The following is a 112,949-nucleotide window of genomic DNA, read 5'->3' as shown; positions in this document are numbered from 1 at the left end:
TACCTATGAAACCGGACAGACCTTGCCGACCCGGGCGGATGATGGCCGATTCTTCGGTCACAATGATCGGGTGAGCGACATACCGCGTCGTGCCGCGGCCCGTACGGCCAAGCTGGCGGCACTGCCCCTCGGCTTCGCCGGACGCACCGCGCTCGGATTGGGCAAGCGCGCCGTGGGGATCGCGAGCGACGTCATTTCCGCCGACATCCAGCAGCGCACGGCCGAGCAGCTGTTCAGCGTCCTCGGCCAGCTCAAGGGCGGGGCGATGAAGTTCGGCCAGGCCCTGTCGGTTTTCGAGGCGGCGCTGCCCGAGGAGATGGCCGGGCCTTACCGTCAGGCGCTGACCAAGCTGCAGGAGGCGGCCCCGCCGATGCCGGTGGCCAGCCTGCACAAGGCGCTGGCCGAGCAGCTGGGCGACGACTGGCGTGACAAGTTCGGTGAGTTCGACGACAGCCCGGCCGCCGCCGCCAGCATCGGTCAGGTGCACCGCGCCACCTGGAAGCTGAAGCCGGCGCGCAAGAACGCCAGACCCAAGACGATCCCGGTCGCCGTCAAGGTGCAATACCCGGGTGCCGGCGACGCTCTGCTGGCCGACCTCAAGCAGCTGGGTCGCATGGCCGGCATGTTCAAGATCATCCAGCCCGGCATCGACGTCAAGCCGCTGCTGGCCGAGCTGCGGGAGCGGATCACCGAGGAACTCGACTACGCCATGGAGGCGGAGACCCAGCGGGCCTTCGCCTCGGCGTACGCGGGGGACGAGGAGATCTTCGTGCCCCAGGTGATCGCCGAGGCGCCCCGGGTGCTGGTCACCGAGTGGGTCGAGGGCACCCCGCTGGCCAAGGTCATCACCGATGGCACGGTTGAGGAACGCGACGAGGCCGGCCGCCTGATGGCCCTGCTGCACTTCTCCGCCCCGGCCCGGGCCGGGCTGTTGCACGCCGACCCGCATCCGGGCAACTTCCGCATGCTGCCCGACGGCAGGCTCGGCGTGATCGACTTCGGCGCGGTGGCCCGGCTGCCCGGCGGGCACCCGGAGCCGGTCGGCCGGATGGTGCGGCTGGCGCTCGACGGTGACGCCCAAGGGGTCGTCGAGGGTCTGCGCGACGAGGGCTTCATCGCCGCCGACGCGGAGATCGACGCCGAGGCGGTGCTGGCGTTCCTCCGACCGATGATCGAGCCGGTGGCGGTCGACGAGTTCCGCTTCACGCGGGCCTGGCTGCGCGGCGAGGCGACCCGGCTGAGCAGCCCGCGCTCCCCGGCGTACCAGTTGAGCCGCAAACTCAACCTCCCGCCCTCCTACCTGCTGATCCACCGGGTCACGCTCGGCTCGATCGGGGTGCTGTGCCAGCTCGAGGCCGAGGCGCCCTACCGTTCGATTCTCGAGGAGTGGCTGCCGGGCTTCGCACCGGTCAGCTAGGGGACCGCTTCCCATGATTCGATGGGGGAATGGACGCGCCCTCCCACATCGATGACCTGGCTGCCTTCGTCACCGCATCCCCCAGCTCCTACCATGCGGCGGCCGAGGTGGCCCGCCGGCTCGGCGAGGCGGGATACGTCCCGCTCGACGAGACCGCCGACTGGCGCGGGGCCGTGCGGCCCGGCGCGCGGCTGGTCGTGGTCCGGGAGGGCTCGGTGGTCGCGCTTGCGCTGCCGTCCGGCGCCGGCCCGACGACCCCGTTCCGCGTCCTCGGCGCGCACACCGACTCGCCCGGCTTCAAGCTCAAGCCCCGGCCGACGCTGTCCGCTTCCGGCTGGCTGGCGGCCGGCGTCGAGGTGTACGGCGGTCCGATCGTCGCCAGCTGGTTCGACCGTGAGCTGGAGTTCGCGGGCCGCCTGGTCGCCCTCGACGGCACGGCCCACCTGATCCGTACCGGCCCGTACGCCCGCATCCCGCACCTCGCGATCCACCTCGACCGGGAGCTGAACACGTCGTTCGGGCCCGACCGGCAGCGCGACGTGCAGCCGGTCTTCGGGGTGGGCGGCCCGGGCGACGGCGATCTGGTCGGCCACCTGGCGAAGCTGGCCGGGATCGATCCGGACCAGGTCGGCGGGTACGACGTGGTGACGGTCGACTCCGCGGCCCCGGCCCGGTTCGGCGCTGACGATGCGCTGTTCGCCTCGGCCCGGCTGGACAACCTCTCCTCGGTGCACGCCGGGCTGGCCGGCCTGCTGGCGGCCGAGCCGACCGGCTCGATCGCGGTGCTGGCCTCCTTCGACCACGAGGAGGTCGGGTCGGAGAGCCGTTCCGGCGCGGCCGGCCCGTTCCTGGCCGACGTGCTGGAACGCGTCTCGGCCGCGCTCGGCGGGGACCGCAGTGAGCTGGCCCGCGCGGTGGCCGGCTCGTGGTGCCTGTCGTCGGATGCCGGGCACGCCGTCCACCCGCACCGCAGCGACCGTCACGACCCGGCCAACCGGCCGGTGCCGGGCGGCGGCCCGCTCCTGAAGATCAACGCGAACCAGCGCTACACCACCGACGCTTCCGGTGCCGCGTTCTTCGCCCGCGTCTGCGCCGCCGCCGGCGTGCCCTACCAGGAGTTCGTCTCCAACAACGCGGTCCCGTGCGGTTCGACGATCGGCCCGATCACCGCGACCCGCCTCGGCATCCCGACCCTCGACGTCGGCACGCCGCTGCTCTCGATGCACTCGGCCCGCGAGATGTGCCACGTCGAGGACCCGGGCCGCCTGGCCGCCGCCGCCCGCGTCTTCCTCTCGTCCGCCGAATAAGCCGACCAGAACGGGAAGAGCCCGCCCGCGGGACGCGGACGGGCTCTTGTCGAAGGGGTCAGTGGTCGATCAGTAGCGCCCGCCACCGAGTTCGCGGGAGGCCCGCGCGCGGGCTTCCAGGGCTACTCGACGAGCGGGACGGTACGCCTCAGATGTGCGGTCACTCTGAGGCCGACGCGTTCGGGCCCGGGACAACGCTTCGTGGAGAAGTTTTACCTTCAGGGCTCCGTTGAGGGTCATTTCGCTACTCGGCTTTCGTACGTCGGGATGGATCAGGGTGGTGGTCATGTGCTTGTCAGGCCGCCAGTCGGACCGCGTTGCGGGAGTCGACGCCGTCGCGGGCCAGCCGCTCCTCGACCTCGACCGCGAGCTCCGCGTCGCGGGCCACGTCAGCCTTGCGCGGACGTCCGCGGGGCCGCTTGCGCGGGACCACAGCGCCACGCTCGAAGATTTCGCCGCCCCAGACACCCCAGGGCTCGTTCCGCTCGACCGCACCGGCCAGGCACTCGACGCGCAGCGGGCAGTCCCCGCAGAGCGACTTCGCCAGTTCCAGCTGGGCCGGGGAGTCCGAGAACCAGAGGTCCGGGTCGAACTTCCGACAGGGCAGGTTTGCCTCGATCTCGACGCTCACGTCGATCGGGGCCAGCGCCAGACTCATAAAGCCCGGTCACCTCTCTCTTCTTCGTCGATCTTCTGGATCGCCTACCGGTGGTGCACCGGCGGTAAGCCGGCAAAGAAATAGGCCGCGGATCCCGGTTGTCGGGTTCCGCGGCCTCGAGGTGAGCCGGAGGTCTGATAGATCAGACCGGCCTTCCTCGAGGCGGAATCCCGCGCTCGTCGAAGTACCGCTTGCTGTCGACGGAGCTGCCGAGATCCATGAACCCGGTGGTGCCATTGACGCCGTTGGTGCGACCCTCAACCAGAGCCAGCTCGGCCTGGGTCTGGACCTGGTGCACCCGCGGAATCGGAGCCCACGCTGCAGCCAATACCGGAGTGGCAGGCTTCAGAGCGGACGGAGCGCAGGCAGCAGTCAGCAGCACCGACGGTTGCGTCAGCTTTGTAGTCACCATCGTTGCCACCTCCTCCAGATGCGTTGCACTCAATGCCAATTGGCCGGTTACCTGACCCCAACAAGCGACTGCTCGCCGAGGTGTGCCCTGAGGCTATTCCTGCCCCGCAAGCGAGGGCAAACGAATTACGGACTAGTTTTCAAACTTTTTCTGAGCGCCCTCGGGAGCAAGATCATCTGGGCTCGCCCCCGCCACCAGAGCGAACACCGCGTCGCCGTACTGCCCGAGCTTGCGGGGGCCGATTCCGGCGATCGCCAGCAGCTCCGGCGGGCCGCTCGGGCGGCGCTCGGCCAGCGCCACCAGCGTCGCGTCGGTGAAGACGACGTAGGCAGGGACTTTGAGCTCGGCCGCGGTGCGCTGCCGCCAGGTCTGCAGACGCTCGTAGAGATCCTCGTCCATGTCGGACGGACAGGTCGGGCAGCGGCCCAGTTTGCGGTCGGCGCCGGCCAGCAGTGTGGCCCCGCAGACGCGGCAGAACGAGACCTGCGGCCGCTTACGGTCAGGTTTCCGACTGCGGTCCCCCGCCCGTTCGGTGGACGACGTGCGCTCGAGCTGAGGCAGGAAGCGGCACGGCCGCCGGGCGCGGCCGCCCGACGACCGCAGCTGACCGTAGGAGAGCCAGAGCCACTGCCGGGCCCGGGTCACCCCGACGTACAACAGGCGGCGTTCCTCCTCCAGCTGCTCGGGGGTTTTCGCGTACGTCGTGGGAAGGGTCCCGTCGGCGAGCCCGACCAGGAACACGGCGTCCCATTCGAGGCCCTTGGCCGAGTGCAGGGAGGCCAGCGTCACACCCTCGACCGTCGGGGCATGCTGCTGCTCGGCCCGGCGCGCCAGCTCGTCGTTGAACGCCGTCAGCGAGACGTCGCGCTGCACGGCCCCCGCCTGACCGATCGGCTCGAGAGCGGGCGTCTTCGCGTACTCCTCGGCCAGCGCGACCAGGGCCGCCAAGGCCTCCCACTGCTCGCGGGCGGCGCCGCCGGCCGGCGGCTGCTCGCGCGACCAGCCGACCGCCGCGAGCGCCTCGACCACCGCGACCACCAGCGGGGTCTCGCCGGGCGTGGAACGCACGGCCGCGCGCAGCGCGATCATCGCCTGGCGGATCTCGGGGCGCTCGAAGAACCGCTCGGCCCCGCGCACCACGGCCGGCACCTGCGCCTCGGCGAGCGCCTCCTCGTACGCCTGGGACTGCGCGTTGATGCGGAAGAGCACCGCGATCTCACTCGCCGGCGTGCCCGACGCGATCAGGTCGCGGCAGCGCCGCGCCACCGCCGCCGCCTCGGCCGTCTCGTCCGGGAAGATCTTCAGTTCGGGCTCGGCGCCCGCCGGGCGCTGGCCGACGAGTTCCAGCCGGAGCCGCGCCTCGTTGCCGCGGGCCTGGCGGATCACCGCGTTGGCCAGGCCGACCACCTGCGGCGTCGAGCGGTAGTCGCGGACCAGCCGCACCACCACCGCATCCCGGCGCTGGCGCGGGAAGTCGATCAGGTAGCCCGACGTGGCGCCGGTGAACGAGTAGATCGTCTGGCTGGCGTCGCCGACCACGGTCAGGTCGTCGCGGCCGCCCAGCCAGGCGTCGAGCAGGCGCTGCTGGAGCGGGTTGACGTCCTGGTATTCGTCGACCACGAAGTGGCGGTACTGCGCACGGATCTCCTCGGCGACGTCCGGGTGCTCCTCGATGCCCCAGACCGCGGCGCGCAGCATGTCCTCGAAGTCGATCACGCCCTGTCGGCGCTTCAGCGTCTCGTAGGCCGCGAACACCTCGGCCACCTTGGCCGGTTCGAACGGTGGCTCGCGCATCGCCTTGGTCGCGGCGACCGGGTATTCGCCCGGTTCGACAAGCGACGACTTGGCCCACTCGATCTCGCTCGCCAGGTCGCGGGCGCCCGTCCGGTCGGCCCGCACCCCGGCGCGGCCGGCGGCCAGGCTGACCATGCGCGCCTTGCTCTCCAGCAGTGCGGGCATCGCGCGGCCCTCGAGCAGCCGGGGCGCGAAGTAGCGCACCTGGCGCAGCGCCGCGGCGTGGAACGTGCGGGCCTGCACCCCGGAGGCGCCGAGCGCGCTGAGCCGGGCCCGCATCTCAGCCGCCGCCCGCGCGGTGAAGGTGACGGCGAGGAAATGCCGGGGGCTCGCCTCGCCGGTCAGCGTGCGGTAGGCGATGCGATGAGTGATCGCCCGCGTCTTGCCGGTGCCCGCGCCGGCCAGGATGCAGACCGGGCCCGCGGGCGCGGTCACCGCCGTCCGCTGTTCCGGGTCCAGGCCCGCCAGCACCGCATCACTCAACACGGTAGGGAATCATGACACCCGGGTGTGACGTTGTGCGGGAAGGCGCAGTGCCATGTGACCCGTCCGAAGGGATCCCGACCGATGTTGACCATGTACTCGACGTCCTGGTGCGGCTTTTGCCACCGCCTCAAGTCGCAGCTCGACCGGGAAGGCATCGCTTACGACGTCGTGGACATCGAGCAGGACCCGGCCGCGGCCGAGTTCGTGATGAGTGTCAACGGTGGCAACCAGACCGTGCCCACGCTGAAGTTCTCCGACGGCTCGGCCCTGACCAACCCGTCCATCGTTCAGGTGAAGGACCACCTGGCCGCCATCGCGGCGTAACCGGCCCTCAGACGGCGGCGAGTCGCTCGGCCTCGGTAACGAGGTCGTCGAGCTCGCCGTCGCCCAGAGCCAGCTCGTCGGCGAGCGAGGCGAAAAACAGCACGTGGACGCCGACCAGGACGGCCGGGTCGAGTTCGCCGACCGGGACCGTCTCGCCGAGCTCGGCCCGCACCAGCATCTCGGCGTCGATCAGGGGCAGGGCGGCCGCCTCGTGCACGTGGACCGCGGTTGCGACCGTGCGACTGATTTCGGCCAGTGGGCTGCCGGGCTGGAACCGGCGGCGTACGGCCAGTCCGAACGCGTGGTGCCAGACCCGCCGGGCGTAGTCGTCGACCGGCCCGGACGGCGTACCGAATCGGGCCGGCGCCTCGTCGCCGGCCGCCGCCCGCAGATAGTCGCCCGCGTTCGTCCAGGGCGGATGGCCCGCTTCGGCGGGCCTTTCGGTTGTCCGGGGTCCTGGATCGGCCGGACCGCCGTTGGGCCGTCGCATCCGCACCGGATCGGCGTGCTTGCCCTGGTTGATCGGGCGGCGCCGGGTCTTGCTCATAGCGACCGCCGGCCGATCGTGCGGTTGCGCGGCCGGTCGAACCGGGCCACCCGCCGCTCCGCGTGGTCGACCAGCGCGACCGGGTCGCCGCCGGACCGGGCCAGGTCGCCGACGGCGTAGCAGATCAGCTCGAAGCGGCGTACGTCCGGGATGCCGTGCGCGAGCTCGGGCTCGCCGGTCGCCGACCGGATCAGCGCCTCGGCCTGGCGGGCGACCTCACCGCCGGTCGGCAACGACTGGCCTGCCAGGAGGTCGTCGACGTATCCGGTGACCGCCCGCGGGTCGCGCCCGACGAAGGTACGGCGTGCCGCGACGATGAACAGCTCCCGCAGCAGCCGGATGGCGCGCGGCGAGTCGCTGAGACGAGACAGCGACCGCGCCGGGTGCCCGCTCTCGAGTGCCTCGAGGACAAGCCGTCCCGCCGCGGTCGCCGCTGTCGCTAATTGCCCTGTTTGACCCACATCCGGACTCTAACCGGATGCGCCGTCTCAGGGGATCAGAGCCGGAATGCTGGAGTCGAGCAGACCCCGCTCCTTGAGCGCGCCGTAGAGCGGCGTGGTCTCCGGGTAGTGGCCCCAGGCGTGGTCGCCGGTGCCGTCACCCTTGGGGCAGTGGCCGAGCAGCTGCTTCTGCACGTCGTTGAGCCCTTCGAACCAGGCTTCCTGCGGCAGGTGCGCGACGTCGTCGCGGCCGGCGATCCACCGGTAGGTGTAGCCGAAGAACGCGCCCATGCGAGTGATCTCCGAGTAGTTGTCGGAGCGCGCGTGCCAGATGCGCCGGTCGAAGACGACCAGGTCACCCGCGTTGGCGGTGATCTGGGTCGCGCCCTCGGGCGTCGGCCACGGAACGCCACGGCTCGGCGGGCCGGGGAGCCAGTTGGTCTTGTGGCTGCCCGGGATCACGGTGAAGTTGCCGCGGCCGGTCTCGCTCACGTCGGAGAACCAGTACGCCAGCTTGACCGAGAACATCGGGCGCGGGTCGGTCTCGATCTCCCGGTTCTGCCGGCCACCGTCCTGGTGCCAGTGCCACCAGTCCTTCTGCTTCTCGTGGATCTGCGGGTGCACGTCCACGTGGGAGTGGTAGATGTGCGTGTTCCACCCCAGCAGGGACCAGATGTAGCTGAACGCCTTGGGGTGATCGATCAGGTAGGCCAGCTCGGGGACGGAGGTCACCGCGGAAAGCTGGTGCAGGGCACCCGTCGCGTTCAGGCCGTGGCCACCGGGCTCCTGAGCCCGTTCGTAAGCGGCCTGGATCGCGTTGCGCCCGACCTCGATCTCACTCTCACTGAGCACGCCCGGAACGACGAGGATGCCATCCCGATCAAACGTGGCACGCTCTTCGTCCGTCATGGAGGTCCATGTGGGCGCTTCCACCTGCGTCATCGAATCCACCTCTCGGTCTTTGTAGTTCGAGACGGTCTGAGAACGCCGGAAGGTTACCTCAGAAGAAGAAAACTTCTCCGCTTAGACCGGCGAGGCCAACCTACGCGGGCAAACCGCGCAACCAGCGCTCAATCAGGTAAAAGGCGATCGAAGCTCGCATCGGCAGGCTGGCCGGCCGGCCGGTCTCCGGATCGACGAATTCACCCGCGATCATCTGGGCCACGTCACTCCGGGTGAACCACCGGGCCTCGTCGATCTCCTCCGGGTCGAGGCGGAACGGCTGATCACGATCGGCCACGGCGTGGAAGCCGAGCATCAGCGAGCCCGGGTAGGGCCAGGCCTGGCTGCCCGCGTAGTGCAGCGAGCGCAGCGCGATGCCGACCTCCTCGCCGACCTCCCGGATCACCGACGCCTCGGCCGACTCGCCGGGCTCGACGTAACCGGCCAGGCAGGAGAACCGGCGCACGCCGTCCGGGCCGACCGGCCAGCCGGCGTTGTGCCCGAGCAGGCACCGGCCCTCCGGACCGGCCACGCCGTCGTGCACCAGCACGATCATGGCCGGGTCGGTGCGGGGCCACATCATGTTGCCCTCGGTGTCGCGGCGGGCCCAGCCCGCCTCGATCGCCTCGGTCGGCAATCCCGTACGCGGCGAGAACCGGTGGCTGGCGTGCCAGTTGTCGAGCGCCGCGGCGGCCGTGAACAGCCCGGCGTCACGGTCGTCGAGCAGGTGCCCGATGTCTCGCAACGTGACCGCCCGCGTGCCCGCAAGCGACGGCAGCGGCGCGTCGATCGTCCACATGGCGAGACCCGACGGGTCGACCCCGAGGAACCAGTGGTCGCCCGCCGGCGCCTCGGCCGACGGCACCAGCACCAGCTCGGCGCTGCCGTCGACCCGGTCGGTGACCAGCGCCCGGCCGCCCTTGGCCAGGTCGACCACGAGCACGACGCCCTCGTCCCACGCCTTGGCCAGCCAGGCGTCGTCTCGGCGGCGCAGGGCCGACCGGTCGAGGTCGCTGCGGGCGAGCGGGGGCAGGCCGGGCTGCTCACTAAGGTCGGGCTGCTGGCTGTCCTGGGGCGGCGGGGCCTCGCTCACTCCGCTTCGCCGCGTTCCACCGTGACCAGCGCCTCCAGCGGGCCCGCGACCTTTTCCGCGTCGCCCAGCACCACGGTGACCGCCTTGGACGGGGCCAGGTAGTGCGTCGCCGCCTCGGCGACCTGATCGCGGGTGGCCGCGGCCAGCGCCGCCGAGTGCTCGCGCAGGTGGTCGAGGCGCAGGCCGAAACTCGCGTACATGCTGGCCAGGGCGGCCAGACCGGCCTGGGTCGACATGCCGAGCCGCAGCGTGCCCAGGGCGTAGCGCCGGGCCTGCTCGAGCTCTTCCTCGCCCGGCGGCAGGCTGGCGAGGCGGCCGAGCTCGTAGCGGGTCTCAAGCAGCGCCGGGCCGGTCACCTCGGTCGCGACCTCGGCCGCGACCAGCAAAGCCGAGCCGGCCAGGAAGTGCTCGATCGAGGAGTGCGGGCCGTAGGTGTAGCCCTTGTCCTCGCGGATGTTCTCCACCCAGCGGGACGAGAAGTAGCCGCCGAAGACGAGGTTGGCCAGCTGGAGCGGCGCGTAGTCGGGGTGGGTGCGGGGCACCGCGGGCAGCGCCATCCGCAGGGAGGACTGCACCGAACCCGGCCGGTCGACCAGCAGCAGCGGGCCCGGCTCGAGCTCCGGGGTGTGCGGGACGTCGCCGTCCCTGCCCGGGCCGGTCCAGCTGCCGAGCGCCTTCGCGGCCGCGTCGATCGCCTTCTCCGGGTTGATGTCGCCGACCAGCACCAGCACCGAGCCGTCGGGCCGTACCCGGTCGGCGTGCAGCGAGCGCAGCTGGCCCGGGCGTACGCCGCGGACCTGCTCGGGCTCCGGGGTCTGCACCGCGTAGGGGTGCCGGCCGTACATGCGCTTGAGCAGGGCCTCACGGGCCAGGTGAGCGGGCTGGCTCTGGGCGACCTGGATGTGGTCGACCAGCCGGTCGCGCTCGGTCGCCACCTCCTCGTTGGGATAGGCCGGATCGGTCAGCACCGCAGCGAGGATCTCGAGCATCCGGTCGAGGCCGCCGGACAGCGCGTTGCCGGTGACCAGCAGCTGGTCGGGGTCCAGCCCGGCCGAGAGGCCGCCGCCGACCGCCTGCAGTTCGGCCGCGATCTGCACGCTCGACATGGTGCCGGTGCCGGTGAACAGCGCCTGGGACAGCAGGGTGGCCCGGGGTAGCGGGGCGCGGCCGAACGGCACCCGCAGGCGCAGCTCGACCAGTGGCACCGCCGGGCGCCGGATGGCGATCACGGTCAGCCCGCCGGGCAGCGTGCGCTCGGCCTCTCTGGGCAGCTTGAGCTTGGCGTCGGGGATCAGGTCGGGCAGGGTTTTCATGCGGCAGCTCCTCCGACGACCTCGACGGTGGCGCGGGTCTCCGGGCGCAGGGCGGCCGCCGCGGCGGTGATCTGCGGCCCGGTCACCTCACCGATCAGCTTGGGCAGTTCGTTGAGCAGCTCGGGACGGCCGCGCTGCAGCTCGAGCACGGCCATCGGCAGCGCCCGGCCAAGCACCGCGTCGGTGTCCCGCAGCAGGTGGGTGGCGATGCGCGCCTGGGTGCGCTCGAGCTCGCCGGCGGTCAGACCGTCGGTGGCCAACCGGTCGAGTTCCTCGTCGATGGTGCGCAGCACCTTGTCGGCGTCGCCGCCGGGCGGCATGTGGGCCTGCAGGAGCAGCGCGGTCGGGTTGCGCACCTGGAACTCGTCGCCCATGAAGCCGATGTAACCGCCGATGCTGGTGACCGTGCGGTCGCGCTGCACCAGGCGCTCGACCAGACGGGACGCGTCGCCGTCGGTGAGCACCTCGGCCAGCACCACGTAGGGCAGGAAGGCGGCGAAGTCGCCGATCGGGTCGGGCACCCGCCAGCCGCCGGCCACCGCGGGCAGCGGCGCGAGGCGGTCGGTGTAGACCTCGCGGCGCTCGGCGGTCAGGGCGGGCTCGTCGAAGTCCGGGCGCTCGGGCGCCGGCCGGGCCGGCACGTCGGCGAAGTGCCGCCTGATCATCTCGGTGGCCGTGGCGACGTCGAAGTCGCCCGCCACCGCCAGCGTCGCGTTGCCGCAAGCGTAGTAGTGGTCGAAGAAGTCCTGCGCGTCCTGCACGGTCGCGCTCTCGAGGTCTTCGAACGAGCCGTAGCCGTCGTGCGCGTTGGGGAACGTCTCGAACATCACCGGGGGCAGCTTCAGCCAGGGGAACCCGCCGTACGGCCGGTTGAGGACGTTGACCCGGATCTCCTCCTTGACCACGTCGACCTGGTTGCGCAGGTTTTCCTCGGTGAGGCGGGGGCCGCGCATGCGGTCGGCCTCGAGGAAGAGCGCGCGCTCGAGGGCGCCGGACGGCAGCACCTCGAAGTAGTCGGTGTAGTCGAGGTGGGTCGAGCCGTTGAAGGTGCCGCCCGCGCCCTGCACGTGCCGGAAGTGCGCCAGCTTCTCCAGGTTTTCCGAGCCCTGGAACATCAGGTGCTCGAAGAGGTGGGCGAAGCCGGTGCGGCCCTGCGGCTCGGAGCGGATGCCGACGTCGTAGACCACGGCGACGCCGACCACCGGCGCGCTGCGATCGGGAGTCAGGACCACTCGGAGGCCGTTGTCCAGGGTGAACCGCTCGACCGGGTACTTCGTCGCGGGGATCTTGATTGTGCGCGCCACAGGCTGACACTAGCGCGCCGTGGGGCCGCCGGCGCGTCCCGCCATCCGGATGGGCCTTGACTCTCAAACCCCACATCATCCAGTATTCCCATCCAACAGGTAGACAAGGCAGGGTTTGATCGCCTCGGGCGGAAAGGGGGCCGGGATTCGTGTACGTCTCCGCGCGCACCGACTACGCGGTCCGGGCCATGCTGGCCGTCGCTGCCTGCCACAACCAGCACAGCGATCAGGACGGCGCGCGGCCGCGCCTCGTCAAGGCAGCCGAACTGGCCGCCGCCCAGGAGATCCCGCTCAGCTTCCTGCAGGGCATCCTGCTCGATCTGCGGCGCGTCGGGCTGCTGCACAGCCACCGGGGCGTCGACGGCGGATACGTCCTGGCCCGTCCGGCCAGTGAGATCACGGTGGGCGACGTGGTGCGGGCGGTCGGCGGGGCGCTGACCACCGTGCGCGGGCTGCCCATCACCACCACGAGCTATCACGGGGCCGCGACCGGCCTGCGTGACGTGTGGCTCGCGGTCGAGGAGGCCATCGAGGGCGTCGTCGACCACACCACCCTGGCCGCCCTAGAACTAGGAGAGAGAGCATGAGCTCCCGCCGCATACGCGCGCTCGCCCTTGCCGCCGCCGCACTGGTCGCCACGACCGCCCTCGCCGCCTGCGGCAAGGACGACGACAAGGCGTCGGCCAGCGGCGACGCCTCGACCATCCGGCTCGGCTACTTCCCCAACATCACCCACGCGCCGGCCCTGGTCGGCGTCAACAAGGGCTTCTACCAGGACGCGCTGGGCAGCACCAAGCTCGAGACCAAGACCTTCAACGCCGGCGGTGACGCGCTCACGGCGCTGCTCTCCGGCGCGATCGACGCGACGTACATCGGTCCCAACCCGGCCATCAACGGCTGGGCGCAGACCCACGGCCAAGGCCTGAAGATCATCGCCGGCAGCACCTCGGGCGGCGCCGGTCTGGTCGTCCAGCCGACCGTCACCGGCGTGCAGGACCTCAAGGGCAAGAAGGTCGCCACCCCGCAGCTCGGCAACACCCAGGACGTGGCGCTGCGCGCGTGGCTCAAGGACCAGGGGCTGACCACCAACACCGAAGGCGGCGGCGACGTCTCGATCACGCCGCAGGCCAACTCGGCCATCCTGCAGGGCTTCGCACAGGGCAGCCTCGCCGGCGCCTGGGTTCCGGAGCCCTACCTGAGCCAGCTCGTACTGCAGTCCAAGGGCAAGCTGCTGGTCGACGAGAAGACGCTGTGGCCGCAGGGCCAGTTCGTCACCACCCAGCTGGTCGTCACCCAGACCTTCCTGAAGAAGTACCCGGACACGGTAAAGAAGCTGCTACAGGGTCAGCTCAAATCGATCGACTACATCGCGGGCAACAAGGCCGACGCCCAGGCCGCGGCCAACGCCCAGCTCGCCTCGCTCTCCGGCAAGCCGCTCAAGGACAACGTGCTGACGGCCGCCTTCGGCGACATGTCCTTCACCAACGACCCGGTCGCGGCGTCGCTCTACACCGGCGCCCAGCACGCCGAGGCGGTCGGCCTGCTCAAGTCGGTCGACCTCAAGGGCATCTACGACCTCGGCCCGCTGAACAGCCTCCTCGCCGCGGGCGGCAAGCCGGCGGTGAGCGACGCGGCTCCCGCGTCATGACCATCGTCGAGGACCGCGAAGGCGTGGACGTAGTCCGGCTGGCAAGCGTCTCCAAGCGCTACGGCACCGGCGCCGGTTCGACGCTCGCCCTGGACGGCGTCTCGCTGAGCGTGCGGCAGGGCGAGTTCGTCTGCCTGCTCGGCGCGTCCGGCTGCGGCAAGAGCACCCTGCTCTCGCTGGTCGCCGGGCTCGACGAGATCAGCGGCGGCGCCCTGGACATCGGCGGCCGGCACCGGGAGGCCCCGGGCCCTGCACTCGTCTCCATGATGTTCCAAGAGGCCGCGCTGTTCCCGTGGCTCTCGGTGGCCGGCAACGTCGAACTGCCGATGAAGCTACGCGGGGCGGGCCCGGCGGAACGCCGGCGGCTGGCGTCGGAACTGCTTGATCTCGTACGCCTGGGCGGCGTCGCCGACAAGCGGCCGCACGAGCTCTCGGGCGGCATGCGTCAGCGGGTCGCGCTGGCCCGGGCGCTCGCCCAGGACGCCGACGTGCTGCTCATGGACGAGCCGTTCGGCGCCCTGGACGCGATGACCCGCGACATCCTGCACGACGAGCTCGAGCGGATCTGGCGGGAGCGGGAGCTGACCGTGCTCTTCGTGACCCACAACGTGCGCGAGGCGGTGCGGCTGGGCGACCGGGTGATCCTGCTCAGCAGCCGGCCCGGCCGGGTCATCGAGGACTTCGACGTCAAGCACCCGCGGCCGCGGCGCATCGACTCCCCCGAGGTGTCCGGCCAGGCCGCCGAGATCACCGACCGTCTCCGCGCGGAGGTCGCCCGCCATGCCAACTGAACTCCCGGCCACCCGGGCCGCTCTGGACGGCATCCTCGACCCCGCCTCACCGCCGGCCCCGGTGTCGAACGCGAACGAGGTCGACGGGCTCGACCAGCTCGAGCTCGGCCCGCCGCCGGCCAAGGGCGGCCGCGGCCGGCGCATCTGGGCGAGCGCCTGGCCCAAGCTGCTGGCCATCGCCATCGTGCTGCTCGTGTGGGAGCTGATCGCGCTCTCCGGCTGGAAGCCGTCGTACATCCTGCCCGGCCCCGGCCCCGTCTTCAGGGACCTGGGCGGCCTGGTCAAGACGGCCGACTTCTGGGACGGCATCCGCCTCACCATGACCCGGGCGGTCTTCGGCTTCGCCCTGGCCGTGGTGATCGGCACGGTGCTCGGCTCGCTGGTCGCCACGTTCGCCCCGCTGCGCTCGGCGATCGGTTCGCTGATCACCGGCCTGCAGACGATGCCGTCGGTGCTCTGGTTCCCGCTCGCCATCCTGCTCTTCCAGCTCGACGAGCGGGCGATCTACTTCGTGGTGATCCTGGGCGCCGCCCCGTCGGTGGCCAACGGCCTGATCGGCGGCATCGACTACATCCCGCGCACGTGGCTGCGGGTCGGTCAGGTGATGGGCATGCGCGGCTGGGCGAAGTACCGCCACCTGGTGCTGCCGGCTTCGCTGCCCTCGTTCGTCTCCGGGCTCAAGCAGGGCTGGGCGTTCTCGTGGCGCAGCCTGATGGCCGGCGAGTTGCTGGTCATCGTGCCCGGCACGGTCTCGATCGGCGTCCGGATCCAGAACGCCCAGGACCTCTTCGACTCCACCCTGGTGATCAGTTACATCATCGTGGTGCTGGTCCTCGGCATCCTGATCGACATGCTCTTCAACTGGGCCGACACGTCGCTGCGCAGGCGCTGGGGTCTGATCACAAAGGCCTGACCGAATCGAGGACGTCCTCCACCGCGTGGTCCCACTGCTGGTGGGTGCCGGGGATGGAGACGTACAGGACGGCGGCGGTCGGCTTGCCGACGTCGATGACCGCCACCGCGGAGAGTTCCGAGGTGGCGGTCAGCCCGTCGGCGTGGAAGTGCAGCCGGAACTCGTTCACATAGGCCGGCCGGCCGCCGAGCGTGGTCAGGCCGTCGCGGAGCTCGTCGAAGGTGTTGGGCTGCGGGTAGTAGGACGCCCGCACGTCGGCCGCCACCTGCCGGCCCACGCAGGACAGGTCGAGCGTCACCGCATCGTTGTCGGCGGCCGGTACCGCGGCCGACAGAATCGACGCGTGGTAGGTGCCGCCGCTGTACACCTCGGTCACGAAGTGCTGGCCGACCCGGTAGGGCACCTTGAGCGACCCGGCGTTCCACTCCTCGGTCCACGGCACCCAGGGCGCCCCGTACGCCTGGTAGGAGATGCCGGCGGCCTGGTCGACCGTGCGCGGACCGGTCACCGGCGGCAGCGACGGCGCGCTCGGCGCCGGAGCGGCCGAACCGGTCGGCGCCGGGCAGGCCTGAGCGAGCGGCGGGCGAACGTCCTTCGGGGCCTCGGCCCGGCTGCGGAACGGCGCACCGTCGCTCGACAGGGCCACGATCAGCACGATCGTCAGCCCGAGCGCGAGGATGCCGCCGGCCAGCCAGCCGAAGATCAGCATCTGCCTGCGGCGCCGGGCCGGGCCGTCCGGCGGCGGTGCGGGCGGTGCCGGCGGGGGCGGCGGGGCCAGCGGGGGCACGCCACCCGCGGTGACCGTGCCGGAACCCCACGTCCCGCCCGGCCGCTGCCAGGCGAACGTCTGCTGGGTCGGCTCGGTCATGAATCCCAGTGAACACCACCGAGGGTGCTATCGCCTCACAGCACGGGCGTGGCGGTGGCCGCCGGTACGTCGACCGTAGCCGCGGCGGCGTCGCCCGACGCCGAGTACCACGGCATGAAGGCGACCGCGAGGACGAGCGCGACGCCGGTCAGGGCGACGGCGAGAACGAAACCGAGCTCCCTGCTGGCGGGCGTGCTCCGCATGGCCGGTATGCCTGCCTTTCGAGCGGAAAAGAATCGTCAAAAGGTAAGACGCCGCTACCGGCCAGTCGGTTGCACCCGTTTCAGGCCCTGTTCAGGGCGTTCCGCTACCGTCACTCCATGGAACTCGTTTATCCCCCGGTCATTGCCTTCGCCAAGACGATGTTCCGGGTGCTCGACCTGAAGGTCCACGTGGATGGCGCCGAGCACATTCCGCCGACCGGCGGGGCGGTGCTGGCCAGCAACCACTCCAGCTACCTCGACTTCATCTTCTGCGGATTCGGTGCCCAGCCCGCCAAGCGCCTGGTCCGGTTCATGGCCAAGCAGGCGGTCTTCGACAACAAGATCAGCGGGCCGCTCATGCGCGGCATGCGGCACATCAGCGTCGACCGGGACAACGGGGCCGCCTCGTTCCGGCAGGCTGCGGCCGCGCTCAAGGGTGGCGAGGTGGTCGGCGTCTTCCCGGAGGCGACGATCAGCGAATCGTTCACCGTCAAGGAGATCAAGTCGGGCGCGGTCCGCCTCGCCCGCTCGGCGAAGGTGCCGCTCATCCCGATGGCCGTCTGGGGCCCGCACCGGCTCTGGACCAAGGGGCACCCGAAAGAACTGACCAAACGTCACGTGCCGGTGCTCATCAAGATCGGCGAGGCGGTCGAGATGCCCAAGGGGGTCTCGCCCGACGCGATCTCGGCCACGCTGCGTGAACGGATTCAAGGGCTCCTGGATGCGGTGCAACGCGCGTACCCGGACAAGCCCGCCGGTCCCGAGGACCGCTGGTGGCTCCCCGCCCATCTGGGCGGTACGGCGCCGCTGCCCGAGGCCGCCGCCGCGTTGTGAATCACGTGGAAACCGGCTCCGTCCCCGAGGACACGGAGCCGGTCACCAGTCACTTCAGATAGCGCGGATGTTCGCGGCCTGCGGGCCCTTCTGGCCCTGGGTCACCTCGAACTCGACCCGCTGGTTCTCCTCCAGGCTGCGGTAGCCCGACATCTGGATCGCGGAGAAGTGGGCGAAGACGTCGGCGCCGCCGTCGTCGGGGGTGATGAACCCGAAGCCCTTGTCCGCGTTGAACCACTTCACAACGCCGGTAACCATGCTCGTCTCCTCGACGGTCGATCGTTCCCGGCCATTATGGACGGGAACGAGATAGTAAGAGCCGCAATTCGCGGTCTCGTGTCGCCGTACTGATCGCCCGTACCGGAGGAACCCGGGTTACGACAAAGAGCGCCTGGGGCAGAATTCCCCACAGGCGCTCCTAAGTACTTGGGAACCAAACTGACAACGCTCGGGAGCGTAGCACGTTGAGGGAGGCTTGCCAGTGATCGGCGTGCAACTTGCTTGGCAGCTCAAACAGGCCGGACTGGCCTGGAAACCGGGGCCCGGGGACCGCTTTGCGATCCCCGATCGGGACCTCGATGACGAGGTGTTCGTGCTGAGCAACATGACCATTGAGGTCCACACGATGCCCGAGGGACCGGTGATCGGTTTCAACGGCACCACGGAGTGGGCCCTCGACGACGTGGAGCTCGACGAGACCCTCTGGCTGCCCCGCGAAGATCAGCTGCGGGAGCTGCTCGGGGGTACGTTCCAGGCGCTGCGGCGCCAGGCTTCCGCGTACGCCGTGGTCGTCGAACTGCTCGGCGAAAGCCGGACCTTCGACGGGGAGACGGCCGAGGAGGCGTACGCGGCGGCCCTGCTGCACCTGCTGGCCGCGGCCGGGGTCACGCCGGAGGAATCTGCTCCACCATCGCCGTGAGCTCGGCGGCGTCGAGCAGGTCGACCGGGCGCACGGTCACCTGCTCCCGCACGTAGTGGAAACCCGCCCGGACCCGGTTGACCGGCACCCCGGCCAGGGCCGCCCAGGCGATGCGATAGGCGGCCAGCTGCACCGCGGCCGCCTCCGCGTCCAGCCCGGCCGGCCGCCGCCCGGTCTTCCAGTCGATCACGTCGTAGCGGTTGCCCGGCTCGGTGAAGACGGCATCCATCCGGCCGCGCACGACCACCCCGCCGATCGTCGTCGCGAACGGCACCTCGACCTCGACCGGCGTCCGATCGGCCCACTCGCCGGTCAGGAACGCCTCCTGAAGGGCCGCCAGCTCCTCGTCGCCGGCCGCGCCCTCGTCGGCCGCGCCGGGCAGCTCGTCGACGTCGATCAGCCGGGCCGAGCCGAACCGCTGTTCCAGCCAGGCGTGGAAAGCGGTGCCCCGGCGGGCATGCGGGGTGGGACGCTGCGGCAACGGGCGCCGCAGCGAGCGGGCCAGCGCCTGCGGATCGCGGCGCAGCACCACCAGCTGGGAGACCGACAGGTGCCCGGGCAGCGCAACCTCCAGCGGGCCATCCCGCCGGGCCCGCTCCTCACGCTCGGCCAGCAGCAGATCGGCCTCCTTCCGCCAGCGCTCGGCGTCCGGGTCGTCGCTGGCACCGAGACCGGCCAGCTCGGCGGCGAGACCGGCCCGGGCGGCCACCTCGGGCTCCTGCTCGATCAGGTCGGCGAAGGCCGCGGCCGCATCCGGCGTCGGCTGGGCGATCATCCGGCGGATCAGGTCGGCGGCGGCCGCCATCGCCGGACGGCGCACGCCCAGGGGGTCCTGCGGCCACTCGGCCGACGCCACCACCTCGGCCGACGGGTTGGCCGACCCGGGCGCCGGCTCGGGCGTCCACACGTCGACCACTCCGGCGCCCTCGTCGCAGGCGGCACGGACCTCCTCCAGGAACACCGAAGGGCCGCGCGGCCGCTTCACCCCGTCGCCCCACCAATAGCCGGAGCAGAGCAGCAGCCGCCGCGGCCGGGTGACCGCCACGTAAGCCAGCCGGCGCTCCTCGCGCTCGTCGTACTCCCGCCAGTCGCGGCTGAACGTGTTGAGCGCGGCCAGCACATCCTTCTGGTCATGCGCCGCCGACAGGTCGAGCACCGGCAGCCCCGCCGAGTCGCCGCGCAACGGGAACGGCAGCACCCCCAGACCCATCAGGTAGTGGTCGGAGTTGCGGACCAGGCCCGGCCAGACGCCGATGCTCAACCCGGCCACCGCGACCACATCCCACTCCAGGCCCTTGGCGGCGTGCGCGGTCAGGATCTGCACCGCGCCCTCGACCACGTCGACCTGGCCCGGTTCGAGGCCGCGCTCCTCCTCCTCGGCCGCGGCCAGGAAAGCCAGGAAACCGGCGAGCGTGCCGCCCTCGGTCTCGCCCGCATAGCGGGCGGCCACGTCGCCGAGCGCGTCCAGGTGGCCGCGGGCCAGGCCGGCATCGCCCGCGTGCCAGCCGCGGACGGCCACCTCCACGTCCAGGCCCACGGTGCGCTCGATGTCGGCGACCAGATCGGGAAGCGGTTGGTCGAGGCGCTGCCTCAGGGCACTCAGCTCACGGGAGTACGCCCGGAGGCGCGCATAGCCCTCGGCCGAGTACTGCTGAGGAACCCCGAGGTCGGCCATCGCCTCAACCAGGGTGGCGTCGTCGAGCCGGTCCGCCACGATCTGCTCGGGCTCGTTCCGGTCGACCACCGCCGCCCGCGCGGAGGCGATGCCGCGGGCCCGGCGGTGCAGAGCGACCAGGTCACGCGGGCCGATCCGCCAGCGGGCGCCGGTCAGCAGGCGCAACAGCGACGCCCCGTCGGTCGGGTCGGCGAGGACGCGCAGCGTGCACACCACGTCGCGTACCTCCGGGGTGTCCAGGAGGCCGCCCAGGCCGACCACCTCGACCGGAAGACCACGGGCGCGCAACGCCGCCTCGATCGCCGGGATCTGGCTGCGCACGCGCACCAGAATCGCGCTGGTCGGCCGCTTCTCGACCGGGATCTCCTCGGGCAGCGCCTCCCGCAGCCCGGCCGCGATCCGCCACGCCGTGAGCATCGAGTCGCCGATCCAGTCGGCCTCGTCGGCGAACGTCGGCAGCAACGCGCAGGCGACCGTGCGACCGCCGACACTGCCCGCGACCCGGCTGGCCGGAACCAGCTCGGCGACCCGGGCACCGGCCTGCCGCAGCGGACGCGACAGTTCGTTGGCGACCCGCAGGATCTCGGGCCGGTTACGCCAGCTCCTGGTCAGATTGAGCACCCACGCGTCGGTGCCGGCCGGCCCGGTGAACTCGGACGGGAAACGGTCGAGCGTGCCCGCCGACGCCCCGCGCCACCCGTAGATCGACTGGCACGGGTCGCCGACCGCGGTCACCGGATGGCCGCCGCCGAACAACGCGTTCAGCATCGTGACCTGCGCATGGCTGGTGTCCTGGTATTCGTCGAGCAGCACGATGCGAAAGCGGCCGCGCTCGATCTCGCCGACCTCGGGATGGTCCCGCGCGACCCGCGCCGCACGCGACATCTGGTCGCCGAAATCCATCGCCTCCAGGTCGAGTTTGCGCTTCTCGTAAAGCCGCACCAGGGGCAGCAGGGTGAGCCGGTTGCGCTGGCGGGCCAGCATGTCGGTCACGTCCTTGTAGACCCGGCCCGGCCGCTCGGTGACCTCGGCGAAGAACCGGCCCGTCCAGGCGGCCAGATCGTCCGGATCGACCAGATGCTCGGCCAGCTCGGCCGCGAGCGCCAGCACATCGTCGGTCACCGTGCCCGGGGCACGGTTGAGGCCGGTCATCTCCCCGGTGTACGCCCGGACCAACGAGTCGACGATCTGCCAGCGCGCGGCCTCGGTCAGCAGCCGGGCCGACGGCTCGAAACCGCCGCGCAGGCCGTGCTCGGTGACCACCCGCGCCGCATAGGAGTGATAGGTCGAAATGGTGGCCTCACCGGCGAACGCGTCGTCGCGGCCCAGCCTCCTCACCAACTGCCCGAGCCGCGTGCGTACGCGATGGGCAAGCTCACCCGCGGCCTTCCGCGTGAAGGTCAGCCCGAGGATCTCGTCCGGCCGGGCGTAGCCGTTGGCGACCAGCCAGACCACCCGCGAGGCCATCGTGTCGGTCTTGCCGGAACCGGCCCCCGCCACCACCAGCAGCGGCTCGACCGGAGCGGCGATGATCGCGATCTGCTCCGGGGTAGGCGGATGCAGGCGCAGCAGACGGGCCAGCTCCCGGGGCGTGTACCGCGGCCCGGAGTCGGCTCTCTTCTTCATCGTCGCCGGCTCGTCGGCGAAAAGGCTGGGCTGGGTCACTGCTCGACTACCTGACGGCCCTTTCCGGAGATCGGGCAGCTGGTGCGGACCGGACAGACCCGGCACCGGCTGTTGGCGACGGCGGAGAAGGTAGCAGCCGCCATCGTCTCGGCGGTACGTTTCACCATCGCGTGGGCCCAGGTCGGGTCGGTCGCGTCGGCCAGCGGCAGCTGCATCTGCTCGCGGGCGTCCTTGCCCGGGCCGAGCTGCACCAGCGAGGCGCCGCCACTCTCCCGGCCGTGGTCGGCGAACGCCCCTGCATCGACCGCGGCCTGATAACCGGCGAGCTGCGCGTGCTCCTCCAACTCGGCGGCGGCCACCGCGGTGGTCTTACCGGTCTTGAGGTCGACCACCACCAGCCGCCCCTCGTCGTCGATCTCCAGCCGGTCGACCCGGCCGGTAAGCTGCACCGGCCGCTTCTCGTCCTCGAGCAGCACGGTGAACTCGTGCTCGATCGCCAGCAGCCGGCGCGGATTCACGGCCAGCCACCGCAGCAACTTGTCGACCATGGCCTGGGCCCGCTCCTTCTCCGGCCCGGCCAGCCACCGGGCCGCCAGCTCGATCGAATCGAACCGGGCGCTCACATATTCGACCAACTTCTCCCGGTCCACGTTGGCGTCCTCGGCCAGCATCGCGGCAGCATGCACAAGGTTGCCGACACCCTGGGCCGGGCCGGCCGGGGCGGCCCCACCATGCCGTTCAAGCAGCCAGCGCAGGCTGCAGCGCATCGCACTCTCCATCGAGGACGGAGTGACCTTGACCGGCTGCCCCTCGTCGATGAGCGGCCGGTCGTCGGAGAGCGGCCGCAGACCCCACCAATCGTCGGGATGCGCGCCGGGCACGCCGGCCGCGGCCAGCTTGGCGAGCTGGGCGGCCGCGGCAAGCCGCCTACCGGGAGTCTGGTCCCGGCCGACGACGACCGTACGCAACTCCGCGACCAGGCCGGCCAGGGTCAGCGCCCGGGGCGCCCGCCCGACGGGAAGCTCGAGTGCGGCATCGAGCTTGGCGGCCGCGCCGGCATCTTCCCCCGGTTCCCCCGACGTATCCGCCGACCCACCCGCTTCGTCGTCCTCGGCCGCGTCGACGCCCGCGCCCGGATCGGTCCACGCGTCACGGACCGATTGCGGCCGGTCTGGGTCGGACTCATCGGGGTTTATCCGGTCGGTCGAGCCGCGGATGCCCTCTAGAGCCTCCGAATCGCTGGGGCCGCTCGGTTCGAGTACGCCGCCATCGCTCGGGCCGCCAGGGCTAACCGCGCCGGAATCGCTCGGGTTACTTGGGCTGCCGGCGCCGGAACCGCTCGGGGCGCTCTGACCCGACGGGGCGGCGTCGCTCGGGCCGCCGGAGTCCGGGGCGTCATCGGGGCCGGTGTCGTTCGGGTCCGGGTTGTCGTTCGGGTCCGGGTTGTCGTTCGGGTCCGGCGGCTCGTCCGGGCCCCGCGGCTCGTCCGGGCCCGGGTCTTCGGGGTCGGTGGGTTCGGGGCCTTCGGGGGCGGAGCCGGTGGCGGACTCGGGCAGGGCGAGTTCGGTGAGGAAGCGGCTCGGCTGCTCTTCGCCCTCGTCGCCGCCGACGCCGGCCGAGGCGACCGCGGTGACGAACAGTTTGTGGCGGGCTCGGGTCGTGGCCACGTAGAACAGGCGGCGTTCCTCGTCGAGCAGCGCCGACGTCTCACCGACCACCGCGGCCGGGCCGGTGGCGGCGCGGCCGGCGAGGACGTCGAGCAGGCGTTCGGAGCCGAGCAGGCTGCCGCGCAACCGCAGGTCCGGCCAGATGCCCTCCTGGACGCCGGCCAGCACCACCACGTCCCACTCGAGGCCCTTGGCGGCGTGGGCGGTGAGCAGGCGTACGGCCTCGCCGCGGTCGGCGCTCGGTGCGATCGAGTCGGCCGGCAGGTCCTGGCCGAGCACGTGGTCGAGGAAGACCTCGGTGCGCGCGCCGGGCAGCCGGTCGACGAACCGGGCCGCCGCGTCGAACAGCACCACCATCGAGTCGAGGTCGCGGTCGGCCGCCTCGGCCCGCCACTGCCGGGCCCGGCTGGCCTCGGCATCTTCGGGAGCCGGACCGCTGCGGGTGCTCAGACCGAACCATCGGTCGGCGAGCCCGCTGGCCCGCCAGACCGTCCACAGCACGTCCTCGGCTGAAGCACCGGGCTCCGCCGCGGTTTCCCGCGCGGTCGTGATCAGCCGGGCGATCGTCTGGGCCGGCATCGCCCAGCGCCGCTCGACCATGTCGAGCCCGGCCGGGTCGCGCACGGCGTCGACCAGCAGCTCACCCGACGGACGGCGGTCGCCGGCGGCCAGCGCAAGGGCCCGCAGTCCCTGCCGGAGACGCCGCTCGGCCAGCGGGTCGGCCCCGCCCAGCGACGAGTGCAGCAGCGCGACCGCGGCTTCCTCGTCGAGCGCTTCAGGGTCGAGCGCGCACCGCAGGATTAGCAGGAACGGCGCCACCGCCGGTTGCAGGTGCAGCGGCAGATCTTCGGCGTGGGTCACGGTCGGCACCCCGGAGGCGGCGAGCGCCCGCTGCAGCGACGGCAGCTGAAGGGCGGTCGACCGCAGGATGACCGCCATCCGCGACCAGGGGACCCCGTGCAGCAGATGCGCCTCCCGCAGCGCATGTGCCACGAACGCGCTCTCCCCCACGGTTGTCCGGAATGTCCGAACGACGGCTTCCGGCCCCGAAGCAGCGTCTCCCGAAGCGGGCGCCCGCACACCGGCCCGCGACCCGGTGCCCGCCCGCACCGACTCTCCGGACCCAGCCGACGACCCGGACCCGGCAGACGAAACAGACCCAGGAGAGGACGCAAAGCCAGGGAAGGACGCAGAACCAGGAGACGACGCAGAACCAGGAGACGACGCGGATTCGGCGGACGACGCGGATTGGGCGGCGTCAGCCGTCCGCCCCGATTCACTGTCACGTGGAGATCGCGCGGGTTCAGCCGGCCGCGCTGGATCACCCGCGTGGGGAGAGCCGGCTGGCTCAGGCGGCCGCGGGGACTCCGCGGACCCTGGAGAGCCGGCCGGCGAAACAGCCTCGGGACTCGAACCGGCGCCAAGGCCGGGATCTGCGTCAACGCTCGGACCTGCGCCGGGGCCTTGGTGCGCGCCAACGCTCGAAGCTGCGCCAACGCTCGGTTCTGCGTCGCTCAGATCTACGTCAATGCCCGGATCTGCGCCGCGGGCCGGGTCCAAACCAACGCTCGGATCTGCGCCGCGGGCCGGGTCCAAACCAACGCTCGGATCTGCGCCGCGGGCCGGATCTGCACCAACGCTCGGATCTGCGCCACGGATGGGATCTGCACCAACGCTCGGATCTGCGTCACGGGGTGGGGTGGCTTTGGTGGGGGGCGCGGGTGGGACGTGCATCGGGCGGTGGGTCATCGGGCCGCGCATGCGGCGGGCTACGCGGCTTGTTGCGGCCAGCAAGGGCTCGGCGGCGCGGTAGTTGGTGTGCAGGGTGATGGTTTCGGCGATGGCTCCGGACGGCGTACGGAATTTGGCCGGGAAGTTGGCCACCGCGCCGGGGTCGGCGCCCCGGAAGCCGTAGACCGAGGAATCGGGGTCGCCGAAGGCGACCAGTGGCTTGCCGCCGCCGGCGACCAGGTGCAGCAGTTCGATCTGGGCCGGGTCGGTGTCGGCGAGTTCGTCGACGTAGACGAACTTGAGCCGGCGCCGCTCGGCCGCGAGCAGGTCGGGGTCGTCGTCGAGCAGGCCGGACGCGGCCCGCACCAGTTCGGCCGGGTCGTAGGCCGCGGAGCCGCGGGTGGTCACGTCGCGCAGGGCGAGGACGGCCACGTATTGCCGCAGGAAGCGGGCGGCCGCCGGCCAGTCGTCGCGGCCCAGGCGCTCGCCGAGGCGGGCCAGTTCGACCGGGCCGATGCCGCGCTCGGCCGCGCGCTGCATCAGGTCGCGCAGCTGCTGGGCGAAGGCCCGGGTGGGGATCGCGGCGCGTAGCGACTCGGGCCAGCCGATCTCGTCGGGGGCCTCGTCGTCGCCGACCACCGACAGCAGCTCGCGGATGATCAGGTCTTGTTCGGGGCCGGTGAGCAGCCGGGGGGACGGTTCGCCCCGCTCGGCGGCGGCCCGGCGGAGGAGGCCGAACGCGTACGCATGGAAGGTGCGCACCAGCGGCTCGTGCACGATGCGCCCGGGGTCGTCGGCGATGCGCGCCTCGATGCGGTCGCGGAGGGCGGCCGCGCCCCGGCGGCCGAAGGTCAGCACCAGGATGTGCTCGGGGTCGACGCCCTCGGCAACGCGCGCCGCGACCGCCTCGACCAGCGTCGTCGTCTTGCCGGTGCCGGGGCCGCCGACCACCAGCAGCGGGCCGTCGCGGTGTGCGGCCACGTAGTCGTGCACCGGGTCGCCGAGCAGCGCGGGTGCCGCCGGTAGGGCGCGGCGGACCAGCCGGTACGCCGGGCGGCGTACCGACGCGGAGGGGGCCGGCGTGCTCACGGCACCAATGAGACCACGCCGGTACGACGTTATTCGAACCGCGGCTTCCCGATCGAGGCCCGCAGCCGCACCGGCATGGGCAGCCGGTGCACCGCCGGCTCGGACGGCGGCCCGAGCAGTGTCTCGACCGCCTGCCATCCGAGGTCGTAGTGCGGCAGTGCGATGCTCGTCAGCTGCGGCCGCAGCCAGGCGGCCAGGTCGGAGTCGTCGAAGGAGATCACCGACACCTCGTCCGGGATCGGCCGGCCGGCTGCCAGCAGCGCCTGGTAGGCGCCGAGGGCGATCCGGTCGTTGAGGCAGATCAGCGCCCGCGGCTCGAGGCCGCCGCGCAGGGCTCGGCTGACCGCCTCGTACGCCGAGTCGGGCCACCACTCGCATTCGATGGGCGCGGCGAGCCGGGCACCGGTCGAGCCGATGCCGGCCAGCCGTTCGCGGGCCGCGTGTACGTGTTCGCTGACCTTGCCGACCAGGTGGATGCCGTGTCGGTGGCCCGCGTCGAGCAGGGTGCGGGCGGCGGTGACGCCGGCGCCGTACTCGTCGGGGACGAGGCAGTGGTGTGTCGGCGAGGCTGAGCGGGTCAGGCAGTTGAGCAGCACCACCGGGCGGTCGCGCAGCAGCGGCGGCACCCGGACCTGGCGGGTGAACATGCTGGCGTAGACGAACGCGTCGACCTGCCGGTCCAGGAAGTCCGAGATCAGCTTCTCTTCGATGATCGGGTCGCCTCGGCTCTCGCCGATGAACAGCAGGTGCCCGCGGGCGACGGCCGCGGCCAGGCTTCCGTGGAGGGCCTTCCCGGCGTACGGGTCGGAAGCGAGAGTGTCCGAGATCAGCGCAACCGTCCGGGTGACCTTGGTCCGCAGGCTGCGGGCCATCAGGTTGGGCCGGTAGTCGAGTTCCTGGGCGGCCCGGAGTACCCGCTGCCGGGCGTCCTCGGAGATCCGCATGTCGAGGTGGCGTCCGGTGAGCACGAAGGACGCGGTGCTGCGGGACACGCCGGCCCGCTGCGCGACCTGGAGAAGTGTCGCCCGTTGCGGCGGCATGACGGTCAGTGTTCCACGCCGGGTGGGTGCTGGGCACCCACCCGGCGGGTGATCACGACCGGCTGAGGCCGATGATCTGGTCCTGGGTCAGGACCCCCTGGTAGAGCTGGACGTCGTCGATCTGGCCGGCGAAGAAGTCGTCCGGTCCCCCGGACCACCAGGTGCGGCCGATGACGGTCGCCCCGGAGGCGAGCCACAGCCCCTCGACGTGGACCGTGTTCTTGAGGACGCCGTCCACGTAGAGCCGGGCCTGGCCGGCCTCCGCGTCGTAGACGCCGACCAGATGGGTCCAGCGGTTGAGCACCAGCGAGCCGCTGCCCGCCCCGATCCGGGTGTAGGCGGTGGACGCCGAGGCCTGGGTGACCGCGAACTCCCACTCGTTGCCGGCCGCGTAGGACATGAGCACGAACGGGGTACGTCCGGTCGCGTCCTGGGCGACGATCGCCCGCGACGAACCGGCGGGGGACGACGTCACCATGGCCCAGGCCGAAATGCTGTACGACCGGTTGGTCTGCAGCGTGGTTCTCGGCGTTGTCGTGTACGCGCTGGTGCCGTTGAACGACAGGCTCGACCCTTCGTGCCCGGTGGCCCAGGTGGGGCCGCCGGTCAGTGTCTGGGTGCGGGCACCGGCCGTGCCGTCGGCGGTGATGGTGCCGTTGTTCTCGTTCATCGCGTAGGACGCCACCAGATGGGCCGCGGCGGAGCGGTCCATGCCGGCGCCGAGGCCGAGGGCCGGGATCGAGTACTCCTGGTTGACCTTGCCGTTGCAGGGGTAGGCCTCGAGCCGCCCGCCGGCCGCGGCGATGTTGAATCCGTCGACGCAGCGGTTGGTGGCCGGGTTGTAGAGGCCCTCACCGGGCCGGACCGACCACTGTTCGGTCGCCGAGCCGTTGCAGGCGGAGAGTTGGAGCCAGCGGTCGCTGCTGGCCCGGATCGGGCCGTTCTCGTCCAGGCAGAAGCCGTAGATCCGCAGCGTGCCGTCGCCCGGCACGGTCCACTGCTGGCTGCCGATGTCGTCCTTGCAGGAGGCGTCCTGGACGCTCGCTCCGGCCGCCGCCTGCTGGTTGACCACGTCCACGCACAGACCCGGGAACGCGCTGGCGAACACCGGGCCGAACCGAGCCTGCGTGGCCGGCATCTGCCACAGCTGATTGCTGGTGGCGGTGCAGGTGAAGGTGTAGAGGTGCAGGGTCCCGGTCGCCGGCGCGTCCAGGCAGGCGTTCCGGGTGGCGCTGTAGAGCGTGCCGTCGGCGCGGGGCACCCACTGCTGGCTGGGTGCGCCGTTGCAGGTGTACGTCTGCACGAACAGGTAGGTGCCGGAGCGGGCCGGTCCGGTGGCGTCCACGCACAGGCCGAAGACCCGCAGGGTGCCGTCGCCGGGCAGGGTGAAGAACTGCGCGTCGTCGCCGTCCCGGCAGGGGATCGACTGGAGCGCGGTGGCGGACGCGTGGCCGGCGTTGTAGACGTCGACGCACTGGCCGCCGTTGCCGGTGATGGTGCCGTAGCGGGCGGACGGCTTGTCGGCGCGTACCCGCACGTCGCGGAACGTCACCAGGTCGCCGGCCACACTGCCCTGGAGTCCGATGTATCCGGGGTCCTTCAGCTGGTCGGCCGAGGTCACCACGAAGTCGTTGACGACGACGTCGTTGATCTTCACGGTGATCCGCTTCCCGCTGACCGTGACCTCGGCGGCGTTCCACTGGCCGGCCGGCTTCTCGGCCTGCGCGCTCGGCTCCTGGGTGCCGTAGATCGCGCCGCTGGCGGTGATCGTGGAGCCGTTCGGTTTGATCTGCACCTCTTTGCCGCCGGCCGCGGCGATCGACCCGCTCGGGGGCGCTCCGAAGCCCAGCAGGATCCCGGAGTCCGACGAGTCGGACGTGGTCTTGTAGTCGAGCCGGAGCGTGTATTCCGCCGGCAGGTCCTCGGCCGAATACCAGAGGAAGGAGTCGTTCGGGCTCGAACTCAGCTCGCAGTTCCCGGTGTTGATCGGGCCGGCCGTGCCCGCTTGACGCCATTCGCTGCTCTGCGGTGACCGGCCGTCGAAGATCGGTGTGAAGCCGGCCTCGGCGTCGATCGCGCAGGAGCCGGTCTGCTCGGCGAGCGGCGCGCCGCCGACGAAGTAGCCGGTGACCGCCGCGGTGAGGTCGGTCGCCCCGGCCTCGTTGCGGATCCGGATGGTCCCGCTGTCGCCGGCCCGGGGCACGATGGTCTCGGCGACGGTGCTCTGAGGCTGGAGCCCCTGCACGTCGGCGAGTCCGGACCAGCCTCGCTCGGCCGGACCGGCCGACAGTGAGCTGTTGCCGTCACCGCCGGCGGCGACGGCGAGCACCGGCGCGGTGATGTTCCGCGGCACGCCGGCCACGTCACTCACCGAGAGCGGCACGTTGGCGGCCTGACCGATCGGGCCGATCGGACCGCCGGTTCCCGTCCGGGTGTCGAGCACCTTGGTCGCCCGGGCCAGCGGGACGTACTTGGCGCCGGAGCCCGGAGCGAACCAGCCGAGCAGATCGACGGTGACCGCGGCCGTACCGGTCTGGTTGTGGATCCGGATGGCGCCGTCGTCGCCGATGCCGGTGACCGCCAGGTTGCTGCGGACGCCGTTGGGATCGGTCTCCAGGGTGCCGGTGCGGGCCGGCGCGACCTGCGGGAAGACCTGCAGATAGGTGGCCGCACTGGCCTCGGTCAGGCCGACGTCGACCAGCACCGCGGTGGCGTCGGAGGGCACTCCGGCCACGCCTCGGACCGGCAGCGCGTACGTCTCGCCGGCGCCGAACGGCGCGTTGTGCCCGCCGACCGCGGTGTGGGTGTCGAGAACGCGCCGGGGTGCGTCGGCCGGGAAGTAGGTGCCGGAGCTGGTCGGGCTGAAGTAGCCGAGCAGGTCGACGTTGAGACCGGCCGAGCCGGCGTCGTTGCGGATCGCGATGGTCCGGGCCGCCGAGAGCGGCACGATCGCCATCGAGGTGCGCTTCTCGTTCGGCTGCAGCTCCACCGTGGAAACGCCGCCGTAGGTGTCGACGTCCCGGTAGAGGTCGACGTGGGTGCGGTTGGCCGACCACGCGGTCAGGTTCACCGCGACCGCGGTGGCGTCCGTCGGCAGGCCGGTGACCGGCAGCGTGTAGACCTCGCCGGCGCCGAAGTTGCTGGGGTGCAAGCTGGTCGACGAGCTGGTGTCGATCAGCCGCTGCGGCTCCTGCAACGGGGTGAATCCGCTCGCCGAGGCCGGCTGGGTGGTGCCGGCCGAGCCGAGTGCGAGCAGCCCGTGGCCCCACTGGTTGTCGAACTTCGACGGGCTCGTGCGGCCCTCCAGCATCGCCTCGACCTGACCCGCGTCGAGATCGCTGTTGGCCCCTTCGAGTAGCGCCGCGGCCCCGGCGACGTGCGCCGACGCCGGCGAGGTGCCGGCCATCGTCGGTGCCGGACCGTAGGTGAACGTGCTCACGCCGGACTGCCCCACGATGTCCGGCTTGGTGCGGCCGTCCACGGTCGGACCTTGAGAGCTGTACGCGTCGACCCGCCCGCTGCCGATCGCACTGGCACCGACCGCCATCGCGTACGGCGAAGTCGCCGGCTCCAGGACACTGCCCGCCGCGACCGGGTACGACAGGCTTGTCGCGTCGCCCATCACGAACACGTCGGCCTTGGTCGTCGGGTAGGACGCCTTCGCGGCGACATAAATCCAGTAGGTCTGCGACCCGCCGGTGGTGTTCTCGATCGTGACCTGTTCGGTCGGCGGCAGCGGCGAGGGCGCTGTCGCCTGCGCGTTCGTCGACTGGGCAACGATCGCCGGATCGCTCGGGCCGGTCGGCACGTGGTTGGAGGAGAGGACCATCAGGTCGAGATCCTGCCGGGTCGTCGGCCAGGCATCCCAGCGCAGGCTCACCGTCGCGGTTCCACTGGGTGGCAGGTTGAAGCCGTTACCCACGGCGGTGCCGTTCGCCTCGACGTAGCCGTCGTTGTTGGCGTCCGCGGCCGGACCGGACCAGTGCAGCTGAGCCTGGTTGCCGGCGGCCGAGACCCACAGGATTCCGGCCTGGCGGGCCTGCTTGACCACCGCAGCCGGCGAGCCGTCGGGACCGCTGCCATCGCCACGACCGGTGCTCGGGAAACCGATCGCGGCGTTGATGATCTGCACGTGCTGGCTGGTCAGCCACTGCACGGCCGAAGCGAACGTCATCGAATCGGGCGCGCACGCCAGATAGAGGTCAGCGCCCGGCGCCATGTCATGCACGATCTCGGCGACCGCGGTGCCGTGCGAAGAACCGTTCTCGGCCGGGCAGTCGTCTCCGTGCAGCGTCACCCCGGCCGGAAGCTCACCGGCGTCCTGCGCATCGGACAGGCCCTCGAAGCCGACATCGACGATGCCGACCTTCACACCGGCCCCGGTCCTACCGGCCCGGATCCAGGCATCCGCGCCCGACGACTCGACGCCTTCCGAGGTGACGGCGAGGGGAAACGCCCGGTCGGGCTGGCGCACGGCGGAAACACCGGACTCCTTGGCCAGCGTGGCCAGCTTTGCGCCGGCGACCGCGGCGCGTACCCGCTTGCCGTTGGTCTGCAGGACCTGGCCGCCGGCATCGCGGACCGCGGCCTTGGCCGCGGCCGCCGAGGTTCCTTCGACATAAACGAAGGTACGGCCGGCCTTGTCCCGCGCCGGGAGAGCCGGCTTGGCCTTGGGGTGGACGAACCGCTTGTCACCGGTCGCCGGAAGCAGGCCGACGTCGAGCGAGCGGGGCACATCAGGTTGCAGGTAGTCGCCGTTACGCGGTGCCGGATCGGCCGAAGCGGGCGCGGACAGGCCCACCACCGCCAGGGCAGCGGCCAGCACGGCCGCCACCATCCCCCGTGTCGATATCAAAATGTTCTTCCCGTCTGAAGGAGGGTCAGGAGTGGCTGAGCGCCGTGATCTGGTCCTGGGTCAGGACGCCCTGGTAGAGCTGGACGTCGTCGATCTGTCCACTGAAGAAGTTGTCGTGAGCCGAGTTCCACCAGGTCGCCCCGATGAGCGTGTTGCCGGGTGCCGCCCAGAGCCGGGGCACGGTGACCGTGTTCTTCAGGACGCCGTCCACGTAGAGCCGGGCCGCGCCCGTCTCGGCGTCGTAGACGCCGACCAGGTGGGTCCAGCGGTTGGGCGTCATGCTGCCGGCTCCGGCGCCGATCCGGGTGTACGACGAGGCGCCCGACCCGGTCGTCACGGCGAACTCCCACTCGGTGCTGTTCGGGTAGTAGAGCAGCGCGAACGGCGTGCGTGTGGTGCCCTCCTGCGCCACGATCGTCCGGGAGGTGCTGCTGTCGCTGAGCTTGGCCCAGGCCGAGACGCTGTACGAGCGGTCGGTCTGCAGCGCGGTCGGGGTGGCCGACGCGTAGGCGCCGGTGCCGTTGAAGGAGAGCCCGCTGCCGGTGTGCCCGGTCGTCCAGGTGGCACCGGAGAGGGTGGCCGGGCGCCCGAGGCCACTGGCGTCCGCGGTGGCGGTGCCGTTGTTCTCGTCCATCGCCCACGAACCGACCAGCTTGGCCTCGGTGGACCAGTGCAGGCCCGCGCCCAGCCCGAGAGCCGGGATCGAGAACCGCTCGTTGGGTGCCCCGGCGACGCAGGGGTACGAGTCGAAACGGCCGCCGGTCGCGGTCAGGCTGACCCCGTCGACGCAGTAGTTCATCGCCGGGTTGAAGAGGAACTCGCCCCGGGCCGTCCACTGCTGCGAGGTCGATGCGGCGTTGCAGGCGGTGATCTGCAGCCACTTGTAGGTGCCGCTGCGGACCGGCCCGTTCTGGTCCAGGCAGTAGCCGTAGATCCGCAGTGTGCCGTCGCCCGGCATGTTCCACTGCTGACCACCCGCGTCGGGCGAGCAGGCCGCCGCCTGCACCTGGGCCCCGTTGGTGGCACCGGCCGCCTGGACGCACAGGTTGGCCAGGCCGCTGACGACCAGCGGGCCGAACCGTTCCTGAGCGGTCGGCAGCTGCCAGATCTGGTGCGTGGCGGCCTGGCAGGTCCAGGTCTCGAGGTGCAGGGTGCCGGTCTGCGGCGCGTCCAGGCAGGTGTTCTTGGCCGGGTTGTAGAGCTCGCCGTCCGGCTTCGGCTGCCACTGCTGGGTGCCGCTGCCGTTGCAGGTCGCGGTCTGCACGTAGAGGAACGTGCCGCTGCGGACCGGGCCGTTGGCGTCCACGCACAGGCCGTAGACCCGCATGGTGCCGTCACCGGGGAAGGTGAACCGCTCGTTGTCCCCGGTGCCGCAGGCCGACGTCTGCAACGCCGTACCGGCGGCGCGGGCCGAACTGACGACGCTCACGCACTGGCCGCTGTTGCCGCCGATCGTGCCGTACCGGGTGGCCGGCCGGTCGGCCCGGACCCGCACGTCCCGGAACGTCACCGGGTCGCCGGCCGCGCTGCCCTGAAGGCCGATGAACGCGGGGTCGAGCATCCGCCCGGCGGCCGTCGACACGAAGTCGTTGACCAGTACGCCGTTGAGCCGGACCGTGATCCGCTTGCCGTCGACCGCGATCTCCAGCGCGTTCCACTGCCCGGCCGGCTTCTCGGTCTGCGCGATCGGTGCTTTGGTGGCGTTGATCGCGCCGGTCGCCGCCGTGGTGGCGCCGTTGCCGAGGATCTGCACCTCGTAGCCGCCGGTGGTGGCCACGTTGCTGGTGGTCGGGGTGCCGAAGCCGACCATCACGCCGGAGTCCGACGAGTCGGAGGCCGCCCGGTAGTCGAGCCGCAGGGTGTAGTCCGACGGCAGGTTCTCGGCCGGGTACCACAGGAACGAGTCCTTGCCGGTCGAGCCGAGCTCGCAGCCCGAGTCGGTGACCGTTCCCGCCGTGCCGGTCTGGCGCCACGCCTTGCTCTGCGGCGATCGGCCGTCGTAGAGCGGGGTGAAGCCCGGTTCGGCGTCGATCGCGCAGGACCCGGTCGCGGCGGCCAGGGCCAGACCCCCGACGAAGTAGCCGGTCACCGCGGCGGCGAGGTCGGCGTCCCCGGCCTCCGCGCGGATCTTGAGCTGCCCGCTGTCGCCGGTCCGGGGGATCGCAAGGTCGGCGACGGCCCGGTCGGCAGTGAGGCTGTCCACATCGGTCAGGCCGGACGAGCCACGCTCGGCCGGGTGCAGGGCGAGGGAGCCGGTGGCGCCGCCGGTCGCGTCGAGCGTGAGCACCGGCGCGGCGACGTTCCGCGGCACACCGGCGACGTCGCCGACCGACAGTGACACCTCGTCGCCCTGGCCGATCCGGCCGGCCGGCAGCCCGGTGCCGGTGCGGCTGTCCAGCACCTTGGTGGCGCGGTCCAGCGGTACGTAGGTCGCTCCGGAGCCGGGGGCGAACCAGCCGAGCAGATCGACCGCGACCGCGGTGCTGCCGTACTGGTTGCGGATCCGGATGTCGCCGTCGTCGCCGATGCCGCTCATCACCAGGTTGTTGCGGGCCGCGCCGGCCACGGTCTCCAGCGTGCCGGTGGTGGTCGGCACGTTCTGCGGGAAGACGGTGAGCCAGCCGCGCGCGGTCGCCTCGGAGTCGTGCACGTCGACCAGCACGCCGGTCGCGTTGGCGGGGACGCCGGCCACGCCGCGTACCGGCAGAACCGCCGTCTCGCCGGCGGCGAGCGGCCCCGAGTGACCACCCAGGGTCGTGTGCGTGTCCATGATCCGCACCGGCGCGTCGGCCGGGAAGTAGGTCCCGGGCGAGGCCGGGCTGAAGTAGCCGATCAGGTCGAGGTAGAGGTCCGCCGTACCAGCGCTGTTGCGGATCGCGATGGTCCGGGCCGTCGAGAGCGGCACGATCGCCATCGTGGTGTGCTCGTCGTCCGCCCCGGCGGCGTCGGCACCGCTGAGCTCCATGATCGGGATGTCGCCGAGCGAGTCGACGTCGCGGTAGAGCGAGATGCCGGTGCGGTCGGCCGAGTTCGCGGTCAGGTTGACCACGACCGCGGTCGCGTCCCCGGGCAGGCCCGAGATCGGCAGCGTGTAGACCTCGCCGGCGGTGAAGGGCCGCTGGTGCCCGCCGATCGCGCCGGTGGTGGCGAGGATGCGCTGCGGGGTCTGCATCGGGGTGAAACCGCTGCCCGCCACCGGGTTCGTGTCGCCGGTCGCGCCGAGTGCGAGCAGGCCGTGGCCCCACTGGTTGTCGAACTTCGACGGGCTCGTGCGGCCCTCCAGCATCGCCTCGACCTGACCCGCGTCGAGATCGCTGTTGGCCCCTTCGAGTAGCGCCGCGGCCCCGGCGACGTGCGCCGACGCCGGCGAGGTGCCGGCCATCGTCGGTGCCGGACCGTAGGTGAACGTGCTCACGCCGGACTGCCCCACGATGTCCGGCTTGGTGCGGCCGTCCACGGTCGGACCTTGAGAGCTGTACGCGTCGACCCGCCCGCTGCCGATCGCACTGGCACCGACCGCCATCGCGTACGGCGAAGTCGCCGGCTCGAGCACACTGCCGGCCGCGACCGGGTACGACACGCTCGTCGCGTCGCCCATCACGAACACGTCCGCCTTGGTCGTCGGGTAGGACGCCTTGGCGGCGACGTAGATCCAGTACGCCTGCGAGCCGCCACTGGTGTTCTCGATCGTGATCTGTTCGGTCGGCGGAAGCGGGGCGGCCGCGGTGGACTGCGGATTGGTCGACTGGCCGACGATCGCCGGATCGTCCGGGCCGGTCGGCACGTGGTTGGAGGAGAGGACCATCAGGTCGAGATCCTGCCGGGTCGTCGGCCAGGCATCCCAGCGCAGGCTCACCGTCGCGGTCCCGCCCGGGGGCAGGTTGAAGCCGTTACCCACGGCGGTGCCGTTCGCCTCGACGTAACCGTCGCTGTTGGCGTCCGCGGCCGGCCCCGACCAGTGCAGCTGAGCCTGGTTGCCGGCGGCCGAGACCCACAGGATTCCGGCCTGGCGGGCCTGCTTGACCACCGCAGCCGGCGAGCCGTCGAGACCGCTGCCGTCACCACGACCGGTATTAGGAAAGCCGATCGCCGCGTTGATGATCTGCACGTGCTGACTGGTCAGCCACTGCACGGCCGAGGCGAACGTCATCGAATCGGGCGCACACGCCACGTAGAGGTCGGCGCCCGGAGCCATGTCATGGATGACCTCAGCGACCGCGGTCCCGTGCGAAGAACCGTTGTCGGTCGGGCAGTCGTTGCCGTGCACGGTGACGCCGGCCGGAAGTTCACCGGCGTCCTGCGCATCGGACAGACCCTCGAAGCCGACATCGACGATGCCGACCTTCACTCCGGCGCCGGTCTTACCGGCCCGGATCCAGGCACCGGCACCCGACGACTCGACGCCCTCGGAGGTGACGGCGAGCGGGAACGCGCGGTCGGGCTGGCGCACATCGGCCACGCCCGGCGCCGTCGCAAGGGTCTTCAGCTTCGCGCCGGCGACCGCGGCGCGTACCCGCTTGCCGTTGGTCTGCAGGACCTTGCCGCCGGCCGCCTGGACGGCGGCCTTGGCCGCATCGGCCGAGGTTCCCTCGACATAGACGAACGTACGGCCGGACTTGTCCCCGGTCGGCACCGCGGGCTTGGCCTTGGGGTGGACGAACCGCTTGTCACCGGTCGCCGGAAGCAAGCCGACGTCGAGCGAGCGGGGTACGTCGGGCTGCAGGTAGTCGCCGCGGTGAGGGCCCGGATCGGCGGTAGCGGGCGCGGACAGGCCCACCACCGCTAGCGCAGCGGCCAGCACAGCCGCCGCCGTGCCGCGTGTCGATATCAACGTGTTCCTCCCCAGGAGGTTGCCATGTCAGGGTGGGTCGCGAGTTCGAGCAGAAAACGGGACGCGGTCATGGGGTAGGTGACGGAGAACTTCAGGTCGGCGCCGAGCACCAGGACGGCCCACTGGTCGGGGTTCGCCGACGTGAACAGCCAGCACACCGACCCGCCGCCGTCCAGTTCGGCCCACTTCACAGCGCCGCGAGGTTCGGGCCAGATGGTTCCGGGTGGCCCCTCGCCGTTGGCTCGCAGTCCGAGAACCTGCAGCCGCAGCGCGTCATAGCGGTCGAGGAAGTCAGGCCGCCCACCGGGCGCGGTGACGGTGACCGGGCCGACCCGGACGTTGCCCAGTTCATCGATCAGGTGCCGATAGTCGGCGGGCGTGCCCATGCCGAGCCGGCTCGGTCCGAACCTCCACTCGAGAGACGGCACGGGCACCGGCTCGACCAGGCCTCGTAGCTCTTCCACCGCGTCGGCCGGTCCGATCATCGGTCGGCACCCGGCCGGGCCGGCCCAGTAGTCCGGGTCCGGGGTGGTGGGCATGGGCGCCGAACTGCCGGTCGCGCCGACGAAGGACGGTGGCTGCACGGCCTCGGCGACGTAGCCGATCGGCTTGATGGTGGCCGGCAGGGTCACTACGGCGCGTAGAAACTCGGATGTCGACATCGGATAGACGTGCCACGAACCAAGGTGGCTGTCGCAAAGGATGATCGGCCATCGGTCCGGGTCGTCGTCGGCGGTCAGCCAGCCGATCACCCAGTCGAAGCCGATCACCGCGAACGGCAGGACGCCACCGGCATCCGGATAGATCGGGTACGGGAAGCCGCGCTCCTCCGCGTCGTCGCGCAACAGGTCGGCGTAGCCGTGCACCTCCTCCGCGTACGCCTCGGGCCCGCCGAACCGGGCCGGGTGCAGCAGCGTCAGGAAGGTCTGGAAGCTGCCCGCCGACAGCGCGTCGGCGATCTCCTTGAACTCGGCCGGGTAGGTCCGGCCGACTGCCGGTTCGACCTGCGTCCAGTCGACCGGCTCCGGCGGGGCTGACCAGCGCAGCGCGGCCAGCAGGTCCTGGGTGGTCATTTGACGTTCCAGATCGTGAAGTGGATCGGCGCCTGATTGCGGACCGCTACGACGATGTTCAGCGCGAGAGGCACCCCGTTGTTGCCGACGTAGTTCGGTTCGACCCGGTAGTAGACCTGCTCGCCGCGGGCCCACAGCTCGACCTGTTTCTCGACGCCGTGGAACATGGCACTCGAGTTCACCTGCCGCTGCCAGAGCGGAACGATGTTGCCGGGTTCCGCCCCGTCACCGCCGAGCGTCTTCGCGATGAGATGCCCGCGCGCCATCTCGTTGCCGGGCGTGCTCACGTAACCGCGCGGTGTATAGGTGGCGTCGGTGCCCGCCTGTCGGGGGCCGGGCTGGAAGCAGGCCTCGCCGTAGGTGGCCCGACCCAGAGGTTCGCTCGGCGTGACGACCGAATTGTCCATCGGCCCGTAATGGATCTCGCCGCCGTCAAAGCCTTGGGCGAAGCACTCGTCACGCTTCTGCTTGGTCTTGGTGATCTCGGGGTCGTTCGGGTCGGTCGAGTAGTCCAGGCGCGGGTTGTTGCGCGGTCGCTTGCCGACCTGGGACAACCAGGTGCCGAGCAGGCCACCGACCAGCAGGGTGACCAGGGAGCCGGCCGCCTCGGCGGTGCCGACGGCCGCGGCGCCGACCGTGCTGACCGCTCCGGCCGCGGTGGTGATTAGGCCCGCGATGCCGGCGGTGATGCCGGGTCCGGGGTCGGTGATCTTGAAGTGGGGCAGCTTGATGTCGATCTTCGGCACCCGGGGCTTGACCTGGGTGCCCGGCGGGGGCGCCTTGACCGGATGGAAGAGCGGCGGTTCCCACGGCGGGGGCGGAGGCGGCGGGGGCGGCGTGTAGTGCGAGCCGCCGTCACCGCCACCGGGGCCGCCCCGGTGGCCGTGCCCGTTGCCGTTGCCGTGCCCGTTGCCATTACCACCGCCCGGCGGTTTGCCGGAGCCCCCGTTGTAGTTGGAGGTCTGCGAACCGCCGTAGTAATACGTCTCATGACGGTCGCTGTAATCGAAGCTCCCGCACATGTTTCCCCAGGAACCGTACCGGTAGCAATCCTCGGAGTTCAGGCCGGGCGAGCCGTCCCAGTACTCCTTGAGCTGGTCGTACAGGCCCTTGGCGTTGTGGAGCCCGCACTCCACGGTGGGAGAGAAGCAGGGGAGATCGTCCCAGTCGAACCCGTGGCCGGAGGGGTCGGTGGCGGTAACCGGGTTGCCGGAGCCGTACGCGTACCGGTTGCCGGACCCGCTCGGGTCGGGCGCGTTGGTCTCGGTGTCCCGGCTCGCGAAAGAACCGGTGCCCGGGTCGTACCAGCGGGAGGCCATGTCGACCTGGCCGGTCGCGGCGTCGGTCCAGGCGCCCTGATAGCCGGCGGCCGGTGTCTCCCCGGCCGACGAGGTCACCTTGCCGAACGGGTCGTACGAGCGGGTGTCCGGTGCGCTCGCCGAGAGGTAGCGCCCGGTCACGTCACCGTGGCTGTCGGCGAAGATCATCCGGCCGGTGGCGGCGGTCGTCGCCCGGTCGGCGAACGGCTGCCCCGAGGCGTCCCGGCTGACCACCCGGGACCCGTCGGAGACCACGTCGTTGGTGAGGCCGGCGTACTGGAATCCGCCCGTGCCGTTGCGGGTCGCGACCCGGTCCAGCGCGTCGTACCCGTACGTCGTGGAGCCGTCCGCCGTCAGGCGGTCGAAGGCGTCGAAGCTCTCGTCCTCGGCCGCTCCCCCGTTCTTCGGGGTGACCTTGTCGGTGGTGCCCCGGGCCGAGTACGTGTAGGTGTTCGTCCCGTCGTCGACCAACTGGTTCTGTTCGTTGTAGACGGACGTCGTCGACCCGTTGCCGGTGAGGTTCCCGGCATCGTCGAACGTGTAGCCGGTCGTCCCGGACGGCGTGGTCCAGGTCTTGAGCCGGTTCAGCCCGTCGTAGGTGTAGCCGTTGGCCGTGCTGCCGGTCGGCTGGTAGGCCGTCTTCTGCGTGACGTTGTCGTCCTTGTCGTACGAGTACGACGCCCCGAGCAGGATCCGCGGCGGCACCCCCACCGTGACCGTCTGCTGCACCTGGTCGGACGCGACCCGGCCGAGATCGTCGTAGCCGACCACGCGCTTGACGGTCTTGCTCGCGGCCCGGTCGACGATCGAGCCCACGCGCCCGGCGGTGTCGTAGCCGTAGTCGACGGTGCGCCCGGTCACCGGATCGCTGAACGACTTCGGCCGCCCCGCGTCGTCGTAGTCCATGGCCGCGGTGCCCGCCGCGTCGGTGCGGGAGACGTTGTTGCCGTCACCCGACCAGCTCAGCGTGCTCGCCCCGGCCGGCCCGGCGCTGCCGACCAGATCGCCCCGGTCGTCGTACGAGTAGGTCGTGTCCCCGCCCGGACCGCCGACCCGGACGACCTGCCCGTCCGGGTCGTAACCCAGGCTCCGGGGCGCGGTCGCCGCCGCCGAGCCGGTGCCCGTCTCCGCGGTCAGCCGGCCCTGCGCGTCGTAGGTCGCGGTGCGGACCACCCCGCCGGGCATCTGCTGGGTCACCGCCTGCCCGGCCTTGTCGTACGCGAACGTCCACGTGCGCTGGGCCGCATCCGGTGTCGACGCGGTGGCCGGGTCGATCGTGGACTCGAGCTCGCCCCACGCGTTGTACGTGTAGTCGGTGGCGTGCTGGTTGCCGTCCACATATCGGGTGCGGTTGCCCGCCGCGTCGTAGCCGGTCTGCACCGTGACGTCGTGCCCCGGCATGGACGCCGAGGTCTGCGTGACCAACCGGTCGAGCGCGTCGTAGTCGTAGCTGGTCGTGCGACCCTCGGCGCTCACCATCTTCTTGGTGTTGCCGTCCGGGTCGAGGTCGGCCGAGGTGCTCCGCAGCACCGTGCCGTCCCGGCTCGCCTGCGCGCCGACCGCGCGGCCGGCCAGGTCGTAGGTCGTGGTCGTGACCAGCCCGGACGGATCGGTGGTGGCAAGTGCGCGTCCGGCGATGTCCCAGGTGTAGCCGGTGGACCGGCCGGTCGGGTCGGTGACCGTCTTGAGCCGGCCACCGGAGTCGTAGTCGAACCTGGTCGCGTGCCCCTGCGGGGTGCTGAGCCGGGTCGGCCGGCCCCCGTCGTCGTAGTCCGTCGTAGTGATCAGGTAGCTGGTCGGTGCGGGCTGCCGCTCGACCACGGTCGAGGTCACCGCGCGGCCCAGTTCGTCGTAACCGGCCTGGGTCTGCGAGCCGCCGGCCGTGGTCGCCGCGACCTCCTCGCCGTTCCGGTCGTAGCGGAAGGTGCTGGTGGACGGCTGGTCGCCGACCTTGGGCAGCGTGATCGACCGCTGGTTGCCGTACGGATCGTAGGTCGCCGTGGTGATCCGCTGCAGCCCGTCGGTGGTCTTGACGATGTCGCCCAGGTAGTCGTATTCGTACGATTCGGTGCGGGTGACCGCGATGCCGGCCGGCGGCGCGTACGTCGGGAAGGTCGTCTGAGACTGCCGGCCCATCAGGTCGTAGGCCGAGGTCGTCACCGCGCCGTTGGGGTCGCGCTGGTCGGTGGCCTCCCCGTACGCGTCGTAGCCGGTGGTGGCCACCGGCCGTACCGACCTGGTCTGCTTGCCCGCCACCCAGGTGTCGATCGCCGGGCTGGTCACGGTGCTCGGCCGGCCCATCGCGTCGTACGTGTAGTCGGTGGTGAGCAGGCGCGGGTTACGCGCCGACCGGACCAGGCCGCGCTCGTCGTAGGTGTTGACCGTGGACAGCGTCGACTGGCTGTCGAGCTGCTGATCGGTGCGGGTGACCTGGTTGTCCGGGCCGTACTGGTAGCTGGTGACCTCGCTGCGGCCGGCCTGGGCCGCGCCGGTGAGGGTCTGCTGGAGAACGTTGCTCTCCGGGTCGCGCACGTAGTCGGTGGCCCGGGCCGCGCCCGACGGGTCGGTCACGGTCCGGCTGATGTTGCCGGCCGGGTCGTACGCGTTGGTCGTCGTGACCCCGCCGTCGACGTCCTGGGTCAGGTCGCCCTCGGCGTCGTAGGTGCGTTGCTCCAGCGTGACGTCGCGGACCGTGCCGGACGGATCGTGGTAGCCCTGCCGGACGGCCGACGCGAGCAGGTCGTTGTCGTAGTACGTGTAGCGGGTCGTGCGGCCCATCGCGTCGGCGTAGCTGACCAGCCGCCCGCCCGGGTCGTAGCCGCGCCACTCGAGCGTGATCGCGGTGTCGGCGTCGGGGTTGTCGGGGTCGGCGCCGACGCCGTCCGCGGTGCGGGTCAGCAGGTGCTGCTCGTCGTCGTAGACGTCGGTCCAGGTGATGCCGCCCTGGTCCGTGTGGGCAACGGTCAGCCCGTCGGCCGAGTAGGTGGTGCGGTCGGTGGTGTTGTCCGGGTAGCGGGTCGAGGCCGCGCGGTCGTGGGCGTCGAAGCCGTACACCGTGGTCCGGGCCGGGTCGCCACCGGTGGCGTCGGACAAGGTCACGCTCACCGCGTTGCCGTCACCGTCGTACGCGTACGTGGTGACCTGCTGATGGGTGACCCCGTTGATCGGGTTCTTGACCGCCGGGTCGGTCCGGGTGTGCACGAGCGAGCTCGGGTAGTACGTGTACGCCGTCGTGGAGAAGACCGCCCCGCCGTCGTTGCCGGTCGTGATCTGCTGGACCCGCCCCTGCTCGTCGTACTGGTATTGGGTGTGCAGGGCGAGCGGCGAGATCTGCTCGGCCAGGTCGCCGTTCGAGCGGTACCGGTACGCCGTGACCTGGTTGCGCAGGCCGTTGTGCTGCAGCAGCGCCCCGGCCGGCACCGTGCCGCCGCCGACGGCCGCCTCCGACCCGGTCGCGTACGTCCAGCTCTCGGCCGGTCGATCGGTCACCCCGGCCGGCTTGGGATAACTGGTTCCGGTCAGCCGCCCGGCCGTGTCGTAGGTGTAGGCGGTCCGATAGGTCGTGTCGGTCGGCCCACTGGACCGGGCGGTCGACTCGGCGGTGACCCGGTCGTTGCGCGGGTCGAGCGGGTCGGCCTTGTTGAGGTAGTAGGACTTGTAGCCGGTGTCGCAGGCGCCGGCGGCCCGGCAGGTCTGCTGCGACAGCACGTTGCCCCGGTCGTCGGTGGTGAACGCCGCGTAGTGGTTGTTGGCGTCGGCGACCTTGGCGACGAAGCCGGCCGCGTTGTAGTCGAAGAACTGCCCGGCCCCGTCGTGGGTGATCGAGGTGAGCCGGCCGTTGTGGTCGTAGTCGACGTTGTAGACCCAGTCCGGGTAGGGCCCGTGCAGCGCGATCCGGCCGGTGCCGCCGTTGGGTACGGGCGCGTCGAGTGTCCAGTTGCGACCCCAGCTGTCGGTCAGGGCGCGTACCCGGTCCGATTCGTCGTCGTAGGTCAGCCTGGCGTACTGCCGGTTGTCCTGCGGAAGCGTGATGCCGGTGAGCACGTCGATCTGCTTGGCCGCGGCGTAGTGTCCGGCCACCGCGAGCGCGCTCAACGGCTGGTTGTAGAGGGCGACCTCGTCGATCCGGCCGCTGAAGTAGAAGCCCTCGTTGTTCGTGGCCGGCCAGTTCTTGGTCTGGCCCGCGCCGACCGTGTACTGCCACTGCTCGGCGTGGTCGATCGGGCCGGTGGCAATGGTCTGCTGGGCCACGCCGTCGACGTACAGGGTCTGCTTGTCGATCGACGCCGAGAGCACGGCGTGGTGCCAGGCGCCGTCGTTGACCGGGGTGTCGCTGATCGCCTGCCGGGAACCGGTCGGGTTGGGCACCCAGAACCCGGCGTAGAGCAGGCCGTCGGTGCCGACGTACATGACCGGCGTCCACTTGGTGGCGGTGGCCGGGAACGGCTGGCCGTTCTGATAGCTGAGCAGCACACCCGAGTCGGTGGTCTGGAACCAGAGCTCGACCGAGGACGACATCGCCGGCGTGGTCAGCTTGGGCGGCAGGTTGACCCGGCTGCTGGCGCCGTCGAAGACTGCGGCCTTGTCGCCGGTGCCGCCGAGGGCGCCGTCGGCGTTGAGCGTCACCCCGGTGTACGTGCCGGCGTCGTCCCCGGGTGACCGGGCGGCCGCGCTGGCCGCGGTCGAGCCGCTCGTCTCGCCGAACCGCCAGTAGGCGCGCGGCGCGTCGTTGAGCACCTCGCTGCGGTAGTGCGAGGCGTTGCCGTAGTCGTAGGTGGTGCAGTTCGGAGCGGCGTCGGGCCCGCACACCGAGGTGAGCCGGTCGCCGGTGTACGTGTACTTCCAGACCGGCCCGTCGTTGGCCGTGACGTGGGCGATGTGGGTCCCGGACCAGGCCAGTGTCAGCTTGCGCCCGCTCACGTTGTTGCGGATCTCGGTGACGTGGTCGCTGGTGTCGTAGGTGAGCGTCTCGGTGAGCCCGTCCGGGTCGACGACCGTGGCGAGCCGGCCGAGCGCGTCGAACACCCATCGGTTGCCGCTGGAGTCGCGCAGCGTCCAGGTGGCCGTGATGTCGTTGCGGGTCAGCGACATCGCCACGCCCTGGGGCGGCGCGTAGCTGCCGTCGGGGTTGCGGCCGAACCGGATCTGGCGCCCGGTAGGCAGCGTGATCACGGCGCTGGGCGAGGTCGGCGCGCCGGCCACCCGGTCCTCGGCGAGCGCGGTGTCGATCCGGGACGCCCAGCCGGATCCGAACGCGTTGCCGCGCCGCGGATCGAGGCTGTTGTAGGTGCGGACGATGGTCAGGTCGGGGCCGGTCGTCGCGACCGAGGCGTCGGTGACCACGGTCGAGTAGTTGCCGATGCCGGGGTCGAGGCCGGGTCCCTGGGCGGAATCGGGGTTGCCGGCCAGGTTGGAGGTGATCGCGGGCTGCGGCACTCGGGTGGTGATCATCAGCGGCCCGGTGTACGGCCCGGTACCGCTCGAGTCGTTGACCCGGACCCACCAGTAGTAGGTGCTCGACCAGTTCAGCGGCGGCGGGGTCCAGCTGTGCCCGGTCAGGCCGGAGCTGACGCAGTTGGTGGGCGCGGTCGGGGTGCCGGAGCAGATCTTGAAGTCGTACCGGAGCGTGGCGCCGGCCGGCCAGTTGTCGGGGTCGACGCCCTCGGCGTACAGGGTCGGGGTGATCGACTCGACCTCGGCGCCGGTGCCCGGCTGCTCGTAGTTGGCGGCCGGCAGAACGTTGTTGACCTTGATCGGGAACGTCGCGACCGGCACGCCGTACGCCGTGTGGAAGTCGGTGCCGGCCGAGTTGTACATCTGCAGCTCGACCGTGTAGTTGCCGGGCGCGACGGCCGGGATGGGCACCGTGATCGAGCCGGTGCCGAGCGGCGCGATCGCCGCCGACGGGGCGACCTTGGCCGAGGTGGCGACCGTGGTCGAGCCGTTCTTGACGACCACGCCGAGCTTGAAGCCACCGCCGGCCGGCCAGGTGCTCGACCCCTGGTTGGTCACCTTGGCGGCGACCGAACCGGCCGTGGTGTTGGTCGGCAGCAGCACCGAGTCGACGCCGTAGGCCGCGCCCTCGTCGCCGTAGGTGATGCTCAGCCGGGGCGGGTTGGCGCTCTCGGCGGCCGCGAACCGCTTGAACTGCGCGTTCGACTTCTCGTTGGCCGCCCGCACGCTGAGCCCGTTGAACGCCTTGCCGTGGGTCCAGCCGGTGGCGTCGTCGGCGCTCAGCCGCAGCGACTCCCAGTCCGGGCCGCAGGTGCTGGAGCCGCCCATGTGGGCGAAGGACTCGGTGTCGTACGCCTGGTTGACCGGCGCGCCTGGCCACCGCAGCGAGGACGGCGACCACGACTGGGTCACCGGGTAGACGCTCACCGGCGCGGCCGTGCAGGACGGGGCCCAGGTCTCGAACATCGTTACCGAGGCGCCGTCGATGTACTTGTTCTTGAGCGTGGTGGCGAGACTGCCGAACTTCAGGTACGCACGGCCGATGTGCTTGCCACCGTCCTCGGTGCCGACCTGCATGTCGGGCGAGCTCGACTCGTCGCCGTGGCCGGACATCACGAAGGTGTCGCCGTCGGTCGTGATCGAGCTCGACGCGGCGGCGACCAGCGCGGTCATCGTGCCGTCGGCGTTGCGGAAGAGTTCGGTGCTCGCGTCCGGGCGGGCGACCGGCGTGCTGGTGCGCGGGTCGAAGCCGGCCGCGGCTTTGCCGATCTTGACGGTGGGCTTGATCTTGCGCGCGCTGGCGGCCGGCGGTGGGACCGGTTTCGGTGCGGTCAGCCGGTCGGGCACCGCCGCGGCCGGGCGCCGGAACGGCTTGCCCGTCGCCGTGAGCCCGGTATCACCCGATCCCACCGGAAGGTGGTGACTGCCGGTCGGCAGGGCCGCCCGGCGCTGGACCGGCGGTGCGTCCGCCGCTCCGGCCGGTCGGCCCGGTCTCGCTCCGGCCGGCTCGGCCGCTCGGGCCGGCGTGTCGGCCAGCTGGACCACCAGTAGACCGGCCAGCGCGCATGCCGATATACGACGCCATGTAACCACGGCAATCTCCCCGTTCGTTCCCCCATGTAGCGGGGAGCGACCACTGATCCACAGTGATCACTCCCCAGCGCTGGGTAACGTAACAGGAGATCGGCTCTCAGCGATATCCCAGTTCAGGCGAACTTTTCAGGACGCCGCCGGCCGACGGCTCTCCACCTCGTCGAGGGCGGCCGCGATCGACTTCGCCACGGTCACCCGGACCAGAGCGGACTCCCGCACGAACGCCGTGTGCGCCAGACCCTCGAGCCAGGACAGCAGACCGTCGTAGAAACCCTCGGGATCGAGCAGCACGATGGGCTTGTCATGCAGGTCGAGGGTGGCGGTGGTCCACACCTCGAACAGCTCGTCGAGCGTGCCCAGGCCGCCCGGCAGCGTGATGAAGGCGTCCGACCGCTCGATCAGCAGGTTCTTCCGGCTGCCCATGTCGGCGGTGACGATCAACTCGTCCGAGTGGACGTCGGCCACCTCGAGATCCACCAGGGACTGCGGGATCACGCCGAGCGTGTGCGCGCCGCCCGCCCGGGCCCCGTCGGCCACCGCGCCCATCATGCCGACGCAGCCACCGCCCGAGACCAGCGTGTGGCCGCGGGCGGCGATCTCGCGGCCGGTGTCGGTGGCCAGGTCGAGCCATTTCTGTTCGAGGGTGGAGGAGGACGCGCAGAAGACGCCGATCGCAGCCATCAGCTCTTCCCGTTCCCGGCCGCGTGCGCGGCGTCGGCCGCCACGATGATCTGCACGGCCTCCTCGATGTCGTCGGTGAGCTGGATCAGGTCCAGATCGGAGTCGCTGACCTTGCCGTCCTCGAGCAGCGTCTTGCGGATCCAGTCGATCAGGCCGGCCCAGTAGGCGACGCCCATCAGGATCACCGGGAAGCGGGTGACCTTCTTGGTCTGCACCAGGGTGATCGCCTCGAACAACTCGTCGAGCGTGCCGAAGCCGCCCGGCAGCACGACGAAGGCCTGGGCGTACTTGACAAACATGGTCTTGCGGACGAAGAAGTAGCGGAAGTCGATGCCGACGTCGACCCAGTCGTTGAGGCCCTGCTCGAACGGCAGTTCGATGCCGAGCCCGACCGACATGCCGCCGGCCTCGGTGGCACCCCGGTTGGCCGCCTCCATCACGCCCGGGCCGCCGCCGGTGATCACCGCGTAGCCGGCTTCGGCGAGGGCGGCGCCCAGCGCGGCCGCCATCTCGCACTCGGGGCTTTCCGGCTTGCTGCGGGCCGAGCCGAAGACGCTCACCGCCGGCGGCAGGTCGGCCAGCGTGTCGAAGCCCTCGACGAACTCGGAGAGGATCCGGAGCGACCGCCAGGCGTCCTTCGTCTTCCACTCGCGCCGATGGTGCGAATCCAGCAGCTTCTCATCGGCCGTACTCGGCGGGATCGAGTCGCGGCGGAGCGTAACCGCTCCGCGGTGTCGTTCGGCGCCGGAAGGTCGCCCGTTGGTGCTCTCCGTCATGCCTAGAAGGTAGTGCGGACGGTCAGTAACACGGTGAACAACCGGGTGGGTTTCGGTAAGAGGATTGCGGGTCGGCGACCTTTTGCCAGATTGAAGCAACGGACGGTAGCTCTGGAGCGTCTGTACAGTTACCAAACGCACGGCGTCAGGCAAGGGAGCCACCGTGACGACTCGATACGAAAGACTGAAAATGCAGCGCCGCATGCAGCGGCGCATCCAGTTGGTGGTCGAGGAACGCCGCATGTCCGCGGCCCGACCGGACACCCATGCCGAGCCCGCCGACACGGGCGAGGCCACGATCGAGATCCCGGTGGCGGCGCTGCTGCGCCCGGCGCCGGCTCCGCCCGCGGAGCGGGCGATCGGCCGGTTCACCGTCCGTTCGGCCTGATCTTCGTTCAGATCGCGTACGAGGCGAGCCACCGGTGCAGCGTGGCCGCGCCGTCCCGGATCTTGCCGATCTCGACGTGCTCGTCGGGAGCGTGCGCGAGCAGCGGATCGCCGGGTCCGTAGTTGAGCGCCGGGACGCCGAGCGCCGCGAACCGGGCGACGTCGGTCCAGCCCAGCTTGGCCGCCGGCGCCTCACCGACCGCGGCCAGGAACTCGCGGGCGGGCGCCGCGTCGAGCCCGGGCATCGCGCCGGGCGCCGAGTCGATCAGCTCCACCTCGTAGCCGGCGAACACCTCGTGCAGGTGTTCGAGGGCCTGCTTCTCCGTACGGTCGGGCGCGAACCGCATGTTGACCTGCACCGTGCATTCGTCCGGCACGACGTTGCCGGCCACGCCGCCGGAGATCCGCACCGCGTTCAGGCCCTCACGGTACGTACAACCATCGATGGTGACCGTGCGTGGACGGTAGTCGTCGAGCCGCCGCAGCACCTCGCCCGCCGCGTGAATCGCGTTGATCCCCCGCCAGGCCCGGGCGGTGTGCGCCCGCCGTCCGCCGACGTGCACCGACGCCTGCAGGGTGCCCTGGCAGCCGGCCTCGACCACGCCGTAGGTCGGCTCGAGCAGCACCGCGAAGTCGGCCACCAGCCACTCCGGCCGCTGCTCGGCGACGTGGCGCAGCCCGTTGTGCTGCGAGTCGATCTCCTCGGCCTCGTAGAAGAGGTACGTGATGTCGTACGCCGGGTCGGGCAGGGTCGCCGCGAGGTGGAGTGCGAGGGCGACGCCGGACTTCATGTCCGACGCGCCGCAGCCGTAGATGAGATCGTCGACGACGGTGGAGGGGAAGTTGCCGTTCAGCGGGACGGTGTCGAGGTGACCGGCCAGCACCACCCGCTGTTCGCGACCCAGATCGGTGCGCGCCATGACCGTGTTGCCCAGCCGGTCGACACTCAGATGAGGAGCCGTCCGGAGCACCTCGGCGACGAAGTCGGCGATGGCCGATTCGTTGCGGGAAACGGACGGCACGTCGACCAGGGCGCGGGTCAGCACGACCGGGTCGACCAGCACGTCCTCAGACAGCGGGTTCGCCATAGGCCGCACCATACCTGCGCAGGGTGAACCACCGGTTCCGATGCGATCTTCAGCACGCTCCGGCCTCTTTAGTAGGGTGCGGGGCGTGGAAACCGCGATCTCGACCTCGCCCGCCTGGGGCATCGGCCTCGCCACCGTGACCGCCGAGGGTCAGGTGCTCGACACCTGGTTCCCCGGGGGCTTCCTCGGGCTGGGCGACGAGCCCGCCGAGGCGCCGGTGCTGCCGGCCGGGCTGACCGGCCCCAAGACGCTGCCCGGCCTGTCCACGGTCGAGGTGCGGGTCACGGTGAAGTCGCTGGCCGAGCCGATTGCCGACGCGTCGGACGCCTACCTGCGGCTGCACCTGCTGTCGCACCGCCTGGTCGTCCCCAACTCGATCAACCTGGATGGCATCTTCGGCAAGCTGGCCAACGTCGCCTGGACGTCGGCCGGCCCGTGCCCGGCCGACCGGGTCGACGAGCTTCGCCTGATCGAACGGGCGGCCGGCCGGCACCTGGCGGTCTACGGGGTCGACAAGTTCCCCCGCATGACCGACTACGTGGTGCCCGCGGGGGTCCGCATCGCCGACGCCGACCGCGTGCGGCTCGGCGCCCACGTCGGCTCCGGCACCACCGTGATGCACGAGGGCTTCATCAACTTCAACGCGGGCACGCTCGGCACCGCGATGGTCGAGGGCCGCATCGTGCAGGGCGTGGTCGTCGGCGACCACACCGACATCGGCGCCGGCTCGTCCATCATGGGCACGCTCTCGGGCGGCGGCACCGACAAGGTCTGGATCGGCGAGCGCTGCCTGCTCGGTGCCAACGCCGGCACCGGCATCTCGCTCGGCGACGACAGCGTGGTCGAGGCGGGTGTCTACATCACCGCCGGCTCCAAGCTGACCCTGCCCGACGGCCGGGTGGTCAAGGCGCGCGAGCTGTCCGGCGTTCCCGGCCTGCTGTTCTGGCGCAACTCGGTGACCGGCGTGCTCGAGGCCCGGCCGCGCAAGGGCACCGGCATCGAACTCAACTCGGCGCTGCACGCCAACGACTGAAGGCTTCCTGCACCGCGGTCGTGAGCTCGCCGAGCACGGTCGACTCGATCTTCCAGTACTGCCAGTAGAGCGGGACGTCCAGATGGGCGTCCTCGACGAGCTGGACGTATCGCCCGGCCGCGATGTCGGGGTGCGCGATCTGCTCGGGCACCATGCCCCAGCCGAGCCCGAGCCGGATCGCGTCGACGAAGGCCGAGGCGGCCGGCACGTAATGCACCGGTGGCTCGACCGCGCGGTGGGTGCGACCGGCCAGGAAGCGGTGCTGCAGCCGGTCCTTGCGGTTGTAGACGATCATCGGCGCGTTCGGCAGGTCGGCGGCGAACTCCGACCGGCCGACCGGCAGGTAGCGCATCGCGCCCAGCCGCTCGAGACGGCAGCCCTGCACGACGACGTGCTCGGCGGTGACCGCGGCCATCGCGGTGCCGGTGCGCAGCAGGTCGGCGGTGTAGTGCTCGTCGTCGGTGTGCAGCTCGTAGCGCGGGCCGGGCACCCGGGCCAGCGCGGGCAGGAACCAGGTGTGCAGCGAGTCGGCATTGACCACGATCGAGACGCGGGTGCCGTCGCGCGCCTGGTCGAGCGCCTCCCGTTCGAGCAGCGCGACCTGCCCGGCGAACCGCACCAGGGCCTCGCCCGCCGTCGTCGCCACGCACGGCTTGGCCCGGCGCACCAGCACCTGGCCGACCGAACGCTCGAGCGCCTTGATGCGCTGACTGACCGCGGACGGGGTGACGTGCAGCTGCCGGGCCGCCGCCTCGAAGCTGCCGGTGTCGACCACCGCCTGAAAGGTCGCCAGCTGCACCGCATCCACTTAAGCAATGCTAATCCAACGTAAGATTCTTTAGTTTTCCTTCGCACCGGCGACCTCTTACCGTCGGAGGGGTGTTCACCTCCGCCATCGCCGGCTTCGCCGCCTCCGCCGTCCTGATCATCGCGATCGGTGCCCAGAACGCGTTCGTCCTCCGCCAGGGCCTCCGCCGCGAACACGTGCTGCCGGTGGTCCTGACCTGCGCGCTCTCCGACCTGATCCTGATCCTCGCGGGCATCGGCGGCCTCGGCGCGGTGGTGAACGCCCGGCCGGGCGCGGTCACCGCCATCCGCTGGGTGGGGTCGATCTTCCTCATCGCGTACGCGGTCCTGGCCGCCCGCCGCGCACTGCGGCCCTCCGCGTTGAACCCGGCCGAGCGCGCCCCGGCCACGCTGCGCGCGACCCTGCTCGCGTGCCTGGCCTTCACCTACCTCAACCCGCACGTCTATCTCGACACCGTGCTGCTGCTCGGCTCGATCGCCCAGCAGCACCCGCACCGCTGGCTCTTCGGTCTCGGCGCGGCGGCGGCCAGCCTGGCCTGGTTTACCGCGCTCGGCGCGGGGGCGCACAAGCTGGCCCCGCTGCTGGGCCGCCCGGCCGCCTGGCGCCTGCTGGACGCCCTGATCGCCGTCGTGATGCTCGGCGTGGCCGCCAACCTGATCTTCGCTTATTGAGTGGGGCCGTCGAAGGGCCTCGCGGCCGCCACGAGGAAACGGTGCGCGGTCACCGTGAACCCGCTCCGCGCCCGGATCACCGCGTCGAGCCGCCGCAGCTCCTTGGCATAGCGCTCGGGCGTGAAATCGCGCACCTGCCACGGCGACGCCCCGAGCTGCCGCACCACCTCTTCGATCGAGCGGAAGGTGACCGACGGGTGCTCCTCGCGTACGTCCGTCACTCCAAGCCCCGCGGCGGCGAGAGCCGCCGTCGCAACCTCGGCGTTCCACCGCTGCACGCGGGGCGGGGTGGCGCCCAGCGCATCGTTGAGCGCCAGCAGGTCGTCGCTGCCCACCTGCTGGCTGAGCACCCGGCCGCCGGGGCGCAGCAGGCGGGCGATGTCGGCCGCCGGGAGCCGCCCGTGCCGGCTGAGCACGACGTCGAACTCCTCCTCGCCGCCGGGCAGCTCGGTGAGGACGGGGACACCGAACGGCATCAGGCGGTCACGCGCGACCGGGATGTTGCGGGCCCAACTCTCCACCGCGATCGTGTGCGGCGGCAGGGGGGCCAGCTCGGCCAGCAGCTCGCCACTGCCGGTATCGAGGTCGAGCAGGCTGCCGGCGTGACGCAGCTGGGCGCGGGCAAGATCGGGGTACGACCATGACGGCTCGGACCCGAGGGCACGGCCGTCGAGCCAGGCGAATTCCCACCCGGTGCCGTGCACGCCCGAGGCCTCGCCGACCAGATCGCCGTACCGCCCACTGCGCACGTTCGCACCGTAGCCAGGAACGCTGTGTGCCAGGCGTCTCTCTCCAACCGCCAATACCGGTTCTGAGCTGGGAAAACTGAGCTGGATAGATCTTTGTGAGGACCGAATCGTTACCGATGTGATGCCACTAAAGGAGTCGTGAAAACGTCTCGCCGATGAACTCCGGGTTATGCCGCAAGGTGGCGCTGCCGACGGTCAGCTCGACCATCACCGAATCAGACATCGCGGTCGGGGCAGCCCGGGGCAAAACCCAAAGCTTGTCGGTCTCGGCCAGACGCTTCGCGTTGTCGGCATATCGCTCGGCGGTCGTCGACAGCCAGATGTGCATCATCGGCGTCTGCGGCGGCGAGGGCAGCACCCGGATGCCGGGCACGGCCTCGAGCGCGGCCGCCACCGCGTGGGCGTGCTCGAACCGGGCCGGCATCTCGGCCAGCGCGCCGGGCAGCCGGTTGCGCGCCGACGCGGCGGCCGGCCAGAGCCCGAACAGCGTGCCGCCGAGCCGCCGGCGCCACTCCTTGACCTGGGCCACGTCGTCGACCGAGCCGGCCACGCAGCACCCCGGAAGCGCACCGACGCCCTTGTAGAACGAGACGTAGACGGTGTCGAACAGCGCGGCGACCTCGGCCGGCGACCGGCGGTAGCCGGCCGCGGCCTCCCAGAGCCGGGCGCCGTCCACGTGGACGGCGGCGCCGCGGTCGCGGGCCCAGCCGGCCTGCGCGACGAGGTCGTCGAAGGGCGGCAACTGCCCGCCGAGGTCGCGCTGCGGCAGTTCGAGCAGCAGCGCCGCCACCGGCTCGGCGACCGCCCGCAGATCATCGAGCGTGAGCAGGCGGGTCAGCTCGCCGACCGAGCGCCCGACCAGGCCGTGCATCCGGGCGAAGCCCTCCTCCTCGTGCCGGGCGACGTGACAGTAGGGGTGCCAGAGCACGGTGCGCAGGCCGCGGGCGTCGGCGTGCACGCGCAGAGCGGCGGCCTGGGCCATCGTGCCGCTGGGTAGGAAGACGGCGGCCGGTTTGCCGAGCAGTGCGGCGACCTCGCGCTCGAGGTCGGCGACGACGCCACCCTCGCCGTACAGGTCGGGCTCGACGTCGTCGCCGATCGAGGCGATCATCTCGGCGGGGCGGCCGAAGCCGTTGCCGAAAAAGGTGTCGGTGCAGGCGGCGCGGCGTGCGGCGATCTCGTCCACCGCGCCAGTCTCGCAGAGATCGCTAGTGCCGGACCGGCATCAGGATCGAGAATCGTGAATCGTCGCCCGGCAACCGGAACGCCAGCGGCTTGATCGGGCCGTCGAGCTCCAGCACCAACTGCCCGCCCGCCCCGGCGTCGAGGGCCTCGAGCAGGAACTCGCGCCGCACCGCGACATGCGAGGCGGCGTCCGCCGCCCACTCGCTCTCGGCGACCAGGCGAACGCTTCCGGCCGGGTCGACGCCGAGGACCGAGATCTCGTACGCCGTCCCCTCGTGTTCCCGCTTCGTCGAAGGAGCGGCCGCGACCGCCACCCGCAGGGCCGCGGTGTCGACCGTGACCTGCTTGTTCCGGTCCCCGACCGGGAGCAGCCGACGGAAGTCGGGGAAGTCGAACGTCAGCGGCTCCGCCTCGACGACGCCGTCCTCGGTCTCCGCCCGCACGGCCTCGGCGGTGAGGTCGAGCGTCACCTGGCCGGCCCGCACCGCCCGCACCTCGTCCACGAACGGCAACGGCAGGAAGAGCCGGATCGGCGGACCTTCGACGGCGGCCGCCGCCTCCGCCACCGCCAGCCGGTAACGATCGGTCGCGACCAGGGTCAACGTCTTCGGATCGCATTCGGCGTGGACGCCGGCCGGGACCGGCCCGTCGGAAGCGGACGGGGCGGCGAAGCGGACGGCGTCAAGGGTCGCGGCGAGCGCGGCAGCCGGCAGGGTGATGCGGGTCATCAGGTTTTCCTCCAGGTCGAGCAGGGCGTGGATGCGGAGGAGTTCACGCTGGGCGTCGGCCAGCCCGTCCTCGAGACGGCGGCGGTGCCGGTCGAGCCGATGGCGTACGGCCTCGGGGTCACCCAGGTCGTGAACCGCCCGGGCGATCTCGGCGACCGGCATGCCCACCCGCCGCAGCCCGGCGATCAGCCGGGCCGCCCGCACCTGGTCGTCGGCGTACCGGCGATAGCCGGTCGCCGGATCGACCTCAGCCGGCACCAGCACCCCGGCGCCGTCGTAGAACCGCAGCGCACTGATGCTGAGCCCGCTGGCCCGCGCCACCTCGCCGATGCCTCGCATGTCTCCTACCACTGAACGAACCCTGGTGCCTCGACCTGCTGGAGGGTCAAGCTAATCCACGAAGGCGCCGCAGGTCATGTTGATGGCCGCGCCGGTGATCGTGCGGGCCCAGTCCGACGCGGCGAAGACGGCCACGTTGCCGACGTCCTCGAGCGTGGCGGCGCGGCCCAGCAGGGTGCTTTCGACCAGGCTCTTCTCGATCGGCGCTCGCCACTCGAGCTCGGCCGGGATCGAATCGGGCACGCCACCGGTCTGCAGGGTGATCACGCGAATGCCGTACTCGCCGAGCTCACACGCCAGCTGCCGGCGCAGCGCCTCGATCGCCGAGAACTCGGTGACCAGGCCACCCAGCTGATGGTTTCGCCGGTGGGCCGACCGGTCGCCGTCCCCGCCGAACATCAGGATCACGCCGTCCCGCTGCTGCTTCATGTGCCGCGCCGCCGCCCGCGCGGTCACAAACCGCGACCGCAGACCCGCCTCGACCGGGGCAAGATAGTCGGCCACCGCCATATCGGTGGCAGGCTTCCCCTGTACGTCGTGGTCGGTGACGACGTTGACCGAGATCTGGATCCCACCGGCCCGACCGGCAACCTGGTCGGCGTGCGCGTCGACCGCTTCCTCGTCCCGCGCGTCGACGACCGCGGTGTCGACCGGACCTTGAATCTGGGCCGCCACCCGGTCGAGGCTCGCCTGGGTACGCCCGGCCAGGAAAACGTGCGCACCCTGCTTCGCGAACGCCTTCGCCATCGCACCGCCGATCGAGCCGCCACCGCCGTAGACGATCGCGTTCCGCCCCTCCAGCAACATCAGTCGCGCTCCTCTCTGTCTCCCGTTGTGACCGTCGCGCCCGCGCGAACTCATCGGTCTTGCCCCCGCCGATACGCTCTCGGCATGCCGCAGCACCTGATCCAGCCCGAGGGCATGCCGCCGACGAACGGTTACAGCCACGTCGTCGCCTTCACCGGCACGATGGTCATGGTGAGCGGGCAGGTGCCGCTGGACGCCGACGGCCGCCTGGTCGGCCCCGACGACACGCGGGCTCAGGCCCGGCAGGTCTTCCGCAACCTGCAGATGGCGCTGACCGCGGCCGGTGCCCGCATGGCCGACCTGGTCAAGCTGACGGTGTTCCTGACCAACATGGCCGATCTGGCCGACTTCCGCGAGGTCCGCGACGAGTTCGTCGACCCGTGGCGGCCGCCCGCCAGCTCGCTGGTGCAGGTGAGCGCTCTGGTCCACCCGTCCTTCCGCATCGAGATCGAGGCGGTCGCCGCCCTACCCTCTTGAGGACAGAACCGTTAGCCGAACGTTTCTTTCGAACGAAAAGGCTAATCCGTTCGGTGCGAGGGTTTAGCTTTTATTCGGCGGAACGTGTCTCCGGCTCGCGTTGAAACGGTGTTTAGACGGCCGTTTCGGTGAGCTTGATCAATACTTGGCTTGAACTGTCGGCCCACGCCTGTTAGACACAGCATTCTTACCGGCGGCGGCCCTTGGTTGCCGCGTTTGGGCTGGTCAGATGCGTCCTACCGGCGGAGCCGGAGTACCCCTTTCAGGGTCGTCGAGTCGGCCCGGTTCGACTACCGCACAGTTCCTTGTTGGACAAGCGTAAGCACTATCGCCAGGGCCGTTTCCGTGGGTCATCTTTGGTCGCAGCGCCGGAACGGTTCCGAGGAACTCCGGCCCCCATTACGAAGCCCCACCCGCGATTCTCACCCGTTCCAGGAGGAACCCCCCATGCGCAAAATCACCAAGCGCTCCGTCGCCATCATTGCAGCCTCGCTGGTCGCCATCGGCGGCGGCGCCGCCTGGGCGACTTGGACGCTGATCGGCGATGGCAGCACGGCCGCGGCGGCGGAGTCGGCGTCCCAGCTGTCGATCACCGCTCCTGCGACTGCGGAAGGCGGTCTCGCGCCGGGCCAGGCAGCGGACATCGTGTTTGTGGTCGCGAACCCCAACAAATACCCGGTCACGATCGGGGCCGTAAAGCTGACCGGACTCACGGTGACGAAGGCGAGCGACGCAACGGGTACCTGTGCGCCCACCGACATCCTGATGCCCGAAAACGCAAACCTCACCGGCGCTTCTGGTCTGGACGTTCCCAAGGGCCCTTCCAGTCAGGGCGTGCGACTGAAGTCGGCTATCTCGATGAAGCAGTCGGCGGGCGACGGCTGTAAGGGCGCCAGCTTCGGCATCACGGTCCACATTGACGCCCACACGCCCACGACCACGACCCCCTGACGCGCGCGCTTCCGAATCAAACCTCACTAGCCGCGGAGGCACTCGTGCGACGGTGGCGCATCATCACTGGCGTGACCGCCCTTCTCGCGGCTGCGGTCGTCGTCACCGGCGACGGCCCGGCGGCCGAGGCGGGCGCGATGCTCAACACGTCGCACAGTGGGCACTTCGCCGACGATGAAGGCTTTCTCATCGTCGGCGGACCCGTCCGTGGTCTCCACCCTGGCAGTTCGCAGCGGATCGACATCTCCTTGCGGAATCTTCAGTGGCAGCCGATCCGGGTCCGGAACATCCGGGCCTGGGTCGCCACCACCTCGCGCCGCGCCTGCCGGCCCGACCCCTCCAACCTGGTCATCCGGCCGTTCCGCGGGCGCCTCCCGGTGCTGGTGAACACCCGCGGCCGCACGATGCCCGGCTCGTTCGAGGTGTACATGCCGCACTCGGTCTCGAACGCCTGCAAGAACGTCGTCTTCACGATCCGCTTCGCCGGCCAGGCCGAGCAGGTGCGGCGATGAGGCGCTACGCGCGTCCGCTCGTCGTCGGCGCGACCGTCTTGGCCCTCGGCGTCGCCGGCACGATGGCAGCTTCCGCCTGGACGGTCCCGGTCAAGAAGGTCACCGTCAAGGTGCGGGCAGCCAAGATGCCCAAGGGGATCACTCCCAGTGCCGGTCCGCAGGGCCGCAACGCGATGGTCTCCTGGAGCGCCCAGGAGATCCTGCCGGGCGTCCGCATGACGTCCTACATCGTCGCCGCCGAGGACGTCAGCGCGGCGCACCACGCCGGCATCACGCACACCGTCCGCGCCTCGGGTGGCGACCTCGAGTCCTCCACCTTCACCGCGGCCGAGCTGGGCACCGGGCGGTGGCGCTGGACGATCACCCCGCACTTCGAGAACTGGGCCGGCGTCGAGAGCAGGCCGAGCGCCGCCGTCACCTCCCCCGTCTCGGCCGCGTCCGCGCTGGCCGACACCGTCACCGCAATGGCCGCGGGTGTGGCCGCGCCGGCTGTCGACCCGGCGTCCACCCCGATCGAGCCGACGCCGGCCGCGCCGACGACGAGCAGCCCGCCGGCGCCGGAGACCCCTGCGACCCCGGCCACGTCGGCAACCGAAAAGGAGCCGGCGAAGACGGAATCGCCGAAAGCCGACCCCACACCTTCGGATATTCCTTCCGGCCCGCCATCGACAATCGAGAGTGCCGCCGAATAGGGAGCGGTCCCGAACGGGTTAGGCCACTCCTCAAGCGCCTGCCGCGATCGTAGGATGGGTGCACGTGCAGGCGTACAGGAGAATGGCCTGGCATCGCCGATAATCTTCCACCTCGACCGGCACAGATTTGTGGCCGGCTTATGATGCTGCTATGCCGCCGTCGTCGCAGGGTGGGATGGTTCCACGGGAAACCGCAGGTCACCGCGGCCGAGTGCGCCACGCCCGGTGATTCCCCCGTCAGGGTTAGGCCGGATAGCCGCTCCTGCGCGATTTATGCGCGCACAAGGGCGGACTAAATCCCGATCACAGGATCCGGCTTGTTCGGGGAACGTTATATGACCAGTCCCCATCCCGCCCTTGAGGAGGAAAGCGCCGCATGCGAAACCCTGGCCGACGGCCGTGATCCGCCGCGATCTTCTCTCCGGTGAGGGAAAACGGGAGCACGACGACATCAACAAAGAAATTCATATTGAGCTCGAGACGGCCGACCATGAGGAGCCGACCTGGGAGGTGCGCCCGGCCGGGCAGGGGCGGAAGCCGCGGATCGACCGGCGGACCCGGATGATACTGAGCGTGGCCGCCGCCGCGGCGCTCGTGGTGAATGCGGGTGCCGCCTGGACGTACTGGCACGTCACCGAGTCGAAGACCGCCGGCCGGAGCACCGGCGGCGCGGTCGAGCTGGCGTTGCGGGCCCGCAACGACCTCAACCAGCCGCTGACGCCGGGTCACACCGGCAACCTGACCGTGACGGTGGCCAACGAGTACGACTTCCCGATCCGGATCAAGCTGGTGACCGCGGGAACCGGCAACATCGTCGCCGACGACGAGCATCGGGACACCGGCTGCAAGACGCCCGGGGTGTCGCTGACGCGTCCGCAGTTCGACGTGTCGTGGGACGTGCCGCGGAACACCGTCGGGGCGTTCACGATCCCGGCCGGGCTGTTCATGAGCCGCAGCTCGCAGCACGCCTGCAAGGGTGCCACGTACACCGTGCCGGTGCGGGTTTCCGGGTACGGGATCGATTCGGCCTGAGACGGAGGTTTCTTTCCGCCGTCTTCGCGGAACTTCATCGGTATGACACGAGTTTCGGTGGTGACGGGTGCGAGCGGCGGCATCGGCCGGGCGACGGCTCGCGCGCTTGCTGCGCGCGGCGACGCGGTGGCGCTGCTCGCGCGGGGCGAGGACGGTCTGGCGGCCGCGGCGGAGGACGTACGCCGGGCCGGCGGCACACCTCTGCCGCTGGAGGTCGACGTGGCCGACTTCGCCGCGGTCGACGAGGCGGCGGCGCAGGTCGAGAAGGACCTGGGCCCGATCGACCTGTGGGTGAACGACGCCTTCAGCTCGGTTTTCGCCCGGTTCGTCGACATCGACATGGCCGAGTTCCGGCGCACCACCGAGGTCTCCTACCTGGGTTACGTGCACGGCACCAAGGCGGCACTCAACCGGATGCTGCCCCGCGACCGCGGCGTGATCGTGCAGGTCGGTTCGGCGCTGGCCTACCGCGGCATCCCGCTGCAGAGTGCCTACTGCGGTGCCAAGCACGCGATCCAGGGGTTCAACGAGTCGTTGCGGGTCGAACTGTTGCACGACAGGCGCAACGTCCACGTGACCATGGTGCAGATGCCGGCCGTGAACACGCCCCAGTTCGGCTGGGTGCTGTCCCGGCTGCCGCGGAAGGCGCAGCCCGTACCTCCGATCTATCAGCCCGAGGTCGCGGCGAAGGCGGTTCTCTACGCGGCCGATCATCCGAAGCGCCGCGAGTACTGGGTGGGCGGTTCCACCGCGGCGACGCTGGCGGCCAATGCGCTCGCGCCCGGCATCCTCGACTGGTACCTCGCGCGCACCGGTTTCGACAGCCAGCAGACCGACGAGAAGCGCGACCCCGACGAGCCGACCAACCTGTGGGAGCCGGCCGACGGACGGCACGAACCGGATGCCGGCGCGCACGGCGACTTCGACGACAAGTCGAAGGATCGCAGTTTCCAGCTCTGGGCGTCACAGCATCACGGGCTGGTGGCGGCGGCCGGCGGCGCGCTGGTGGCCGGGCTCGGCTGGGCAATCGCCAAACGCCGGTAGGTACGAAGCCGGTAGGTACAAAGCCAGTAGGTACAAAGAGGGCCCCCGCAAGGCGAGGGCCCTCTTCGCAACAGAGCGTGGGCTTGAAAAGCACCGTCAATCATTCTACCGCCCGACGGATCCGATCGCGGCAAGGGTCATTGGGTGTGAATTCGGTCCGGCGGCCCCGGGTTGACGGGACGGTAGTGGCGTCCGTTGTGCGGCGGCATCCCGCGTACGTCGGAAGCGTCGACGATCGGAAGCCGCAGCGGACGTCGATGCCGGCCGTTCCGTAGCGGCTCCGCAGGAGCCGGATCTTCCTCGCGGGCGGCGTGCAACGCCGGCTTCTCCCCGGTGACGCCGTTGCCTTTGGGCAGGCCGGGCGACTCCTCGCCGGCCACCACCGCGGTCCGCAGGACGGCGCTGGCCCGCGCCGCCGCCGCGCGCCCGACCTGTTCGTCGTGGGCCGCCGCGGCGATGCCGGACGCGACCACCTTGGCCATCGCCTCGCCGTAGTTGCGCGCGTCGTGGATCTCCCGCTCGTGGATCAGCGCCGCCTCGTGCTCGCGCCGGCGGGCCACCCGGGCCTCGTTGCGCTCGTAGGCGTTGCCCCGCGAGGCGAACTTCAGCGCGACCGCGGCACAGTCGAGCGCGACCAGCAGCAGCGTGATGCCCAGATAGAAGACGCCGACGCCCCAGAAGTCGCTGCTCACCAGGTGCCACATGGCCGCCGTGCGCGCGCCGAAACCCGCGTCCGCCTTGACCGCGGCCGAGTTGTCGGAGCGCTGGTTGCTGATGCGCTGGGACAGGTCGGACTGCTCACGGGCCCGCGCCTCGCGGTCCGAGCGCTGGGTGGCCAGCAACTGCCCGGCCTGGGCGTCGAGCACGGCCGCCTGCTTGTCGAGTGCCCGCGACTGCAGCACGAGGTTGTAGCAGTAGCCACCGGCCGGGCAGCCGCCCGAGTGGGTCACGCCCTTGCCGGACGAGTCGGCGAGCGCCTGCTGGTAGAGCGCGCGGGCGTCGTGCCGCTTCTGGGCGGCCTTGTTCGTCAGGTCCTGCACCGCCGCGTCGTCCGCCGACTCGTCCTTCTTCAGCTGGTTGAGCTGGGCGGAGTAGGTGGCGATCGCTCCGCTGGTGTCGATCGAGCTGAGCTGCTCGTTGTGCACCTGGTTGAGCCGCGCGTCGATCTCGCCCTGGTAGCGGGCCAGCATTAACGGCTCGGTGATCAGCACCGCGAACAGCAGGGCGAGCGCGAGCCGGCCCGCGTACAGGCTGAGGGTGGGCCGTTTCAGGAAGTCCTTCGGGTCGGTCGAGTCCAGCTTGTCGTAGCTGATGGACACCCGGCCGACGACCGCTCGGTCGTACGCCACCACGCCGGCCGCGACCAGCGGCCCGACCATCCACCGGTACCACGGGTGGGTGTAGTTGGAGCTGGCGTCGATGAAAGCGGCTCCACCTATGGTGGCGTAGACGAAATAGAGCAACACGAACATGCCGATCGCGGAGTAGAGGACGCGATCGGTGTGCGTGGTCACGCTTTCGGGGTTGACGTTCGCCACCCTCAGCAGCGTGTCTCGGCGACCCTTCGGCATGTTGCCGAGTCTCGCCGATCACAGGAGTATCCGTGCCCAAAATCGGTGGATCGGTGTTGGCTGGGTACATGAACGCCATGGATTCGGCGATTCCTGAACTGACACTCAATGACGGTCGTACTATTCCCCAGCTCGGTTTCGGCGTCTTCCAGGTGCCGCCCGACGAGACCCGCACCGCGGTCGAGGCGGCCCTGCGGGTCGGCTACCGGCACATCGACACCGCCCAGATGTACCGCAACGAGAGCGGCGTCGGCGAGGCGATCGCCGCATCCGGGCTGGACCGCGCCGACGTCTTCATCACCAGCAAGCTCAGCAACGCGGCGCACCGGCCGGACGACGCCCGGCAGGCCTTCGAGGGCACGCTGAAGGCGCTCGGCACCGACTACATCGATCTCTTCCTGATCCACTGGCCGCTGCCGACCCGCTACGACGGCGACTTCGTGCAGACCTGGCGCACGCTCGAGGAGTTCTACCGGGAGGGCCGGGCCCGCTCGATCGGCGTCTCCAACTTCACCCCGCACCAGCTGGGACGGCTGCGGGCGGAGACCGAGGTCCGGCCGGCGGTCAACCAGATCGAGATCCACCCGTACCTGACGAACGACGTGACCCGCGCCTACGACGTGGACAACGAGATCGCCAACGAGGCGTACTCGCCGATCGCCCAGGGTGCCGTGCTCGCCGACCCGGCGGTCGTCGCCGTCGCCCGGGAGGTCGGGCGGACGCCGGCCCAGGTCGTGCTCCGCTGGCACATTCAGCGCGGCGACATCGTCATTCCCAAATCAAAGACCGAGGAACGCGTACGCGAGAACTTCGCGCTCTTCGATTTCGAGCTCGACGAGCCGTCGATGGCGTCGATCAGCGACCTGGACCGGGGCGAGCAAGGCCGCATCGGCGGTGACCCCGACTCGATGGACTGGATTCCCGGCAACTAGCCGGGCAGCGTGGGCTCGGTGATCGTCACCCGCACGGTCACCGACGCCTCCACGGTCTGCGGCTCGGGGTCGACCTCGATCGAGGGCGCATCCGCGTCGCTACCGCTCGCGCGGAAGACGCTGCGCGTCGCGAAGGCTTGTGCCGGCCCCTCGTCGGCGATCTCGATCAGCCGGTCGATGCGGGCGCCGACCGCCTCCGCGTACTCCCGCGCGCGCCCCAGGGCGTCGTCGATCGCCGCCTTGCGCACCTCGGCTCCAGCCCGGCTGCCCGGCCGGAGCTGCCACCAGGGCCCGGCGACGGCCGCATGGCCGAGCCCGGCCAGCCGGAGCAGAAGATCGCCGAGACCGTCGAATTCGGTCACGGTCACCGTCGTGACCAGGCTTCCGGTGTACGCGACGACGCGCTCGCTGCCCCGCTTGAGTTCCGGGTAGACCTGCACGTGGCCGGTCTCCCGCCGCTCGACCGCAAAGCCGTCGACGATCACGCGCACCTCGGCGGCCCGCTCGGCGAGGCGCCTCAGCACCGCCTCGCGGTCGCGGTCGCGGGAGTGGGTGGTCACGCTGATCACCGCCTGCTCGGGCGGCACCTCACGCCGGGCCTCCCCGCGCACCACGATCGTCGGCGGCTCCATGGTCAGGTCAGACGGGCGACGGCGGCCGCCACCCGTTCGTCGGTGGCGGTCAGCGCCACCCGGACCTGCTGGGCCGCGGCCGGGCCGTAGAAGACGCCGGGCGCGGCCAGGATGCCGCGCTCGGCCAGCCAGTCGACGGTCTGCCAGCAGTCTTCGCCCCGGGTCGACCACAGGTAGAGACCGGCCTCCGAGTGGCTGATCTCGAAGCCCGCCTTGGTCAGCGCGGTGCGCAGCAGGTCCCGCCGGGCCGCGTAGAGCTCGCGCTGGGCGGCCACATGGGTCTCGTCGCCGAGCGCGGCCACCATCGCCGCCTGCACCGGCGCCGGGACGATCATGCCGGCGTGTTTGCGGACCGCCAGCAGCTCGCTCACCAGGGCCGGATCGCCGCCGAGGTAGCCCGCGCGGTAACCGGCCAGGTTGGAGCGCTTGGACAGCGAGTGGACGGCCAGCACGCCGGTGTAGTCGCCGCCGGTCACCTCGTCGTCGAGCACCGAGACCGGTCGCGTTTCCCAGCCCAGCGAGTGATAGCACTCGTCGCTGACCACGACCGCGCCGCGCTCGCGCGCCCACTCGACGACCTTGCGCAGGTGGGCCGGGGGCAGCACCTTGCCGGTCGGGTTGGACGGCGAGTTGATCCAGATCAGCTTGACCGGAGCCGGACCCAATGCGGTCAGCGAGTCGGACCGCACCACGGTCGCACCGGCCAGCCGCACGCCGACCTCATAGGTCGGGTAGCACACCGAGGGGATCACGACGGTGTCGCCGGGACGGACCCCGAGCAGCGTCGGCAGCCAGGCCACCAGCTCCTTGGAGCCGATGGTCGGCAGCACACCCAACCGGCCGGAGGCGTTGCAGGAACGCCGGAACCAGTCGGCGATCGCCGCCCGGAGCGCCGGGGTGCCCGCGGTCAGCGGGTAGCCCGGCGCGTCGGACGCGGCGGTGAGTGCCTGGCGGATCAATGCCGGGACCGGGTCGACCGGGGTGCCGATCGACAGGTCGACGATGCCGTCCGGGTGCGCGGCGGCCTTGGCCTTCGCCGGCTCCAGCAGGTCCCAGGGGAAGTCCGGCAGAGCCGACGACAGCACGCTCAGTGGTCCTCGCCGCGGGGCGGCTGGGAGAGCACGAACGGGGTGTCCTTGTCGATCTTGCCGACCTTGGACGCGCCACCGGGCGAACCGAGATCCTCGAAGAACTCGTAGTTCGCGTTCGTGTAGTCCTTCCACTGCTCCGGGACGTCGTCCTCGTAGAAGATCGCCTCCACCGGGCAGACCGGCTCGCAGGCCCCGCAGTCGACGCATTCATCGGGGTGGATGTAGAGCATCCGGTTGCCCTCGTAGATGCAGTCGACCGGGCACTCCTCGATGCACGCCTTGTCGAGCACATCGACGCACGGCTCGGCGATGATGTAGGTCACGGGTCTTTCCCTTCCAAGCGATGCCGCCGGGACCGCCGACGAACGTTGCAGAGCCTAGTATCCCCACCGGAGGAGGTGACACGTGCTCCGTCGGCAGGATGTGGGACACCGGGTGGTGGTACGCCGGATTGTAGGGGTTTCCCAGGATCGCCCGCTGTTCACGGACGCTCTGGGTGAGCTGGTCGACCTCACCGAGACCGATCTCACAATCGCCACCGACAAGGGCACGCTGCGGGTTCCGCTCCGCGAGGTGCACCGGGCCAAACGGGTGCCCGCCGGCCGCCGCCCACCGGCGTCCGAGGTCATCTCGCTCGAGCTCGCCGCCAACGACGCGTGGCCCGCACCGACCCAGGCCCGGCTCGGCAGCTGGATCCTGCGCGCCGCCGGCAACTGGACCGGCCGCGCCAACTCCGCGCTCGCCGTGGGCGATCCCGACCGCACCCTCGAGGCCGCGATCGACGGTGTCGTCGAGTGGTACGCGGACCACGGCCAGCAGCCCCTGATCAACGCGCCGATGCCGCTGGCCGCGCCGGTCAGCGCGGCCCTCGACCGGCGCGGCTGGAGTGCGCGGCCGCTGACCCTCGTGCAGACCGCCCTGATCACCCCGCTGCTCGCCACCCCGCCGGTGCGCCACGACCGGCCACCGGTCGAGCTGGCCGACGCGCCCTCCGACGACTGGTTCGCGATGGTGAGCGAGCACAAGGGCACGCTGCCGCCGTCGGCGGTGCGCATCTTGACCGGTCCGGCCGAGGTGGTCTTCGCCCATGTGCACGACGCCGACGGCGCGCTGATCGGGGTGGCCCGCGGCGCGGTCACCGGCCCCGACCGCTGGCTCGGCGTCTCGCTGCTGCAGACCGCGCCGGCCGCCCGCCGCCAGGGGCTGGCCCAGCACATGCTGCGCGGGCTGCTGCAGTGGGGCGTGCAGCACGGCAGTCACCGGGCCTACCTGCAGGTCGAGGAGCGCAACACGGCCGCGGTCGCGCTCTACGGCAAGGCCGGCTTCACGACCCACCACACCTATCTCACGCGGGAAGCGCCGGTCTGACAGCTATCGGCGGACGACCTTGCGGGGCTTGGCCGCGCTCCTCTCGGTGTACGCCTTGAGGGAGCGCGAGCGGTAATCGGCGCCGATCATGACCGCCACCCAGTAGCCCAGCAGCGTGCCGACGATGGCGAAGCCGGCATAGAGCCAGACCTGCAGGAAGAAGTTGCCGGCGCCGTCGGAGAACGGCTGGCTGCCGCTGATGAAGGGTCCGACCAGGACGGTCAGCAGCAGGGCGGCGACCGTGCCGAGGAACCAGTCGGGGACCAGCCAGTCGAGCGGTTTGCGGCGCTGGGCGGCCCGGAACGTCCAGACGGCCAGCGTCAGACCGATCAGGGCGAACATGACGATCGACGCCCCGCTCTGCACGCCGTCGTCGTTCTTGAACGCGAAATGGATGACCACACGGGTCACCACATTGATCGCGAACAGCCCGACCGCCAGCGCCGCGATCGGGAACCAGCGCTGCTGCCTCATCATTCCTCCCGGGGGGACCTGGGTCGGGATCGTAACGCCAGGTGGATATCTGGTGGTTGCCTGCCGGTCATCTTTGCGGATGACGCGACCCGCGTCCCTGGGGGAGGGCTGGGATTGTGCTGTCAGTTGGGGCGCTTGGCCGAAGTGGACCCGACGGCGGGCGGGATCCGCTTGAGGATCATCCGATACGCGTAGATCGCGAAGGTCAGGCTGCCGATCAGGATCATCGCCAGGGCAACGTAGTTGGTGCCGCTCAGCAGATAGTCGCCCTCGTGGGTGCGGACGCCGGCGGCGATCAGCATGACGACGGTCCAGAGCGCCCATGGCGGGCCGAGCGCCCACCGGCGGCCGGTGGTGCCGACCGCGAACCAGGCGAGGCCGATGTTGCCGGCGACCGCCAGCACCACCGCAAGCGGGATCAACGGCCCGTGCCCGGACCCGATCGGATTCCCTTTCCACACCGACACGAAGTCGCCCGCCCGCAGCGTCGACAGCAGCAGCTCGAAAATGGCGCTGACAAACGCGAAGACGACCGACACGACGACGCCACCGGCCCGGACGATCGCCCCCGGCTCGCCCGGCTCGCCCTTCGTCCCGGCGGCCGGGTCGGCGTCCGCGAGCTCGGCGTCGCCCGCAGCCTGGCCGGCGGCGGCTGGCTCCGAGGCGGTCGGCTGGGTGGGCGTCGACGGGCCGCGGCGGCCGGTCGGGCGCGCGTCGGCCTTGCTCACCGTGCGGCCGACTCGCCGGCCGCGGCCGGCTGCTCGAGGGCGAGGCCGCTGAACAGGTCGCTCTCCCACCCGTGCGGCCCCTCGCCGGGACCCCGCTCGCCCTGCGCGAGTAGGAAGAACTCGACGCCCATGAACTCGCCGCCGAAGTCGCCCGCGATGCCGTAGAGCCACGAGTTGTCGGGGATCTGGGTCGCGTGGGCCTTCATCGCGGCGGTCTTGCGGTCGTAGTGATCGGTGCCGTCGATGCGGGCCGCGATCTCGTCGTCGGCGTGACCGAACGGCAGGTCCTCGACGTTTTCCACCCCGGCGAACGGGTTGTCGTCGAGCTGGCGGAACGCCTCCATGCCTTCCTTGAGCACGCTGCGCGGCATCGCCGTCCAGTAGATCTTCTGCGGTCCGTCGGCGCCGGCCAGCTCGGCGGCCCGCATCGCGACCCGGTGGGCCTGGATGTGGTCGGGGTGGCCGTAGAAGCCGTTCGGGTCGTAGGTGATCATGACCTGGGGGCGGACCTCGCGGATGATCTCGACCAGCATCGCCGCGGCCTCGTCGAGATCGGCCTGCCAGAACGCCCGCGGGTGGTTGTTGGTCTCGAGACCCATCATGCCGGAGTCGCGGAACCGCCCGGCCCCGCCGAGAAAGCGGTGGTCGGTGACCCCCAGCGCGGCACACGCCCGTTGGAGCTCGACCAGGCGGTAGCCGCCCAACTGGTCGGCCTGGGCCGCCTCGAGCTGGGCCAGCGCGGGCACGTGGATCTCGCCCTCTTCGCCGAGGGTGCAGGTCACGAGCGTCACGTGGGCGCCGGTCGAGGCATAGTGAGCCATCGTCGCGCCGGTGCCGGTGACCTCGTCGTCCGGGTGCGCGTGCACCAGCAGCAGCCGACGCGCGGGCAGGGCATCTGTCACGGCGGCCACTCTACGCGGCGGCCCCGGCCGGAATCCGGACGCCGTGCTGGCCGGTTCACCGACCGGAAAGAGCCTTGATCAGCGATGCTGAGCACGTGGACTACCCCGGACTCGCCGATCGCACCGGTCACTTCAGCTACGGCGCACCGCACGCGGTGACGGTCGGCGCCGACGGTGCCCGGGTCGTGTTCCTGCGATCGGCCGGCCCGGAGGACCCGGAGGCCGCCCTCTGGACGTTCACCGTGGCGACCGCGACCGAGCGCCTGATCGCGCCCGGTCCGGTGCACGGGTACGCGACCGACCGCGATGCGCGCGTCGCCGCGTACACCTCCGAAGGGCGCCTCTGGCGCGCCGATCTTCTCTCCGGCGAGGTGGCGACGGTGCCGGTCGCCGTGCCGGCGCACGACCCCCGGCCGGACCCGGTGGGCCGCAGCATCGGGTACGTGACGTGGAACGACGGCTCGGCGGCGCTGCGCGTGTCCGGTCCCGACGGCGACCGGCTGCTGGCCGGCGAGCCGGGCACGGCCTGGCGCGAGCACGGTGGCCCGATCAACTGGGGTGTGCCCGACGCGGCGGCGGTCCGGTTCGGGCGCGACCGCGGCTGGTGGTGGTCGCCGGACGGGCAGCAGATCCTGGCCGCGCGTACGGCCGCGGCGACCAGCCTGCACCTGCTCGACCTCGACGGCGGCTGGGTGGACGTGCACTGGGACCGCGAGACCTATCCGCACCTGGTCGACGTGCGCTGGTCGGAGAGCGGCGGACCGCTGGTCACCGTGCTCCGCCGGGTGCAGCAGCACGGTCTGGTGCTGGCGATCGACCCGCGCACCGGCGAGACCCAGGTGCACGCCGAACTGGCCGACGCCCGCTGGGTCGAGCCGGTGCCGGGTACCCCGCGGCACCTGCCGGACGGGCGGGTGCTGGTCGGCGGCGAACTGGCGCACGACGGGTTCGACGCCCGCTGCCTGTTCGCCGACGGCAGTCTGCTCACCCCGCCCGCCCTCTACGTGCGCCGGGTGATCGGCACGCTGCCCCGGGCCGGCGGCCCGACCGGTGCGCCCGACCTGATCGTCGAGGGCACCGAGAACGACCCGTCGAGGCAGGACGTCTTCCGCGTGCGTACGTCTCTCGGCGGAGGCGGACCGGAAGCCGCGCGGATCACCGCAACCACCGGGTGGCACCGCGCCGCCGTCGGCGGCGACGTTCTCGTGCTCGACGGCGAGGTACGCCGGGGCGACGCGCAGGCCGGCACCTTGACCTCGTACGCCGCTCCCCTGCCGTACGAGCCGCGACCTCTGCTGGAACGGGTGACCGACCGGCGGCTGCCGTCGGCCGTGCTGTATCCGGCCTCCTACGTGGCCGGGGCGAAGATCGGGGTGCTGATGAGCTTCGGGGCCGGCCCGGGACATCAGGAGGTCGTCGGCGACGCCGCGGCCTGGCAGGAGCGCCAGTGGTTGGCCGACGCCGGCTTCGCGGTGGTGAGCGTCGACGGGCGCGGCACCCCGGGTGTGGCGCCGAGCTTCGAGAAGGTGGTGCACCGCCGGCTGGTCGACGTGGCCCTGACCGACCAGGTGGACGCCCTGCGCGCGCTCGTCGGCAAGCATCCCGACCTCGACCTGACCGCGGTCGCCGTGCGCGGGCGCGGGCTGGGTGGCTGGCTGGCGGCGATGGCCGTGCTGCGCCGGCCGGACGTCTTCCACCGCGCGGTGGCCCGCGACCCGGTGATCGACTGGGGTTCGCTGCCGGGGCCGTTCGCCGAGCGCTATCTGGGTGATCCGGTGGACGCGTCCGAGGTGTACGCGCATCACAGCCTGGCCGAGGCGGTGGCCCAGTCCGATCATTCGCGGCCGTTGCTGATCATCGGCGGGGAGATGCCCGGTGTCCGCTGCCGGCCGGCCGCCACCTTGGTGGAGGAACTCGCGTTCCTCCGGGGATGAGATTTGTCGGACCCACGCCATAGGGTCGGTCCATGAACCACTTCGATGCGGCGAGCGCTGCCGTGCAGGCCGCGCTGGACGGCGGCGCCCGTTATGCCGACGCCCGGGTCATGCTGCGGCGCTCCGAGTCGATGACCGCCCGCGACGGCGACGTGGAAGACCTCGAGTCGGGCGAGAGCGCCGGCCTCGGTGTGCGCGCCCTGGTCGGGTCCGGCTGGGGTTTCTACGCGGTGCCCGATCTGTCCGACGCGGCCGCGCGGTCGGCCGGCCGCCAGGCGGCCCTGATCGCGGCCGCCTCCGGCCTGGTCGCCGGGCCCGAGATCAAGCTGGTGCCGTCGCCGCCGATCGAGGCGTCCTGGGCCAGCGAGTGCGCGGTCGACCCGTTCGGTGTTTCGCTCTCGACCAAGGGCGACCTGCTTGTCGCGGCCACCGCGGCCGCCAAGTCGGCGGGGGCCGACCTGGCCGAGGCGCTCTATCAGATCTGGGACACCCGCAAGTGGTTCGTCTCCAGCGAGGGCCACCGCATCGACCAGCACATCCGCGAGACCGGTGGCAGCCTGACCGCCAGTGCGTACGGTGACGGCGAGGTCCAGCGCCGCTCCTGGCCGTCGCAGCGCGGGCAATACCGCACAAGCGGCTGGGAAAACATCGACGAGCTCGACCTGGTGGGCAACGCGCCCCGCATGGCCGAGGAGGCGCGGGCCCTGCTCACCGCGCCGCTCTGCCCGTCCGGCACGACCGACCTGGTGCTCGGCGGCGAGCAACTGTCGCTGCAGATCCACGAGTCGGTCGGGCACGCCATCGAGCTCGACCGCATCCTCGGCTGGGAGGCCGCGTTCGCCGGCACCAGCTGGCTCGACCTGAGCCGGCTGGGTTCGCTGCGCTACGGCTCCGAGCTGATGAACATCACCATCGATCCGACGATCCCGGGCGCGCTCGGCAGCTTCGGCTTCGACGACGAGGGCACCCCGGCGGCACGCCGCGACGCCGTGCGCGACGGCATCTGGGTCGGCGTGCTGGCCGGGCGCGACTCGGCCGCCACGGCCGGCCTGTCCTATGCGGGCAGTGTCCGCTCGGACGGCTGGGCCCGGCTGCCGATGGTCCGCATGACCAACGTCGGCCTCGAGCCGGGCCCGCACACCCTCGACGAGATCATCGCGGCGACCGACGACGGCGTGTTCATGGACACCAACCGCTCCTGGTCGATCGACGACCGGCGGCTCAACTTCCAGTTCGGCTGTGAGGTGGGCTACGAGATCAAGAAGGGCAAGCTCGGCCGCATGCTGCGCAACCCGACCTACACCGGCATCGGACCCCGGTTCTGGCAGTCGATGGACATGCTCTCCTCCGAGTCGGTGGCCTGGGGCACGCCCAACTGTGGCAAGGGCCAACCCGGGCAGGTCGGTCACACCGGCCATCCGGCGGCGCCGGCCCGCTTCAAGGACGTACGGGTGGGGGTGCGCGCATGACGACCGAACTCCAGCTTGCGGCCGAGGTCGTCGACCTGGTCACCACCGTGGCCGGTCGGGAGGCCGCGGCCGAGGTGACGGTGTCACACGACGCCGAGGCCCTGACCCGGTTCGCCAACTCGGCCATCCATCAGAACGTGGCCGAGGCGACCACCAGCGTGCGGCTGCGGCTGCACGCCGACGGCCGCACCGCCGGGGCCACCACCACGGTCACCTCGCCCGAAGGGCTGCGGTCGCTGGTCGAGCGCACGCTCGCGGCGGCCCGGGTCAGCCCGCCCGACAAGGCGTGGCCCGGTCTCACCCCGCCGTCCGCGCTGCACCACTCGGCGGGCTACCACGGCTCGGGCCGCAACTCCGGGCTGGACTTCGGCTTCGACGAGGCGACCGCGCACGCCACGCCCGAGGAGCGGGCCACCCGGGTGCTCGATTTCGTCGGCGCGGCGGGCGGGCTCGAGACGGCGGGTTACTGCCGCACGACCTACACCGCCGCGGCGTTCGCCAACACGGCCGGCCAGTCGGTCGAGGGCCGCACCGCCGAGGCCGCGTTCGACGGCATCGCCCGCGTCGACGGCGCCGACGGCGTGGCCCGGCTGGCCGGTGGCCGGCTGGCTGACCTCGACGGCGCGCTGCTCGGTGCGCGCGCGGCGGCCAAGGCGCGGGCCGGCTCCCGGCCGATCGAGTTGGCACCCGGCCGTTACGAGGTGGTGCTGGAGCCGGAGGCGGTTTCCGATCTGCTGCACAACCTCGCCTTCTTCGGCTTCAACGGCAAGGCGTGGGGCCAGCACCAGTCGTTCGCGGTGATCGGCGAGGACCAGTTCGACCCGTCGATCACGCTTATCGACGAGCCGCTGGGCAGCCGCCCCGAGCCGGCGCCGGGGCTGCCGTTCGACATCGAGGGCACGCCGACGCAGTCGCTCGTGCTGGTGCGCGAGGGCATCACCAAGGCGGTGACCCACGACCGTTCGTCGGCCGCCGCCGCACGGGCCGAGTCGACAGGTCATGCCTCCGGATCGTCGCGCACCTGGGGGCCGATCGCCACCCACATGAGCCTCGAGGCGGCCCCGCCGGCGAGCGAGCCGGCGCTGCCGCCGGCCGACCCGTCGAGCCCGGTGGCCGCGGCCGCCCGGCCCCTGGTCGCCCGCATGGAGCGGGGCCTGCTGATCACCGACTTCTGGTACACGAGGTGTCTCGACCAGAAAGCCCTGATCATGACCGGCCTGACCCGCAACGGCGTCTGGCTGGTCGAGGACGGCGAGATCAAGGGCGCGGTGGGCAACATGCGCTTCACCCAGGCCTACCCGCAGGCGCTCGGCCCGGGCATGGTGCACGGCATCGGCAGCGAGTCGGTGCTTCTGCCCGATCGGTGGTCCGGCGTCCGATATGCCGCTCCGGCACTGCATCTCGCCTCGTGGAACCTGACCGGTAACGCTTCCGGCTAGTCCGCTCGGTGCTCATCAATGCGAGTAGCGATCGATCTTGTGACATACACAGCATCCCTGCGCCGCAATACTTCTGTGGCGCGGCGTAACGTGTGCCACACATCACGGCTGCACGGCGGCCGGCGGGCTCCCCCGCCCGTTAACAGCCGGGCCATTGCCCGTTGACAGGGTCAGGCACGTCAGGGAGAGACAATGACGACGACGGCAACGAGGCCGGATGCAGCACGTGCGCGCGCTGCGATCGCGGCCAAGACGTTGCGTACCGACCGGTGGTGGTTCCCCCCGCTGGTCACCTTCGTGGGGCTAGCGGCATGGGTCATCTACGCGACCGTCCGCGTCTTCATGCACAAGTGGTATTACGTTGACCAATACCACTACCTCACGCCGTTCTATTCACCATGCTTGACCGACCGGTGTGTGCCCGGCTCGGCCGAGTTCGGCACCCCGTTGCCGAAATTCTGGCTGATCCCCGAGGCGGCATTCACCCTGCCGTTCCTGCTGCTGTTCCGGTTGACTTGCTACTACTACCGCAAGGCCTATTACCGGGCGTTCTGGCTGTCGCCGCCGGCTTGCGCGGTGCCCGACGCCCACAGCAAATACTCGGGCGAGACCCGGTTCCCGCTGATCTTCCAGAACATCCACCGCTACGCGTTCTACGCCGCGGGGATCATCTCGCTGATAAACACCTGGGACGCTATCCGCGCGTTCCACAGCGGCCACGGGTTCGGCTTCGGCCTGGGCAACATCATCCTGGTCGCCAACGTGGTGATGCTCTGGGCATACACGCTGTCCTGCCACTCCTGCCGGCACATCGCCGGCGGGCGGCTCAAGCACTTCTCCAAGCACCCGGTGCGCTACCGCTTCTGGACCTTCGTGTCGAAGCTCAACACGCGCCACATGATGCTGGCCTGGATCACGCTCGGCACACTCGCGCTCACCGACTTCTACGTCATGGCCGTGTCCGCGCACTGGTTCTCCGACCTGCGGTTCGTGGGCTGAGGGGGCCTTCCAAGTGACCACACGCATCGAACGACACCACTACGACGTCGTCGTCATCGGGGCCGGCGGCGCCGGTCTGCGCGCGGCGATCGAGGCCCGGCTGGCCGGCAAGAAGACCGCGATCATCTCGAAGTCGCTGTTCGGCAAGGCGCACACGGTGATGGCCGAGGGCGGCGCCGCGGCCGCGATGGGCAACGTCAACTCCAAAGACAACTGGATGGTCCACTACCGCGACACCATGCGCGGCGGGAAGTTCCTCAACAACTTCCGGATGGCCGAACTGCACGCCAAGGAGGCTCCCGAGCGCATCTGGGAGCTCGAGACGTACGGCGCGCTCTTCGACCGGACCAAGGACGGCAAGATCTCGCAGCGCAACTTCGGCGGCCACGAATACCCGCGGCTCGCGCACGTCGGCGACCGCACCGGCCTGGAGCTGATCCGCACCCTGCAGCAGAAGATCGTCTCACTGCAGCAGGAGGACTACGCCGAGACCGGCAACTACGAGGCCAAGATTCGGGTCTTCGCCGAGACCACGATCACCGAGCTGATGCTGGAGGGCGACCGGGTCGCCGGCGCCTTCGGCTACTACCGCGAGTCGGGCGAGTTCATCCTGCTCGAGGCCCCGGCGGTGGTGCTCGCGACCGGCGGCGTCGGCCGCAGTTACAAGGTCACCTCCAACTCGTGGGAATACACCGGTGACGGTCACGCCCTCGCCCTGCGGGCCGGCGCGACGCTGATCAACATGGAGTTCCTGCAGTTCCACCCGACCGGCATGGTCTGGCCGCCCAGCGTCAAGGGCATCCTGGTCACCGAGTCGGTGCGCGGCGACGGTGGCGTGCTGCGCAACTCCGAGGGCAAGCGGTTCATGTTCAACTACGTCCCCGACGTCTTCCGCAAGCAGTACGCGGAGACCGAGGAGGAGGCGGACCGCTGGTACACCGACCCGGACAACAACCGGCGCCCGCCCGAACTGCTGCCCCGTGACGAGGTCGCCCGCGCGATCAACTCCGAGGTCAAGGCCGGTCGCGGCTCCCCGGCCGGCGGTGTCTTCCTCGACATCGCGTCCCGGCTGCCGGCCGAGCAGATCGTCAAGCGGCTGCCGTCGATGCACCACCAGTTCAAGGAACTGGCCGACGTCGACATCACCAAGGAGCCGATGGAGGTCGGGCCGACCTGTCACTACGTGATGGGCGGGGTCGAGGTCGACCCCGACTCGGGCGCGGCGTTCGGCACCGTGGAGGGCCTGTTCGCGGCCGGCGAGGTCTCCGGCGGCATGCACGGCTCCAACCGGCTCGGCGGCAACTCGCTCTCCGACCTGCTGGTGTTCGGCAAGCGGGCCGGCGAGCACGCGGCGTCGTACGTCGACACGCTGGCCCGGCGCCCGCGGGTGGTCACCTCCGACGTCGAGTCGGCGCTCGACACGGCACTGGCCCCGCTGCAGCGTGCGGGCGGCGAAAACCCGTACACCCTGCAGCAGGACCTTCAGGCGGTGATGGGCGACCTGGTCGGCATCATCCGGCGCGAGGGCGAACTGGCCGACGCGCTCAAGCGTCTGCAGGAGCTCAAGCTGCGGGTGGCCAACGTCGGCGCGACCGGCGGCCGGCGCTACAACCCGGGCTGGCACCTCGCGCTCGACCTGCGCAACATGATGGTCGTCTCGGAGTGCACGGCCAAGGCGGCGCTGGAGCGCGAGGAGTCGCGCGGCGGCCACACCCGGGAAGATTTCCCGCAGATGGACCCGAAGTGGCGCCAGGTCAACCTGGTCTGCTCGCTGGAGGAGTCGGGCGACGTACGCCTCGAGCACAAGCCGCTGCCGAGGATGCGCGACGAGCTGATCTCCCTCTTCGATCGCGCCGAACTCTCGAAGTACATGACCGACGGCGAACTGGCCGAGTTCGACGCGATCCCCAGCAAGACGGAGGCGAAGTAATGGGCACCCAGCGCCACTTCCGCGTCTGGCGCGGCGACGAGTCCGGCGGCGAGATCCAGGACTACGACGTCGAGGTCAACGACGGCGAGGTCGTGCTCGACATCATCCATCGGCTCCAGGCCACCCAGACGCCCGACCTGGCCTGCCGCTGGAACTGCAAGGCCGGCAAGTGCGGCTCCTGCTCGATGGAGATCAACGGCATGCCGCGGCTGGGCTGCATGACCCGGATGTCGACGTTCGAGGACGACGAGACCGTCACGATCACGCCGCTGCGCACCTTCCCGGTGATCCGCGACCTGGTCACCGACGTGTCCTTCAACTATCAGAAGGCGCGGGAGACGCCGGCCTTCGCGCCGCCCAAGAACGTCGCCCCAGGTCAATACCGCATGCAGCAGGTCGATGTGGAGCGGTCGCAGGAGTTCCGCAAGTGCATCGAGTGCTACCTCTGCCAGAACACGTGCCACGTGGTCCGCGACCACGAGGAGAACAAGCCCGCGTTCTCCGGCCCGCGGTACTTCATCCGGGCGGCCGAGCTCGACATGCACCCGCTCGACGCGCGGTCCGACCGCAAGCAGTACGCCCAGGCCCACCAGGGTCTCGGCATGTGCAACATCACTAAGTGCTGCACCGAGGTCTGCCCCGAGCACATCAAGATCACGGACAACGCGATCATCCCGATGAAGGAGCGCGTGGTCGACCGGCGCTACGACCCGCTGGTCTGGCTCGGCCGCAAGATCTTCCGCCGGGACGAACTCGAGCAGGAGCAGCAGCCGGTGTTCGCGTCGGCCCGTCCGGCCCGGTCCGGCGACACCGACGACATCGAGGTGCACACGTCGGGCACGCCGTTCACCAGCGCCCGGCAGGGCGAATCCGCGGCGGTCAACGAGGACGGCAAGCTCGACGTCTCCGAGTTGGCGGCCCCCTACCAGGCCGCGCCGTCCCCGTTCGGCGACGAGCAGGAGTTCCCGCTCAAGGCGGGCAACTTCACCTACACCCAGCCCGCGCCGGACAGTGACGAAAAAGAAGATCACTGAGCACTGACGAGGCCCGGGGATGCGTTCGGTCCCCGGGCTACTCGTTCACGACGGCGGCGACAGATCCGGGACGAGTTCCCGCTGCGCGATCGCCACGTCGTGCCAGGCGCCGTTCTTGAAGCCGATGCGCCGGTGCACCCCGACCTCGTGGAACCCCATCGCGGCGTGCAGGCCGAGGCTCGCGTCGTTGGGCATCGTCATCTTGGCCACCGCGACCCGGAAGCCGCGCTCGACCAGCCGCGGCAGCAATGCCTCGTAGAGCGCCCGGCCGGCCCCGGTCCTCCGGCGGCCCATTTCCAGATAGACGCTGACCTCGCACGACCAGCGGTAGGCGTCCCGGGCGGCGAACGGCCCGCCGTAGGCATATCCGACCACCCGCCGGTCGAGTTCGGCGACCAGCCAGGCGTGGGTGGCGCTGGCGGCCGCGATTCGGGCCGCCATCTCGGGCGGGGACGGCGGCGCGCTCTCGAAGGTGATCGCTGTGCCGGTCACGTACGGCTGGTAGATCAGCGCACAGGCCGGGGCGTCGGCCTCCTCGGCATCACGAACGGTCAGCATGCCACGATAGTAGCGAGGCTGTGTTACATAATGGCACCCGTGACGTTCGATGATGACCACGGGACGGCCCGGCTGGCGGCGACGCTTCATGGCGTACGGGAAAACCGCGGCCTGTCGGCGAACGCCCTCGCCGACCTCTCCGGGGTTTCCCGCGCGATGATCGGCAAGATCGAGCGCGGCGAGGCGCAGCCGACCGCCGCGCTCCTCGGCCGGCTGATCGGCCCGCTCGGACTGACCATGTCCGAGCTGTTCACCCGCGTCGAGGGCCCGCGCAACCGGCTCGCCCGGCGGGCCGACCAACCACTGTGGACCGACCCGGAGACCGGCTACCAGCGGCGGGCGGTGTCTCCGCCCGACGGGCACCTGCAGCTGGTCGAGGTCGAGCTGCCGCCCGGCCGGTCGGTCTCCTACCCGCCCGATCCGTTCGTCCGCACCCACCACCAGATCTGGGTGCTCGAAGGCCGGCTGCGGTTCCGCGAGGGCGACGTCGACCACGACCTGTCGGCCGGCGACTGCCTGGAACTCGGGTCGCCGCAGGCCTGCACCTACACCAATCCGGGCGAGGCGCCGGTCCGCTACCTCGTCGCGCTGGCGAAGAAGGCCTGATCGCCGCTCAGGGTCCGGGCGGACGGCGGGCCAGCCACTGCATGACGTCGAGGGCATGCATGGCCGGCGCCGGAATGGGGTGGAAGACGTGCTCGATCACACCGTCCCGGATGACCAGGGTGAGACGCCGGTAGAGGACCATGTCGCCGGCACCGAAGGTGGGCACGCCGAGTGCGGCGGCCAGCGCCATCCGGGGGTCCGGCAGCAGCGGGTACGGCAGGCGCAGCCGATGCACGAGCTCGCGCTGATAGCCGGTCGACTGCGCCGACAGGCCGAACACGCGGGCCGCCCCGGCCGACCGCAACTCCGCGTGGTGGTCGCGAAACCAGGACGCCTGCTCGGTCGAACTGCGCGCACCCGGGATGTTGAGCGCGCTGTCCGGCAGGTCGACGCCCGGCCGCCCGGTGAGCGGATAGACGAAGACGACGCTGCGGCCCGGCCCGAGCGCGCCGAGGTCGATCAGCCGGCCGTCGGTGGCGAAGAACTCGAGGCTCGGCACGGTGAGGCCGACCAGTTCGCCCGGGTCCGCGCTCGGCCGCCCCGGCGCGGCAGGCAGCCGGCCGGCCGCCGCATCGAGGCGCTCGTGCAGGCTGTCGCGCTGCGCGGTGAGCCGGCCGATCCGTTCCTGAAGCCCGCTGATCGCGCTCCGGTAGGTGGCGACCGCGGCCGCGCAGACGTCGGCCTCCCGGCCGTCGGCCAGGCTCTCGACGAACGGCCGCGTCTCCTCCACGCTCAGGCCGAGCGCGGTCAGCTCCCGGATCTGCCGCACCAGATCGACGGCGATCGGGGCGTACTCCCGATAGCCGTTCGACTGCCGCCGCGGCACGACCAGGCCCGCCGCCTCGTAATAGCGCAGCGCCCGCACGGTCGTCCCGGTCCGGCGCGCCAACTCCCCCACCCGCATGCGGCGACGATAAACCCGTACCCACGGGTCCGGGTCAACCGATAAGACTTCAGGCATGCGCCCCAACCCCGGCGAGGTCCTGCACTTCTCCGAAGACCCGACGATCACGATCTTTCGTCCGCACGTCGCGCGGACCGCGCGACAGCCCGAGCCGTACGTGTGGGCAGTCGACCAGGAGCGGGCGCCCGACTACTGGTTTCCGCGTCAGTGCCCGCGCGCTCTGGTCCGGGCCGGCCCGGCCACCACCGCCGCCGACCGCGACCGGCTCATCGGGGCGGGCGACAGCAGCCGGGTGCACGCCGTCGAATACTCCTGGCTGCCCGCACTGCTGACCACGAAGCTCTACGCGTACCGGTTGCCGGCCGACCGTTTCCGCCCGTTCGGCGACGCTGCAAGCCCGCACGCCCACGTCTCGCCGGAGCCGGTCGAGCCGCTGGGTCCGGCCGAGCCGGTCGGCGACCTGCTGGCCTGCCACGCGGCGGCCGGCATTCAGCTGCGCGTGCTCGACAACCTGTGGGCGTACTGGGACGAGGCCGCAGCGAGCACGGCCGTCTTCAGCGGCATCCGCCTCCACAACGCCCGGCCCCGGCCCGCATGGCAGGCCCCACGTGCCGAGCGAAACGGCTCGACGGCCCGGCCGAGTTTTGGCACAGTGACGCCATGACGAGCGTCGAGCTGATGACCCCCGCCGACGTGGAGCTCATGCAGAGGCTGGCGCAGCAGGTCACGGCCGCCCGGCCGGAACTGGTCACCAGTGGCGCGTCGGTCGGCGAGCTCGCCTGGACTTTCGGTCGTGGGCACGCCGCTCGGGGCTCCGGCTGGCCGCGGCGGCTGTGGTTCGCCGGCGACGCCCTCGTCGCCTGGGGGTGGGCCTTCCTCCCGCACCGGCTGCGGCGCAGCGACGGGTCGATAACCGAAGTCACCGCGGCCGACCTGGTCTATCAGGTCCATCCCGACTACAACGGGCTGGTCGACGAGATCATCGACTGGTACGACGACGTGGCGGCCGGCCTGCAGCGCACGGTGATGCCCAGCGCCGCCGACGAGTTCGGCCTACAGCGGTGGGCGGCGCACGGCTACGTGACCGACCCGGAGTCTCTCGGCGACACCGGCTTCTGGACGCAACTCAACGAGCGCGACCTGGACGACCTGGAACGGCCGGTGCTGCCGGACGGGTTCCGGTTCCGCAACGCCGACGAGGCCGGCACGGCGGCCGTGGTCCAGGCCCACGTGGACGCCTGGGCACCGTCGCCCTACACGGCCGAGGGCTACGAGGGTGTCCGGCGCACCCCGCCCTACCGCGCCGACCTGCACGTCCTGGTCGAGGCGCCGGACGGCACAATGGCCGCGTCGACCATCATGTGGCTCGACGACGCGAACCGGACCGCCGAGTTCGAGCCGGTCGGCACGCATCCCGGCTACCGCCGGCTCGGGCTCGGCCGGGCAATGCTGCTGCACGGCATGCATCTGGCCCGCGAGGCCGGGGCCCGGCAGATGACGGTCGTCTGCCTAGGTGCGCCGGGGCATCCGAAGGCGCGCGCTCTCTACTACAGCGTCGGGTTCCGCATGTTCACCCGGGACGCGCCGCTCATCAGGACGCTCTAGAGCTTTGCGGCGGCCTTTCTCGCTGGTGCAGGGCTTGGCGTAGGCCCATTCATCGGCCAGGGTGCGGTGGAAACGTTCGACCTTGCCGTTGGGGCGGATTCCGGTGCAGGCCGGCCTCGAATGATCGTCGAGGGCCCCGTCGAGATTGCCGGTGTCGTGTCCGGCGGTGGCGGCTCGGTTGAGTCTGCCTTGGGCGCGGCCTTGGGTGCGCCAGCCGCCGAGCCGTTTGCTGCGGCGGGGCTGCAGGACTTTACGTTCGATCTGGCGGGATGTGCGGTTCGGGCTGTGGCGCGGCCTGCTGGACCGGTCGTGCGGCTCCCTCGGCGCGGTAGCAGTCGGCCCAGCGATTCGCCGTGACCGGGCTGACCTGGAACCGTTCCGCGGCCCGGCGTAACGGCCAGCCGTCTCCACGACGCACCGCGCCAGCCGCAATCGGCCAAGTTCGGTCAACGGGGCATCAGCGTGGGACATAGAGGACCTCTCGGGTGTGGTGTGGACTGTCGCAAGCTCCACTTCACCCGGAGGCCCTTACCTATTTCAGGACAACCACCGCGTTACCAACGTCCGTGGACAGAACATCTACAGCCGGCGGCCGACGCCTCCGTAGAGCCAGCGGGTGGCCTCGGGGGCCGGGTCGGCCGGGTCGGGCCGCCACTCGTCGACGGTGACCAGGCCCGGCTCGACCAGGTCGAAGCCGTCGAAGAAGCGGGCGATCTCGTCGTGGGTGCGGAAGAAGATCGGGGTCGGGGTCTTGCGGTAGACCGCCTCGACGCCCTCGACCGCCTCCGCCGAGTGCCGGTCGCGGGTGACGTGGGTGGTGGCGAGGTGGCTGCCGGGCACCAGCGACTTGCGCAGCTCGCCCATGACCTCGTCGCGCTCGTCGTCGCGCAGGAAGTGGGTCATCGCGATCAGCAGCACGCCGACCGGCTGGTCGAAGTCGATGAGCTTGCGGACCTCGTCGCGGCCGATGACGTCGGCCGGGTCGCGCAGGTCGGCGGTGACGACCGTGGTGTCGACGTTGGTGGCGAGGAGGGCACGACCGTGCGAAAGCACTATCGGGTCGTTGTCCACATAGACCACTCGGGCGCCGGGGGTGAGCGCCTGGGCCACCTCGTGCGTGTTGCCGGCGGTGGGCAGGCCGGCGCCGATGTCGATGAACTGGCGGATGCCGGCCGCGGTCATGTATGCCACCGCGCGGCGCAGGAAGGCCCGGTTTTCGAAGGCCAGCTGGCGCACCTCCGGCATCGCCGCCTCGACGGCGACCACGGCCGCCCGGTCGACCTCGAAGTTGTCCTTGCCGCCGAGGTAGTAGTCGTACATGCGGGCCACATGCGGCCGCGTGGTATCGAGACCCGTATCGCTCACCGCAGTGCCCCCTACTGTCCTATGTGTACCAGATCGTAGGTCTATGGGCCGGGAACGGCAAGCAGCGAATTGATCGTCCGCGCCAGGGTCGCGCGGGCCGCGTTCACCGACAGGTTCATCGCCTCGCGCCAGGTCGCCCAGGTCGGCCACATGCTCACCGCGGTCAGCGCGTTGAGCAGCTCGTCGTTGCCGTCGATCTCAGCCGCGAACAGCACCGACAACTCGTCGCGCACCCGCTCGACATGCAGGCGGCGGTAGCGCTGCAGGGTGTCCGAGAACGGCTCCTTGATCGCGGCCGCCTTGGCCGTCGGGGCGATCTGCTCGAGCAGCCGGGCCCGCTGCCGGCAGTACGCCTCGATCCGGTCGCCCAGGGGCAGCTTCGGCGAGATCGGCCGGTGCGAGTCGTCCCGCACCTCGAGGACGCGCCGCCCGCTGGCCGCGAACAGCGCCTCCATGTCGGCGAAGTGGCTCCACAGTGCACGCAGCGAGACGCCGGCCTGCTTGGCGATGCGGTCGGCGGTCGGCCGCAGGTCGCCCTCCCGGATCAGCTGCAGGTGGGCGTCGACGATGGCGGTGCGGGTGCGCTCCGACCGGGCGGTGCGGCCATCGACACGGGGCTGGGTCACGAGCGGCTCCGGTAGCGGCCGAGTTCCCGCCGGGCCAGCGACCGCTTGTGCACCTCGTCCGGTCCGTCGGCCAGGCGCAGCGTGCGGGCCGCCGCCCAGAGGTGGGCGAGCGGCGTGTCCTGGCCGACGCCGGCCGCGCCGTGGGCCTGGATGGCCTTGTCGACGATCCACTCGACGGCCGACGGCACCACGATCTTGATGGCCTGGATCTCGGTGTGCGCGCCCTTGTTGCCGACCGTGTCCATCAGCCAGGCCGCCTTGAGTACCAGCAGCCGGGCCTGCTCGATGCGGACCCGCGACTCGGCGATCCAGTCCTGCACGACACCCTGGTCGGCCAGCGGCTTGCCGAACGCGGCGCGGGCCAGCGTCCGCTTGCACATCAGCTCGAGGGCCCGCTCGGCCATCCCGATCAGCCGCATGCAGTGGTGGATGCGGCCCGGGCCGAGGCGGGCCTGCGAGATCGCGAAGCCGCTGCCCTCGGTGCTGATCAGGTTGGTCGCCGGCACGCGGACCTGCTCGAAGAGGACCTCGGCGTGGCCGCCGTGATCGCCGTCGGTATAGCCGAACACGGTCATGCCGCGCTTGACGGTCAGGCCCGGGGTGTCCCGCGGGACCAGGATCATGCTCTGCTGCACATGCCGGTCGGCCGACGGGTCGGTCTTGCCCATCACGATGAAGATCTTGCAGTTCGGGTTCATCGCGCCGGAGATGTAGAACTTGCGGCCGTTGATGACGTAGTCGTCGCCGTCGCGTTCGATGAGGGTGCCGATGTTGGTCGCGTCCGAGGAGGCGACGTCGGGCTCGGTCATCGCGAACGCCGACCGGATTTTCCCGTCGAGCAGCGGCCGCAGCCACTCCTCCTGCTGCGCGGGGGTGCCGAACTGGGCCAGCACCTCCATGTTGCCGGTGTCGGGGGCGGCGCAGTTGAGGGCGGCCGGCGCGATCGACGGGCTGCGGCCGGTGATCTCGGCCAGCGGCGCGTATTGGAGGTTGGTCAGACCCGCGCCGTGCGAGCCGGGGAGGAAGAGGTTCCACAGCCCGGCCTCGCGGGCGGAAGCCTGCAATTGAGCGATGACGGGCGGAATGTCCCATCCAGAGGGATGGAACGATGCCTCGGCCGGATACACAAAAGCATCCATGAAGTCGAGCAACCGCTTGCGGTAGTCCTCAGTCTTCTCGTCGAAGGTGAAGTCCATCAGTTCCCCTCCAGCGCTTCGTGTCCCCGCATCACGAGCGGGCCCACCAGGCCGCCGATCGTGTCGAATCCGGCACCCACGGTCTGGCCCTGAACGTACCGGTAGTGCACGCCTTCCAGGATCACCGCCAGCTTGAACGCGGCGAACCCGACGTACCAGTGCAGATCGCTGACGTCACGGCCGCTGCGTTCCGCGTACCGGGACGAGATCTCGGGAATCGAAGGGTGACCGGGAATGTCCAGCGGAACCACCCCGCGCCCGTTCTTGACCTCGAGCGGCAGGCCGGCGTAGACGAGCATGAGCGCAACGTCGCTGAGCGGGTCGCCGAGCGTCGACATCTCCCAGTCGAGCACCGCGTTGATCCGCATGTCGGGCCCGATCAGCACGTTGTCGAGCCGGTAGTCGCCGTGCACCACCGTGCCCGCGCCGCCGGCCGGGATGTCGACCGCCAGCCGGGCGTGCAGCTCGTCGATGCCCGGCACCTCGCGGCTGCGCGACGCGTCGAGCTGCTTCTTCCACCGGTGCACCTGGCGGGCGTTGAAGCCCTCCGGCCGTCCGAAGTCGGCGAGCCCGATTGCCTCCGGGTCGAGACCGTGCAGCTGGGCCAGCGTGTCGACCAGCGACAGCACCAGCGCGTTCATGGCCGGACCACCGAGCGCCTCGAGCTCACCCTCGTCGCGGTAGATCGTGCCGTCGACCTGTTCCATCAGGTAGAACGGCGCCCCGATCACGTCCGGGTCGGTGCACAGCAGAATCGGCCGGGGCGCCGGGAAACCGGCCCGGGAGAGCGCCTCCAGCACCCGGTGTTCGCGGACCATGTCGTGCGCCGTCGGCAGCACGTGCCCGAGCGGCGGCCGGCGCAGCACCCAGCGCTGCTCGCCGTCGGTGATCGCATAGGTCAGGTTGGAGCGGCCGCCGGCGAACATGCGACCGGTCAGCTCCTTCTCGGAACCCAGGTAGGCCCGGAGGCGCTCGAGGTCGAGACCCCTCATGACTCGAACGCCCGCTGCATCTTGTTCATCCCGCCCAGCCAGCGGTCGGGGTCGGCGGCGCGCAGCCGGTAGTAGTCGGCGACCTCGGGGTGGGGCAGGATCAGGAAGCTGCCGCCCTCGAGCGCCGCAGCCACGGTCGCGGCGACCTCGTCGGGCTCGATCGCGCTCTCGGCCAGCAGCGCGGCGCTCGCGCTGGCGCGGTCGCCGCCGCGGGTCAGCATGTCGGTGCGAACCCCCTGCGGGCACAGCGCCTGCACGGTCAGGCCGCGATGGGCGTACGTCGCCCGCAGCCACTCCGCGTAGGCCAGAGCGGCGTGCTTCGTGACCGCATAGGGTGCGCTGCCCAGCAACGTCAGCAACCCGGCCGCGCTGACCGTGATCAGCAGCCGTTTCGGCTCACCCTGGTCGAGCCAGCGGGGCAGCAGGGCGCGGGTGACGTAGACGTGCGACATCACGTTGACCGCCCAGTCGCGGCCCCAGATGTCGTCGGGCACCGTTTCGTCGCCCGCGTCGAGCACCCCCGCGTTGGAGCAGAACAGGTCGATGCCGCCCAGCTCGGCCCAGGCCGTCTCGACCAGCCGCCGGGTGTCCTCCTCGTTGGCCGCATCGCCCGGCACCGCGAGGCCGCCGATCTCCGACGCCACGCCCTGGGCCGCCTCCGGGTCGATGTCGCTGACGATCACCTCGGCGCCGGTGCCGGCGAAGTGCCGGGCCAGCGCGGCCCCGATGCCACCGCCGGCGCCGGTGACGACGACCCGCTTCACTGGACGTTCCCGGTCAGCGTCACGCCGCCGTCGAGGACCAGCGTCTGCCCGGTGATCCAGCCGGCGTCGCGCCCGCAGAGGAACGCGACCGCGCCGGCCACGTCCTCCGGTACGCCGAGGCGGCCCAGTGGGTAGGTGGCGGCGACCTGCTCCTCGCGGCCCTCGTAGAGGGCGGTCGCGAAGCGGGTCTTGACCACGGCCGGGGCGACCGCGTTGACCCGGACCTTGGGCGCCAGCTCGACCGCCAGCTCCTCGGTGAGGTGGATCAGCGCCGCCTTGGTCACGCCGTAGAAGCCGATGCCCGGCGCCGGGCGGACGCCGGAGACCGACGAGATGTTGACGATCGAACCGCCGTCGCTCAGGCCACCGCGCAGCGCCTCCTGCACCCAGCCGAGGGTGCCGAGCACGTTCACGTCGATCATCTTGCGGGCGGCGGACAGGTCGAGCGTGCCGAGCGGGCCGTAGGCCGGGTTGATCCCGATGTTGTTGACCAGCGTCGTCACCGGCCCGAACTGGCCGAGCACGGTGTCGACCACGGCGGCCCGGTGGTCGGCGTCGTCGCCCTTGCCGGCGACGCCGATCGCCACGTCCGGGCCGCCCAGGTCCTTGGCCGCCTGGTCGAGCGCTTCCGCGTTGCGACCGGTGATGGCAACCTTCCAGCCCTCGGCGACGAAGCGTTGCGCGATGGCGAAGCCGATCCCTCGACTGGCCCCGGTCACGATCGCCACTTGGTCTGCCATCACCGCTCCTTGCGTGTTTGTGCACTTGACGTGCGAACAGTAATTAGCGCTCGACCCCGACGCTACTGCGCCGGCGGGATTCCGCTGGCCGGCGGTGCGGCCGCGGTGCCCGAGTACGGGCTGACCGGCCCGGCTCCGTCGTCGGTCTGGAACGCCGTGCCGAAGTACGTGGACCTGCCGTTGACGAGCTTGGTCAACTGCTCACCCGCGTACCCTGAATGATCTTTGTCCGAAAGGCGCAGAGGAACCAACCCCGGCCCGGTGAATCCGCCTTTTTCTACCGCCGCGACCAGTTTGTCGCGGGTGAGGTCCTTGCCCGCGGCCTGAAGCGTCTGCACGAAGAGGTAGGCGACCGACATGCCGTAGACGACGTTGTCGTCGAACTGGGCGCCCTTGTTGAACTGAGTGTTGACCTTCTGGAACAGCTGGATCCACGGGTTGGCGGTGTCGCTGGCCAGCGGCAGGTAGTTGGCCGCGACGACGCCCTCGAGCAGCGGCGCGGCCGGACCCAGGGTCTTGGTCAGCGTGGTCGGGTCGGCGCCGACGTTGCTCACCACGTACTGCGGCTTGAAGCCGATCTTGGCGCCGGTGCCGATCGACAGCGCGGTGAAGCCGGGCACGGTGGCGAGCATCACGACCTGGCAGGCGGCCGCCTTGAGCGCACCCATCTGCGGGCCGACGTTGGGGTTGCTGGTCACGTACGACTGCTTGGCCGCGACCGGACCGAGGATCTGCTCGATGCCGGCCAGGCTGTCCCGCCCGAAGTCGTCGTCCTGGCCGAGGAAGCAGACCTTCTTGCCCTTGAGATTCTGCGAGACGTAAGTCGCCAGGATCTTGCCCTCGACCGTGTAGTCGGGGTTGAAGCCGAACGTGCCCGGATATTTGTCGGGCTGGTTCCAGCTGCGGCTGCCGCTGGCCACGAAGAGGTCGGGCACCCGGTTGGTCTTGAGGAAGTCGAGGACGCCGGTGTGGGTCGGCGTGCCGAGACCGTTGAGAATCGCGAAGACCTTGTCCTGCAACACCATCTGCCGCACCACCTGCTGCGTGGTGGCCGGGTTGTAGGTGTCGTCCATGATCTTGTATGTGATCTTGCGACCGTAGACGCCGCCGTTCGCGTTGACGTAGTCGAAGTAGGCCTTACTGGCCGGGGAGATCTCGGAGTATCCGGCGGCGGCCGGACCGGTGAGCGGTTGATGGGTGCCGATCAGGATCGACGAATCGGTGACGCCGGGGGTATTGGAACCTCCCCCGCCTCCACTGCTGTTTCCGCTGCTACAGCCGGCGGCCAGCAGCACGGCGGCGAGGACGGTCGCGGTGCGTTTCATTCTTGGCCTTTCTGCGCGGTGTTCCGGAGGGGATCAGTGCTGCCAGACCACCCGGGGCGGCCAGCATCACGGCGACGAGGACGACGCCGAAGAAGGTGAGCGAGAGATTGCCCTCCAGCCGCTGCGAGCCGGCGTTCTCCCCGATCGACTGCGCGACCGCGGGCAGCGCGACCAGCAGGAACGCACCGATCAACGCCCCGGTCAGCCGGCCCAGGCCGCCGATCACGATCGCCATCACCAGGAACAGCGACAGGGTCAGCGGGAAGGCGCCCGGCGAGACGCTCTGGGCGAGGACCGCGAAGAGGGCGCCGGCCAGGCCGGCGCAGGCCGCCGAGACGACGAAGGCCAGCACTTGCGTACGCGCCACGCCGACACCGGCCAGCCTGGCCGCGGTCTCGTCGTCGCGCACCGCTCGCATCCGCAGGCCGAACCGGCTGCGGGTGAGATAGGCCAGCACCAGCACCGTGACCAGCGCACCGCCCCAGCACAGCCAGGCCTGCCAGCGTTCGACCGGGACCGTGCCGGGCGGCGGCTCGAGCGCCACCGGCAGCCCCTGGTCGCTGTTGAAGGTGCCGTCGAAGGTGCTGGTGACCGACGGGACCACGACCGCGACGGCCAGGGTGAGCCCGGCCAGATAGGGCCCGCGCAACCGCGCCGCGGCGAGCCCGATCACCGCGCCGACCGCGGTGGTGACCAGGACCGCGACCACGATGCCGGCCGGGAGCAGGTCGAACTTGTTCTGCATCAGGGCGAACGTGTAGGCCCCGGTCGCCATCAGCGCGCCGTGCCCGAGCGAGAGCTGCCCGTTGAGTCCGGTGAGGATGGTCAGGCCCGCGGTGACGCAGAAGTAGGCCCCGATCGTGGCCAGCTGATAGGTGCGGAACGGCGGCAGCGTGTAGGTAAGCGCGACGATCACGATCGCGCCGACGACCACGCCGATCAGGGAGCTGAGGCTTCGCCGGGGGGCCGCCGGAGTTTTGATGAGGGCGATCCGGTCTTTGAGCAACGTCATGCCGTCCTCGCTTTCGAGCGGGCGAAGAGTCCGTCCGGCCGACCCACGAGCACGACCACCAGCAGGCCCAGTACGGCCATCGGGGCGACCGTGGCACCCAGGTAGCCACTGACGTACGAGAGCAGCAGCCCGACCACCACCCCGCCGACCACCGCGCCGATCGGGCTGTCGAGACCACCGACCACCGCCGCGGTGAAGGCCGAGATGAACAGCAGGTCCATGGCGTTGGGATGCAGCCCCAGCTCGGTCGGGACGACCAGCATCCCGGCCAGCGACCCGGTGGCGGCGGCGAGCGCCCAGCCCAGCGTGAGCATGCCGCTGACCGGCACACCGAGGAGTCGTGAGACATCCGGTGCGAAGGCGGCCGCACGCATCCGCAGGCCCGTGGGCGTACCCCGGAAGAGCAGCGTGAGAAGGACGACCACCGCGCCCACCGCGGCGAACACGAACAGGTCGTAGCGCGAGAGCAGGGCGACGCCGCCGACCTCGAACGCATCCCGGCTGAACGGGGCCGCGGCCGGCTTGTAGTCGTCGCCGTAGATCATCCCCAGCACACCCTGGATGATCAGCACCAGCCCGAGCGCGACCACCACCCCGTTGAGCGGCGACGAATGGTCGACGAACCGCATCACCACCCGCTCGACCGCCGCGCCGAGCACCAGCCCGCCGATGATCGCGACGCCGAAGCCGAGCCAGTAGGAGCCGGTCGCGGTGCTGACCGAATACCCGGCGTAGACGGTCGCGATCGCCATCGCGCCCTGGGCGAAGTTGACGATGCGGGCGGCCCGCCAGATCAGCACCAGAGCCAGCGCGAACGCCGCGTAGACCGCTCCCCGGCTGAGCCCGTCGAAGGTCAGGTAAATGAATCTGTCCATGTCAGAACCCCAGGTAGGCGTGCCGCAGTTCGGCGTCGTCGCGCAGGTCGCCGGCCGGCCCGCGCGCGACGACGCGCCCGAGCGCCAGCACGAGCGCCTCGTCGGCGACCGAGAGCGCGCCGCGCACGTTCTGCTCGACCAGCAGCACGGCCAGGCCGGTGCGATCGCGCAGGTCACGCAGCAGCGACATGATCTGGGCGGTCACCCGCGGCGCCAGCCCGAGCGACGGCTCGTCGAGCAGCAGGAGGCGCGGACCGGCGGCCAGCGCCCGGCCGATCGCCAGCATCTGGCGCTCGCCGCCGGAGAGGGAATGGCCGGGCTGACCGCGCCGCTGGGCGAGCGGCGGGAACAGGTCGTAGATCTCGTCGAGACTCGGCCGCGGTTTGCGCCACAGGCCACCGAGCCGCAGGTTCTCGTCGACGGTCATCTCGGTGATCACGCCACGGCCCTCGGGCACGTGGGCGATGCCCCGGTGGACCATGCGTTCGACCTTCGTGCCGCGAAGATCAAGGCCGTCGAACAGGATGCGCCCGGCGGTCGCCGGGACAAGACCGGAGAGCGTACGCAGGAGGGTCGTCTTGCCGGCCCCGTTCGCCCCCAGCACCGCGACGATCTTCCCGACCGGCACCTTGAGACTGATCTCGTGCAGAACCGGGGCCGCCCCGTAGCCCGAGGTCAGGCCCTCCACCTCCATCATGCGGCGGCTCCCAGGTAGGCCTCGGCGACCGCGGGATCGTCTTTGATCTGATCGGGCGGCCCGAGCGCGATCGGCTTGCCGAAGTCGAGCACCAGGATCTCGTCGCAGACCGCCATCACCAGGTCCATATGGTGCTCGACCAGCAGAACCGTGGTGTCGAGGTCGCGGATCAGGCCCTCCAGCCAGGCGATCTCGTCGGCGTCGAGACCGCCGGCCGGCTCGTCGAGCAGCAGGATGCGCGGCTCGGCGACGAGGGCCCGGGCCAGCTCCACCCGTTTGCGCAGGGCATAGGGCAGGTGGCCGGGTAATTCGTGGGCGTGCTCGGCGACCCCGGTCAGTTGCAGGGCCTGGTCGGCGTTCTTGCCGCCGACCAGCACGTTTTCCCGGACGGTCATGCCGTTGAACTGGCCGACGCCCTGAAGTGTGCGGGCGATGCCGTGCCCGGCCAGGTGATGCGGTTTCGGCCGAAAGGGACGGCCGTCCAGCGTCATCGCGCCCGACTCGGCGCGGACGAACCCGCAGACGACGTTGAAGAGCGTGGTCTTGCCGGCCCCGTTGGGCCCGATGATGCCGACGACCTGGCCCGGTGGAATGCGGAGCGAAACGTCGTCGAGAGCGGTCAGGCCGCCGAAGCGGACGGTCAGGTGTTCGAGCGCGAGCCCGGTTGTTGACATGGTTCACCCCTGCCGGACCGCTGGCGATCCCTTGTGGAGCGTGAAGGTCAACTATTTACACCTGGAGTGTAACTTTCCGCGCGCGCTGGTCAACAAGCGTTTTCGAAGCGTTATCCATCGATGGCGATTCGGGCTGCGCCGGCGCGGTCGGCGCAGCCCGTCCGGAGTGTCACCGCCGGCACGTTGTCGAGTAGCTCAGCAGTTGGTGGAGGAACCGGCACCGCTATATTTGCAGGTGTCGATGGTCTTGCTGGCCGGGTCCTTCAAAGTGGCGGTGTCGCCGTCGTTGTTCCAGATGTAGTTGCCCGACTGCCAATAGCGTTCCCACCAGTTCGGCTTGCCGTTGGTGCCGTGCCCGGTGTGGACGTAGACCGTGGTTCCCTTGGGCAACGTGCCGTAGGTGAAGGTGTAGACGTGGTTCGCCTTGTCGCGGATCGTCCAGCCCTTGAGCTGGATGGTTTTGCTGGTGTTGTTGTGTATCCGGACGTACTCGGCGTTCAGGCTGGTGTTGCTGCGGTTGTCGCTGCCCGGCGAGTCGAAGTAGATGCGGGTGAACGTCACCGACGGGGTGGTCGCGGCGTTGGCCGTGGCGGCGACGCCGAGCCCGATGACCGGGACGGCCGCGAGCAGCGCGGCGGCATATCGTTTTTTCACAAGAACCCTTCCGTAATAGGCGTGCCCATCTAATGGCATCTACCGCACGGATTCGTTCATCTATTCGGATATTTACTCGTCACCACTCGTTCGGGTAACGCAGTCCGACTTTCAGGCCACGTCGACCGGGCGGAACTGCACGCTGATGCGCGGGCCGACCGCCTTGGCCGTCTTGGGGATCGTGTGTTCCCAGGTGCGCTGGCAGGAACCGCCCATCACGATGAGGTCGCCGTGCCCGAGCGGGAACCGCAGCGGCTCGTGACCGCCGGCCCGCGGGCGCAGGGCGAGATGGCGCGGCGAGCCCAGCGAGAGAATGGCGACCATGGTGTCGTGCCGCGACGAGCGGCCGATCGTGTCGCCGTGCCAGGCGACGCTGTCACGGCCGTCGCGGTAGAGACACATGCCGGCGGTGACGAAGGGCTCGCCCAACTCGTCGGCATAGTGCGAAGACAGCTTGGCCCGGGCCTCGGTCAGTACGGGATGAGGAAGCGTCTCGTCGGCGCCGAACCAGCGCAGCAGCCGCGGCACGTCGACGACGTTGTCATACATCTTTCGGCGGTCGGCTCGCCAGTCGATGCCGAGCAGCCGCTCGAAGACCTCGTCGGAGTTGCCCAGCCAGCCCGGCAGCACGTCGACCCACGCGCCGGCGGTCAGCCGGTGCCGTTGCGGCTGCAGTTGCCCGAGAGCGGGAGCCGCGTTCGTCGAGTCGAGCATCGAGGGCTGGTAGGCGGTCATGCAGCCATGTTAGTACGCCTGTACGATCGTGCCCTCCTCCGCCGCCGTCTTCGCCGCCTTCTTCGCCGGCCGGAGCACCGACACCGCTACCACCGCGGCCGCGATCCCGCCGAACACCCCCACCGAGGCCGCCGTGGCCGTCGCGTGCACGAACGCGCTCTTCGCCACCTGCGCCAGCTGCCCGTCCCCCGTCGCGGCCGCGATCCCCAGCGCCTCGCCGATCGAGTGCCGGGCCGCGGCCGGCAACCCGTGCGGCATCGCCGACTGATAGGCCGTGGTCAGCACACTGCCCAGGACGGCAACGCTCAGCGCCGACCCGACCTGCTGCACGGTGTCGTTGACCGCCGACCCGACCCCGGCCCGTTCCTGCGGCAGGGCGGCGAGCAGCGTCCCGTACGCCGCCGGCCCGGTGATCCCGCTGCCCATGCCCATCACCACCATCGCGATCGCCAGCTTCAGGTAGCCGTCGTCCGGCCCCAGCGAGGCCAGCACCCCGAACCCGGCCGCCAGCAGCAGCATCCCGGCGGCGACCGCCGTCCGGGTGCCCACCTTCTTGTCGACCAGCACCCCGATCCCGTTGAACGCCATCGCGGTCACCAGCATCGGAATGAACGCCAGACCGGCCTTGAGCGGGGTATAGCCGAGCACGAACTGCAGATATTGGGTGATCGCGAGCACGATGCCGCCGGCCGAGAACGAGAGCAGCACGACCGAGAAGCTGGCGCCCGCGAAGTTGCGGTCGCGGAACAGCCGCATCGGCAGCATCGGCTCGGCGACCCGGCGTTCCCAGACGACGAACGTGACGAGGCCGACCAACGCAACGACGAACCCGCCCAGCGTCCGGGCCGACCCCCACCCGAGCCGGGAAGAGTTGATCACGCCCCAGACCAGGGCGGTCATGCCGATCGTCGAGAGCAGCGCGCCCAGCACGTCGGGGCGCCCGGCCGGACCGCGCGACTCCGGTATGAACGCCAGGGCGGCGACGATGCCCAGGCCGGCGACCGGGATGTTCATCAGGAAAATCGAGCCCCACCAGAAGTGCTGCAGGAGAGCACCGCCGGCCAGCGGGGCACCGAGCGCACCGAGCATCAGCACCGAGCTCCAGATCGCGATCGCCTTCTTACGCTCGGCGTCGTCGAACACGGTGGTCAGGATCGACAGGGTGCCCGGCATCAGGAACGCGGCGCCGGCGCCCATCACCGCGCGTACGGCAATGAGCTGGCCCGGCGACTGGCAGAAGGTGGCGACGGCCGAGGCGATCCCGAAGATCGCCATGCCGGTGACCAGGCCCTTCCGGCGCCCGTGCCGGTCCGACAGGCCGCCCGCGGTGAGCAGCAAACCGGCGAAGACCAGGATGTAGGCGTCGATGATCCACTGGATGTCGGCGGTCCCGGCGCCCAGGTCGCGGATGAGCGACGGGATCGCGATGTTCAGCACCATGTTGTCGATGACGACCACCAGCATGCTCAGGCAGAGCACGGCCAGGATCAGCCAGCGGCGCGGATTCCGCTCTTTCTCGTACGCTGTACTAGCCACTCGCACACTGTACGAGCCTGGATAGGATGGTGCAATGCCGGATTTCTTCGCCGACTCGGTGTTCCTGCGTCCGCCCCGCTCCCGCAGCGGCCAGCCCACGCTGAGCCGGGAACAGATCGTCAAGGCGGCGATCGAACTCCTCGACGCGGAAGGCCCGGCCGGCCTGAGCATGCGCAAACTCGGCACCCGCCTCGGCGCCGGCGCCACCTCGATGTACTGGCACGTCACCAACAAGGACGAACTGCTCGAGCTGGCGGTCGACGAGGTGATGGGCGAGGCCTACGTGCCCGAGCCGGGCGACACCGGCTGGCGGATCGGCCTCTCCGTCTGGGCCAACGGCATGCACGCCATGCTGCTGCGACACCCGTGGGTGACAGGCCTGCTCGGCACCCGCCCGACCCTCGGCCCCAACGCGATGCGCATGGGCGAGCGGGCGGTCACGCTGCTCACCGTCGCCGGCTTCGAAGGTCTCGAGATCTCCCACGTGATGTCCCTGGTCAACGCCCACGCCCTCGGCTCCGCCGCCACGCAGAACGCGGTGGTCGTCGCCACCCGCAATGCGGGCGTCCCGATCACCGACCTGGCCGCCCGGCTGGAGCCTTACCTCGACAAACTCGCCCCCGACCACCCCAACTACGACAAGTGGCGCCGGGAAAACCGGGCCTCGACGCTCGACACGGTCAAGATCTGGGACGAGGGCTTCGCCTTCGGCCTCGACCGCATCCTCGACGGCCTGGCCCAATGGCTCGAGGCCAAAAAGCGGGCTTGACCCGGCCCCCGGGGCACAGGTCTAGCGTCGCCCCATGTCTTCCGGCGATGTCGACTACGAAACCCACGGCGACGGATATGCATGGGTGCGCCGCCCCGACCCGCGCATAGCGGCGCTGATCCATTCCGCGCTGGGCGACGCCCGCACGGTGCTCAACGTGGGCGCCGGCGCCGGTTCCTACGAGCCCTCGGACCGCCACGTCGTCGCGGTCGAACCGTCGGCCACCATGCGCGCCCAACGCCCGTCGTCGCTGGTCCCCGCCGTGAACGCGAATGCTGAGCAACTCCCATTCGACGACAACTCGTTCGACGCCGCGATGGCCACCGTCACCGTCCACCAGTGGCGCGACGCGACCCGAGGCCTCGCCGAAGTACGCCGAGTCGCCCGCGGCCCGGTAGTCGTCCTCACCTTCGACGGCGACGCCCTGGACCGCTTCTGGCTGGCCGCCTACGCCCCCGAGCTGATAGCCGCCGAACGCCGTCGCTACCCACCGATCCCCCACCTGGCGGCCGCGATCGGCCGCACGTCGGTCACCGAGGTCCCGGTCCCGATCGACTGCGTCGACGGCTTCACCGAGGCCTTCTACGCCCGCCCGGAAAGCTTCCTCGACGAGCGCGTGCGGGCGGCCCAGTCAGCGTGGACCTTCATCACGCCGGAGGCGACCCAGCGCACCGTCGAAACCTTGCGCCAGGACCTGACCTCCGGCCGGTGGGACCAGACGTACGCCGAGTGGCGCACCCAGCCACACTTCAACGGCTCCCTGCGCCTCCTAACCGGCCGTCCCCGAACCGCATAAAGACTGCGGAAGTCTTCCATTCGTCCGAACATGATCAAGCTCATCGAGCAACGAGGGGAGGCTCGTGGACCGATCCTGGGCAACGGTTCGGCGGCCTTGCCCGCCCGCATGAGCTGGTAATAGGTTTCGGCCCGACACGCCGGACTGAGGTCCGGTATATGGGCACCGTGAGTGATGGCACCGGACTTCGTCGAACAGCGGAGGCAGTCTGACGGCGACGGTCGGCAGTTGTCACCGGAGCAGGCCGCCGCAACGGCAATGGTGGCCGAAGCCAAGGCCCGCGGTCCGGAACTGCCCGGCCCGAACGGCCTGTTGGAGTTGTTCACCAAGAAAGTTCTCGCAACCGCGTTGAAGGAGCAGATGACCGAGCACTCAGGTCACGAGTGTGGGCTGGCGCGGTAGCAGGGTGATGGTCCAGCCGTCGGTCTCGTCGTGGGCTTGCGCGCAGCATTCGCAGAGGCGAAGTTCAACGGCACCGTTGCGGGCGAGGTGGGTACCCTCGTTCCACGGGCAGCCTTGACAGCCGGACACGACGTTGCGTTCCTGCTGCTCCGGTGTCATGCCGCGGCCTCTCCGTGAACGGGAGTTGCCTTCCCATCCGGGATGATCTGGCTGCCACGCACGCGTCGAGGACCGCATCGATGCGGCACAGACACCGGCTTCTGCCGATTCCCCGCCCGCCTGTTCGCGATCAACCCAAGCCTGGCTCGAACTCGCCTCACCGGTATCGACCTGCTCCCCTGGACCCAGATGCTGCTCCTGGACGGCGACCTCGCCGCCGCCGAACACAAGAAGCTGCGCTACCGACTGCTGCACGTCGCCGCCCGCATCACCCGCACCGCCCGCGAAACGCGGCGACGCACCGCCGAAGCGCCGACCTCGGTACGGACCCACAACGCCCGGCTAGAGAACGACGACGGAGCGGGCGCCCTCGCCTCGGGCCATGCGGTCGAAGGCGGCCGGCACGTCGGCCAGGGTGATGCGGTCGGTGATCAGGTGGTCGAGGGAGAGTTTGCCGTCCAGGACGTCGGCGGCCAGCAACGGGATCTCGACGTCGGGGTCGGACGAGCCGTAGACCGACGACCGCAGGGTGCGGGCCGACGAGAAGATGTCGAGGGCGCTCAACGAAACCATGTCGTCGTTGGCGCCCATGCCGACCACCGTCACCTGGCCGCCTCGACGCGTCGCGCGCCACGCCGCGCGGATGGTCGCGGAGCGGCCCACGCACTCGAACGCGTGGTCGGCCCCGAGGCGGGAGGTGCGCGTCCGGATCTCCTTGGACAGGTTGTCGGACGACACCAGGAAATCGGTTGCGCCGGCCGCCTCGGCCAGGGCCTTCTTGGCGTCGGACACGTCGACGGCGATCACCGATGCGGCGCCCGCCGCGCGTGCGGCCGCGACCACCGACAGGCCGACGCCACCCAGGCCGATCACGACCACGGTCTCGCCGGGCTGAACCCGGGCCGTGTTGCGGACCGCGCCCGTCCCGGTCAGCACGCCGCAGCCCAGCAGCGCCGCGAGCTCGAAGTCCAAATCGGCGGGTACGCGGATTACCGCGTTTGCCGGGGCGACCACCTGCTCGGCGAACGCGCCCAAACCCAGGCCCACGAAGACCGGGTCACCGTCCATCGTGATGCCGTTTTCCAGCGCGGCCACCCCCGACGACGTCGAGCACAGCCACGGCTGGCCGTGGGTGCAGAACCAGCACTCGCGGCACGCCGGCTGCCAGTTGAGCACCACGTGGTCGCCGGCCGCGACGCGGGTGACGTGCTCGCCCGCCTCGACGACCTCGCCGGCTGCCTCGTGGCCGAGGACCAGCGGGTGGGGCGGCTGCAGGGTGCCGTTGATCATGGACAGGTCGGAGTGGCAGACGCCGGCGGCGCGCACCCGGACCCGCACCTGGCCCGGCCCGATCTCGGGCAACCGCAACTCCTCGACGGACGGGGCCGAGGCGGACGAGCGGACGACGACGCCCGGAAAGTAAGGATTCACCGTTGGATGGCCTTCGTTTGCTGGAACTCGGCGAGGCCGTACGCACCCAGTTCGCGCCCGACCCCGGACTGCTTGTAACCGCCGAACGGCGCGAACGGGTTGAACGCGCCCCCGTTCACATCGACCGCACCGGTGCGCAGGCGCCGGGCGACGGCCAGCGCGCGGTCGTCGGAGCCCCAGACGCCGCCGGCCAGGCCGTACCGCGAGTTGTTGGCGATCGCGACCGCGTCGTCGTCCGAATCGAACGGGATGATCGACAGCACCGGGCCGAAGATCTCTTCCTGCGCGAGCTCGGAGGACGGGTCGACGTCGGCGAAGACCGTCGGCGCGACGAAGTGACCGGCCGGGGGCAGCGGCGCGTCGGGACCGCCGGCCACCAGCCGAGCCGTTGCGCGCTCGACGAAACCGAGGACCCGTGCCTTCTGCGACGCGGAAACCAGCGGCCCCAGGCGGGTCGCGTCGTCGAACGGGTCGCCGACCGAATAGGAGGCGGCAGCCTTGGCGGCCAAGGCGACCGCCTCGTCGTAGCGCGACCGGGCGACCAGCATGCGCGTCCATGCCGTGCAGGTCTGGCCGGAATTCAAGAAGGCGTTGCCCACCCCGACCTTGACCGCCCGGGTCACGTCGGCGTCGTCGAGGATCACGTTGGCCGACTTGCCGCCCAGCTCGAGGGCGACCTTGGCGATGCGGTCGGCCGCGGCGTGGGTGATCGCGCGGCCGGTCGCGGTCGAGCCGGTGAACGACACCATGTCGACGTCGGGGTGACCGGCGATGGCCGCGCCGACGACCGGGCCGGTGCCGGTGACCAGGTTGAGGACCCCGGCCGGCACGCCCGCCTCGTCGGCGGCGTCGATGAGCAGGTAGGCCACGAGCGGCGTCAACTCGCTCGGCTTGAGCACGACCGTGCAGCCCGCCGCCAGGGCGGCCGCGACCTTGGCCACCACCTGGTGCAACGGGTAGTTCCACGGGGTGATCGCGCCGACCACCCCGACCGGTTCGTGGACGATCAACGAGTTGCCGACGGTTTCTTCCGGCACCGGTCGCGCGGCCAGGTCGGCGTACCCCTTCAGGACCGTGAGCGGGAGTCCGGCCTGCACCCTCTCGGCGACCTTGCGCGGCGTGCCCAGCTCGAGCCCGACCGTGCGGGCGATGTCGCCCGCCCGGGCGGCAAGGGAGGCGTGCAGCCGGTCGAGCACCGCCCCGCGCGAAGCCATCGGGGTGCCCGCCCAGCCGTCGAAAGCAGCGCGCGCCGCGGCCACCGCGTTGTCCACATCGGACGCCGTGCCCGCCGGGACATGGCCGAGCACCTCCTCGGTCGACGGGTTCTCGACCGCAATGCGGTCTCCCGGGGATGAAACCCAGGAGCCGCCGATATAGAGCCGGTCACGCTCGAACATCATCAACACGATCCTCCCGACGAGACGCCAGCAAGCCATTGATCAATAGGTCCAGGCCGAGCTCGAACGCGCCCTCGTCCACCGCCACATGATGCTCTGCCAGGCGGGGCGCCGCTTGCAGGTGTGGATAACGCTCGTAGAGCTCGGGATCGATGTCGAAGCCGAGCGCGAACGACCCGAGCGCCGACCCGGTCACCAGGTAGCGCATCAGGGCACCGATGTGGGTGGCCCGCGCGGGCGGCCAGCCGGCATCGATCAGGGCGCCGTAAACCACGTCGGCCATGGCCAGGGCGGCCGGCCGGCGGCCGGGACCATGCGCCAGCACGGGTACGACGTTGGGGTGCGCCACCAGCACGGCGTGGTAGGACCGCGCCCACGACCGCAAGGCCGACGCCCAATCGGCGGTCCCGAAAGCGGCAAGCGAGACCTGGGAGATGACCCCGTCCGCCACCGCGTCCAAAATGTCGGCCTTGGTAGGAAAGTGGTTGTAGAGCGACGGTCCCTGGACCCCCAGCTCGGTCGCCAGCCGCCGCATCGACAGCGCTTCCAACCCCTCGGCATCGACCAGCGCCGACGCCGCATCGACAATGCGTTGCCTGGTCAGCAGCGTTTGCCGGGGCCGAGCCATGACCACTCCCCAAAGAAGCCCGAAAAAGAAGCACTGGACGTGTAAAAACTTACGCCGCTAGTTTAAACGCATGGACTTCTCCCTCAGCGACGAAGAGCGTGCGATTCGCGATACCGCCCGTCAATTCATCACCCGCGAAGTCATGCCGCTGGAGCAGGAGGCCCTGCTGCGCGAGCGCCGCCACCAGCCCGGCCTGGAGCCGAGCGAGTTGCGCGAGTTGCAGCTCAAGGCGAAGAAGTTCGGCTTCTGGGGCCTCTCGACCCCCGAGGAGTACGGCGGGATGAACCTGCCGGCCGTACTCCAGTCGCTGATCGTGACCGAGGTGGGCCGCACGTTCGTGCAGTTCAAGTTCGGCGGCGACGCCGACAACATCCTCTACTACGCGAACGAGGACCAGAAGCGGGAGTTCCTGATCCCCACCATCGAGGGTGAGCGGATCTCCTGCTTCGCGATCACCGAGCCGGGCGCCGGTTCCGACGCGGCCAACATCAAGCTGCGCGCGGTGCGGGACGGCGACGACTGGGTGCTCAACGGCGAAAAGACGTTCATCACCAACGGCAACGACGCCGACTTCGTCATCGTGGTCGCGGTGACCGACCCGTCCCGCAAGGCCAGCGACGGCGGCGCGACAGCGTTCCTGGTCGACCGCTCGATGGGCTGGCGCTCGGAGTTCATCCAGACCATGGGTGAGGGCGGCCCGGCGTCGCTGATCTTCGAGGACGTCCGGGTGCCGGCCCGAAACATGCTCGGCGAGCCGGGCCAGGGCTTCGAGCTCGGCATGAAGTGGATCGGCAAGGGCCGCTACCTGATCCCGTCGAACGCCCTGGGCATCGCCGAGCGGGCGCTCGGCATGGCGATCGAGTACGCCAACACCCGCGAGACCTTCGGCAAGAAGATCGGCACCAACCAGGCGATCCAGTGGATGATCGCCGACTCCGAGGTGGAGCTGGAAGCGGCCCGCTGGCTGATCCTGCGCGCGGCCTGGACGGTGGACCAGGGCTGGGATCCACGGCATTCTTCGTCCATGGCGAAGCTCTTCGGCGCGGGCATGGTCAACCGGGTGGTCGACCGGGTGATGCAGGTTCACGGCGGCATGGGTTACACACGTGAGCTTCCGATCGAGCGGTGGTACCGGCAGGTGCGGCTCATGCGCATCTACGAGGGCACCGACGAGATGCAGCGACTCATCATCTCCCGCGACCTGCTCCGCGGGTACACCAAGATCGGAGGGCATCTCAATTGACCAGCCTCTCCTTGGCGACCGTCCTCGCCGAGGCCGCCCGCCGCTATCCCGACAAGATCGCCGTGGTCGACGGCGCCGCCCGGGTCACCTACCGCGACCTCTGGGCCGAGTCGCTCGCCTTCGCGGCCGGGCTGCGTGAACTCGGCATCGGCAAGGGCGACAAGGTCGCCGTACAGATCCCCAACGTGGCCGACTTCCCGCGCGTCTATTTCGCCGCCCTGGCGGTCGGCGCCGCGGTGGTCCCGGTGCATCTTCTGCTCACGCCGGAGGAGATCGCGTACGTCCTGGCCGACAGCGAAGCCAAGTTGCTCGTCTCGCACTCCAGTCAACTGGCCGGCGGAGCCGCGGCGGCGAAGCTGGCGAACCTGCCGGTGGCTTCCGTCGGGCCGCTGCCGGAGGGCGTCGACGTGCAGCGCCTCGAAGAGGTGTCGGCCGGCCGCACGCCGCTGCGCACCTACGAGACCGTGGAGGCGGAGGACGTCGCGGTCGTCTTCTATACCAGCGGGACGACCGGCAAGCCCAAGGGCGCGCTGCTCACCCACCTCAACCTGGTGATGAACACGATCGTCAACGTCTTCGACATCCACGAGATGCACAACGACGACGTGGTGATGGGCTGCCTGCCGCTGTTCCACATCTTCGGCCAGACGGTCGGCATGAACGGCACCTTCCGCCTCGGCGGCACGCTGGTGCTGATGGCCCGGTTCACCGGCGAGGGCGTCATCGACCTGATGGTGCGGGAGAAGGTGACCGTTTTCCACGGCGTCCCGACGATGTACATCGCGCTGCTCGAGGCCGCGGCGAAGGCCGACCGGCTCCCCGACCTGCGGCTGTGCATCTCGGGTGGCGCCGCCCTGCCGGTCGCCGTGCTGGAACGGTTCAACGAGGTGTTCCACGCCGAGATCTTCGAGGGCTACGGCCTGTCCGAGACCTCGCCGACCGCGACCACCAACCAGCCGGCGTACGGCACCCGGGCCGGCACGGTCGGCCACTCGATCTGGGGCGTCGACGTCGAGGTGGCCCGGCCCGAGGTCGACGAGCGCATCGAGCTGATGGAGCCGGGCGAACTAGGCGAGATCGTGATCCGCGGGCACAACGTCTTCGCGGGTTACCTCAACAATCCGGCGGCGAGCGCCCAGGCGCTGGTCGACGGCTGGTTCCGGACCGGCGATCTGGGCACGAAGGACGCCGAGGGCTTCGTGACGATCGTCGACCGCAAAAAGGACCTGGTGATCCGGGGCGGCTTCAACGTCTATCCCCGCGAGGTCGAGGAGGCGCTGGCCCGCCATCCGGCAGTGATGCAGGTGGCGGTCATCGGCATGCCGGATCCGGTGCACGGCGAGGAGATCTGCGCGGTGATCGTGCCCGATCCGGGCGGGGTGACGGCCGACGAGCTCATCGAGTGGTCGAAGGAGCGGCTCGGCCGGCACAAATACCCGCGGCAGATCCGGTTCGTGGAGTCGCTGCCGCTGGGGCCGAGCATGAAGGTGCTCAAGCGGCAGCTACGAAAGACCTTTGCGGAGGAGCAGGCCGGGTAACTCGGCGACGATCGGCTGGTCCGCGGGCAGCCAGGGCACACTGTCCAGCTCGTCCGGGGCCAGCCAGCGCATGGACCGGTGCTCCAGCGCCTGCGGCTGGTCGCCGCCGAGAAGACGTACGGCGAAGACGCGCAACACCGCCCGTCCATGAGCGAGCGGCACGTCGGGGCCGACGCGGTCGCCGACCTCGACGCGTACGCCCAGTTCCTCGACGCATTCGCGGGCCAGCGCCTGCTGGTCGCTCTCGCCCGGCTCGACCTTGCCGCCGGGGAACTCCCAGCGGCCGGCGGCCTCGGGGGGCGACGAACGCTCGCAGGCCAGCACGCGACCATCGTCGACGATCGCGGCCGCCACGATCACCCTCGGTGATCGCGACTGTCTAACACTGCGTTCCTGCGGCATGAGATCAGAGCTTCCCATAAAACTTAACCGTTCAGCTTGCCCGAGGCGTCCCGATCGTCACGCAAACACGCATATGTGGGCGTGGACATGTTTGACATGGAAGACAAGACTGTCTGCACCGACCATGACGACACGGCGACAGTTTGGCCACAAGCCGGCAACGACGCCGAGGGGGGTGCGGCGATGCGGGCCAGAAGACGGCGCACGAACGGGACCGACTACCTGAGCGACGCCTTGGCTCTGCTGAGCGGCTGGACGCGCGACGGCGTTCAGCTCAAGCGGGAACTCGCGTGCGACGACAGCCAGCATGCCGCATTGACCGAGCGGATCAAGGTGGCAGCGGACACACTGCACATTCGGCCCAGCATCCGACGCCTCGATGGTCACACTCAGATTCTGCTCGGCGAACGAGACGCCGAAGCCATTACCGACGGTGAAGTCACCCTTGCGGCGCGAATCGAAGACTTCTACCGGACGGTCGTCGGCATCTCATAGTTTCCGATCGCTACGCTGCCCCGCATGAGCGATGTCGTCTACGACAAAAAAGAGCAGCTGGAGCAGATCGAAAGCGGTCTGCTTGAGGGCGAGCAGGTCGTCGCGGTCTACGACGCGATCGGCGTCGGCAGTGGCTTCATCGGCCTGACCAACCGGCGGATCATCATCAAGGACAAGTCCTTCGCCGGTAACCGGGTGGCGCTGACCAGCATCCCGTACTCCAAGGTGAGCAGCGTCAGCGTGGTCAGCAACAAGAACTGGGTCGGTCAGTTCTTCTCCTCCGGCACGATCGCCATCCAGTGCGACGACAAGCTGTACGAGGTGGAGTTCCGCGGTTCCGAAAAGACCCACCACGTCCACAACGTCATCCTGCACTACGCGTCGTAGAGCAGAACCCGCGTCGGCAGCGGCGTCTCCGTCACAGAGCCGTCCGCTGCCCGCTTCAGCTCGTAGCCCGACGGGCCTTCCCGGTCGGCGACCACCTCGACCAGTTCGGTCCCCCGGTAGAGCAGCCCAGCACCGTCGTCCGTCGCGTACCCGTCGGCGAGCGTGCCGTTCGCAATCAGCTCATGCATTTTCGGCCGGCGCTGAACCTCGCCGTCGTAGTGGACGCCATTGCTGTACGGCAGCCAGCCGAGCCCGTCGGTGAAACCCCGCAACTCGCTCCCGAAGCTGTCGGTCGAGCCGCCCTGATGCCAGCAGATCGAACCGGCCGAGACGCCGGAGAGGACCACCCCGGACTGCCATGCCTCGTGGAGGATCTCGTCGAGGCCGTGCGCCCGCCAGACCGCGCACAGGTTGGCCACGCTGCCGCCGCCGACCCAGATGACGTCCTGGCTCAACAGATGAAACCGGATGTCGTCGACGTTGGGCATCGGGAACAACTGCAGATGCGAGGCGACGAACTCGGTGCCGGCGAACGCGGCATAGAACCCGCCGATGCGGGCCTCCGGATCGCCGGTCGCCTGGTAGAGCCCGCAGATTCGCGGCGCCCGGAGGTTGCCGGACAACTCGGCCGCGAACCGGTGGATCCGGCCCGGCCGCATGCTGAACTGGCCGTAGGAACCCGGCTCGAAGCTCGCGCTGGTGGCCAGGATGGTGGGTGCGTCGGCAGTCACCGGATCATCTTCGCGCACGCGTCGGCAGTGTCGAGCACGAGATCGGCGGCCGCGTCGATCGCGCTCGTCAGCCGCTCCGGACCGCCCTCGAGATGACCGAAGACCGCCTCGGCCCGCTCCCGGAAACCGGCCGGCGCGCCCGGGATCGCGGCCGCCGCGGCCACCGCGCCCTTCTCGTTGATCAGCCACCGCTGCCCGGCGCCGTGCAGCGCGTGCACGCAGACGCCGACCAGCCGGAACAGGCAACCGGCCACATAGGTGCGGTCGCGCCGGGTCACCGCCTTGCGGGCGACCGCGACCAGGAAGTCGCCCTCCCACAGGCCGCCGACCAGCGCCTCGGTCAGCGTGCGCGGATAGACCCGGACCTGCTCCTGCAGCGCGGCCAGCTCGCCCGTCGGGTCGGCCAGGATCTGCCCGAGCGCCAGCTCGCCCGGGTACGCGATGTCGACGAACCCGAGCGGATGCCCGGCCTGGTGGTGGAAGGAGTAACGCCCCTGCCGCGCCGACTCCCACACCGCGGCCACCCGGTCGAGGTCGCGATAGATCCAGTCGACCGGCTCACCGGCGATCCGCAGCCAGCCGCCGCCGTCGACCCACGGGCCCCAGCCGCCCGGCTCGGTGACCGCCGCGGACGGGCCGCCGACCCGCTTGGCCAGGGCGTCCAGCACCTCGGTGTCGAGCGGGCGGCGATAGTAGAGCCCGAGGTCGGTGTCGGACTCCGGAGTGTGGTCGCGGCGGGCCCGGCTGCCGCCGAGCACCACGCCGATCACCCCGGGCACGGCGGCCAGCTGCTCGGCCAGCCCGGTCAGCTCCACTTGCGAGCCTCGACCAGCACCCGGGTGCTGTAGGAGACGAACCGCCCGCTGGCGCTGATCTCGTCGTGCACGGCCCGCAGTTGCACGCGGTACTTCTCGATCGTGAAGTCGGGCACCGTCCAGATCACCTTTCGCAGGAAGTGGGCTACCGCGGCGACGTCGAAGAATTCCAGGCGCAGGCGCTCACCGCGTACGTCAAGAACCTCGAGGCCGGCGGCCTCGGCAGCCGCCCGGATCTGCTCGGGGTGTTGCCACTGAGGTGGCGGCAGCGGGCCGAGCATGGCCTCGGACAACTCGCGGTTGGTGCCCGCGCCGATCTGCTGGGAGAGAAAGAGGCCGCCCGGGCGCAGGACGCGAGCGGTCGCGGGCCAGTCGGTGCCGACCGGGTGCCGGCTCACGACCAGGTCGAAAGCGGCCTCGCGGAACGGGAGACCGGCCGCCTTGACCACATGGTCGACCTTCCGCGCGGCGACCTCCGGCTGCCACTGTTCGACCGCGACCGCCAGGGGTGGTCGTCGCCGGGCGTGTGCAAGCGACCAGGCGAAGACCTCGCCGCCGCCGGTCTGCACGTCGAGGACGGTGCCGGCGTCGCCCAGACGGTCGGCAACCAGGCTCGCGTAGCCCCAGGACGGACGTTCCTCGGTCGCGCGCCCGGCGAACCAGGAGAAATCCCAGCCGTCGAGCGGGACCGCCGCCGCCTCGTCGAGCAGAGCGTCGAAAGTGTCCACCGGGGAAGTCTGCCGGGCCGGGCCCCGGACGGCAGCCGATTTAGCAACCGCGTCCGCGTCCGCCGACCTGCCAGCCGCCGCCCGTGCCGCCGCCCAGCCCGCCGTCCAGCCCGCCGCCCGGCCCAGCGCTCTGTCCGCCGGAGAGCAGGGCGAGATCGTTGCCGCTCACGCCGATCTGGCCGTTTCCGCCGCCATCGATGCTCGCCGCCGCGCTCGCGGCAGTGCTCCCGGCGGTGCTGGTGGCACTCCCGGCGGTGCTCGGGGCGCCGCTCCCGTCGGCGCTCTCGTCGCGCCGGTGATGACGGCACCACGGATCCCGGCCGATCGGCACACACAAATCGAGATCAGCGCCGCATGGGTCGGTTCCGTCGCCGACCGCGACCACTTCCGGCTGAGGCTGCCGGGTCACGGTCGAGCCGATCAGACGCCGAGCGGTCGGCCTACCGCCGGTCAGCGTCACCAGGTAGCGCAGCGTCTCCTCGCCGGCCACGCCGGGCGTCTGCACCCGCTTGCTGCCCCTCGGCAGCCCCGGGTCGCGCACGATGCGGCTGGCGTAGGGGATTTCCCTGGTCACGGTCTCGGTCCGGGTGGTGATCGCCGGCTGGGCGGCCGGCTTCGCGGGAGGGACGACCGGGCCCGGCCCGGCCTTGGCCGGCGCCGGCGGCCGGATCGGGTTCCGGCTCACTGCCCGGTTGGCCCCGGCCGGCGTACGCCCGGGGACGCCGACCGGATTTTGCAGAGGCTGCGTCGGCTGTGTCCCGTCGGCCGCGGCCGCACCGGGGGCGGCAGCGCCCGGAATTGTCGCGTCCGGCGTTGTCGCATCGGGCGCTGTTGCATCCGGCGCTGTTGCATCCGGCCCTGTTGCATCCGGCCCTGTCGCATCCGGCCCTGTCGCATCGGGAGCGGCGGCGTCACCGACTGCGGTGACGACTCGCGGCTTGGGGTCACTGCGGGTGAGCGCGGCGATGCCGGCCGCCCCGCCGCCGATCGCGATCAGCAGCGCGCTGGTGCCGGCTGCCATCCGTACGCCGAACGGCAGCCGGGCCCACCAAGACTTTCGTGGCATTTCGAGCAGTTGCCGCAATGAGTCACTAGTTGTCTGGTTTTGCACCAAAGCATTGTGCAGTGTCCGACTCGCGGATCAAGCACCGACCTTCTACCCGAAGGGGTGACGGGTCGTTTTGATCAGGCGGCTACGGGCTCGCGCAGGTGCGCCAGCGCACCGCTCCAGGCGACGACCTGGTCGATGACCGTGCCGAGAACCTGCTCGTGCCGCTCGGTGGGTACGAACGTGCTGAAGTTCTCGAAGTCGGTCATCAGCGACAGCGTGAGCTGGGCCCGGACGTCGGCCATCATCAGCTCACCGGCGACCAGGCGCAGGTGCTCGACCGCGCGGGCACCACCGACCGAGCCGTAGCTCACGAAGCCGACCGCCTTGTTGTTCCACTCGGCGAACAGGTAGTCGATCGCGTTCTTGAGCACGGCCGAGGTGGAGTGGTTGTACTCCGGCGTGACGATCACGAAGCCGTCGAACGAGCGGATCTTCTCGGCCCACTCGATGGTGTGCGGGTTGCTGTACTGACCCATCGCGGGCGGAAGCGCCTCGTCGAGGTGGGGCAGTTTGTAGTCGAGCAGGTCGATCAGCTCGAACTCCGCGTCCGTGCGCTTCGACGCGACGTCCCGCACCCACTTGGCGACGGCCTCGCCGTTGCGGCCCGGGCGCGTGCTGCCGAGGATGATGCCGATCCTGGTCATGGGGCTCTCCAGTTCTGAGCTTTAAATGCTTCGTCATGCAAATAGTTGCTCCTCGGCGTCGTAGTATCAATGTCATGTCCGCCACAGTTCCCGCTCCGTCGCCGCTGCCGGACGGCCTCCGTCCGCTCGACGCGGACGAAGAGGCGGTCATGCGCTCGCTCGGCCGCTTCCTGCGCGTCATGCCGCGCGTCCTCTCCGCCGACCTCGAGCACGAGCAGCGCATGACCTCGAGCGAATATGCGACGCTGCGCCACCTCTCCGAGGCCGAGGGCAACACGCTGCGCATGAGCGAGCTGGCCCAGGCCTGCGACATGTCGCTGAGCGGCATGACCCGGCTGGCCGACAAGCTCGAATCGCTGGGCTATCTGAGCCGCCGGAAGTGTGCCGACGACGCCCGCGGCTCCAACGCGGTGCTGACCGACAAGGGTCTCGCCCGCCTGCAGGAGGCCTGGCCAACTCACCTGGCCAGCGTCCGCCGGCACATCTTCGACCACCTCGAGGGCATCGACCTGGCCAAGCTCGCCACCGCGTTCAACGAGATCGCCAACGACGCCGGTTGACACATTCCCTTATGGGAATACGATCGTCGCATGGCACGAGCGGCGACGACGACGGACGCGTTCAACGCGGTGGCCGAGCCCCGGCGACGGCAGATCCTCGATCTGCTGGCCCAGGGTGAGCGGCCGGTCAACGACCTGGTCGAAATGCTCGGCCTGGCCCAGCCGCAGGTCTCCAAGCACCTGCGCGTGCTGCGCGAGGTCGACCTGGTGCACGTCCGCGAGGAGGGCCGGCAACGGCTCTATCGGCTGAACGCGTCCCCGCTCCGCGACATCCACGACTGGCTCGCGAAATACCAGCAGATGTGGGCTTCGCGGTTCGACGCCATGGACGCCGTACTGACCGAGCTCAAAGAGGAGGAAGATCATGGCGACTAACGGCACGGCCCGGGTGACCCTTCCGGCCGACAACCAGATCCTGATCACCCGCGAGTTCGACGCGCCCCGCCACCTGGTCTGGCGCGCCTACACCGAGCCCGAGCTCATCAAACGCTGGTGGGCCGGCGAGCGCGGCCACGTCACCAGCGTCGAGGTCGACCTGCGGGTCGGCGGCAGATGGCGTTACGTGATGCAGGCCAACGGCGGCTTCGAGGTGGCCTTCCACGGCGAATACCGCGAGATCGTGCCGCCCGAGCGCCTGGTCGGCACCGAGGCCTTCGAGGGCATCCCCGACCCGGACGCCAACGCGGCCCTGTCCACGCTCACCCTGATCGACAAGGGCGGCCGCACCTACACCGAGATGCTGATCGAGCACCGCGACCAGGCCGGCCGCGATGCTCACATCAACTCCGGGATGGAGGTCGGCATGCAGGAATCCCTGGACGCCCTCGAGCGCGTCGCCGCCTCCCTGGCCTGACCGGGCTCGCCGGGCTCCCCCGCCTCGCCGGGCTCCCCGGCCTCACGGGGCTGGCCGCTGCCTAGAGCGCCGGCCGCGAGCCGCTCGGAGGGTTCCTGTCAGGGCAGGGATGCCGTGCGGAGGGCTTCGATGACCCGGTCGGCCGCCGCGTTGGTCACCGCGTCGTTGTAGCGCTGGTAGGCGCCCGCGCTGGCCTTCTCTTTCGGCGTGGTCGTCGACTCGGGCCGCTCCAGTTGGTAGGCCCAGACTTCGCCCGCCACCCTGGCCACCTCGGACCGGATGGTGTTGGTGATCCACGTCTTGTCGGCTGCGGTCAATGCCACGGGGATGTCCTCCAGGTGCCAGGAAGCCGTACTGGCCTCTCTGCCGGTGTCGTACGACGCGCTGAAGTGCGCGTGCTCGGTGTGTGCGGATGCCCCCGTGTAAGCGCGCTTGTTCCAGCCGTTGTCGGCCTCCCAGATGCGCCGGTTGTAGATGATGTAGCGCAGCCGCTTCTCGGATCCGTTCCGGCAGCGGCCGAGCAGGAACTGGACGACCATCTCCATGGTCAGGCCCGGTTCTCGCAGGTCAATGTCCACATCGATCGCGTGGACCTCGTTGACGTGGTCGGCGTCGTGGATCGGCACCGAGCCCGTCTCGTCGGGGTTGTGGTCGCTCACCTCGTTCTGGTGCGCGGTGTCGCCGATGCTGCCGTCCGAAGCGTGATCACGGCGGGGCGCGATCTCGTTGAACTCGGCGAACAACTGCTTGAGGCAAGCCACCAGAATCCAGTCGGCCATCAGTGGGTCACTCCTCGCGTTCGCGGCGGAACGATCGGCGTGCGATCGCCCGTACCGGGAACGGTGCCCACCGCAAGGTCGTCCGAACCGGACGCGGAGTCCGTGCCCACCGACCGGGCGACAGAGCGGCCATATGTGTTGGACATAGAAGGCGTTGTACCCAGAACAGACCTATCTGAATACTCAGGACCGGAAATATTGATCCCGGCCAAAGGCTCTCTTAAGCTCTCGTAACGCCGTGTTGCCTGGTCAGGCCGCCTCGTAGTCAAGCAGCCAGCGCTTCACCGGAAGCCCCCAGCGGTAGCCGCCGAGCGACCCGTCCCGGCGCAGCACCCGGTGGCACGGCGTGAAGAACGCCACCGGGTTTTGCGCGCAGGCGGCCGCGGCCGCCCGCACCGCCGCCGGGCGCCCGGCCCGCTCGGCGAACTCCGAATAGGTCACCGGAGCACCCGGCTTGATCTCGCGCATGACCTTCCAGGCGTAGGCCATGAACACCCCGGCCGTCTCCTGCTCGACCGGCACATCGTCGATCGCTGTCCGGTCGCCGGCGAAGTAGGCACGGATCGCCTCTCCGACCATGCCGATGTCGTCGGCCGGTTCCGCCGGCTCGCGCAGGCGGGGGTGAATCAAGGACAGGAGGGCGTCGGTCGACTCGGTGAAACCGGCCGCCCGCACCGCGCCGGCCCGGCTCGTCACCACGGTCAGCGGGCCGGCCGGAGTGCTCAAGGTGTGGTGCTTCAACATGTCGTCCTCCTGGGGTTCGAGGCTCCTCAGCCTGGCCCATGGCTCCCGGCCGCGTCGTGCCCTCTTGTTCGTCTGTGGACAACCGGGTCGTCCACCTAGCTCGCCCTCCACAGGCGGATCAGTGCGTACGATCGCCAGGGACGCCACCTCTCGGCGTGCTTCCCCAGCGCGGCCGGGGTGTCGGGCAGGCCGAGCGCCCGCGCACCCCGCCGCACCGCGATGTCAGTCGGGAGAAATACGTCCGGGTCGCCGATCGCACGCATCGCGACGTAGCCCGCCGTCCACGCGCCGACCCCCGGCAACTCCATGAGCCGGGCCGTCGACTCGTCGCGGTCCGCGCCCGGCTCCAGGTCGAGCTTCCCGTCGGCGACCGCCCCGGCCAGCGCACGGACCGTCTCCCGCCGCGCCGCCGGCATGCCGAACGCCGAGTCCGGCAGGTCGGCGATCACCGCGGCGGCCGGGAAACCGACCAACTCGTCCCCGTCTCCGAAGGAACCCGCCGCCCGCAGCATGCGGATCAGCGTCGTCCGTGCGCCGGCCACACTCACCTGCTGCCCGACGACCGCTCGCACGGCCATCTCGAAGCCGTCGGCGGAACGCGGTACGCGTACGCCCGGCTCGGCCGAGACCGCCGCGCTCAGCGCGGAATCGGCCGCCAGCATCGCATCGACCGCGACCGGATCGGCGTCCAGGTCGAACAGCCGCCGGCAACGGGCGACGGCCGGCGCCAGATCACGCACGTCGCTCAGCCGCAAGGTCGCCGAGACCCACCGGTCGGCCGGGGTCAGCGCGACGGTCGCGCTTCCGTGGGGCAAGGTCAGACCCCGGCGGTACGCGTTCCCGATACGTTCCTCCACTCCCGGAAGGGCCCGCGCCTGCAGGAAACCGAGGAGCGACGCGGCGTGCAGCGGAGCCCGGTACGCCAGCCGGAGGTTGATCGACCCGGGCTCGGTGTGTGCCGTCGGGCGGCGTTCGCGCAGTTGGCCGGGCGCTTGCGCGTACACTTCCTGGATCGTGTCGTTGAACTGGCGCACGCTGCCGAAACCCGCCGCGAAGGCGATCTCGGCGAGGCCGAGATCGGTGGTTTCGATGAGCACCCGGGCGGTCTGGGCGCGCTGCGCCCGGGCCAGCGCCAGCGGCCCGGCGCCCAACTCCGCGGTGAGCAGGCGGTTGAGGTGCCGCTCGGTGTAGCCGAGGCGGCTCGCCAAGCCGGGAACGCCGTCCCGGTCGACGACCCCGTCGCCGATCAGCCGCATCGCGCGCCCGACCAGGTCGGCCCGCACGTCCCACTCCGGGGAGCCGGGCGCCGCGTCCGGGCGGCAGCGCTTGCAGGCGCGGAAGCCGGCCCGCTGGGCGGCGGCCGCGCTCGGGTAGAACGCGACGTTCTGCCGCTTCGGCGTCATCGCCGGGCAGGACGGACGGCAATAGATGCCGGTGCTGCGTACGGCGGTGTAGAACCAGCCGTCGAAGCGCTGGTCCCGGCTGTCCACGGCCCGGTAGCACCGTTCGAAGTCCAGTTCCATGGTCCTCAGTCTGCTCTGGCGCCGCCGCTGGTGGCTGGCGGTTTTCGGACATCACCGTGCGTTTTCGTCGTGCTCCGTTCGCTGCGTAGACTCGACGTTCGTGAGCCTCACCATCGGAATCGTCGGCCTGCCCAACGTCGGCAAGAGCACCCTGTTCAACGCCCTGACCAAGAACGACGTGCTCGCGGCGAACTACCCGTTCGCCACCATCGAGCCGAACGTCGGGGTGGTCGGGCTGCCCGACGAGCGCCTGGGCAAGCTGGCTGAGCTGTTCAGCAGCGAAAAGGTCATCCCGGCGCCGGTGAGCTTCGTCGACATCGCCGGTCTGGTGCGCGGCGCGTCCAAGGGCCAGGGCCGCGGCAACGCGTTCCTCGCCAACATCCGCGACGCCTCGGCCATCTGCCAGGTCGTGCGCGCGTTCTCCGATCCCAACGTGCTCCACGTCGACGGCAAGGTCTCCCCCGCCGACGACATCGAGACGATCAACACCGAGCTGATCCTGGCCGACCTGCAGACGGTCGAGAAGGCACTGCCCCGCCTGCAGAAGGAGGCCAAGCTCAAGAAGGACAAGGCCCCGTCCGTGGCGGCCGCCGAGGCCGCGTTCAACCTGCTCAACGACGGCGTCACCCTGCACGCGGGCGCAGCGGCCGCCGACATCGACGTCGACCTGCTGGCCGAGCTGCACCTGCTCACCATCAAGCCGTTCATCTACGTGTTCAACGTCGACGAGGCCGAGCTGGGCAACGCGGCGTTCCTCGACGAGATGCGCGCCCTGGTCGCCCCGGCCGAGGCCGTCTTCATGGACGCGAAGATCGAGTCGGAGCTGATCGACCTCCCGGCCGACGAGGCGATGGAACTCCTCGAGTCGACCGGCCAGACCGAGCCCGGCCTCAACCAGCTCATCCGGGTCGGCTTCCAGACGCTGGGCCTGCAGACCTACCTGACCGCCGGCCCGAAAGAGGCCCGAGCCTGGGTGATCCCGGTCGGCGCGACCGCCCCGGAGGCGGCCGGCGTCATCCACAGCGACTTCCAGCGCGGCTTCATCAAGGCCGAAATCGTCTCCTACGACGACCTGATGGCGGCCGGCTCAATGTCCGCGGCCAAGGCCGCCGGCAAGGTCCGCATGGAGGGCAAGGACTACACGATGAAGGACGGCGACGTCGTCGAATTCCGCTTCAATGTGTAGTGATGTTCCGGCTCAACATCTAGCGATTCGGCGTTCCCGGCCTAGTACTGCAACGGCACTTAAGTTGATCTTCTGCGCCAGTGGGATAGTTCGGCTTGTCGTTGTCTGCGTCGTCGGAAGCGTGACCAGCTGACG

Annotated in this window: 102 protein-coding genes and 2 pseudogenes; 41 read left to right on the top strand and 63 right to left on the bottom strand. The window is 70.6% G+C overall.

Annotated elements, in window-relative coordinates; genetic code table 11:
- The first annotated feature begins 70 nt into the window (after positions 1-70).
- Together ACIA5C_RS35970 and ACIA5C_RS35965 are read left to right on the top strand one after the other, a co-directional pair.
- Positions 71-1,417, top strand: a complete 1,347-nt coding sequence (locus ACIA5C_RS35970; RefSeq protein WP_396063120.1) for an ABC1 kinase family protein — start codon at positions 71-73, stop codon at positions 1,415-1,417.
- Between the two features lie 29 nt (positions 1,418-1,446).
- A complete protein-coding gene (locus tag ACIA5C_RS35965) occupies positions 1,447-2,724 on the top strand; it encodes a M18 family aminopeptidase (RefSeq protein WP_396063118.1) in 1,278 nt (425 codons plus the stop codon).
- Positions 2,725-3,019: 295 nt separating this feature from the next.
- On the opposite strand, the gene ACIA5C_RS35960 is transcribed toward ACIA5C_RS35965, so the two are convergent.
- From ACIA5C_RS35960 to ACIA5C_RS35950, 3 genes are all read right to left on the bottom strand, one after another.
- Positions 3,020-3,382, bottom strand: coding sequence for a WhiB family transcriptional regulator (locus tag ACIA5C_RS35960; RefSeq protein ID WP_396063116.1), 363 nt, complete (start codon positions 3,380-3,382; stop codon positions 3,020-3,022).
- Positions 3,383-3,524: 142 nt separating this feature from the next.
- Positions 3,525-3,680, bottom strand: a complete 156-nt coding sequence (locus ACIA5C_RS35955) for a hypothetical protein (protein WP_396063114.1) — start codon at positions 3,678-3,680, stop codon at positions 3,525-3,527.
- Positions 3,681-3,926: 246 nt separating this feature from the next.
- Complete coding sequence (locus ACIA5C_RS35950; RefSeq protein WP_396063112.1) at positions 3,927-6,074, bottom strand: ATP-dependent DNA helicase UvrD2; 2,148 nt, start codon at positions 6,072-6,074, stop codon at positions 3,927-3,929.
- Between the two features lie 81 nt (positions 6,075-6,155).
- Here ACIA5C_RS35950 and ACIA5C_RS35945 point away from each other — a divergent pair, with 81 nt between their 5' ends.
- A complete protein-coding gene (locus tag ACIA5C_RS35945; RefSeq protein WP_396063110.1) occupies positions 6,156-6,398 on the top strand; it encodes a mycoredoxin in 243 nt (80 codons plus the stop codon).
- A 7-nt stretch (positions 6,399-6,405) separates the two neighbouring features.
- Here ACIA5C_RS35945 and ACIA5C_RS35940 read toward each other — a convergent pair whose 3' ends face one another.
- The 6 genes from ACIA5C_RS35940 to ACIA5C_RS35915 all read right to left on the bottom strand — a co-directional run bounded on the left by ACIA5C_RS35940 (position 6,406) and on the right by ACIA5C_RS35915 (position 12,037).
- Positions 6,406-6,945 carry a hypothetical protein gene (locus ACIA5C_RS35940; RefSeq protein WP_396063108.1) on the bottom strand — a complete coding sequence of 180 codons (540 nt, stop codon included), beginning with the start codon at positions 6,943-6,945 and terminating at the stop codon, positions 6,406-6,408.
- Positions 6,942-7,406 carry a hypothetical protein gene (locus tag ACIA5C_RS35935; protein WP_396063106.1) on the bottom strand — a complete coding sequence of 155 codons (465 nt, stop codon included), beginning with the start codon at positions 7,404-7,406 and terminating at the stop codon, positions 6,942-6,944. The genes ACIA5C_RS35940 and ACIA5C_RS35935 overlap by 4 nt, the downstream gene beginning before the upstream one ends.
- Positions 7,407-7,433: 27 nt before the next feature.
- Positions 7,434-8,294 (bottom strand): phytanoyl-CoA dioxygenase family protein, encoded by an 861-nt coding sequence (locus ACIA5C_RS35930; RefSeq protein ID WP_396063104.1) that lies wholly within the window; start codon positions 8,292-8,294, stop codon positions 7,434-7,436.
- A 133-nt stretch (positions 8,295-8,427) separates the two neighbouring features.
- The gene (gene nudC, locus ACIA5C_RS35925) at positions 8,428-9,360 is read right to left on the bottom strand and encodes an NAD(+) diphosphatase (RefSeq protein ID WP_396063508.1); all 933 of its coding nucleotides are present in this window, start codon (positions 9,358-9,360) and stop codon (positions 8,428-8,430) included.
- Between the two features lie 56 nt (positions 9,361-9,416).
- Positions 9,417-10,733, bottom strand: a complete 1,317-nt coding sequence (locus ACIA5C_RS35920; RefSeq protein WP_396063102.1) for a M16 family metallopeptidase — start codon at positions 10,731-10,733, stop codon at positions 9,417-9,419.
- Entirely contained in the window at positions 10,730-12,037 is a 1,308-nt protein-coding gene (locus ACIA5C_RS35915) for a M16 family metallopeptidase (RefSeq protein ID WP_396063100.1), read from the bottom strand. Before ACIA5C_RS35915 ends, ACIA5C_RS35920 begins: the two co-directional genes overlap by 4 nt.
- A 149-nt stretch (positions 12,038-12,186) precedes the next feature.
- On the opposite strand from ACIA5C_RS35915, the gene ACIA5C_RS35910 reads away from it, so the two are divergent.
- The 4 genes from ACIA5C_RS35910 to ACIA5C_RS35895 are packed head-to-tail and all read left to right on the top strand — an operon-like array spanning position 12,187 to position 15,389.
- Positions 12,187-12,624 carry an RrF2 family transcriptional regulator gene (locus tag ACIA5C_RS35910; protein ID WP_396063098.1) on the top strand — a complete coding sequence of 146 codons (438 nt, stop codon included), beginning with the start codon at positions 12,187-12,189 and terminating at the stop codon, positions 12,622-12,624.
- A complete protein-coding gene (locus ACIA5C_RS35905; protein ID WP_396063096.1) occupies positions 12,621-13,685 on the top strand; it encodes an ABC transporter substrate-binding protein in 1,065 nt (354 codons plus the stop codon). Before ACIA5C_RS35910 ends, ACIA5C_RS35905 begins: the two co-directional genes overlap by 4 nt.
- The gene (locus ACIA5C_RS35900; RefSeq protein ID WP_396063094.1) at positions 13,682-14,476 is read left to right on the top strand and encodes an ABC transporter ATP-binding protein; all 795 of its coding nucleotides are present in this window, start codon (positions 13,682-13,684) and stop codon (positions 14,474-14,476) included. Before ACIA5C_RS35905 ends, ACIA5C_RS35900 begins: the two co-directional genes overlap by 4 nt.
- Positions 14,466-15,389, top strand: coding sequence for an ABC transporter permease (locus tag ACIA5C_RS35895; protein WP_396063092.1), 924 nt, complete (start codon positions 14,466-14,468; stop codon positions 15,387-15,389). Before ACIA5C_RS35900 ends, ACIA5C_RS35895 begins: the two co-directional genes overlap by 11 nt.
- Here the strand turns inward: ACIA5C_RS35895 and ACIA5C_RS35890 are convergent.
- Positions 15,376-16,257, bottom strand: coding sequence for a hypothetical protein (locus tag ACIA5C_RS35890; RefSeq protein WP_396063090.1), 882 nt, complete (start codon positions 16,255-16,257; stop codon positions 15,376-15,378). The two genes, ACIA5C_RS35895 and ACIA5C_RS35890, sit on opposite strands and share 14 nt — an antisense overlap.
- A 35-nt stretch (positions 16,258-16,292) precedes the next feature.
- Positions 16,293-16,460, bottom strand: a complete 168-nt coding sequence (locus ACIA5C_RS35885; protein ID WP_396063088.1) for a hypothetical protein — start codon at positions 16,458-16,460, stop codon at positions 16,293-16,295.
- 117 nt (positions 16,461-16,577) lie between these two features.
- On the opposite strand from ACIA5C_RS35885, the gene ACIA5C_RS35880 reads away from it, so the two are divergent.
- Positions 16,578-17,294 carry a lysophospholipid acyltransferase family protein gene (locus tag ACIA5C_RS35880; RefSeq protein ID WP_396063086.1) on the top strand — a complete coding sequence of 239 codons (717 nt, stop codon included), beginning with the start codon at positions 16,578-16,580 and terminating at the stop codon, positions 17,292-17,294.
- A 54-nt stretch (positions 17,295-17,348) separates the two neighbouring features.
- Here the strand turns inward: ACIA5C_RS35880 and ACIA5C_RS35875 are convergent, their stop codons facing one another.
- Positions 17,349-17,552 carry a cold-shock protein gene (locus ACIA5C_RS35875; RefSeq protein WP_203815374.1) on the bottom strand — a complete coding sequence of 68 codons (204 nt, stop codon included), beginning with the start codon at positions 17,550-17,552 and terminating at the stop codon, positions 17,349-17,351.
- Positions 17,553-17,775: 223 nt separating this feature from the next.
- On the opposite strand from ACIA5C_RS35875, the gene ACIA5C_RS35870 reads away from it, so the two are divergent.
- A complete protein-coding gene (locus ACIA5C_RS35870) occupies positions 17,776-18,213 on the top strand; it encodes a pilus assembly protein CpaE (protein WP_396063084.1) in 438 nt (145 codons plus the stop codon).
- Here ACIA5C_RS35870 and ACIA5C_RS35865 read toward each other — a convergent pair.
- The 9 genes from ACIA5C_RS35865 to ACIA5C_RS35825 form a co-directional block, all read right to left on the bottom strand.
- The gene (locus tag ACIA5C_RS35865) at positions 18,179-21,553 is read right to left on the bottom strand and encodes an ATP-dependent helicase (protein WP_396063082.1); all 3,375 of its coding nucleotides are present in this window, start codon (positions 21,551-21,553) and stop codon (positions 18,179-18,181) included. The two genes, ACIA5C_RS35870 and ACIA5C_RS35865, sit on opposite strands and share 35 nt — an antisense overlap.
- Positions 21,550-26,001, bottom strand: coding sequence for a UvrD-helicase domain-containing protein (locus ACIA5C_RS35860; RefSeq protein ID WP_396063080.1), 4,452 nt, complete (start codon positions 25,999-26,001; stop codon positions 21,550-21,552). The genes ACIA5C_RS35865 and ACIA5C_RS35860 overlap by 4 nt, the downstream gene beginning before the upstream one ends.
- Before the next feature lie 29 nt (positions 26,002-26,030).
- A complete protein-coding gene (locus ACIA5C_RS35855) occupies positions 26,031-27,041 on the bottom strand; it encodes a LacI family DNA-binding transcriptional regulator (protein WP_396063078.1) in 1,011 nt (336 codons plus the stop codon).
- Between the two features lie 52 nt (positions 27,042-27,093).
- Positions 27,094-31,866 (bottom strand): ricin-type beta-trefoil lectin domain protein, encoded by a 4,773-nt coding sequence (locus tag ACIA5C_RS35850; RefSeq protein ID WP_396063076.1) that lies wholly within the window; start codon positions 31,864-31,866, stop codon positions 27,094-27,096.
- Positions 31,867-31,921: 55 nt separating this feature from the next.
- Complete coding sequence (locus tag ACIA5C_RS35845) at positions 31,922-36,727, bottom strand: ricin-type beta-trefoil lectin domain protein (RefSeq protein WP_396063074.1); 4,806 nt, start codon at positions 36,725-36,727, stop codon at positions 31,922-31,924.
- Positions 36,724-37,800, bottom strand: coding sequence for a hypothetical protein (locus tag ACIA5C_RS35840; RefSeq protein WP_396063072.1), 1,077 nt, complete (start codon positions 37,798-37,800; stop codon positions 36,724-36,726). The genes ACIA5C_RS35845 and ACIA5C_RS35840 overlap by 4 nt, the downstream gene beginning before the upstream one ends.
- A complete protein-coding gene (locus ACIA5C_RS35835; protein ID WP_396063070.1) occupies positions 37,797-45,983 on the bottom strand; it encodes a DNRLRE domain-containing protein in 8,187 nt (2,728 codons plus the stop codon). Before ACIA5C_RS35835 ends, ACIA5C_RS35840 begins: the two co-directional genes overlap by 4 nt.
- Positions 45,984-46,292: 309 nt before the next feature.
- The gene (locus ACIA5C_RS35830; RefSeq protein WP_396063068.1) at positions 46,293-46,847 is read right to left on the bottom strand and encodes a TIGR00730 family Rossman fold protein; all 555 of its coding nucleotides are present in this window, start codon (positions 46,845-46,847) and stop codon (positions 46,293-46,295) included.
- Complete coding sequence (locus ACIA5C_RS35825) at positions 46,847-47,623, bottom strand: TIGR00730 family Rossman fold protein (protein WP_396063066.1); 777 nt, start codon at positions 47,621-47,623, stop codon at positions 46,847-46,849. The genes ACIA5C_RS35830 and ACIA5C_RS35825 overlap by 1 nt, the downstream gene beginning before the upstream one ends.
- Before the next feature lie 163 nt (positions 47,624-47,786).
- Here ACIA5C_RS35825 and ACIA5C_RS35820 point away from each other — a divergent pair, with 163 nt between their 5' ends.
- The gene (locus ACIA5C_RS35820; RefSeq protein ID WP_396063064.1) at positions 47,787-48,011 is read left to right on the top strand and encodes a hypothetical protein; all 225 of its coding nucleotides are present in this window, start codon (positions 47,787-47,789) and stop codon (positions 48,009-48,011) included.
- A 7-nt stretch (positions 48,012-48,018) separates the two neighbouring features.
- Here the strand turns inward: ACIA5C_RS35820 and dapE are convergent, their stop codons facing one another.
- Positions 48,019-49,098, bottom strand: a complete 1,080-nt coding sequence (dapE, locus tag ACIA5C_RS35815) for a succinyl-diaminopimelate desuccinylase (RefSeq protein WP_396063062.1) — start codon at positions 49,096-49,098, stop codon at positions 48,019-48,021.
- A gap of 85 nt (positions 49,099-49,183) precedes the next feature.
- On the opposite strand from dapE, the gene dapD reads away from it, so the two are divergent.
- A complete protein-coding gene (dapD, locus tag ACIA5C_RS35810; protein ID WP_396063060.1) occupies positions 49,184-50,131 on the top strand; it encodes a 2,3,4,5-tetrahydropyridine-2,6-dicarboxylate N-succinyltransferase in 948 nt (315 codons plus the stop codon).
- On the opposite strand, the gene ACIA5C_RS35805 is transcribed toward dapD, so the two are convergent.
- Entirely contained in the window at positions 50,103-50,939 is an 837-nt protein-coding gene (locus ACIA5C_RS35805; RefSeq protein ID WP_396063058.1) for a LysR family transcriptional regulator ArgP, read from the bottom strand. The two genes, dapD and ACIA5C_RS35805, sit on opposite strands and share 29 nt — an antisense overlap.
- Before the next feature lie 71 nt (positions 50,940-51,010).
- On the opposite strand from ACIA5C_RS35805, the gene ACIA5C_RS35800 reads away from it, so the two are divergent.
- Entirely contained in the window at positions 51,011-51,610 is a 600-nt protein-coding gene (locus tag ACIA5C_RS35800) for a LysE/ArgO family amino acid transporter (RefSeq protein WP_396063056.1), read from the top strand.
- Here the strand turns inward: ACIA5C_RS35800 and ACIA5C_RS35795 are convergent.
- From ACIA5C_RS35795 to ACIA5C_RS35780, 4 genes are all read right to left on the bottom strand, one after another.
- Positions 51,604-52,359, bottom strand: coding sequence for a class I SAM-dependent methyltransferase (locus tag ACIA5C_RS35795; protein ID WP_396063054.1), 756 nt, complete (start codon positions 52,357-52,359; stop codon positions 51,604-51,606). The two genes, ACIA5C_RS35800 and ACIA5C_RS35795, sit on opposite strands and share 7 nt — an antisense overlap.
- 127 nt (positions 52,360-52,486) lie before the next feature.
- Positions 52,487-53,545: a threonine aldolase family protein gene (locus tag ACIA5C_RS35790; protein ID WP_396063052.1), complete on the bottom strand. Its 1,059-nt coding sequence runs from the start codon at positions 53,543-53,545 to the stop codon at positions 52,487-52,489.
- Between the two features lie 22 nt (positions 53,546-53,567).
- Positions 53,568-54,611, bottom strand: a complete 1,044-nt coding sequence (locus ACIA5C_RS35785) for a MerR family transcriptional regulator (protein ID WP_396063050.1) — start codon at positions 54,609-54,611, stop codon at positions 53,568-53,570.
- Positions 54,612-54,662: 51 nt separating this feature from the next.
- Complete coding sequence (locus ACIA5C_RS35780) at positions 54,663-55,418, bottom strand: SDR family NAD(P)-dependent oxidoreductase (protein WP_396063048.1); 756 nt, start codon at positions 55,416-55,418, stop codon at positions 54,663-54,665.
- A gap of 84 nt (positions 55,419-55,502) precedes the next feature.
- Here ACIA5C_RS35780 and ACIA5C_RS35775 point away from each other — a divergent pair, with 84 nt between their 5' ends.
- From ACIA5C_RS35775 to ACIA5C_RS35750, 6 genes are all read left to right on the top strand, one after another.
- Positions 55,503-55,895, top strand: a complete 393-nt coding sequence (locus ACIA5C_RS35775; RefSeq protein ID WP_396063046.1) for a RidA family protein — start codon at positions 55,503-55,505, stop codon at positions 55,893-55,895.
- A gap of 447 nt (positions 55,896-56,342) precedes the next feature.
- The gene (locus ACIA5C_RS35770; protein ID WP_396063044.1) at positions 56,343-56,846 is read left to right on the top strand and encodes a hypothetical protein; all 504 of its coding nucleotides are present in this window, start codon (positions 56,343-56,345) and stop codon (positions 56,844-56,846) included.
- Between the two features lie 71 nt (positions 56,847-56,917).
- On the top strand, positions 56,918-57,358 hold the full coding sequence (locus ACIA5C_RS35765; protein WP_396063042.1) for a hypothetical protein: 441 nt from the start codon (positions 56,918-56,920) through the stop codon (positions 57,356-57,358).
- Positions 57,355-58,050, top strand: a complete 696-nt coding sequence (locus ACIA5C_RS35760; protein WP_396063040.1) for a hypothetical protein — start codon at positions 57,355-57,357, stop codon at positions 58,048-58,050. The genes ACIA5C_RS35765 and ACIA5C_RS35760 overlap by 4 nt, the downstream gene beginning before the upstream one ends.
- 399 nt (positions 58,051-58,449) lie before the next feature.
- A complete protein-coding gene (locus ACIA5C_RS35755; protein ID WP_396063038.1) occupies positions 58,450-59,082 on the top strand; it encodes a hypothetical protein in 633 nt (210 codons plus the stop codon).
- A gap of 42 nt (positions 59,083-59,124) precedes the next feature.
- The gene (locus ACIA5C_RS35750) at positions 59,125-60,126 is read left to right on the top strand and encodes an SDR family oxidoreductase (RefSeq protein ID WP_396063036.1); all 1,002 of its coding nucleotides are present in this window, start codon (positions 59,125-59,127) and stop codon (positions 60,124-60,126) included.
- A gap of 137 nt (positions 60,127-60,263) precedes the next feature.
- On the opposite strand, the gene ACIA5C_RS35745 is transcribed toward ACIA5C_RS35750, so the two are convergent.
- Positions 60,264-61,697, bottom strand: coding sequence for a DUF4407 domain-containing protein (locus ACIA5C_RS35745; RefSeq protein WP_396063034.1), 1,434 nt, complete (start codon positions 61,695-61,697; stop codon positions 60,264-60,266).
- Between the two features lie 77 nt (positions 61,698-61,774).
- On the opposite strand from ACIA5C_RS35745, the gene ACIA5C_RS35740 reads away from it, so the two are divergent.
- Positions 61,775-62,629: an aldo/keto reductase gene (locus ACIA5C_RS35740; RefSeq protein ID WP_396063506.1), complete on the top strand. Its 855-nt coding sequence runs from the start codon at positions 61,775-61,777 to the stop codon at positions 62,627-62,629.
- On the opposite strand, the gene ACIA5C_RS35735 is transcribed toward ACIA5C_RS35740, so the two are convergent.
- From ACIA5C_RS35735 to fdxA, 3 genes are read right to left on the bottom strand one after another with little or no spacing between them, the layout of a single operon-like run.
- Entirely contained in the window at positions 62,626-63,261 is a 636-nt protein-coding gene (locus ACIA5C_RS35735) for an SIMPL domain-containing protein (RefSeq protein ID WP_396063032.1), read from the bottom strand. The genes ACIA5C_RS35740 and ACIA5C_RS35735 overlap by 4 nt on opposite strands.
- A 2-nt stretch (positions 63,262-63,263) precedes the next feature.
- A complete protein-coding gene (dapC, locus tag ACIA5C_RS35730; RefSeq protein WP_396063030.1) occupies positions 63,264-64,346 on the bottom strand; it encodes a succinyldiaminopimelate transaminase in 1,083 nt (360 codons plus the stop codon).
- Between the two features lie 2 nt (positions 64,347-64,348).
- A complete protein-coding gene (gene fdxA / locus ACIA5C_RS35725) occupies positions 64,349-64,675 on the bottom strand; it encodes a ferredoxin (protein ID WP_396063028.1) in 327 nt (108 codons plus the stop codon).
- 82 nt (positions 64,676-64,757) lie between these two features.
- Between fdxA and ACIA5C_RS35720 the strand changes: the two genes are divergently transcribed.
- Entirely contained in the window at positions 64,758-65,720 is a 963-nt protein-coding gene (locus ACIA5C_RS35720; RefSeq protein ID WP_396063026.1) for a GNAT family N-acetyltransferase, read from the top strand.
- A gap of 3 nt (positions 65,721-65,723) precedes the next feature.
- On the opposite strand, the gene ACIA5C_RS35715 is transcribed toward ACIA5C_RS35720, so the two are convergent.
- From ACIA5C_RS35715 to mshB, 3 genes are all read right to left on the bottom strand, one after another.
- Complete coding sequence (locus ACIA5C_RS35715; RefSeq protein WP_396063024.1) at positions 65,724-66,194, bottom strand: hypothetical protein; 471 nt, start codon at positions 66,192-66,194, stop codon at positions 65,724-65,726.
- A 122-nt stretch (positions 66,195-66,316) separates the two neighbouring features.
- Positions 66,317-66,922, bottom strand: a complete 606-nt coding sequence (locus ACIA5C_RS35710; protein ID WP_396063022.1) for a hypothetical protein — start codon at positions 66,920-66,922, stop codon at positions 66,317-66,319.
- Positions 66,919-67,824 (bottom strand): N-acetyl-1-D-myo-inositol-2-amino-2-deoxy-alpha-D-glucopyranoside deacetylase, encoded by a 906-nt coding sequence (gene mshB, locus ACIA5C_RS35705; protein ID WP_396063020.1) that lies wholly within the window; start codon positions 67,822-67,824, stop codon positions 66,919-66,921. The genes ACIA5C_RS35710 and mshB overlap by 4 nt, the downstream gene beginning before the upstream one ends.
- Before the next feature lie 155 nt (positions 67,825-67,979).
- Here mshB and ACIA5C_RS35700 point away from each other — a divergent pair, with 155 nt between their 5' ends.
- The 6 genes from ACIA5C_RS35700 to ACIA5C_RS35675 all read left to right on the top strand — a co-directional run bounded on the left by ACIA5C_RS35700 (position 67,980) and on the right by ACIA5C_RS35675 (position 76,629).
- Positions 67,980-69,758: a prolyl oligopeptidase family serine peptidase gene (locus ACIA5C_RS35700; protein WP_396063504.1), complete on the top strand. Its 1,779-nt coding sequence runs from the start codon at positions 67,980-67,982 to the stop codon at positions 69,756-69,758.
- A 32-nt stretch (positions 69,759-69,790) separates the two neighbouring features.
- Complete coding sequence (locus ACIA5C_RS35695) at positions 69,791-71,227, top strand: TldD/PmbA family protein (protein WP_396063018.1); 1,437 nt, start codon at positions 69,791-69,793, stop codon at positions 71,225-71,227.
- Entirely contained in the window at positions 71,224-72,666 is a 1,443-nt protein-coding gene (locus ACIA5C_RS35690; RefSeq protein ID WP_396063016.1) for a TldD/PmbA family protein, read from the top strand. The genes ACIA5C_RS35695 and ACIA5C_RS35690 overlap by 4 nt, the downstream gene beginning before the upstream one ends.
- A gap of 192 nt (positions 72,667-72,858) precedes the next feature.
- A complete protein-coding gene (locus ACIA5C_RS35685) occupies positions 72,859-73,665 on the top strand; it encodes a hypothetical protein (RefSeq protein ID WP_396063014.1) in 807 nt (268 codons plus the stop codon).
- A gap of 13 nt (positions 73,666-73,678) precedes the next feature.
- Positions 73,679-75,595, top strand: a complete 1,917-nt coding sequence (locus tag ACIA5C_RS35680; RefSeq protein WP_396063012.1) for a fumarate reductase/succinate dehydrogenase flavoprotein subunit — start codon at positions 73,679-73,681, stop codon at positions 75,593-75,595.
- Positions 75,595-76,629, top strand: a complete 1,035-nt coding sequence (locus ACIA5C_RS35675; protein WP_396063010.1) for a succinate dehydrogenase/fumarate reductase iron-sulfur subunit — start codon at positions 75,595-75,597, stop codon at positions 76,627-76,629. The genes ACIA5C_RS35680 and ACIA5C_RS35675 overlap by 1 nt, the downstream gene beginning before the upstream one ends.
- A 45-nt stretch (positions 76,630-76,674) precedes the next feature.
- On the opposite strand, the gene ACIA5C_RS35670 is transcribed toward ACIA5C_RS35675, so the two are convergent.
- Complete coding sequence (locus ACIA5C_RS35670; protein WP_396063008.1) at positions 76,675-77,187, bottom strand: GNAT family N-acetyltransferase; 513 nt, start codon at positions 77,185-77,187, stop codon at positions 76,675-76,677.
- 39 nt (positions 77,188-77,226) lie between these two features.
- Here ACIA5C_RS35670 and ACIA5C_RS35665 point away from each other — a divergent pair, with 39 nt between their 5' ends.
- Positions 77,227-77,793: a helix-turn-helix domain-containing protein gene (locus ACIA5C_RS35665; RefSeq protein ID WP_396063006.1), complete on the top strand. Its 567-nt coding sequence runs from the start codon at positions 77,227-77,229 to the stop codon at positions 77,791-77,793.
- A 7-nt stretch (positions 77,794-77,800) separates the two neighbouring features.
- Here the strand turns inward: ACIA5C_RS35665 and ACIA5C_RS35660 are convergent, their stop codons facing one another.
- Positions 77,801-78,697 carry a MerR family transcriptional regulator gene (locus ACIA5C_RS35660; protein WP_396063004.1) on the bottom strand — a complete coding sequence of 299 codons (897 nt, stop codon included), beginning with the start codon at positions 78,695-78,697 and terminating at the stop codon, positions 77,801-77,803.
- Between the two features lie 55 nt (positions 78,698-78,752).
- On the opposite strand from ACIA5C_RS35660, the gene ACIA5C_RS35655 reads away from it, so the two are divergent.
- Entirely contained in the window at positions 78,753-79,361 is a 609-nt protein-coding gene (locus ACIA5C_RS35655; RefSeq protein ID WP_396063002.1) for a DUF6886 family protein, read from the top strand.
- The gene (locus tag ACIA5C_RS35650; protein ID WP_396063000.1) at positions 79,358-80,302 is read left to right on the top strand and encodes a GNAT family N-acetyltransferase; all 945 of its coding nucleotides are present in this window, start codon (positions 79,358-79,360) and stop codon (positions 80,300-80,302) included. The genes ACIA5C_RS35655 and ACIA5C_RS35650 overlap by 4 nt, the downstream gene beginning before the upstream one ends.
- A gap of 9 nt (positions 80,303-80,311) precedes the next feature.
- Here the strand turns inward: ACIA5C_RS35650 and ACIA5C_RS35645 are convergent.
- The 15 genes and pseudogenes from ACIA5C_RS35645 to ACIA5C_RS35575 all read right to left on the bottom strand — a co-directional run.
- Positions 80,312-80,773: pseudogene (locus tag ACIA5C_RS35645) on the bottom strand (leucine zipper domain-containing protein); the annotation flags it as partial.
- Between the two features lie 108 nt (positions 80,774-80,881).
- Positions 80,882-81,667: an SAM-dependent methyltransferase gene (locus ACIA5C_RS35640; protein ID WP_396062998.1), complete on the bottom strand. Its 786-nt coding sequence runs from the start codon at positions 81,665-81,667 to the stop codon at positions 80,882-80,884.
- Between the two features lie 41 nt (positions 81,668-81,708).
- Positions 81,709-82,293 carry a TetR/AcrR family transcriptional regulator gene (locus tag ACIA5C_RS35635; RefSeq protein WP_396062996.1) on the bottom strand — a complete coding sequence of 195 codons (585 nt, stop codon included), beginning with the start codon at positions 82,291-82,293 and terminating at the stop codon, positions 81,709-81,711.
- On the bottom strand, positions 82,290-83,489 hold the full coding sequence (locus ACIA5C_RS35630; protein ID WP_396062994.1) for an acyl-CoA dehydrogenase family protein: 1,200 nt from the start codon (positions 83,487-83,489) through the stop codon (positions 82,290-82,292). Before ACIA5C_RS35630 ends, ACIA5C_RS35635 begins: the two co-directional genes overlap by 4 nt.
- A complete protein-coding gene (locus ACIA5C_RS35625) occupies positions 83,489-84,481 on the bottom strand; it encodes a phosphotransferase family protein (protein WP_396062992.1) in 993 nt (330 codons plus the stop codon). The genes ACIA5C_RS35630 and ACIA5C_RS35625 overlap by 1 nt, the downstream gene beginning before the upstream one ends.
- Positions 84,478-85,245, bottom strand: a complete 768-nt coding sequence (locus tag ACIA5C_RS35620) for an SDR family NAD(P)-dependent oxidoreductase (RefSeq protein ID WP_396062990.1) — start codon at positions 85,243-85,245, stop codon at positions 84,478-84,480. The genes ACIA5C_RS35625 and ACIA5C_RS35620 overlap by 4 nt, the downstream gene beginning before the upstream one ends.
- The gene (locus ACIA5C_RS35615; protein WP_396062988.1) at positions 85,242-85,985 is read right to left on the bottom strand and encodes an SDR family oxidoreductase; all 744 of its coding nucleotides are present in this window, start codon (positions 85,983-85,985) and stop codon (positions 85,242-85,244) included. The genes ACIA5C_RS35620 and ACIA5C_RS35615 overlap by 4 nt, the downstream gene beginning before the upstream one ends.
- A gap of 62 nt (positions 85,986-86,047) precedes the next feature.
- Complete coding sequence (locus tag ACIA5C_RS35610) at positions 86,048-87,310, bottom strand: ABC transporter substrate-binding protein (RefSeq protein ID WP_396062986.1); 1,263 nt, start codon at positions 87,308-87,310, stop codon at positions 86,048-86,050.
- Entirely contained in the window at positions 87,258-88,322 is a 1,065-nt protein-coding gene (locus ACIA5C_RS35605; RefSeq protein ID WP_396062984.1) for a branched-chain amino acid ABC transporter permease, read from the bottom strand. Before ACIA5C_RS35605 ends, ACIA5C_RS35610 begins: the two co-directional genes overlap by 53 nt.
- Positions 88,319-89,197 carry a branched-chain amino acid ABC transporter permease gene (locus tag ACIA5C_RS35600; RefSeq protein ID WP_396062982.1) on the bottom strand — a complete coding sequence of 293 codons (879 nt, stop codon included), beginning with the start codon at positions 89,195-89,197 and terminating at the stop codon, positions 88,319-88,321. Before ACIA5C_RS35600 ends, ACIA5C_RS35605 begins: the two co-directional genes overlap by 4 nt.
- A gap of 1 nt (position 89,198) precedes the next feature.
- A complete protein-coding gene (locus ACIA5C_RS35595; RefSeq protein ID WP_396062980.1) occupies positions 89,199-89,894 on the bottom strand; it encodes an ABC transporter ATP-binding protein in 696 nt (231 codons plus the stop codon).
- The gene (locus ACIA5C_RS35590; RefSeq protein ID WP_396062978.1) at positions 89,891-90,568 is read right to left on the bottom strand and encodes an ABC transporter ATP-binding protein; all 678 of its coding nucleotides are present in this window, start codon (positions 90,566-90,568) and stop codon (positions 89,891-89,893) included. The genes ACIA5C_RS35595 and ACIA5C_RS35590 overlap by 4 nt, the downstream gene beginning before the upstream one ends.
- A gap of 195 nt (positions 90,569-90,763) precedes the next feature.
- A complete protein-coding gene (locus ACIA5C_RS35585) occupies positions 90,764-91,222 on the bottom strand; it encodes a lamin tail domain-containing protein (protein ID WP_396062976.1) in 459 nt (152 codons plus the stop codon).
- A gap of 111 nt (positions 91,223-91,333) precedes the next feature.
- Positions 91,334-91,957, bottom strand: coding sequence for an alpha-ketoglutarate-dependent dioxygenase AlkB (locus ACIA5C_RS35580; RefSeq protein ID WP_396062974.1), 624 nt, complete (start codon positions 91,955-91,957; stop codon positions 91,334-91,336).
- Positions 91,958-91,966: 9 nt separating this feature from the next.
- Positions 91,967-93,493, bottom strand: a complete 1,527-nt coding sequence (locus ACIA5C_RS35575; protein ID WP_396062972.1) for an MFS transporter — start codon at positions 93,491-93,493, stop codon at positions 91,967-91,969.
- A 34-nt stretch (positions 93,494-93,527) separates the two neighbouring features.
- Between ACIA5C_RS35575 and ACIA5C_RS35570 the strand changes: the two genes are divergently transcribed.
- The 4 genes and pseudogenes from ACIA5C_RS35570 to ACIA5C_RS35555 all read left to right on the top strand — a co-directional run.
- Positions 93,528-94,262 carry a TetR/AcrR family transcriptional regulator C-terminal domain-containing protein gene (locus tag ACIA5C_RS35570; protein WP_396062970.1) on the top strand — a complete coding sequence of 245 codons (735 nt, stop codon included), beginning with the start codon at positions 93,528-93,530 and terminating at the stop codon, positions 94,260-94,262.
- Positions 94,263-94,296: 34 nt separating this feature from the next.
- Positions 94,297-95,058 carry a class I SAM-dependent methyltransferase gene (locus ACIA5C_RS35565; RefSeq protein WP_396062968.1) on the top strand — a complete coding sequence of 254 codons (762 nt, stop codon included), beginning with the start codon at positions 94,297-94,299 and terminating at the stop codon, positions 95,056-95,058.
- A 174-nt stretch (positions 95,059-95,232) separates the two neighbouring features.
- Positions 95,233-95,460 (top strand): hypothetical protein, encoded by a 228-nt coding sequence (locus tag ACIA5C_RS35560; RefSeq protein WP_396062966.1) that lies wholly within the window; start codon positions 95,233-95,235, stop codon positions 95,458-95,460.
- 214 nt (positions 95,461-95,674) lie between these two features.
- Positions 95,675-95,913 (top strand): annotated as a pseudogene (locus ACIA5C_RS35555) (IS1380 family transposase); the annotation flags it as partial.
- A gap of 48 nt (positions 95,914-95,961) precedes the next feature.
- Here ACIA5C_RS35555 and ACIA5C_RS35550 read toward each other — a convergent pair.
- From ACIA5C_RS35550 to ACIA5C_RS35540, 3 genes are read right to left on the bottom strand one after another with little or no spacing between them, the layout of a single operon-like run.
- Positions 95,962-97,050, bottom strand: a complete 1,089-nt coding sequence (locus tag ACIA5C_RS35550; RefSeq protein WP_396062964.1) for an alcohol dehydrogenase catalytic domain-containing protein — start codon at positions 97,048-97,050, stop codon at positions 95,962-95,964.
- Positions 97,047-98,447: an aldehyde dehydrogenase family protein gene (locus tag ACIA5C_RS35545; protein WP_396063502.1), complete on the bottom strand. Its 1,401-nt coding sequence runs from the start codon at positions 98,445-98,447 to the stop codon at positions 97,047-97,049. The genes ACIA5C_RS35550 and ACIA5C_RS35545 overlap by 4 nt, the downstream gene beginning before the upstream one ends.
- The gene (locus ACIA5C_RS35540; RefSeq protein WP_396062962.1) at positions 98,434-99,075 is read right to left on the bottom strand and encodes a TetR/AcrR family transcriptional regulator; all 642 of its coding nucleotides are present in this window, start codon (positions 99,073-99,075) and stop codon (positions 98,434-98,436) included. Before ACIA5C_RS35540 ends, ACIA5C_RS35545 begins: the two co-directional genes overlap by 14 nt.
- Positions 99,076-99,145: 70 nt before the next feature.
- Here ACIA5C_RS35540 and ACIA5C_RS35535 point away from each other — a divergent pair, with 70 nt between their 5' ends.
- Both ACIA5C_RS35535 and ACIA5C_RS35530 read left to right on the top strand, forming a co-directional pair.
- Positions 99,146-100,318, top strand: coding sequence for an acyl-CoA dehydrogenase family protein (locus ACIA5C_RS35535; protein ID WP_396062960.1), 1,173 nt, complete (start codon positions 99,146-99,148; stop codon positions 100,316-100,318).
- Positions 100,315-101,856 (top strand): long-chain fatty acid--CoA ligase, encoded by a 1,542-nt coding sequence (locus ACIA5C_RS35530; protein WP_396062958.1) that lies wholly within the window; start codon positions 100,315-100,317, stop codon positions 101,854-101,856. Before ACIA5C_RS35535 ends, ACIA5C_RS35530 begins: the two co-directional genes overlap by 4 nt.
- Here ACIA5C_RS35530 and ACIA5C_RS35525 read toward each other — a convergent pair.
- Positions 101,821-102,258, bottom strand: coding sequence for a (deoxy)nucleoside triphosphate pyrophosphohydrolase (locus ACIA5C_RS35525; RefSeq protein ID WP_396063500.1), 438 nt, complete (start codon positions 102,256-102,258; stop codon positions 101,821-101,823). The genes ACIA5C_RS35530 and ACIA5C_RS35525 overlap by 36 nt on opposite strands.
- Before the next feature lie 183 nt (positions 102,259-102,441).
- Here ACIA5C_RS35525 and ACIA5C_RS35520 point away from each other — a divergent pair, with 183 nt between their 5' ends.
- The gene (locus tag ACIA5C_RS35520; protein WP_396063498.1) at positions 102,442-102,753 is read left to right on the top strand and encodes a pterin dehydratase; all 312 of its coding nucleotides are present in this window, start codon (positions 102,442-102,444) and stop codon (positions 102,751-102,753) included.
- 24 nt (positions 102,754-102,777) lie between these two features.
- Positions 102,778-103,140 (top strand): PH domain-containing protein, encoded by a 363-nt coding sequence (locus ACIA5C_RS35515; RefSeq protein ID WP_396062956.1) that lies wholly within the window; start codon positions 102,778-102,780, stop codon positions 103,138-103,140.
- Here the strand turns inward: ACIA5C_RS35515 and ACIA5C_RS35510 are convergent.
- The 5 genes from ACIA5C_RS35510 to ACIA5C_RS35490 all read right to left on the bottom strand — a co-directional run bounded on the left by ACIA5C_RS35510 (position 103,128) and on the right by ACIA5C_RS35490 (position 107,169).
- Positions 103,128-103,871: a Type 1 glutamine amidotransferase-like domain-containing protein gene (locus ACIA5C_RS35510; RefSeq protein ID WP_396062954.1), complete on the bottom strand. Its 744-nt coding sequence runs from the start codon at positions 103,869-103,871 to the stop codon at positions 103,128-103,130. The genes ACIA5C_RS35515 and ACIA5C_RS35510 overlap by 13 nt on opposite strands.
- Positions 103,868-104,686, bottom strand: coding sequence for a nucleotidyltransferase domain-containing protein (locus ACIA5C_RS35505; RefSeq protein WP_396062952.1), 819 nt, complete (start codon positions 104,684-104,686; stop codon positions 103,868-103,870). Before ACIA5C_RS35505 ends, ACIA5C_RS35510 begins: the two co-directional genes overlap by 4 nt.
- Positions 104,677-105,414, bottom strand: coding sequence for an SAM-dependent methyltransferase (locus ACIA5C_RS35500; protein WP_396062950.1), 738 nt, complete (start codon positions 105,412-105,414; stop codon positions 104,677-104,679). Before ACIA5C_RS35500 ends, ACIA5C_RS35505 begins: the two co-directional genes overlap by 10 nt.
- A gap of 40 nt (positions 105,415-105,454) precedes the next feature.
- Positions 105,455-106,480 (bottom strand): G5 domain-containing protein, encoded by a 1,026-nt coding sequence (locus ACIA5C_RS35495; RefSeq protein WP_396062948.1) that lies wholly within the window; start codon positions 106,478-106,480, stop codon positions 105,455-105,457.
- Positions 106,481-106,599: 119 nt separating this feature from the next.
- On the bottom strand, positions 106,600-107,169 hold the full coding sequence (locus ACIA5C_RS35490; RefSeq protein WP_396062946.1) for an NADPH-dependent FMN reductase: 570 nt from the start codon (positions 107,167-107,169) through the stop codon (positions 106,600-106,602).
- 74 nt (positions 107,170-107,243) lie between these two features.
- Here ACIA5C_RS35490 and ACIA5C_RS35485 point away from each other — a divergent pair, with 74 nt between their 5' ends.
- Genes ACIA5C_RS35485 through ACIA5C_RS35475 form a run of 3 tightly spaced genes read left to right on the top strand, consistent with a single transcriptional unit; the run spans position 107,244 to position 108,582 of the window.
- Positions 107,244-107,729, top strand: coding sequence for a MarR family winged helix-turn-helix transcriptional regulator (locus ACIA5C_RS35485; RefSeq protein ID WP_396062944.1), 486 nt, complete (start codon positions 107,244-107,246; stop codon positions 107,727-107,729).
- Between the two features lie 30 nt (positions 107,730-107,759).
- Positions 107,760-108,104: an ArsR/SmtB family transcription factor gene (locus ACIA5C_RS35480; protein WP_396062942.1), complete on the top strand. Its 345-nt coding sequence runs from the start codon at positions 107,760-107,762 to the stop codon at positions 108,102-108,104.
- Positions 108,094-108,582 (top strand): SRPBCC family protein, encoded by a 489-nt coding sequence (locus ACIA5C_RS35475; protein ID WP_396062940.1) that lies wholly within the window; start codon positions 108,094-108,096, stop codon positions 108,580-108,582. The genes ACIA5C_RS35480 and ACIA5C_RS35475 overlap by 11 nt, the downstream gene beginning before the upstream one ends.
- 98 nt (positions 108,583-108,680) lie before the next feature.
- Here ACIA5C_RS35475 and ACIA5C_RS35470 read toward each other — a convergent pair whose 3' ends face one another.
- From ACIA5C_RS35470 to ACIA5C_RS35460, 3 genes are all read right to left on the bottom strand, one after another.
- On the bottom strand, positions 108,681-109,361 hold the full coding sequence (locus ACIA5C_RS35470) for a hypothetical protein (RefSeq protein WP_396062938.1): 681 nt from the start codon (positions 109,359-109,361) through the stop codon (positions 108,681-108,683).
- Positions 109,362-109,610: 249 nt separating this feature from the next.
- Positions 109,611-110,105 (bottom strand): methylated-DNA--[protein]-cysteine S-methyltransferase, encoded by a 495-nt coding sequence (locus tag ACIA5C_RS35465; protein ID WP_396062936.1) that lies wholly within the window; start codon positions 110,103-110,105, stop codon positions 109,611-109,613.
- Between the two features lie 95 nt (positions 110,106-110,200).
- Positions 110,201-111,628 (bottom strand): DNA-3-methyladenine glycosylase 2 family protein, encoded by a 1,428-nt coding sequence (locus ACIA5C_RS35460; RefSeq protein WP_396062934.1) that lies wholly within the window; start codon positions 111,626-111,628, stop codon positions 110,201-110,203.
- 100 nt (positions 111,629-111,728) lie between these two features.
- On the opposite strand from ACIA5C_RS35460, the gene ychF reads away from it, so the two are divergent.
- On the top strand, positions 111,729-112,814 hold the full coding sequence (gene ychF / locus ACIA5C_RS35455; RefSeq protein ID WP_396062932.1) for a redox-regulated ATPase YchF: 1,086 nt from the start codon (positions 111,729-111,731) through the stop codon (positions 112,812-112,814).
- The last annotated feature ends 135 nt before the right edge of the window (positions 112,815-112,949 follow it).

Source organism: Actinoplanes sp. NPDC051343, assembly GCF_044455125.1.
Lineage (GTDB): Bacteria > Actinomycetota > Actinomycetes > Mycobacteriales > Micromonosporaceae > Actinoplanes.
The sequence above is the reverse complement of the archived record's forward strand: the minus strand, read 5'-3'. Positions and strand labels throughout refer to the sequence as shown.

Bases quoted from the DNA above. Each gene is read 5' to 3' on its own strand.
- ACIA5C_RS35480 (WP_396062942.1), top strand. From the start codon at position 107,760: ATGGCACGAGCGGCGACGACGACGGACGCGTTCAACGCGGTGGCCGAG.
- ACIA5C_RS35570 (WP_396062970.1), top strand. From the start codon at position 93,528: ATGCCGGATTTCTTCGCCGACTCGGTGTTCCTGCGTCCGCCCCGCTCC.
- ACIA5C_RS35545 (WP_396063502.1), bottom strand. From the start codon at position 98,447: ATGTTCGAGCGTGACCGGCTCTATATCGGCGGCTCCTGGGTTTCATCC.
- ACIA5C_RS35685 (WP_396063014.1), top strand. From the start codon at position 72,859: ATGACGACGACGGCAACGAGGCCGGATGCAGCACGTGCGCGCGCTGCG.
- ACIA5C_RS35515 (WP_396062956.1), top strand. From the start codon at position 102,778: ATGAGCGATGTCGTCTACGACAAAAAAGAGCAGCTGGAGCAGATCGAA.
- ACIA5C_RS35880 (WP_396063086.1), top strand. From the start codon at position 16,578: ATGGAACTCGTTTATCCCCCGGTCATTGCCTTCGCCAAGACGATGTTC.
- ACIA5C_RS35855 (WP_396063078.1), bottom strand. From the start codon at position 27,041: ATGCCGCCGCAACGGGCGACACTTCTCCAGGTCGCGCAGCGGGCCGGC.
- ACIA5C_RS35890 (WP_396063090.1), bottom strand. From the start codon at position 16,257: ATGACCGAGCCGACCCAGCAGACGTTCGCCTGGCAGCGGCCGGGCGGG.
- ACIA5C_RS35460 (WP_396062934.1), bottom strand. From the start codon at position 111,628: ATGGAACTGGACTTCGAACGGTGCTACCGGGCCGTGGACAGCCGGGAC.
- ACIA5C_RS35695 (WP_396063018.1), top strand. From the start codon at position 69,791: ATGAACCACTTCGATGCGGCGAGCGCTGCCGTGCAGGCCGCGCTGGAC.
- ACIA5C_RS35900 (WP_396063094.1), top strand. From the start codon at position 13,682: ATGACCATCGTCGAGGACCGCGAAGGCGTGGACGTAGTCCGGCTGGCA.
- ACIA5C_RS35520 (WP_396063498.1), top strand. From the start codon at position 102,442: ATGCGGGCCAGAAGACGGCGCACGAACGGGACCGACTACCTGAGCGAC.
- ACIA5C_RS35735 (WP_396063032.1), bottom strand. From the start codon at position 63,261: ATGGAGCCGCCGACGATCGTGGTGCGCGGGGAGGCCCGGCGTGAGGTG.
- ACIA5C_RS35920 (WP_396063102.1), bottom strand. From the start codon at position 10,733: ATGAAAACCCTGCCCGACCTGATCCCCGACGCCAAGCTCAAGCTGCCC.
- ACIA5C_RS35540 (WP_396062962.1), bottom strand. From the start codon at position 99,075: ATGGCTCGGCCCCGGCAAACGCTGCTGACCAGGCAACGCATTGTCGAT.
- dapE (WP_396063062.1), bottom strand. From the start codon at position 49,098: ATGGCGAACCCGCTGTCTGAGGACGTGCTGGTCGACCCGGTCGTGCTG.
- ACIA5C_RS35470 (WP_396062938.1), bottom strand. From the start codon at position 109,361: ATGGCCGACTGGATTCTGGTGGCTTGCCTCAAGCAGTTGTTCGCCGAG.
- ACIA5C_RS35565 (WP_396062968.1), top strand. From the start codon at position 94,297: ATGTCTTCCGGCGATGTCGACTACGAAACCCACGGCGACGGATATGCA.
- ACIA5C_RS35670 (WP_396063008.1), bottom strand. From the start codon at position 77,187: ATGCTGACCGTTCGTGATGCCGAGGAGGCCGACGCCCCGGCCTGTGCG.
- ACIA5C_RS35965 (WP_396063118.1), top strand. From the start codon at position 1,447: ATGGACGCGCCCTCCCACATCGATGACCTGGCTGCCTTCGTCACCGCA.
- ACIA5C_RS35615 (WP_396062988.1), bottom strand. From the start codon at position 85,985: ATGGCAGACCAAGTGGCGATCGTGACCGGGGCCAGTCGAGGGATCGGC.
- ACIA5C_RS35740 (WP_396063506.1), top strand. From the start codon at position 61,775: ATGGATTCGGCGATTCCTGAACTGACACTCAATGACGGTCGTACTATT.
- ACIA5C_RS35895 (WP_396063092.1), top strand. From the start codon at position 14,466: ATGCCAACTGAACTCCCGGCCACCCGGGCCGCTCTGGACGGCATCCTC.
- ACIA5C_RS35495 (WP_396062948.1), bottom strand. From the start codon at position 106,480: ATGCCACGAAAGTCTTGGTGGGCCCGGCTGCCGTTCGGCGTACGGATG.
- ACIA5C_RS35780 (WP_396063048.1), bottom strand. From the start codon at position 55,418: ATGTTGCTGGAGGGGCGGAACGCGATCGTCTACGGCGGTGGCGGCTCG.
- ACIA5C_RS35945 (WP_396063110.1), top strand. From the start codon at position 6,156: ATGTTGACCATGTACTCGACGTCCTGGTGCGGCTTTTGCCACCGCCTC.
- ACIA5C_RS35875 (WP_203815374.1), bottom strand. From the start codon at position 17,552: ATGGTTACCGGCGTTGTGAAGTGGTTCAACGCGGACAAGGGCTTCGGG.
- ACIA5C_RS35590 (WP_396062978.1), bottom strand. From the start codon at position 90,568: ATGTCAACAACCGGGCTCGCGCTCGAACACCTGACCGTCCGCTTCGGC.
- ACIA5C_RS35715 (WP_396063024.1), bottom strand. From the start codon at position 66,194: ATGAGGCAGCAGCGCTGGTTCCCGATCGCGGCGCTGGCGGTCGGGCTG.
- ACIA5C_RS35840 (WP_396063072.1), bottom strand. From the start codon at position 37,800: ATGACCACCCAGGACCTGCTGGCCGCGCTGCGCTGGTCAGCCCCGCCG.
- ACIA5C_RS35940 (WP_396063108.1), bottom strand. From the start codon at position 6,945: ATGAGCAAGACCCGGCGCCGCCCGATCAACCAGGGCAAGCACGCCGAT.
- ACIA5C_RS35560 (WP_396062966.1), top strand. From the start codon at position 95,233: ATGGCACCGGACTTCGTCGAACAGCGGAGGCAGTCTGACGGCGACGGT.
- ACIA5C_RS35660 (WP_396063004.1), bottom strand. From the start codon at position 78,697: ATGCGGGTGGGGGAGTTGGCGCGCCGGACCGGGACGACCGTGCGGGCG.
- ACIA5C_RS35525 (WP_396063500.1), bottom strand. From the start codon at position 102,258: ATGCCGCAGGAACGCAGTGTTAGACAGTCGCGATCACCGAGGGTGATC.
- ACIA5C_RS35625 (WP_396062992.1), bottom strand. From the start codon at position 84,481: ATGAGGGGTCTCGACCTCGAGCGCCTCCGGGCCTACCTGGGTTCCGAG.
- ACIA5C_RS35580 (WP_396062974.1), bottom strand. From the start codon at position 91,957: ATGACCGCCTACCAGCCCTCGATGCTCGACTCGACGAACGCGGCTCCC.
- ACIA5C_RS35490 (WP_396062946.1), bottom strand. From the start codon at position 107,169: ATGACCAGGATCGGCATCATCCTCGGCAGCACGCGCCCGGGCCGCAAC.
- ACIA5C_RS35930 (WP_396063104.1), bottom strand. From the start codon at position 8,294: ATGACGGACGAAGAGCGTGCCACGTTTGATCGGGATGGCATCCTCGTC.
- ACIA5C_RS35690 (WP_396063016.1), top strand. From the start codon at position 71,224: ATGACGACCGAACTCCAGCTTGCGGCCGAGGTCGTCGACCTGGTCACC.
- ACIA5C_RS35605 (WP_396062984.1), bottom strand. From the start codon at position 88,322: ATGACGTTGCTCAAAGACCGGATCGCCCTCATCAAAACTCCGGCGGCC.
- ACIA5C_RS35675 (WP_396063010.1), top strand. From the start codon at position 75,595: ATGGGCACCCAGCGCCACTTCCGCGTCTGGCGCGGCGACGAGTCCGGC.
- ACIA5C_RS35750 (WP_396063036.1), top strand. From the start codon at position 59,125: ATGACACGAGTTTCGGTGGTGACGGGTGCGAGCGGCGGCATCGGCCGG.
- ACIA5C_RS35785 (WP_396063050.1), bottom strand. From the start codon at position 54,611: ATGCGAGGCATCGGCGAGGTGGCGCGGGCCAGCGGGCTCAGCATCAGT.
- ACIA5C_RS35655 (WP_396063002.1), top strand. From the start codon at position 78,753: ATGCGCCCCAACCCCGGCGAGGTCCTGCACTTCTCCGAAGACCCGACG.
- ACIA5C_RS35745 (WP_396063034.1), bottom strand. From the start codon at position 61,697: ATGCCGAAGGGTCGCCGAGACACGCTGCTGAGGGTGGCGAACGTCAAC.
- ACIA5C_RS35825 (WP_396063066.1), bottom strand. From the start codon at position 47,623: ATGACGGAGAGCACCAACGGGCGACCTTCCGGCGCCGAACGACACCGC.
- ACIA5C_RS35610 (WP_396062986.1), bottom strand. From the start codon at position 87,310: ATGAAACGCACCGCGACCGTCCTCGCCGCCGTGCTGCTGGCCGCCGGC.
- ACIA5C_RS35600 (WP_396062982.1), bottom strand. From the start codon at position 89,197: ATGGACAGATTCATTTACCTGACCTTCGACGGGCTCAGCCGGGGAGCG.
- ACIA5C_RS35960 (WP_396063116.1), bottom strand. From the start codon at position 3,382: ATGAGTCTGGCGCTGGCCCCGATCGACGTGAGCGTCGAGATCGAGGCA.
- ACIA5C_RS35650 (WP_396063000.1), top strand. From the start codon at position 79,358: ATGACGAGCGTCGAGCTGATGACCCCCGCCGACGTGGAGCTCATGCAG.
- ACIA5C_RS35770 (WP_396063044.1), top strand. From the start codon at position 56,343: ATGCGCAAAATCACCAAGCGCTCCGTCGCCATCATTGCAGCCTCGCTG.
- ACIA5C_RS35885 (WP_396063088.1), bottom strand. From the start codon at position 16,460: ATGCGGAGCACGCCCGCCAGCAGGGAGCTCGGTTTCGTTCTCGCCGTC.
- ACIA5C_RS35595 (WP_396062980.1), bottom strand. From the start codon at position 89,894: ATGATGGAGGTGGAGGGCCTGACCTCGGGCTACGGGGCGGCCCCGGTT.
- ACIA5C_RS35760 (WP_396063040.1), top strand. From the start codon at position 57,355: ATGAGGCGCTACGCGCGTCCGCTCGTCGTCGGCGCGACCGTCTTGGCC.
- ACIA5C_RS35830 (WP_396063068.1), bottom strand. From the start codon at position 46,847: ATGGCTGCGATCGGCGTCTTCTGCGCGTCCTCCTCCACCCTCGAACAG.
- ACIA5C_RS35905 (WP_396063096.1), top strand. From the start codon at position 12,621: ATGAGCTCCCGCCGCATACGCGCGCTCGCCCTTGCCGCCGCCGCACTG.
- ACIA5C_RS35535 (WP_396062960.1), top strand. From the start codon at position 99,146: ATGGACTTCTCCCTCAGCGACGAAGAGCGTGCGATTCGCGATACCGCC.
- ACIA5C_RS35630 (WP_396062994.1), bottom strand. From the start codon at position 83,489: ATGGACTTCACCTTCGACGAGAAGACTGAGGACTACCGCAAGCGGTTG.
- ACIA5C_RS35465 (WP_396062936.1), bottom strand. From the start codon at position 110,105: ATGTTGAAGCACCACACCTTGAGCACTCCGGCCGGCCCGCTGACCGTG.
- ACIA5C_RS35475 (WP_396062940.1), top strand. From the start codon at position 108,094: ATGGCGACTAACGGCACGGCCCGGGTGACCCTTCCGGCCGACAACCAG.
- ACIA5C_RS35485 (WP_396062944.1), top strand. From the start codon at position 107,244: ATGTCCGCCACAGTTCCCGCTCCGTCGCCGCTGCCGGACGGCCTCCGT.
- ACIA5C_RS35775 (WP_396063046.1), top strand. From the start codon at position 55,503: ATGCCGCAGCACCTGATCCAGCCCGAGGGCATGCCGCCGACGAACGGT.